The 112,417-nt window shown below is 68.4% G+C and carries 116 protein-coding genes (1 of these 116 cut by a window edge); 32 read left to right on the top strand and 84 right to left on the bottom strand.

The window, feature by feature from the left end; all coding sequences use genetic code 11:
- Positions 1–7, bottom strand: the beginning of a protein-coding gene (locus tag ACSVDM_RS22240) for a bifunctional riboflavin kinase/FAD synthetase (protein ID WP_067492625.1). Its footprint begins 962 nt before the window's first position; only the first 7 of its 969 coding nucleotides appear in the window; it begins with the start codon at positions 5–7; its stop codon lies beyond the left edge, outside the window.
- An 89-nt stretch (positions 8–96) separates the two neighbouring features.
- Between ACSVDM_RS22240 and ACSVDM_RS22235 the strand changes: the two genes are divergently transcribed.
- Positions 97–825, top strand: coding sequence for a metal-dependent transcriptional regulator (locus ACSVDM_RS22235; protein ID WP_067492623.1), 729 nt, complete (start codon positions 97–99; stop codon positions 823–825).
- Here ACSVDM_RS22235 and ACSVDM_RS22230 read toward each other — a convergent pair whose 3' ends face one another.
- From ACSVDM_RS22230 to ACSVDM_RS22215, 4 genes are all read right to left on the bottom strand, one after another.
- Complete coding sequence (locus ACSVDM_RS22230; RefSeq protein WP_439267510.1) at positions 826–1,620, bottom strand: hypothetical protein; 795 nt, start codon at positions 1,618–1,620, stop codon at positions 826–828.
- Positions 1,621–1,715: 95 nt separating this feature from the next.
- Positions 1,716–2,642, bottom strand: coding sequence for a tRNA pseudouridine(55) synthase TruB (truB, locus tag ACSVDM_RS22225; RefSeq protein ID WP_439267508.1), 927 nt, complete (start codon positions 2,640–2,642; stop codon positions 1,716–1,718).
- The gene (gene npt / locus ACSVDM_RS22220) at positions 2,642–3,313 is read right to left on the bottom strand and encodes a 4'-phosphopantetheinyl transferase Npt (protein WP_439267506.1); all 672 of its coding nucleotides are present in this window, start codon (positions 3,311–3,313) and stop codon (positions 2,642–2,644) included. Before npt ends, truB begins: the two co-directional genes overlap by 1 nt.
- A gap of 47 nt (positions 3,314–3,360) precedes the next feature.
- Positions 3,361–4,317: a metallophosphoesterase family protein gene (locus tag ACSVDM_RS22215; RefSeq protein ID WP_439267504.1), complete on the bottom strand. Its 957-nt coding sequence runs from the start codon at positions 4,315–4,317 to the stop codon at positions 3,361–3,363.
- 151 nt (positions 4,318–4,468) lie between these two features.
- On the opposite strand from ACSVDM_RS22215, the gene ACSVDM_RS22210 reads away from it, so the two are divergent.
- Positions 4,469–5,359 (top strand): TerD family protein, encoded by an 891-nt coding sequence (locus ACSVDM_RS22210; RefSeq protein ID WP_439267502.1) that lies wholly within the window; start codon positions 4,469–4,471, stop codon positions 5,357–5,359.
- A gap of 37 nt (positions 5,360–5,396) precedes the next feature.
- Here the strand turns inward: ACSVDM_RS22210 and ACSVDM_RS22205 are convergent, their stop codons facing one another.
- The 9 genes from ACSVDM_RS22205 to rimP form a co-directional block, all read right to left on the bottom strand.
- On the bottom strand, positions 5,397–6,533 hold the full coding sequence (locus tag ACSVDM_RS22205; RefSeq protein ID WP_439267500.1) for a lipase family protein: 1,137 nt from the start codon (positions 6,531–6,533) through the stop codon (positions 5,397–5,399).
- A gap of 138 nt (positions 6,534–6,671) precedes the next feature.
- Positions 6,672–8,024: an MATE family efflux transporter gene (locus ACSVDM_RS22200; RefSeq protein WP_439267498.1), complete on the bottom strand. Its 1,353-nt coding sequence runs from the start codon at positions 8,022–8,024 to the stop codon at positions 6,672–6,674.
- 179 nt (positions 8,025–8,203) lie between these two features.
- Positions 8,204–9,202, bottom strand: a complete 999-nt coding sequence (locus ACSVDM_RS22195) for a DHH family phosphoesterase (protein ID WP_439267496.1) — start codon at positions 9,200–9,202, stop codon at positions 8,204–8,206.
- Positions 9,203–9,211: 9 nt separating this feature from the next.
- A complete protein-coding gene (gene rbfA, locus ACSVDM_RS22190; protein ID WP_067492603.1) occupies positions 9,212–9,658 on the bottom strand; it encodes a 30S ribosome-binding factor RbfA in 447 nt (148 codons plus the stop codon).
- A gap of 54 nt (positions 9,659–9,712) precedes the next feature.
- Positions 9,713–10,006 (bottom strand): DUF503 domain-containing protein, encoded by a 294-nt coding sequence (locus ACSVDM_RS22185; RefSeq protein ID WP_067492601.1) that lies wholly within the window; start codon positions 10,004–10,006, stop codon positions 9,713–9,715.
- An 89-nt stretch (positions 10,007–10,095) separates the two neighbouring features.
- Complete coding sequence (infB, locus tag ACSVDM_RS22180; RefSeq protein WP_439267494.1) at positions 10,096–13,071, bottom strand: translation initiation factor IF-2; 2,976 nt, start codon at positions 13,069–13,071, stop codon at positions 10,096–10,098.
- 108 nt (positions 13,072–13,179) lie between these two features.
- Positions 13,180–13,512, bottom strand: coding sequence for a YlxR family protein (locus ACSVDM_RS22175; RefSeq protein ID WP_084456574.1), 333 nt, complete (start codon positions 13,510–13,512; stop codon positions 13,180–13,182).
- A 70-nt stretch (positions 13,513–13,582) separates the two neighbouring features.
- Complete coding sequence (gene nusA / locus ACSVDM_RS22170) at positions 13,583–14,611, bottom strand: transcription termination factor NusA (protein ID WP_067636432.1); 1,029 nt, start codon at positions 14,609–14,611, stop codon at positions 13,583–13,585.
- The gene (gene rimP / locus ACSVDM_RS22165) at positions 14,608–15,237 is read right to left on the bottom strand and encodes a ribosome maturation factor RimP (protein WP_439267491.1); all 630 of its coding nucleotides are present in this window, start codon (positions 15,235–15,237) and stop codon (positions 14,608–14,610) included. The genes nusA and rimP overlap by 4 nt, the downstream gene beginning before the upstream one ends.
- Positions 15,238–15,418: 181 nt before the next feature.
- Between rimP and ACSVDM_RS22160 the strand changes: the two genes are divergently transcribed.
- Positions 15,419–16,219 (top strand): hypothetical protein, encoded by an 801-nt coding sequence (locus tag ACSVDM_RS22160; protein ID WP_439267489.1) that lies wholly within the window; start codon positions 15,419–15,421, stop codon positions 16,217–16,219.
- Complete coding sequence (locus ACSVDM_RS22155) at positions 16,216–16,647, top strand: ferritin-like domain-containing protein (RefSeq protein WP_439267487.1); 432 nt, start codon at positions 16,216–16,218, stop codon at positions 16,645–16,647. Before ACSVDM_RS22160 ends, ACSVDM_RS22155 begins: the two co-directional genes overlap by 4 nt.
- A 216-nt stretch (positions 16,648–16,863) precedes the next feature.
- On the opposite strand, the gene ACSVDM_RS22150 is transcribed toward ACSVDM_RS22155, so the two are convergent.
- Together ACSVDM_RS22150 and ACSVDM_RS22145 are read right to left on the bottom strand one after the other, a co-directional pair.
- Entirely contained in the window at positions 16,864–18,615 is a 1,752-nt protein-coding gene (locus ACSVDM_RS22150) for an acyl-CoA dehydrogenase family protein (RefSeq protein ID WP_439267485.1), read from the bottom strand.
- Positions 18,616–18,752: 137 nt separating this feature from the next.
- Positions 18,753–20,501, bottom strand: a complete 1,749-nt coding sequence (locus tag ACSVDM_RS22145; protein WP_439267483.1) for a proline--tRNA ligase — start codon at positions 20,499–20,501, stop codon at positions 18,753–18,755.
- Between the two features lie 270 nt (positions 20,502–20,771).
- Here ACSVDM_RS22145 and ehuB point away from each other — a divergent pair, with 270 nt between their 5' ends.
- From ehuB to ACSVDM_RS22115, 6 genes are all read left to right on the top strand, one after another.
- Entirely contained in the window at positions 20,772–21,659 is an 888-nt protein-coding gene (ehuB, locus tag ACSVDM_RS22140) for an ectoine/hydroxyectoine ABC transporter substrate-binding protein EhuB (RefSeq protein WP_439267481.1), read from the top strand.
- A 7-nt stretch (positions 21,660–21,666) separates the two neighbouring features.
- Positions 21,667–22,383: an ectoine/hydroxyectoine ABC transporter permease subunit EhuC gene (gene ehuC, locus ACSVDM_RS22135; RefSeq protein WP_439267479.1), complete on the top strand. Its 717-nt coding sequence runs from the start codon at positions 21,667–21,669 to the stop codon at positions 22,381–22,383.
- A complete protein-coding gene (ehuD, locus tag ACSVDM_RS22130) occupies positions 22,380–23,027 on the top strand; it encodes an ectoine/hydroxyectoine ABC transporter permease subunit EhuD (RefSeq protein ID WP_439267477.1) in 648 nt (215 codons plus the stop codon). The genes ehuC and ehuD overlap by 4 nt, the downstream gene beginning before the upstream one ends.
- Before the next feature lie 4 nt (positions 23,028–23,031).
- Complete coding sequence (gene ehuA, locus ACSVDM_RS22125; protein ID WP_439267475.1) at positions 23,032–23,787, top strand: ectoine/hydroxyectoine ABC transporter ATP-binding protein EhuA; 756 nt, start codon at positions 23,032–23,034, stop codon at positions 23,785–23,787.
- 111 nt (positions 23,788–23,898) lie between these two features.
- Positions 23,899–24,642 (top strand): peroxide stress protein YaaA, encoded by a 744-nt coding sequence (gene yaaA, locus ACSVDM_RS22120; RefSeq protein ID WP_439267473.1) that lies wholly within the window; start codon positions 23,899–23,901, stop codon positions 24,640–24,642.
- Between the two features lie 87 nt (positions 24,643–24,729).
- Positions 24,730–25,983 carry a hypothetical protein gene (locus tag ACSVDM_RS22115; protein WP_439267471.1) on the top strand — a complete coding sequence of 418 codons (1,254 nt, stop codon included), beginning with the start codon at positions 24,730–24,732 and terminating at the stop codon, positions 25,981–25,983.
- Here the strand turns inward: ACSVDM_RS22115 and ACSVDM_RS22110 are convergent.
- The 3 genes from ACSVDM_RS22110 to ACSVDM_RS22100 form a co-directional block, all read right to left on the bottom strand.
- On the bottom strand, positions 25,980–26,654 hold the full coding sequence (locus tag ACSVDM_RS22110) for an NADPH-dependent F420 reductase (RefSeq protein WP_439267469.1): 675 nt from the start codon (positions 26,652–26,654) through the stop codon (positions 25,980–25,982). The genes ACSVDM_RS22115 and ACSVDM_RS22110 overlap by 4 nt on opposite strands.
- 66 nt (positions 26,655–26,720) lie before the next feature.
- Positions 26,721–27,113 carry a VOC family protein gene (locus ACSVDM_RS22105; protein ID WP_067496485.1) on the bottom strand — a complete coding sequence of 131 codons (393 nt, stop codon included), beginning with the start codon at positions 27,111–27,113 and terminating at the stop codon, positions 26,721–26,723.
- On the bottom strand, positions 27,113–27,394 hold the full coding sequence (locus tag ACSVDM_RS22100) for an ArsR/SmtB family transcription factor (protein ID WP_067636728.1): 282 nt from the start codon (positions 27,392–27,394) through the stop codon (positions 27,113–27,115). The genes ACSVDM_RS22105 and ACSVDM_RS22100 overlap by 1 nt, the downstream gene beginning before the upstream one ends.
- Positions 27,395–27,561: 167 nt before the next feature.
- Here ACSVDM_RS22100 and ACSVDM_RS22095 point away from each other — a divergent pair, with 167 nt between their 5' ends.
- Together ACSVDM_RS22095 and ACSVDM_RS22090 are read left to right on the top strand one after the other, a co-directional pair.
- On the top strand, positions 27,562–28,398 hold the full coding sequence (locus ACSVDM_RS22095; protein WP_439267467.1) for an SGNH/GDSL hydrolase family protein: 837 nt from the start codon (positions 27,562–27,564) through the stop codon (positions 28,396–28,398).
- Positions 28,399–28,423: 25 nt separating this feature from the next.
- On the top strand, positions 28,424–29,068 hold the full coding sequence (locus ACSVDM_RS22090) for a LysE family translocator (RefSeq protein WP_439267465.1): 645 nt from the start codon (positions 28,424–28,426) through the stop codon (positions 29,066–29,068).
- Here ACSVDM_RS22090 and ACSVDM_RS22085 read toward each other — a convergent pair.
- The gene (locus tag ACSVDM_RS22085; RefSeq protein ID WP_439267464.1) at positions 29,065–29,688 is read right to left on the bottom strand and encodes an HD domain-containing protein; all 624 of its coding nucleotides are present in this window, start codon (positions 29,686–29,688) and stop codon (positions 29,065–29,067) included. The two genes, ACSVDM_RS22090 and ACSVDM_RS22085, sit on opposite strands and share 4 nt — an antisense overlap.
- A gap of 118 nt (positions 29,689–29,806) precedes the next feature.
- On the opposite strand from ACSVDM_RS22085, the gene ACSVDM_RS22080 reads away from it, so the two are divergent.
- Positions 29,807–30,220 carry a PPOX class F420-dependent oxidoreductase gene (locus tag ACSVDM_RS22080; protein WP_439267462.1) on the top strand — a complete coding sequence of 138 codons (414 nt, stop codon included), beginning with the start codon at positions 29,807–29,809 and terminating at the stop codon, positions 30,218–30,220.
- 3 nt (positions 30,221–30,223) lie between these two features.
- Here the strand turns inward: ACSVDM_RS22080 and ACSVDM_RS22075 are convergent, their stop codons facing one another.
- From ACSVDM_RS22075 to ACSVDM_RS22065, 3 genes are all read right to left on the bottom strand, one after another.
- The gene (locus ACSVDM_RS22075) at positions 30,224–31,675 is read right to left on the bottom strand and encodes an MFS transporter (protein ID WP_439267460.1); all 1,452 of its coding nucleotides are present in this window, start codon (positions 31,673–31,675) and stop codon (positions 30,224–30,226) included.
- An 87-nt stretch (positions 31,676–31,762) separates the two neighbouring features.
- Complete coding sequence (gene cobA / locus ACSVDM_RS22070) at positions 31,763–33,019, bottom strand: uroporphyrinogen-III C-methyltransferase (RefSeq protein WP_439267458.1); 1,257 nt, start codon at positions 33,017–33,019, stop codon at positions 31,763–31,765.
- A gap of 130 nt (positions 33,020–33,149) precedes the next feature.
- On the bottom strand, positions 33,150–34,496 hold the full coding sequence (locus ACSVDM_RS22065; protein WP_439267456.1) for a DoxX family protein: 1,347 nt from the start codon (positions 34,494–34,496) through the stop codon (positions 33,150–33,152).
- A 193-nt stretch (positions 34,497–34,689) separates the two neighbouring features.
- Between ACSVDM_RS22065 and ACSVDM_RS22060 the strand changes: the two genes are divergently transcribed.
- Positions 34,690–35,820: a phosphotransferase family protein gene (locus tag ACSVDM_RS22060; protein WP_439267454.1), complete on the top strand. Its 1,131-nt coding sequence runs from the start codon at positions 34,690–34,692 to the stop codon at positions 35,818–35,820.
- A gap of 14 nt (positions 35,821–35,834) precedes the next feature.
- Entirely contained in the window at positions 35,835–36,926 is a 1,092-nt protein-coding gene (locus tag ACSVDM_RS22055; protein WP_439267452.1) for a hypothetical protein, read from the top strand.
- An 83-nt stretch (positions 36,927–37,009) separates the two neighbouring features.
- Here ACSVDM_RS22055 and ACSVDM_RS22050 read toward each other — a convergent pair whose 3' ends face one another.
- The 7 genes from ACSVDM_RS22050 to mqo form a co-directional block, all read right to left on the bottom strand.
- The gene (locus ACSVDM_RS22050; protein ID WP_439267450.1) at positions 37,010–38,608 is read right to left on the bottom strand and encodes a TROVE domain-containing protein; all 1,599 of its coding nucleotides are present in this window, start codon (positions 38,606–38,608) and stop codon (positions 37,010–37,012) included.
- A gap of 381 nt (positions 38,609–38,989) precedes the next feature.
- Entirely contained in the window at positions 38,990–39,373 is a 384-nt protein-coding gene (locus ACSVDM_RS22045; protein WP_439267448.1) for a cobalamin biosynthesis protein, read from the bottom strand.
- A 10-nt stretch (positions 39,374–39,383) separates the two neighbouring features.
- Positions 39,384–41,060 (bottom strand): cobyrinate a,c-diamide synthase, encoded by a 1,677-nt coding sequence (locus ACSVDM_RS22040; RefSeq protein ID WP_439267446.1) that lies wholly within the window; start codon positions 41,058–41,060, stop codon positions 39,384–39,386.
- A 64-nt stretch (positions 41,061–41,124) separates the two neighbouring features.
- Positions 41,125–41,739, bottom strand: a complete 615-nt coding sequence (cobO, locus tag ACSVDM_RS22035; protein WP_181696864.1) for a cob(I)yrinic acid a,c-diamide adenosyltransferase — start codon at positions 41,737–41,739, stop codon at positions 41,125–41,127.
- Positions 41,740–41,772: 33 nt separating this feature from the next.
- The gene (locus tag ACSVDM_RS22030) at positions 41,773–43,932 is read right to left on the bottom strand and encodes a magnesium chelatase subunit D family protein (RefSeq protein ID WP_439267520.1); all 2,160 of its coding nucleotides are present in this window, start codon (positions 43,930–43,932) and stop codon (positions 41,773–41,775) included.
- Positions 43,933–44,164: 232 nt separating this feature from the next.
- A complete protein-coding gene (locus ACSVDM_RS22025; RefSeq protein WP_439267443.1) occupies positions 44,165–44,596 on the bottom strand; it encodes a GNAT family N-acetyltransferase in 432 nt (143 codons plus the stop codon).
- A gap of 6 nt (positions 44,597–44,602) precedes the next feature.
- Positions 44,603–46,135, bottom strand: coding sequence for a malate dehydrogenase (quinone) (mqo, locus tag ACSVDM_RS22020; protein ID WP_439267441.1), 1,533 nt, complete (start codon positions 46,133–46,135; stop codon positions 44,603–44,605).
- A 232-nt stretch (positions 46,136–46,367) separates the two neighbouring features.
- On the opposite strand from mqo, the gene ACSVDM_RS22015 reads away from it, so the two are divergent.
- Entirely contained in the window at positions 46,368–47,399 is a 1,032-nt protein-coding gene (locus ACSVDM_RS22015) for an alpha/beta hydrolase (protein WP_439267439.1), read from the top strand.
- A 7-nt stretch (positions 47,400–47,406) separates the two neighbouring features.
- On the opposite strand, the gene ACSVDM_RS22010 is transcribed toward ACSVDM_RS22015, so the two are convergent.
- Positions 47,407–47,970 carry an alpha/beta hydrolase gene (locus ACSVDM_RS22010; RefSeq protein WP_439267437.1) on the bottom strand — a complete coding sequence of 188 codons (564 nt, stop codon included), beginning with the start codon at positions 47,968–47,970 and terminating at the stop codon, positions 47,407–47,409.
- A 248-nt stretch (positions 47,971–48,218) separates the two neighbouring features.
- On the opposite strand from ACSVDM_RS22010, the gene ACSVDM_RS22005 reads away from it, so the two are divergent.
- Complete coding sequence (locus ACSVDM_RS22005; protein WP_439267435.1) at positions 48,219–48,662, top strand: hypothetical protein; 444 nt, start codon at positions 48,219–48,221, stop codon at positions 48,660–48,662.
- Positions 48,663–48,667: 5 nt separating this feature from the next.
- On the opposite strand, the gene ACSVDM_RS22000 is transcribed toward ACSVDM_RS22005, so the two are convergent.
- The 3 genes from ACSVDM_RS22000 to ACSVDM_RS21990 are packed head-to-tail and all read right to left on the bottom strand — an operon-like array spanning position 48,668 to position 53,464.
- Complete coding sequence (locus tag ACSVDM_RS22000) at positions 48,668–50,305, bottom strand: cobyric acid synthase (RefSeq protein ID WP_439267433.1); 1,638 nt, start codon at positions 50,303–50,305, stop codon at positions 48,668–48,670.
- Positions 50,302–51,165, bottom strand: a complete 864-nt coding sequence (gene map / locus ACSVDM_RS21995) for a type I methionyl aminopeptidase (protein ID WP_067496356.1) — start codon at positions 51,163–51,165, stop codon at positions 50,302–50,304. Before map ends, ACSVDM_RS22000 begins: the two co-directional genes overlap by 4 nt.
- 13 nt (positions 51,166–51,178) lie before the next feature.
- On the bottom strand, positions 51,179–53,464 hold the full coding sequence (locus ACSVDM_RS21990; RefSeq protein ID WP_439267430.1) for an FdhF/YdeP family oxidoreductase: 2,286 nt from the start codon (positions 53,462–53,464) through the stop codon (positions 51,179–51,181).
- An 81-nt stretch (positions 53,465–53,545) separates the two neighbouring features.
- On the opposite strand from ACSVDM_RS21990, the gene ACSVDM_RS21985 reads away from it, so the two are divergent.
- Entirely contained in the window at positions 53,546–54,556 is a 1,011-nt protein-coding gene (locus ACSVDM_RS21985; RefSeq protein WP_357394855.1) for an Atu2307/SP_0267 family LLM class monooxygenase, read from the top strand.
- 1 nt (position 54,557) lies between these two features.
- On the opposite strand, the gene ACSVDM_RS21980 is transcribed toward ACSVDM_RS21985, so the two are convergent.
- On the bottom strand, positions 54,558–55,157 hold the full coding sequence (locus ACSVDM_RS21980; RefSeq protein WP_439267428.1) for a DUF4126 domain-containing protein: 600 nt from the start codon (positions 55,155–55,157) through the stop codon (positions 54,558–54,560).
- 89 nt (positions 55,158–55,246) lie between these two features.
- On the bottom strand, positions 55,247–55,627 hold the full coding sequence (locus ACSVDM_RS21975; protein WP_439267426.1) for a winged helix-turn-helix transcriptional regulator: 381 nt from the start codon (positions 55,625–55,627) through the stop codon (positions 55,247–55,249).
- A 78-nt stretch (positions 55,628–55,705) separates the two neighbouring features.
- Between ACSVDM_RS21975 and ACSVDM_RS21970 the strand changes: the two genes are divergently transcribed.
- On the top strand, positions 55,706–56,116 hold the full coding sequence (locus ACSVDM_RS21970; protein ID WP_439267424.1) for a RidA family protein: 411 nt from the start codon (positions 55,706–55,708) through the stop codon (positions 56,114–56,116).
- A 143-nt stretch (positions 56,117–56,259) separates the two neighbouring features.
- Here ACSVDM_RS21970 and ACSVDM_RS21965 read toward each other — a convergent pair whose 3' ends face one another.
- A complete protein-coding gene (locus tag ACSVDM_RS21965; protein ID WP_439267422.1) occupies positions 56,260–56,484 on the bottom strand; it encodes a hypothetical protein in 225 nt (74 codons plus the stop codon).
- 483 nt (positions 56,485–56,967) lie between these two features.
- Here ACSVDM_RS21965 and ACSVDM_RS21960 point away from each other — a divergent pair, with 483 nt between their 5' ends.
- Together ACSVDM_RS21960 and ACSVDM_RS21955 are read left to right on the top strand one after the other, a co-directional pair.
- The gene (locus ACSVDM_RS21960) at positions 56,968–58,026 is read left to right on the top strand and encodes a helix-turn-helix transcriptional regulator (RefSeq protein ID WP_439267420.1); all 1,059 of its coding nucleotides are present in this window, start codon (positions 56,968–56,970) and stop codon (positions 58,024–58,026) included.
- 105 nt (positions 58,027–58,131) lie between these two features.
- Positions 58,132–58,896: an SDR family NAD(P)-dependent oxidoreductase gene (locus ACSVDM_RS21955; RefSeq protein WP_439267418.1), complete on the top strand. Its 765-nt coding sequence runs from the start codon at positions 58,132–58,134 to the stop codon at positions 58,894–58,896.
- Positions 58,897–58,922: 26 nt separating this feature from the next.
- Here the strand turns inward: ACSVDM_RS21955 and ACSVDM_RS21950 are convergent, their stop codons facing one another.
- The 6 genes from ACSVDM_RS21950 to ACSVDM_RS21925 form a co-directional block, all read right to left on the bottom strand.
- Positions 58,923–59,720 (bottom strand): ABC transporter permease, encoded by a 798-nt coding sequence (locus tag ACSVDM_RS21950; protein WP_439267417.1) that lies wholly within the window; start codon positions 59,718–59,720, stop codon positions 58,923–58,925.
- A 2-nt stretch (positions 59,721–59,722) separates the two neighbouring features.
- A complete protein-coding gene (locus tag ACSVDM_RS21945) occupies positions 59,723–60,616 on the bottom strand; it encodes a 2-aminoethylphosphonate ABC transporter permease subunit (protein ID WP_439267416.1) in 894 nt (297 codons plus the stop codon).
- A gap of 283 nt (positions 60,617–60,899) precedes the next feature.
- A complete protein-coding gene (locus ACSVDM_RS21940) occupies positions 60,900–62,087 on the bottom strand; it encodes an ABC transporter ATP-binding protein (RefSeq protein WP_439267414.1) in 1,188 nt (395 codons plus the stop codon).
- Between the two features lie 24 nt (positions 62,088–62,111).
- On the bottom strand, positions 62,112–63,191 hold the full coding sequence (locus tag ACSVDM_RS21935; RefSeq protein WP_439267412.1) for a 2-aminoethylphosphonate ABC transporter substrate-binding protein: 1,080 nt from the start codon (positions 63,189–63,191) through the stop codon (positions 62,112–62,114).
- Positions 63,192–63,219: 28 nt separating this feature from the next.
- Complete coding sequence (locus ACSVDM_RS21930; RefSeq protein ID WP_439267411.1) at positions 63,220–63,900, bottom strand: phosphonatase-like hydrolase; 681 nt, start codon at positions 63,898–63,900, stop codon at positions 63,220–63,222.
- Between the two features lie 8 nt (positions 63,901–63,908).
- The gene (locus ACSVDM_RS21925; RefSeq protein ID WP_439267409.1) at positions 63,909–65,036 is read right to left on the bottom strand and encodes a TIGR03364 family FAD-dependent oxidoreductase; all 1,128 of its coding nucleotides are present in this window, start codon (positions 65,034–65,036) and stop codon (positions 63,909–63,911) included.
- A gap of 97 nt (positions 65,037–65,133) precedes the next feature.
- Between ACSVDM_RS21925 and ACSVDM_RS21920 the strand changes: the two genes are divergently transcribed.
- Complete coding sequence (locus tag ACSVDM_RS21920) at positions 65,134–65,856, top strand: GntR family transcriptional regulator (RefSeq protein ID WP_439267408.1); 723 nt, start codon at positions 65,134–65,136, stop codon at positions 65,854–65,856.
- Between the two features lie 3 nt (positions 65,857–65,859).
- Here ACSVDM_RS21920 and ACSVDM_RS21915 read toward each other — a convergent pair whose 3' ends face one another.
- On the bottom strand, positions 65,860–66,219 hold the full coding sequence (locus ACSVDM_RS21915) for a DUF4254 domain-containing protein (protein ID WP_067496462.1): 360 nt from the start codon (positions 66,217–66,219) through the stop codon (positions 65,860–65,862).
- A gap of 388 nt (positions 66,220–66,607) precedes the next feature.
- Here ACSVDM_RS21915 and ACSVDM_RS21910 point away from each other — a divergent pair, with 388 nt between their 5' ends.
- The gene (locus ACSVDM_RS21910) at positions 66,608–67,489 is read left to right on the top strand and encodes a helix-turn-helix domain-containing protein (RefSeq protein ID WP_067636503.1); all 882 of its coding nucleotides are present in this window, start codon (positions 66,608–66,610) and stop codon (positions 67,487–67,489) included.
- Between the two features lie 7 nt (positions 67,490–67,496).
- On the opposite strand, the gene ACSVDM_RS21905 is transcribed toward ACSVDM_RS21910, so the two are convergent.
- From ACSVDM_RS21905 to ACSVDM_RS21895, 3 genes are all read right to left on the bottom strand, one after another.
- A complete protein-coding gene (locus tag ACSVDM_RS21905; protein WP_439267406.1) occupies positions 67,497–68,321 on the bottom strand; it encodes a thioesterase domain-containing protein in 825 nt (274 codons plus the stop codon).
- Positions 68,322–68,377: 56 nt separating this feature from the next.
- The gene (locus ACSVDM_RS21900) at positions 68,378–68,842 is read right to left on the bottom strand and encodes a DUF4254 domain-containing protein (RefSeq protein WP_439267404.1); all 465 of its coding nucleotides are present in this window, start codon (positions 68,840–68,842) and stop codon (positions 68,378–68,380) included.
- Between the two features lie 129 nt (positions 68,843–68,971).
- Entirely contained in the window at positions 68,972–70,318 is a 1,347-nt protein-coding gene (locus ACSVDM_RS21895) for a TIGR03118 family protein (RefSeq protein ID WP_439267402.1), read from the bottom strand.
- A gap of 114 nt (positions 70,319–70,432) precedes the next feature.
- On the opposite strand from ACSVDM_RS21895, the gene ACSVDM_RS21890 reads away from it, so the two are divergent.
- Together ACSVDM_RS21890 and ACSVDM_RS21885 are read left to right on the top strand one after the other, a co-directional pair.
- Positions 70,433–70,930, top strand: a complete 498-nt coding sequence (locus ACSVDM_RS21890) for a peroxynitrite isomerase (protein WP_067496295.1) — start codon at positions 70,433–70,435, stop codon at positions 70,928–70,930.
- A 210-nt stretch (positions 70,931–71,140) separates the two neighbouring features.
- Positions 71,141–71,332: a hypothetical protein gene (locus ACSVDM_RS21885; RefSeq protein ID WP_067496292.1), complete on the top strand. Its 192-nt coding sequence runs from the start codon at positions 71,141–71,143 to the stop codon at positions 71,330–71,332.
- On the opposite strand, the gene ACSVDM_RS21880 is transcribed toward ACSVDM_RS21885, so the two are convergent.
- From ACSVDM_RS21880 to dxr, 5 genes are all read right to left on the bottom strand, one after another.
- Positions 71,326–73,116, bottom strand: coding sequence for a penicillin-binding transpeptidase domain-containing protein (locus ACSVDM_RS21880; protein ID WP_439267399.1), 1,791 nt, complete (start codon positions 73,114–73,116; stop codon positions 71,326–71,328). The two genes, ACSVDM_RS21885 and ACSVDM_RS21880, sit on opposite strands and share 7 nt — an antisense overlap.
- Before the next feature lie 65 nt (positions 73,117–73,181).
- Positions 73,182–74,036: a GNAT family N-acetyltransferase gene (locus ACSVDM_RS21875; RefSeq protein ID WP_247607075.1), complete on the bottom strand. Its 855-nt coding sequence runs from the start codon at positions 74,034–74,036 to the stop codon at positions 73,182–73,184.
- Between the two features lie 80 nt (positions 74,037–74,116).
- Positions 74,117–75,271: a flavodoxin-dependent (E)-4-hydroxy-3-methylbut-2-enyl-diphosphate synthase gene (gene ispG / locus ACSVDM_RS21870; RefSeq protein ID WP_181696838.1), complete on the bottom strand. Its 1,155-nt coding sequence runs from the start codon at positions 75,269–75,271 to the stop codon at positions 74,117–74,119.
- A gap of 116 nt (positions 75,272–75,387) precedes the next feature.
- Complete coding sequence (locus tag ACSVDM_RS21865) at positions 75,388–76,584, bottom strand: M50 family metallopeptidase (protein WP_439267397.1); 1,197 nt, start codon at positions 76,582–76,584, stop codon at positions 75,388–75,390.
- 62 nt (positions 76,585–76,646) lie between these two features.
- On the bottom strand, positions 76,647–77,840 hold the full coding sequence (gene dxr, locus ACSVDM_RS21860; RefSeq protein WP_439267395.1) for a 1-deoxy-D-xylulose-5-phosphate reductoisomerase: 1,194 nt from the start codon (positions 77,838–77,840) through the stop codon (positions 76,647–76,649).
- 95 nt (positions 77,841–77,935) lie between these two features.
- Here dxr and ACSVDM_RS21855 point away from each other — a divergent pair, with 95 nt between their 5' ends.
- Positions 77,936–78,205 (top strand): DUF2631 domain-containing protein, encoded by a 270-nt coding sequence (locus ACSVDM_RS21855; RefSeq protein ID WP_067636515.1) that lies wholly within the window; start codon positions 77,936–77,938, stop codon positions 78,203–78,205.
- Positions 78,206–78,259: 54 nt separating this feature from the next.
- On the opposite strand, the gene ACSVDM_RS21850 is transcribed toward ACSVDM_RS21855, so the two are convergent.
- The 5 genes from ACSVDM_RS21850 to rlmN all read right to left on the bottom strand — a co-directional run bounded on the left by ACSVDM_RS21850 (position 78,260) and on the right by rlmN (position 83,723).
- Positions 78,260–79,210, bottom strand: coding sequence for a LysR family transcriptional regulator (locus ACSVDM_RS21850; protein WP_439267393.1), 951 nt, complete (start codon positions 79,208–79,210; stop codon positions 78,260–78,262).
- A 43-nt stretch (positions 79,211–79,253) separates the two neighbouring features.
- The gene (locus tag ACSVDM_RS21845) at positions 79,254–80,381 is read right to left on the bottom strand and encodes a serine/threonine-protein kinase (protein WP_439267391.1); all 1,128 of its coding nucleotides are present in this window, start codon (positions 80,379–80,381) and stop codon (positions 79,254–79,256) included.
- Between the two features lie 77 nt (positions 80,382–80,458).
- Entirely contained in the window at positions 80,459–82,045 is a 1,587-nt protein-coding gene (locus tag ACSVDM_RS21840) for a serine/threonine-protein kinase (RefSeq protein WP_439267389.1), read from the bottom strand.
- A gap of 73 nt (positions 82,046–82,118) precedes the next feature.
- Positions 82,119–82,541: an uL11 family ribosomal protein gene (locus tag ACSVDM_RS21835; protein WP_439267387.1), complete on the bottom strand. Its 423-nt coding sequence runs from the start codon at positions 82,539–82,541 to the stop codon at positions 82,119–82,121.
- Positions 82,542–82,613: 72 nt separating this feature from the next.
- Positions 82,614–83,723, bottom strand: a complete 1,110-nt coding sequence (gene rlmN, locus ACSVDM_RS21830) for a 23S rRNA (adenine(2503)-C(2))-methyltransferase RlmN (RefSeq protein ID WP_439267385.1) — start codon at positions 83,721–83,723, stop codon at positions 82,614–82,616.
- A gap of 101 nt (positions 83,724–83,824) precedes the next feature.
- Between rlmN and ACSVDM_RS21825 the strand changes: the two genes are divergently transcribed.
- The gene (locus ACSVDM_RS21825; protein ID WP_067636523.1) at positions 83,825–84,193 is read left to right on the top strand and encodes a LapA family protein; all 369 of its coding nucleotides are present in this window, start codon (positions 83,825–83,827) and stop codon (positions 84,191–84,193) included.
- 5 nt (positions 84,194–84,198) lie between these two features.
- Here the strand turns inward: ACSVDM_RS21825 and ACSVDM_RS21820 are convergent, their stop codons facing one another.
- From ACSVDM_RS21820 to rpsB, 5 genes are all read right to left on the bottom strand, one after another.
- Positions 84,199–85,071 (bottom strand): phosphatidate cytidylyltransferase, encoded by an 873-nt coding sequence (locus ACSVDM_RS21820; RefSeq protein WP_067496448.1) that lies wholly within the window; start codon positions 85,069–85,071, stop codon positions 84,199–84,201.
- 149 nt (positions 85,072–85,220) lie between these two features.
- Entirely contained in the window at positions 85,221–85,778 is a 558-nt protein-coding gene (gene frr, locus ACSVDM_RS21815; protein WP_067496444.1) for a ribosome recycling factor, read from the bottom strand.
- Between the two features lie 49 nt (positions 85,779–85,827).
- Positions 85,828–86,556, bottom strand: coding sequence for a UMP kinase (pyrH, locus tag ACSVDM_RS21810; RefSeq protein WP_067636525.1), 729 nt, complete (start codon positions 86,554–86,556; stop codon positions 85,828–85,830).
- Positions 86,557–86,775: 219 nt separating this feature from the next.
- Positions 86,776–87,600 carry a translation elongation factor Ts gene (gene tsf, locus ACSVDM_RS21805; protein WP_439267382.1) on the bottom strand — a complete coding sequence of 275 codons (825 nt, stop codon included), beginning with the start codon at positions 87,598–87,600 and terminating at the stop codon, positions 86,776–86,778.
- 109 nt (positions 87,601–87,709) lie between these two features.
- Positions 87,710–88,591, bottom strand: a complete 882-nt coding sequence (gene rpsB, locus ACSVDM_RS21800; RefSeq protein WP_067496258.1) for a 30S ribosomal protein S2 — start codon at positions 88,589–88,591, stop codon at positions 87,710–87,712.
- An 827-nt stretch (positions 88,592–89,418) separates the two neighbouring features.
- Here rpsB and ACSVDM_RS21795 point away from each other — a divergent pair.
- The 3 genes from ACSVDM_RS21795 to ACSVDM_RS21785 are packed head-to-tail and all read left to right on the top strand — an operon-like array spanning position 89,419 to position 90,797.
- Positions 89,419–89,676 (top strand): hypothetical protein, encoded by a 258-nt coding sequence (locus tag ACSVDM_RS21795; protein ID WP_439267380.1) that lies wholly within the window; start codon positions 89,419–89,421, stop codon positions 89,674–89,676.
- Between the two features lie 11 nt (positions 89,677–89,687).
- Positions 89,688–90,224 carry a M23 family metallopeptidase gene (locus ACSVDM_RS21790; RefSeq protein WP_439267378.1) on the top strand — a complete coding sequence of 179 codons (537 nt, stop codon included), beginning with the start codon at positions 89,688–89,690 and terminating at the stop codon, positions 90,222–90,224.
- Positions 90,225–90,266: 42 nt separating this feature from the next.
- Positions 90,267–90,797, top strand: a complete 531-nt coding sequence (locus ACSVDM_RS21785; protein WP_439267517.1) for a DUF1990 family protein — start codon at positions 90,267–90,269, stop codon at positions 90,795–90,797.
- A 17-nt stretch (positions 90,798–90,814) separates the two neighbouring features.
- On the opposite strand, the gene ACSVDM_RS21780 is transcribed toward ACSVDM_RS21785, so the two are convergent.
- From ACSVDM_RS21780 to ACSVDM_RS21705, 16 genes are all read right to left on the bottom strand, one after another.
- Positions 90,815–91,183, bottom strand: a complete 369-nt coding sequence (locus ACSVDM_RS21780) for a GatB/YqeY domain-containing protein (protein ID WP_067636533.1) — start codon at positions 91,181–91,183, stop codon at positions 90,815–90,817.
- 77 nt (positions 91,184–91,260) lie between these two features.
- Positions 91,261–91,572 carry a DUF202 domain-containing protein gene (locus tag ACSVDM_RS21775; RefSeq protein WP_439267376.1) on the bottom strand — a complete coding sequence of 104 codons (312 nt, stop codon included), beginning with the start codon at positions 91,570–91,572 and terminating at the stop codon, positions 91,261–91,263.
- Positions 91,569–91,934 (bottom strand): YidH family protein, encoded by a 366-nt coding sequence (locus tag ACSVDM_RS21770; RefSeq protein ID WP_067636537.1) that lies wholly within the window; start codon positions 91,932–91,934, stop codon positions 91,569–91,571. The genes ACSVDM_RS21775 and ACSVDM_RS21770 overlap by 4 nt, the downstream gene beginning before the upstream one ends.
- 78 nt (positions 91,935–92,012) lie before the next feature.
- A complete protein-coding gene (locus ACSVDM_RS21765; RefSeq protein WP_439267373.1) occupies positions 92,013–92,936 on the bottom strand; it encodes a tyrosine recombinase XerC in 924 nt (307 codons plus the stop codon).
- A 491-nt stretch (positions 92,937–93,427) separates the two neighbouring features.
- Entirely contained in the window at positions 93,428–94,594 is a 1,167-nt protein-coding gene (gene dprA, locus ACSVDM_RS21760; RefSeq protein ID WP_439267371.1) for a DNA-processing protein DprA, read from the bottom strand.
- The gene (locus tag ACSVDM_RS21755) at positions 94,591–96,099 is read right to left on the bottom strand and encodes a YifB family Mg chelatase-like AAA ATPase (protein ID WP_439267369.1); all 1,509 of its coding nucleotides are present in this window, start codon (positions 96,097–96,099) and stop codon (positions 94,591–94,593) included. Before ACSVDM_RS21755 ends, dprA begins: the two co-directional genes overlap by 4 nt.
- Entirely contained in the window at positions 96,099–96,455 is a 357-nt protein-coding gene (locus ACSVDM_RS21750) for a YraN family protein (protein WP_067496228.1), read from the bottom strand. The genes ACSVDM_RS21755 and ACSVDM_RS21750 overlap by 1 nt, the downstream gene beginning before the upstream one ends.
- 96 nt (positions 96,456–96,551) lie before the next feature.
- Positions 96,552–96,857, bottom strand: coding sequence for a DUF2469 domain-containing protein (locus ACSVDM_RS21745; protein ID WP_011210678.1), 306 nt, complete (start codon positions 96,855–96,857; stop codon positions 96,552–96,554).
- A 46-nt stretch (positions 96,858–96,903) separates the two neighbouring features.
- Entirely contained in the window at positions 96,904–97,608 is a 705-nt protein-coding gene (locus tag ACSVDM_RS21740) for a ribonuclease HII (protein WP_084476864.1), read from the bottom strand.
- Between the two features lie 19 nt (positions 97,609–97,627).
- Positions 97,628–98,392, bottom strand: a complete 765-nt coding sequence (lepB, locus tag ACSVDM_RS21735) for a signal peptidase I (RefSeq protein ID WP_370465683.1) — start codon at positions 98,390–98,392, stop codon at positions 97,628–97,630.
- A gap of 87 nt (positions 98,393–98,479) precedes the next feature.
- A complete protein-coding gene (rplS, locus tag ACSVDM_RS21730; protein WP_019048201.1) occupies positions 98,480–98,821 on the bottom strand; it encodes a 50S ribosomal protein L19 in 342 nt (113 codons plus the stop codon).
- Between the two features lie 160 nt (positions 98,822–98,981).
- Positions 98,982–99,872 (bottom strand): hypothetical protein, encoded by an 891-nt coding sequence (locus tag ACSVDM_RS21725; RefSeq protein WP_439267366.1) that lies wholly within the window; start codon positions 99,870–99,872, stop codon positions 98,982–98,984.
- Between the two features lie 21 nt (positions 99,873–99,893).
- On the bottom strand, positions 99,894–102,296 hold the full coding sequence (locus ACSVDM_RS21720; RefSeq protein ID WP_439267364.1) for a Tex family protein: 2,403 nt from the start codon (positions 102,294–102,296) through the stop codon (positions 99,894–99,896).
- A gap of 47 nt (positions 102,297–102,343) precedes the next feature.
- A complete protein-coding gene (locus ACSVDM_RS21715) occupies positions 102,344–103,480 on the bottom strand; it encodes an alpha/beta hydrolase family protein (protein WP_439267362.1) in 1,137 nt (378 codons plus the stop codon).
- Positions 103,481–103,579: 99 nt separating this feature from the next.
- Positions 103,580–105,193 (bottom strand): AMP-binding protein, encoded by a 1,614-nt coding sequence (locus ACSVDM_RS21710; RefSeq protein WP_439267361.1) that lies wholly within the window; start codon positions 105,191–105,193, stop codon positions 103,580–103,582.
- The gene (locus ACSVDM_RS21705) at positions 105,193–106,905 is read right to left on the bottom strand and encodes an AMP-binding protein (RefSeq protein WP_439267359.1); all 1,713 of its coding nucleotides are present in this window, start codon (positions 106,903–106,905) and stop codon (positions 105,193–105,195) included. Before ACSVDM_RS21705 ends, ACSVDM_RS21710 begins: the two co-directional genes overlap by 1 nt.
- Before the next feature lie 84 nt (positions 106,906–106,989).
- Here ACSVDM_RS21705 and ACSVDM_RS21700 point away from each other — a divergent pair, with 84 nt between their 5' ends.
- Positions 106,990–107,829 (top strand): helix-turn-helix transcriptional regulator, encoded by an 840-nt coding sequence (locus ACSVDM_RS21700; RefSeq protein ID WP_067496211.1) that lies wholly within the window; start codon positions 106,990–106,992, stop codon positions 107,827–107,829.
- Between the two features lie 135 nt (positions 107,830–107,964).
- Complete coding sequence (locus ACSVDM_RS21695) at positions 107,965–108,333, top strand: VOC family protein (protein WP_067496209.1); 369 nt, start codon at positions 107,965–107,967, stop codon at positions 108,331–108,333.
- On the opposite strand, the gene trmD is transcribed toward ACSVDM_RS21695, so the two are convergent.
- From trmD to ACSVDM_RS21665, 6 genes are all read right to left on the bottom strand, one after another.
- Positions 108,330–109,010 (bottom strand): tRNA (guanosine(37)-N1)-methyltransferase TrmD, encoded by a 681-nt coding sequence (gene trmD / locus ACSVDM_RS21690; RefSeq protein ID WP_439267357.1) that lies wholly within the window; start codon positions 109,008–109,010, stop codon positions 108,330–108,332. The genes ACSVDM_RS21695 and trmD overlap by 4 nt on opposite strands.
- Before the next feature lie 3 nt (positions 109,011–109,013).
- Positions 109,014–109,538 (bottom strand): ribosome maturation factor RimM, encoded by a 525-nt coding sequence (gene rimM / locus ACSVDM_RS21685; protein ID WP_067496205.1) that lies wholly within the window; start codon positions 109,536–109,538, stop codon positions 109,014–109,016.
- Entirely contained in the window at positions 109,539–109,781 is a 243-nt protein-coding gene (locus ACSVDM_RS21680) for an RNA-binding protein (RefSeq protein ID WP_056811833.1), read from the bottom strand.
- Positions 109,781–110,221, bottom strand: a complete 441-nt coding sequence (gene rpsP, locus ACSVDM_RS21675; protein ID WP_067496202.1) for a 30S ribosomal protein S16 — start codon at positions 110,219–110,221, stop codon at positions 109,781–109,783. Before rpsP ends, ACSVDM_RS21680 begins: the two co-directional genes overlap by 1 nt.
- A gap of 198 nt (positions 110,222–110,419) precedes the next feature.
- On the bottom strand, positions 110,420–111,004 hold the full coding sequence (locus ACSVDM_RS21670) for a Uma2 family endonuclease (RefSeq protein WP_439267354.1): 585 nt from the start codon (positions 111,002–111,004) through the stop codon (positions 110,420–110,422).
- 147 nt (positions 111,005–111,151) lie between these two features.
- Positions 111,152–112,246 (bottom strand): metal-dependent hydrolase family protein, encoded by a 1,095-nt coding sequence (locus ACSVDM_RS21665; protein WP_439267352.1) that lies wholly within the window; start codon positions 112,244–112,246, stop codon positions 111,152–111,154.
- Positions 112,247–112,417: the final 171 nt, after the last annotated feature.

Genomic DNA, 112,417 nt, shown 5'->3' with positions numbered 1-112,417 from the left:
TCTGCACAGAGCGAAGCCTACGCAAAGCGGTGCGCGAACAGAATTCCGGTGTGATGCGATCGTGGCCGGTTCGCCGATGTGTGATTCGGGCCAGGGATGCCTAACATTGACAACGTGCCAGGTAAACGAGAGGCCGGACTCGAGGTCACCGCTACGATCGCGCCCGAGCTGTCGGCGGTGGCACAGGACTATCTGAAGGTCATCTGGACCGCGCAGGAGTGGTCGCAGGAGAAGGTGTCAACCAAGCTGCTCGCCGAGCGCATCGGCGTGTCGGCCTCGACCGTGTCGGAGGCGGTGCGCAAGCTCGCCGACCAGGGCCTGGTCGAACACGCCCGCTACGGCGCGATCACGTTGACCGACCACGGCCGTCGCGCCGCCGTGGCCATGGTGCGCCGTCACCGCCTCATCGAGACCTTCCTGGTGAACGAACTCGGCTACGGCTGGGACGAGGTGCACGACGAGGCCGAGGTCCTCGAGCACGCGGTCTCGGAACTGCTGGTGTCACGCATCGACGCGAAACTCGGCCACCCCGACCGTGATCCGCACGGCGACCCCATCCCCTCGGTCGACGGCGCCGTCCCCACACCCCCGGCCCGCCGCCTCAGCGACTTCGCCGCGGGCGAATCCGGCCGCGTCGCCCGCATCTCCGACTCCGACCCCGAGATGCTGCGCTACTTCGACTCCGTCGGCATCGCCCTCGACACCCCCATCGAGGTAGCCGAACGCCGCGACTTCGCCGGCACCATCGCCGTCCGCATCGCCACCGCCGCCTCCCCCACCGAACTGGGCACCCTCGCAGCCGAAGCCATCTGGCTGACCGCCTGATCAGCAGGTGAAGTAGGGGCGGAGGCGGGCGGGGACGCCGTCGGATTCGGCGGTGGCCCAGCAGGTTTCGTGGGGGAACAGGACGTAGGTGGTCCAGGTGCCGTCGACGCGGCGGATGATGCGCTGGTTGTCGCCGGGGGTGGCGAAGCGGATGACGGCCCAGGTTCCGTCGCAGTCGACGACGGCGGCGTTGTCGAGGATGCCGAGGTCGGCGGAGATGCCGTCGGGGTGGCAGGGGCCCGCGGTGTCCTGGAAGCGCAGCAGGCCGTCGACGGTTGATCCGGCGGTGGTGAGGAAGGCCGAATGCATGCCTTCCGGAACGGGATTCGTCCCGGCGGGGGCGGTCATGCCGAAGTAGTAGCAACCGACGGGCACGGTGAAGACGGCGCGGCCGTCGCTGTCGGTCACGGCGTCGAGCCGCTGGGTCTCGGTGGTCTCGCCCACCGGGATGTCGTGGGCTGCCGGATCACACGGTTCCTGACGCGAAAGGTGCACCGGCACATCAGGAACCGCGACACCCGACACTGTTTCGGTGCGCAGCACGATGGTTCCCGTCGCCGGTGTCGGCGGCGGACTCGGCCGAGCAGCGGTGGTACGCGTGGCGGACATCCCCGTCGTCGCCTCGATCGGCCCCACGGTGATCGCCGCATCGGGCGGCGTCGCCACCGGCGGTTGGGCCAGAGTGGACGGCACACGCGAAGAATTCACCACCCGAGGCTCGTCGGACGCACATCCGGCAAGCAGGACCACCGCCCCGGCGACAACGCCGATCCAGGCTTTCCGTACCGCACCCATGGTCCACCTCTACGACGCCGTCGGCTATATACCGAGGCTATCGAGCGAGGTCGCCGACCCGTTAGCCCCCGTCCAGAGGCCATGACAGCCGTGAGTCAGTCACCTATGCCCTGGGGACGGACGACCATGACCGAGGCGGCGCGTCTGCCGCTCTCCTCGAGGAGGGCGATGGCCCGACCGGTGGGGTCGACGGCCGCGTAGACGCCCTTGATGCCGACGGGGTCGAGCCAGCGGCCGTTGCGCAGGTCGTTCGCCTGGGCTTCGTCGATGTCGCGGTGCGGGAAGGCGGTGCGGACGGCGGTGTCGATATCGAGGCTGAGCAGCGGTTGCTCGGCTTCGGCCGCGGCGGCCAGTTCGTCCAGGGTGCGGGCGTGTTCGAGGGTGAAGGGGCCGACCCGGGTGCGGCGCAGCGCGGTGAGGTGGCCGCCGACGCCGAGGGCGGCGCCGAGGTCGCGGGCGAGGGCACGGATGTAGGTGCCCGAGGAGCAGTCGACCTCCACGTCGAGGTCGACGAAGTCGCCGGATTCGCGACGGGCGAGGACGTCGAAGCGGGAGACGGTCACCGGGCGGGCGGCCAGTTGCACGTCCTCGCCTGCCCGGGCGCGGGCGTAGGCGCGTTCGCCGTCGATCTTGATGGCGCTGACGGTCGCCGGCACCTGCTGGATATCGCCGGTGAGCGCGGCGACCCCCGCGGCGATGTCGGCGTCGGTGACGTGCAGTGCGGGTGTCGTCGCGACCACCTCGCCTTCGGCGTCGTCGGTGATCGTGGACTGACCGAGGCGGATCGTCGCGGTGTACGCCTTGGAGGTGAGGATCAGCTGGCCGAGCAGTTTCGTCGCCCGCTCGACGCCGAGCACCAGCACCCCGGTCGCCATCGGGTCAAGGGTGCCCGCATGGCCGACCTTCTTGGTGCGCAACAGTTTCCGGCTGCGCGCCACCACGTCGTGGCTGGTCCAGCCGCCGTCCTTGTCCACGATCACCAACCCGCCGAGCGGATCGACGGCCGGAGTACGCGCCGCCATCAGCCGTGCGCGATCGCGGTCAGGATCAGCCCGTCGGCGATCATCCAACGTCCGTCGAACGTGGTCAGCGGGATTCCGCCGTCGGTGGTGAGACCGGGGACGAGCAGCTTGGTGTGGAACGTCCCGGTGGCGGAAACGGCTGTGCGGGAATCGATCTCGAAGGTGATGTGGGCGTCCTCGAAACCGAGCCAGCGCAGGGTCAGCGGGAACCAGGCCTTGTAGGTCGCCTCCTTGGCGCAGAACAGCAGCCGGTCCAGGTGCAGCCCGTCACCGGGTGTGCCCGCGAGCCACTCGCGTTCGGCGGGCAGGCTCACCGAGTCGAGCACACCCTCGGGCAGCGGACCGTGCGGCTCGGCGTCGATACCGACCGAACGGAACCGCAGCGCATGCGCCAGCGCGGCGGCACGGTACCCGTCGCAATGGGTGAGGCTGCCGACGACACCGCGCGGGAACAGCGGCATACCGCGCTCACCCTTGCCGATCGCGACCGGCGGCTCACCGAGTTCCTCGAGCGCCACTCGTGCGCAGTGCCGCGCACCGATGAAATCGCGACGGCGCTTCTCCACCGACTTCGCGATGAGGTGCTCTTCGGCGGGATGCGCCTTCAGGTCCTCCGGGTACGCCAGCAGTTCCGAGGTAGCAACGCCGGACGGCAGTATGTTCTCAATCATCGGAGAACAGCCTAATCGGTGCGTGATGGAGGGCCACCCGGCCCGGTTCAGATGCCTCGGCGCCGATCCGCCTTCGCGCGCATCTCCTCCGCCGCCGCTTCCATCTCCGGGGTGACGGTGAAGTGGCCGCCCCACGCGTTGAGGTCGCCTTCGGCGTAGACCGGTTCGGGCAGGATCTGGCGCAGCAGGGGGTCGGGCATCCCGCGGCGCTTCCATTCGCGCGGGTAGCCGAGAGAGACCTCTTCGAAGCGGACACCGTCGTAGTGGGTGGTGCGCGGGATGTGGAGGTGGCCGTACACCGAGCAGACCACGTTGTAGCTGGTGTGCCAGTCGGCGGTGAGGTCGGTGCCGCACCACAGGGAGAACTCGGGGTAGAAGAGGATGTCGGTGGGCTGGCGGACCAGCGGGAAGTGGTTGATCATCACCAGCGGGGTGTCCGGCACCAGGGCGTCGAGGCGGCGCTGGGTGTACTGCACGCGGGCGTGGCACCAGGCGTCGCGGGTGAGGTACGGGTCCGGGTGGAGCAGGAATTCGTCGGTGGCGACCACGTTGCGTTCCCGTGCCACCGCGAGCGCCTCGGCCTTGGTGCTGGTTCCGGCGGGCCGCCACGAGTAGTCGTAGAGCAGGAACATCGGGGCGAGCGTGACGCTGCCGCCGAATTTCTCCGCACCCGGCCCGTTCCACACCGGGAACGGATCCTCCGGGGTGAGGACATCGAGATCACGGCACATCGCCACCAGGTAGTCGTAGCGGGCGGCGCCGTGCATCTGCACCGGGTCCTTGGGTGTGGTCCACAGTTCGTGGTTGCCCGGCACCCAGATCACCTTGGCGAAGCGGGCACGCAGCAACTCGAGCGCCCACCGCACCTCCTCGGCCTTCTCCCCCACGTCACCGGCCACGATCAGCCAGTCCTCCGGCGAGTCGGGCCGGATCTGCTCGACGATCGGCTTGTTGCCCTGGTGCCCCACGTGCACATCGCTGACCGCCCACAACTTCGGATTCACCTGTCCACAGTGACACATCGGCCCCCGACCGGCCCATCCCCGTCGGTCACGAGCGTCCGGGTTCTTCGGAACACAGCCTGCCGACGCCGCGCGCAACGGTTAGGCTTTTCGCACATGGCGTTGTGCCACAAGAGCTTCGGGGGAACTGGTGTTGTTGGCAAAAGGGGGCAACAGTGTGCTGTCCGGCGGGCGTGTCGAGGTCCGGGTCGGTGTGGTCGACGGCCCGCCACCGCGCGTGCTCGCGGTAGGTCTCGACGCCAACGGTCGCCTGCGCGACGGCCGTGACCTGGTGGTTTCCGGGGCGGACCCGTCTGCTGACGGTGCCGTCGAAGTCACGGAGGGGTCGGTGCGAATCGATCCCGCCTTGGTCGACGCCGGTATCGCGCGGGTCGTCGTGGCCGCGGCCACGGGCAGGCAAGGGTTCGCGGGCAGCCAGGTGCGCAGCGTCGTGCGCGGCGACGGCGAGGAGTTCGTCGCCGTGAGCAGCGGCTTCACGGCCGAGACGCTGATCAGGACGGTGGAGCTCTACCGTCATCAGGGCCGGTGGAAACTTCGCCACCTCGGCGACGGCTACGCAGACGGGATCACCGGTCTCGCGCGCGACATAGGACTAGAGCTGCCGCCGGCGCCCCAGGCGGAGCCGTTGACGCCCGCACCGCAGGCCGAGCCGACGCCACCGAGACCGTACGCCGAGCCGATGCCACCGATGCCGCCCGTCCCGGTCGCTCGTGCATCGGCCGCCGCCGAGAGGTCGACTCCGGCGATGCGGGTGATGGGTTTCGTCATCGGTATCGCGATCATGGTGTTCTTCGGCGGTATCGCCTTCATGAGCCTGAGCGAGGACGATTCCGGCGTCCGCTGCGGCACCGAGGTCATGGACGCCGACGACATCTGCGTCACCAACAACTCGGCCCGCCACAACCGTGACGAACAGGAAGACATCAACGAGCGAGGCGACATATTCGGCTTCCTCTGCTTGGTGCCGCTCGCGCTGGTCGGAGGCGCCATCGCCGTGGGCTCACTGATGAAGGACCCCGACTAGCTCTCGCGGCCCGCCGGTTCACCCGGCGGGGACCAGGTCAGGCCAGTAATTCGTCGACGAAGTCGAGCACGCGGTCACGCGATTCCACGACGATCTCCTCGTGGCCGCCCGGGTACTGGGCGAACTCCACGTCGGTACCCGCCGCCCGCATGCGCGACAGCAGTGCGAGGGTCATCGGCAGCGGGACGACCATGTCGGTGGCACCGTGGGCGATGAGGATCGGCTGCCGGTAACCGACGGTCGGCACCACCATGTAGTCACGCAAGGCCGCGCCGATGCCGCCCTCGGTGATCGGCCGGGCCAGCAGCGACCCGAGTGAGGCGGTGCCCGCCGCACGATCGAACTCGCGCACACAGCTGGTCGAGATCGCGTCGACCACCTGGCGGCCTCGCTCGGTGAGCGCGCCGTTCACGTCGAGGTCCGGGCGGGCGGCGCGCAGCCCGGCGAGCATGCCCGCGAACGGGCCGACCAGCCGGTCGACGACCGGAAGGTTCGGGACGCCGGGGCCCAGCCGGGACAGGATCTCCTCGAAATGGGATTCCGGCGCCAAGGCCACGGTCCCCCGGAAGTCGAGTTCGGGGGCGTAATCGGCGGCGAGGTTGCCGGTGGCCAGCGCGGCGTGTCCGCCCTGGGAACCACCGACCACGGCCCATGCGCGCGACAGGCCGGGCTCGGCCGCCTGGGCGGCGCGCACCAGGTCGATGGTGGCGGTCGCCTCGGTGCGAGTGTGCAGGTAGGGATGCACGGTGTCCGCGCCGGCCGACAGCCCGAGATAGTCGGGAGCGACCACGGCCCAGCCACGGTCGAGGAACGACTGCAGCAGCGAATGCTCGTGCGCCGCTTTGGAAGTGGTGAGCCCGCAGTGCGGCGCGAGGCCACTGGTGCCGTGGTCCCAGGCGACGACCGGATACCCGCCTTCCGGGGCGGGTGTGTCCGGAAGCAACAGCAGCCCTGCCGAATTCGTGGTGCCCCCGGCGACCGCCTCGGTGCTGTATTCGACGATCGAGGCCCGCGACCATTCGCCCCACCCGGCGGGCTGAGCGGTGTGCGCCACCAGCCGACCCGGGGTCTCGGGTGCCGCCTGTGCCGTCGCGGGCAGCCCGACGACCACCGCGACCAGTACGAAGACCCCAGCGAGGATCACCCGCCCGGCCTTCGAAATCCACTCGTGCACTCCGGTTTCGCCTCCCATGTCTGGTCCGAGTCGTCCACCCGACGGTAGGTCATCGGCGACGAACCGGCACTACCCACATTTGCGCCGACGAACCGAATTCCGCTCGAAACGCCCGACCCGGCTCGACTGATCGGACAGCTAGGCGGCTTCGCGTGGGAGTTCGGCGCCGACCTTGGCCCAGCGTCCGGATCGGGCACGGGCGACGACTGCGAGGAGCCGGGCGAGCATGAAGACGACCAAACCGGTCCAGATTCCCGCGACGCCCCAGTCGAAGACCAGGGACAACCAGATCAGGGGCAGGAATCCGCCGAGGGCCGCCGCCAAGGTGGCGGTGCGCAGGAAGGCCGCGTCGCCCGCACCGAGGAGGACACCGTCGAGACCGAAGACGACGCCCGCGACCGGGATCATGGCGACGAAGAACCACCAGATCACGTGGGTGCGGTCGAGTACTGCCGCGTCGTCGGTGAACAGCAGCGGCAGCACGCCGGCACCGGCGGCGAAGATTCCGGCGAGGACCAGCCCGAATATCCCCGACCAGGTGGTGACGCGCCGGGCGATGCCCTTCGCACCCCGGGCGTTGCCCGCGCCGAGCGCCGCACCGACCAGGGTCTGGGCGGCGATGGCCAGCGAATCCAGCGTCAGTGCGAGGAAATTCCACAGTTGCACCACCAGTTGGTGGGCGGCGACCGAGGCGGCGCCGAAGCGGGCCGCGACGGCGGCGGCCGAGACGAAACACACCTGGAACGACAGACTGCGCACGATGAGGTCGCGGCCGAGGACCAGTTGGGCGCGCATCACCGACGGGCGTGGTCGCAACGAAACCCGTTCCCGCAGCAGGGCGAAACCGAACAGTGCACCCGACACCGACTGGCCGACGAGGTTGGCCACCGCCGATCCGGCCAGCTCCATCCGTGGCGCGCCGAGTAATCCGTACACCAGAACCGGACACAGCACCGCCGAAAGAGCCAGCCCGGCAACGACATACAACAGTGGACGCCGAACGTCCTGCACGCCACGCATCCACCCGTTGCCCGCCATGGACAGCAGGATCAACGGCACTCCGAAGAGTGCGATCCGCACCCAGGTGAGGGCTTCGTCGGCGATCTCCCCACCGCCGGCGAGCACCGAACACAGTGGGCCCGCGAACAGCTGGATCACCGCGAGGATCACGATGCCGATCCCGAGGCCGACCCAACTGGCCTGCACACCCTCTTCGACCGCCCCCGCGCGGTCGCCCGCACCGTTGCGCCGAGCCGCCCGCGCCGTCGTCCCGTAGGACAGGAACGTCAGCTGCGTACTCACCGTCCCCAGAATCACCCCGCCGACGGCGAGCCCGGCCAACGCCAGCGCCCCGAGCCGCCCGACCACCGCGATATCGAACAGCAGATACAGGGGTTCCGCGACCAGCACGCCGAGCGTCGGCACCGCGATGCCGAGAATCCGCCGGGGCCCGGCGTTCTCGATCATCGCGTCGTCATCGTTGGACACCATCGACCCCACACCGACCTCCCGCCACCCGCATCCGATCCGCCGATACTGGCACAGACCTCCGACAAGTCGGCGAGACACCGAGAGCCTGTGGCCACCCCGGCCGCCCCTCGCGGCGACCGGCCGCCTGATCCCGTCATGAAATCGACAGCCTCGACGCCGTCGACCACAACACCAGTGCGTCAGGAGAGCTCGTCCACCAACGCGCGCACCACGGACTCCGCGCTCCCATAAGTCGTATACCCGGCCGCGAACCGATGTCCCCCGCCGCCGAACCGGCTCGCGATCGCCGCCACGTCGACACCATCGGAAACACCGGGGGCCGAGTCGCGCGAACGCAGCGACACCGTCCAGCGATCGTTCTGCCCGCGCGCCTCCTTGAAGACCACGGCGATCCCCGCTTCGGCGGTCGTGCGGATGACGTCGATGACGCTCTCCACTTCCTCGGGCCCCACCTCGTGCGTGTCGGCGGCCCGAACCAGTGCGTACACCAGCCCGACGCCCGCCGCGCCGGGCACGACCACCGCCGAGGACAGCACCTTCGACAGCATCGGTAACCACGTGAAGGGGTGGGTATCGAGCAGGGACCGGGTGATTTCGGAACCGTCGATGCCGGTGGCGAGCAGCCGCTCGGCCAACGCGTGACTGCCCGGCCTCGCCCAACGGAACGAACCGGTATCGGTGACCAGGCCCGCGAACAGGCAGTGCGCGATGGCGGCGTCGATCGGCACGCCCCACGCGTCGAGCAGGCGGGTGACCAGCTCGGTGGTCGAGGCCGCCGTCTCGTCGATCAGATCCACCGTGCCGAAACCGTCGTTGGCGCGGTGATGGTCGATCACCAGAGTCGTTGCCGCACCGGATAATCGGTCGGCGAGCGCACCGAGGCGGCTGCGGGCACCGCAGTCGACGACCACCAGCAGGTCCACCTCGTGCGGAACCTGCGCGGGCGCGACGAGATGCCGCCCGCCGGGCAGGGTACGCAGCGAGGCGGGCAGCTCGGCCGGTTCGGCGAACGACACGCACACCGGCACGCCGCGGCGGTCGAGAGCCAGCGCCAAGGCCAGCCCGCTGCCGACCGTGTCGGCATCGGGCTGCACATGGCACAGGACGGTCACCGAACGGGCGGCCGCCAGCAACGCGACGGCGGCACCCAGCTCGGTCCCGTCCCGGACACTGGTCACGCGGGTGCCCTACTCGTCCTCGTCGTCGCGTTCGGACTTGTACGGGTCGGCGTCACCGGCGTGCTTGGCGTTGGCGGCCACCTTGGCCACCTCGTCGTCGATGGCGCGAGCCCTGGCCAGCAGCTCTTCCATCTCGCGCGCCGCGTCGGGCACCTTGTCCAGGCTGAACGACAGGATCGGAGTGAACTTCACGCCCGTCCCCGCGCCGACCTTGGACCGCAGTACCCCCTTGGCCGCGTCGAGACCTGCGGCGGCCGCCGCGTAATCGGGTTCGGCGTCGAGCGTCTCGCCCATCACCGTGTAGTAAATCGTCGCCTCGCGCAGATCGCCGGTCACCTTGGCGTCGGTGACGGTGACGAACCGCAGCCGCGGATCCTTGATCTCGTACTCGATCGCGGTGGCCACGATCGCGGAAATCCGCTTGGCGAGTCGGCGAGCCCTGGCTTGATCCACCATGGGGACACTCCTCTCATAGGCAGGCACCGGGCTGGGACACCCGGGCCGCGCCTGTCAGTCTTCGGGTCCGAAGATCCGGCGGCGTACTGCCAGCAACTCTATCTCCGGACGCGCGGCAACGTGCCGCTCACATTTGTCGAGCACCTCGTTGAGATGTCCCGTTTCCGCACTGACCATGGCCACCCCGAGCAGCGCACGGCGGTGCAGGTCCTGATCACCGGCCTCGGCGGCATTCACGGCGAAGCGTTTCTGCAGCTCGGCGAGGATCGGCCGGATCACCGACCGCTTCTCCTTGAGCGAATGCACGTCACCGAGCAGTAGATCGAATTCGAGCGCACCGATGTACAGCGGTGCTCACCTCCTGGTAGATGGTTTGCACGCATGACCACACGCCGCACCCGAGAATTCGGATGCGGCGTGTGGAACGGTGTGCGTTATCAGTCGCGCGGCTTCTCGCGCAGCTCGTACGCCTCGATAATGTCGCCGTCCTTGATGTCGCTGTAGGTCACGGTCATACCGCACTCGAAACCTTCGCGCACCTCGGTGGCGTCGTCCTTCTCCCGCTTGAGCGAGGAGATGGTCATCGTCTCGGCGATCACCCGGCCGTCACGGATCAGGCGCGCCTTGGCGTTGCGCTTGACCGAACCGCTGGTGACCATGCAGCCGGCGATGTTGCCGATCTTGGACGAACGGAAGATCGCGCGGATCTCCGCCCGGCCCAGCTCGACCTCTTCGTAGATCGGCTTGAGCATGCCCTTGAGGGCCTTCTCGATCTCGTCGATGGCCTGGTAGATCACCGAGTAGTACCGGATATCGACGCCCTCGCGGTTGGCCAGCTCGGTGGCCTTGCCCTCCGCACGGACGTTGAAGCCGATGATGATCGCGTTCGAGGCCGACGCCAGGTTGACGTTGGTCTCGGTGACGCCACCGACACCGCGGTCGATGACACGCAAGCGCACCTCGTCGTCGATCTCGATACCGAGCAGGGCCTCTTCGAGGGCCTCGACGGTACCGGAGTTGTCGCCCTTGAGGATCAGGTTGAGCTCCGAAGTCTCCTTCAGGGCGGCATCCAGATCTTCCAGGCTGATCCGCTTGCGGCTGCGTGCGGCGAGCGCGTTGCGCTTGCGTGCGTTGCGGCGGTCGGCGATCTGGCGGGCGATGCGGTCTTCCTCGACCACGATCAGGTTGTCACCGGCGCCGGGCACCGAGGTGAAACCGATAACCTGCACCGGGCGCGACGGGAGCGCCGCGTGGACGTCCTCGCCGTGCTCGTCGACCATGCGGCGCACGCGACCGTAGGCGTCGCCCGCCACGATCGAGTCGCCGACACGGAGCGTGCCGCGCTGGATGAGCACGGTGGCCACCGGACCACGGCCGCGGTCGAGGTGCGCCTCGATGGCGACACCCTGGGCGTCCATGTCCGGGTTGGCCCGCAGGTCGAGCGAGGCATCCGCGGTCAGCAGCACCGCTTCGAGCAGCGCGTCGATGTTGGTGCCCTGCTTGGCCGAGATGTCGACGAACATGGTGTCGCCACCGTATTCCTCGGTCACCAGGCCGTATTCGGTCAGCTGCTGCCGGATCTTGTCCGGGTTCGCGCCTTCCTTGTCGATCTTGTTGACCGCCACGACGATCGGCACGTCGGCCGCTTGGGCGTGGTTGATCGCTTCCACCGTCTGCGGCATGACGCCGTCGTCGGCCGCGACCACGAGGATCGCGATGTCGGTGGCCTTCGCACCACGGGCACGCATGGCGGTGAACGCCTCGTGACCCGGGGTGTCGATGAAGGTGATGAGGCGCTCTTCCTCGTTCAGGTTCGTCAGCACCTGGTAGGCACCGATGTGCTGGGTGATGCCACCGGCCTCGCCCTCACGGACGTTGGCCTTACGGATCGTGTCCAGCAGTCGGGTCTTACCGTGGTCGACGTGACCCATCACGGTCACCACCGGCGGACGCTGCTCGAGGTCTTCCTCGGTGCCCGCGTCCTCGCCGTAGGTGAGGTCGAACGAGGAGAGGAGCTCGCGGTCCTCGTCCTCCGGGCTGACCACGTGGACGACGTAGTTCATCTCGCTGCCGAGCAGCTCGAGGGTCTCGTCGTTCACCGACTGGGTAGCGGTGACCATCTCACCGAGGTTGAACAGGGCCTGCACGAGTGCGGCCGGGTTCGCGTCGATCTTCTCGGCGAAGTCCGACAGCGAGGCGCCACGGGCGAGACGGATGATCTCGCCGTTGCCACGGGGCAGACGCACGCCGCCGACGGCGGGAGCCTGCATGTTCTCGTACTCGGCGCGCTTCGCCCGCTTCGACTTGCGGCCACGGCGAACCGCGCCACCGGGACGACCGAAGGCGCCTGCGGCACCACCACGGCCACCGGGACCACCGGGACGACCGCCGCCGCCACCGGGGCGACCACGGAAACCACCAGCCGCGGGTGCACCGGCACCGGGAGCGCCGGGGGCACCGCCACCGCCACCGCGGTAGCCGCCACCGCCGCCACCACCGGGACGGCCTGCGCCGCCACCGGGGGCGCCGCCGGGACGACCCGGACGGCCACCGGCCGCGGGGCCGGGACGTGCGGAACGGGCGGGCATGGCACCGGGGTTCGGACGCGGCGGCATCGAGCCCGGGTTGGGGCGCGGACCACCGGGACGCGGGGCACCGCCCTGCGCGGCGGCCGGACGCGGACCACCCTGACCCTGACCGGGGCGGGGACCGCCCTGACCGGGAGCCGGACGCGGGCCACCCTGACCGGGAGCCGGACGGGGACCGCCCTGACCCGGCGTCGGGCGAGGACCGCCCTGCGGGGCGGGACGCGGCGCCGGACGCTCACGATCGGGAGCGGAGCTGAACGGGTTGTTGCCGACCCGGGGGGTCTTCGGGCCGGGCTTCGGGCCGGGACCGGCCGGACGCGGGGCCTGAGCACCCGGTGCGGGGGTACCCGGACGCGGCTGCTGCGGCGCCTGACCGGCCTGACCCGGACGCGGGGCGCCGGGGGTCGGACGCGGGCCGGGAGCCGGTGCGTTGGCCGGCTTGGCCGGTGCGCTCTGCGCGGCGGCGGGCGTCGGCTTGGCGGCCGGAGCCGGCTTCACCTCGGGCGCCGGAGCCGGAGCGGGTGCGGGAGTCGCGGCGGCGGCGGGCGCCGGAGCCGGACGCGGGCCCGGACGGGGACCACCGGGGGTGGGCTTGGCGGCCGGACGGGCCGCCGACGACGGACCCGGACGGGCCGCCGGCTTCGCGTCGGCCGCCGGAGCGGACTTCGACGCGAGTGATTCGCGCAGACGACGTGCGACGGGTGCTTCCACCGTCGAGGACGCCGACTTCACGAACTCGCCTTGCTCCTTGAGCTTCGCGAGTAGTTCCTTGCTTGTGACACCGAGTTCCTTAGCCAACTCGTGCACGCGGGCCTTGCCTGCCACTGCTCTCCTCACTGAGAGGTCGAGCAGTGACGCCGCCTAGGTAAGGCGGGCCCGCACGACCTCGGGTTATCTCCGATGGACGTTCATCGTTGGTGCTTCACGGTGTGCTCATGAGTGCTCGTGCCTGTTCTCGAGGTACTGCTCCAGGGCTGAGATATCCAGATTTCCGGACACTCGTAGGGCTCTGCCGAATGCTCGGCGCCGCTCTGCGGAACGCAGACAAGCTGAGACGGGGTGCAACCAGGCACCCCGTCCGGGAAGTCTGCGCCGCGGGTCGGGAACGATGACCACGGGGGCGGCGGCAGTAGCACTGCCCGCCTCCCTTGGCTGCGTCACGATCCGCAACAGGTCGGCAGACGGCTCGCGCTGACGGCATCCGATACAGGTTCGAACGGATTGCGCGGGCCGGTCCTTCACCCACTCTACCGGTGACCCGGTCATAACGACGAACCCCTCCCCTTCCGAAGTTATCAACCTGTCATCCGGTGGCCGATATTCCGACGTGTACGCGTCAACTACGGTGCGCCTGCGGCCGTGCCGAATCGTCGGTCTCCGGCGCGGCGTCGCTGCGGATATCGATGCGCCAGCCCGTCAGGCGGGCAGCCAGGCGGGCGTTCTGCCCCTCCTTGCCGATGGCGAGGGAGAGCTGGAAATCGGGCACGATCACCCGCGCGGCGCGCGCCTCGGGGTCGACGACAGTGACCGAAACCACTTTCGACGGCGAGAGCGCATTACCGACGAAGGTCGCCGGATCCTCGGCGTAATCGATGATGTCGATCTTCTCGCCCGCCAGTTCGCTCATCACATTGCGCACGCGCTGGCCCATCGGGCCGATACAGGCGCCCTTGGCGTTCACGCCCGGCACGGTCGAACGGACCGCGATCTTGGAGCGGTGCCCCGACTCGCGGGCCACCGCGACGATCTCGACGGAACCGTCGGCGATCTCGGGCACCTCCAGCGAGAACAGCCGCCGCACCAGGTTGGGGTGGGTGCGCGAGAGCTGGATCTGCGGACCACGCGGACCGCGCGACACACCGTAGACGTAGCACTTGATGCGGTCGCCGTGCTCGTAGGTCTCGCCGGGCACCTGCTCGGCGGGCGGGATCAGGCCCTCGGCGCCGTTGGCCTCGCTGCCGATGCGCACCACGACGATGCCGCGCGCGTTGGCCCTCGCGTCGCGCTGGACGACGCCGCCGACGATGTCGCCCTCGTGGGTGGAGAACTCGCCGAAGGACTTCTCGTTCTCGGCGTCACGCAGCCGCTGCAGCACCACCTGGCGGGCGGTGGTCGCGGCGATGCGGCCGAAACCCTCAGGGGTGTCGTCCCATTCGGAGACGAGGTTGCCGTCGGCGTCGAGTTCGCGCGCCATCACCCGGACCACGCCGGTCTTCTGGTTGATGTCGATGTAGGCGTTGGGCTGGTGCCCCTCGGTGTGCCGGTAGGCGGTGAGCAGCGCCGACTCGATCGCCGAGATCACGGTCTCGATCGGGATGCCCTTGTCGGCGACGATCGCGCGCAAGGCTTCGATTTCGATGTTCATTCCGCAACCCCTTCGGTGGGAGTGTCACTGTGTTGGCCTGCTGCGGCGAGGTCGGCGGGTTCGTCGCCCGGGACGGGGCGGCCCGCGGCGATTCCACCGGCGAGTTCGAGTTCGGCGGCGCCGGGTGCGTTGAATTCGACCTGGACGACCGCGGTGGCGATGTCGGCGAGGGGCACGTGCACCCGGTGCGGCTTGTTCCTGCCGCCGAGCACGAGCGCGATGGTGCCGTCGTCGGCGAGCTGACCGACGCGCGCCTCGAACTTCTTCTTGCCCTCGACGGCTTCGGCGCCGTCGGCCAGGCCGACCTTCACCTTGCGGCCCTGGGCGCGGCGCCAGTGCCGGTCGGTGGTCAACGGCCGGTCGACGCCGGGGGTGGTCACTTCGAGCAGATAGGCGGATTCGCCGAAATCACCTGCCGCGTCGAGCGACTCGGACATCTCGCGGCTCAGGTCGGCGATCGCGTCGAGGTCGGCGGGACCGTCGCTGTCCACGGTGACCTTCACCCGAACCGGAGCCAGTTCGTCCTTGCCCGCGGCCGCGATCGCGACGCCCTCGAGGTCGAAACCCCGGCGTGCGACGAGCTCAGCGACGAGCTGGCTCACCCTTTCCTCGGTGGGCATCGGCATATGGGCGGCTCCTGGTTCAGTTGTGACGCGATCGGAAATTTCTACGCCGAAGGTCTAGCGTAACGCGCCACGAGAGTGTAAAGGACCAGCCACCGGGCGGTGCGCACCGGTCCTTGTCGGCGTGCCAGGCGCGATCGCCGCGTGGCGAACCGCCGCCGCGAGATCTGGCACGATGGTCCACGTGCATCACCGCCATACCGTCCCGCCGAGTGCCGGGCGACCTTCCGGCATGCGCACCGACCACCGCGATTCCCTCCCGCCGACCAGCGGGTTCGCGCGTGAAGTCGTGCGGTCGGCCACCGCCTCGGCCGTCGCGACGACTGCCGAATCCGCCGTCGCGCCGAGCACCCACGCTGCCACGCAGACTGCCGAGCACCCGAAGTCGCCGAACACCGACGCCGTGCCGCACGCGAAGTCGACAGAGCACGCTACGGCCGCCGGAAGTGCCGCGCGCACCTGGCGTCGGCGGACGGTACTGAGGCTGGCCGGAGCGGGCGCTGTCGCGGTGCCCGCCGTCGCCGTCTTGGCGTCGTGCGCCGAGGACGACACCGTGCATGCGCCGGATCCCCTTGCCGCACACGAGGTTCTGGCCCGAGCAGATGCCGCTGCCGCGACGGCCGCGATCGCGCTCGCACCGCAGGCGCAGGCCGCGCTGACGACCGTCGCCACCGAACGCACCGCCCACGCCGACGCCTTGCGCGCTGAGATCGACCGGGTGATCGGGGTCTACGGCGACGGAACCACCCCTGTGCACCGCACCGGCGTCGTCACCGTGCCGGGGTCCGACGGTGCGCCGGTGCCGGCCGCCGATCTGGTCTCGGCGGCGCAGCAGCCGATCAGCGTCGAGCAGTTGCGTGCCCGGTTGCAGCATTCCCAGCAGGCCGCAGCGACCCTGGCCCGCACCGAATCCGGTTACCGCGCAGGGCTTCTGGCCTCGATCAGCGCGGCCTGTGCCACCGAGGCGGGAGTTCTGCTGTCATGACCGGTCAACGTGAAGCGCTGCAACGCGCCCTCGACACCGAGTACGCGGCCGTGTACTCCTACGGCCTGATCGCCGCCTACGCCAACAGCGATCGGTCGCGCCTGGTCGCGGAGTTCAGTGCCGCGCACCGCGCCCGCCGGGACGCGACGATCGAACTGCTCGAAGCCGGTGGCTCCGCACCCGAGGCACCCGACGCCGCCTACAACCCACCGTTCCCGGTCGACGACCCGATCCCGGCCGCACACCTCGCCGTAGCGGTCGAATCCGATTGCGCCGCAGCGTGGTACGCCGTGGTCGAACAGGCCACCGAGGAGGCCGTCCGGGCCGGCGCCGTCGAAGCGCTCACCGAAGCAGCGGTGCGCCGCGCCCGATGGCAGGCGATCCTCGGCACGAACCCGGTCACCGTCAGCTTCCCGGGACGGACATAGCCCGAAGGCCCACCGGGTCACGCGGGCTTCCGTACTGGAATACCGCCCGCGCACATCAGCCCGTCGCGGACGGAAGCGATTCCGCCCGCCCGGCAACGCCATTCCCTCCCGTTGGCAGTGCCGGCGGGCGACGAGCCATCGAGGGAGCCTCGATGGCCGCCCCGTGTGACACAGCGACGGTCCGGCCCGCTGAACAGGCCGGACCGTCGCTGTCGACTACGGACGCATCGCGTAGGCGCCGTCGTAGGACTCCACCTGCTGCCACACCCGGTCGAACCGCTCCGCGTCGGCGATCGGCGTGCGCAGGGCGGCGACGGCCCAGTTCCGCTGTGCGTCGGTGACCGACGGCTTGCCGAGCAGCGCGGTGGCCTGGGTGTTGAAGTCGCGGATCTGGAAGTCGAAGATCTGGTCGAGCACGTCGCGGTCGAGGCCGGTGAGTTCGGCCTGCTCGAGGATCAGCTGACCGTAGACCACCGTGGAGAACAGGTGGCCGATGGTGAGCATGAAGTCCAGGTCCTTCTGCTGCGCCTCGTCCGGTGCGGCGGTGAGCAGCAGCTCACGCAGCGCCTTGGCCTGCTCGTAGAAGCGGCCCACGTTCGGCACGTCGGCGGCCGCCTCGTAGGGCGGGGTCCAGTCGGCGAAGCGCACCTTGCCCGCGCCGCGCGCCGGGCCCTGCTTCCAGAAGAACTCCTCGTCGCCCGCCTCGAGCCGGGTGGGGACCGCCGGGTACTCGGCCGGGTTGAGCAGGTAGTTCGGCATGAACTTGAGGATCTGGCCCACGTTCACGTGCACCGTGCCCTCGAGCCGGGGCAGGTGGTTGATGTAGCGCGAGGCCTCGTGGAAGTAGGTGTTCTTCTCGAAACCCTTGGCCGCCAGCACATCGAGCAGCAGGGTCATCGCGACCTCGCCCTCGGAGGTGACCTTGGACTTGGTCATCGGGTTGAACAGCAGGTAGCGGCGATCCTCGAGGGAGGCGCTGCGGAAGTAGTCGACGGCCCGGTCGCTGAACAGCTTCATCGCGACCAGGCGGGCGTAGGCGTCGACGAAATTGCCACGCACGTGGGCGAAGTCGGTGACCGGCTTGCCGTAGAGGATGCGGTTGTTGGAGTGGGTGATGGCCTCGAAGAACGAGTGCTCCACCATGCCGATGCTGCCGTGGCACAGGTTGAACTTGCCGACGTTGACGGTGTTGAGCGCGGCCGAGAACCCTTCGGGGCCTTCGTGGAGCACGTCGGCGGCGGTCACCGGGTAGTTCTCCAGCCGGAAGTGGCTCACATACATCTGACCGTGGATGACGCTGTCGACCAGGTGGTAGTTGTCGTGGCGGGAGTCGGCGGCGAACCAGACGTAGCCGTCGGCGCCCTCGATGTCGGCGCGGCGGGAGAACACCGACACCATCGAGGCGACATTGCCGTTGCCGATGTAGTACTTCTCGCCGTTGGCGCGGAACAGGATCCCCGCCTCGGCGTCGGCGCTGCCCGGCTCGGTCGGAGTCAGGACGAGGTCGGTGTTGTAGATGTCGGCACCGTGGTCACGCTCCGACAGCGCGAAGGCCATGACCTGACCGTCGGCGAGGTCGGCGGCGGCCTTGCGCTTGGCGATCTCGTTGTCGCTCTGCCAGATCGGGCCGAGGCCGAGGATCGTCACCTGCTCGGCGTACCAGTAGGCCAGCCCGTAGAAGCCGAAGATCTCCGACAGCGCCGCATTGCGCGCGGCGTCCCAGCGCTTGTTCGGGTCACCGTCGGCGTAGGCGGCCGGGGTCAGGAAGGTGGCGAACAGCTTCTCCTTCGCCACGAAGTCCAGGAAGTCCTGCACCCACAGCGCGTCCCGGTCGTCGGCCAGCAACTGCGCCTTGCCCTTGGACTCGAACCACTCGATGGTGGCTTTCAGCAGCCGCCGCGTCTCCGCATCGAAATGCTGCGGGTCGTAGGTGGCGGGGTTGAACAACAGGCTGGGCGAACTCGTCATACCCGTCAACTTATCAGCGCCCCGTCCCCGACTATGCCGTCTACCTGCAGGTTTCCCCTACGTAGGCGTAAGTTCGGCGGATACGCCGATCGCGCTGCCCCACCGGTCGGCGAGACAGCGCGATCGTTGCGGACAGATCAGCCGCGGACGCGCGCGGTGACCGCGCTGACGGCGTCTTCGGCCGGGATCTCCTCGGCTTCGCCGGTCAGCCGGTTGCGGAGTTCCACCTTGCCTTCGGCCCAGCCGCGGCCGATGACCAGGATCCAGGGCATGCCGAGCAGTTCGGCGTCCTTGAACTTCACGCCGGGAGAGGCGGTGCGGTCGTCGAAGAGGACCTCGAGGCCTTCGGCGTTCAGCCCGGCGACCACGTGTTCGGCGCCGTCACGGGCGGCGGCGTCCTTGTTGGCGATCACCACGTGCACGTCGAAGGGGGCGACTTCGGCGGGCCAGCGCAGGCCCTTCTCGTCGTGCTGCTGTTCGGCGATCACCGCGACCATGCGGGAGATGCCGATGCCGTAGGAGCCCATGGTGAGGCGCACGGGCTTGCCGTTCTCGCCGAGCACGTCCACATCGAAGGCGTCGGTGTACTTGCGGCCGAGCTGGAAGATGTGGCCGATCTCGATGCCACGGGCCGACACCAGCGGACCGGCGCCGTCGGGCGAGGGGTCGCCGTCGCGGACCTCGGCGGCCTCGATGGTGCCGTCGGGGGTGAAGTCACGTCCGGCGACCAGGCCGACGACATGCTTGCCCTGCTGGTCGGCACCGGTGATCCAGGAGGTGCCGTCGACGACGCGGGGGTCGACCAGGTAGCGAACACCGTTGGCCTGCAGACCCTTCGGACCGATGTAGCCCTTCACCAGGAACGGGTTGGCGGTGAAGTCCGCCTCGGTGAGCAGTTCCACCGTCGCGGGTTCGACAGCGGCCTCGAGGCGCTTGTCGTCGACCTCGCGGTCACCGGGGATGCCGATGCCGACGATCTCGGACTTGCCGTCGGGGTGACGCAGCTTCACCATCACGTTCTTCAAGGTGTCGGCCGCGGTGACGGCGCGGTCGAGCACCTTCGCCTCGTTGGCCCAGTCGACCAGGGTGGCGATGGTCGGCGTGTTCGGGGTGTCGTGTTCGACGGCGGCGGGCAGCCCGTCGATGGGCAGCGGCGCGGGGGCGGGAGTGACCACGGCTTCCACGTTGGCGGCGTATCCGGACTCCACGCAGCGCACGTAGGTGTCCTCACCCACGGGGCTCTCGGCGAGGAATTCCTCCGACGCGCTACCGCCCATGGCACCGGAGGTGGCGGCAACGATCACGTACTTCACGCCGAGCCGGTCGAAGATGCGCTGGTAGGCGGCGCGGTGGGTGGCGTAGCTGGCGGCGAGGCCGTCGTCGTCGAGGTCGAAGGAGTAGGAGTCCTTCATGATGAACTCGCGGCCACGCAGGATGCCCGCGCGGGGGCGTTCCTCGTCGCGGTACTTGGCCTGGATCTGGTACAGCGTGACCGGCAGGTCCTTGTAGGAGTTGTACTCACCCTTCACGGTGAGCGCGAACAGCTCTTCGTGGGTGGGGCCGAGCAGGTAGTCGCCGCCCTTGCGGTCCTGGAGGCGGAACAGCGCGTCACCGTATTCGGTCCACCGGTTGGTGGTCTCGTAGGGCTCGCGCGGCAGCAGCGCGGGCAGGGAGATCTCCTGGGCGCCGGTGGCGTCCATCTCCTGGCGCACGACGTCCTCGATCTTGCGCAGCGTGCGCAGACCCAGCGGCAACCACGAGTACACGCCCGGGGCGACGCGGCGGACGTAGCCGGCACGCACCAGCAGTTTGTGGCTCGGCACCTCGGCGTCGGCGGGATCGTCTCGCAGGGTGCGCAGGAACAGGCGGGAGAGGCGGGTGATCACGGATGCACAGGGTAGTCCCTGGTCCGGTGGGGCCGACAGCCGATTACCACCTGAGCGCGCGGGAGGTTCCCGTCGCCGGTCCACGCCGGGAATCGCATATCAGGTTACCCATTGGAGTCGTGCGCCAATCAGCAGATAACAAAGCGATAACGGAACCGGGTTCGGCAAATATCGAAGCATTAGGTTTTTCACAGACGCGAATTTCCCGACGACAAAAGAAGTTTCGGTAACCTGCACATTCTGCGGCGCTACCCCTGCGAGAGGCCGACCATGCCGGACACGATTTCCCTGCCTAAGCGCTGTACAGCAGTGTTCGCCGGTGCCGCGCTCGCGGCGGCGGTGCTCGCCGGGTGCACGAAGACCGAGACCACCGAGAGCGGCCAACTCCTGCAGTCGTTGAAGGACAAGGGCACGATCACCGTGGGTTTCGCCGGTGAGGCGCCCTATTCGTTCGAGGAGGGCGGTCAGCTCACCGGCGCGACCGTGGCCCTGCACAAGGAGATCTTCGCCAACCTCGGCATCAAGACCGTCGACGGTGTGCAGACCGAGTTCGGCGCCCTCATCCCCGGCTTGCAGGCCGACCGATTCGACGCGGTGAGCGCCGGAATGTCGATCTTGCCGAAACGCTGCGAACAGGCCGCATTCAGCGAACCGGAATTCATGTACACCACCGCGCTGATGGTGAAAAAGGGAAATCCGATGAACCTCAGCGATATGCAGTCGATCAAATCCAGCGGGGCGAAGATGGCCGCGATGACGGGTGCCATCGAATCCGATTACGCCGCGTCGCTCGGCATCGACGCCACCCAGGTGGCCACCCCGCAGGACGGCATGGACGCGGTCACCTCGGGCCGCGCCGACGTGTTCGCGCTCACCGCGATCTCGCTGAACTGGCTGAAGAGCCACACTCCCGACGCGCCGGTCGATGTGACGCCGTCGTTCGTGGCGGTCATCGACGGCAAGCCGCAGGTCGGTGCGGGCGGCACGGTCTTCCGCACCACCGATCCGGACCTGCTAGCCGCCTACAACGCCGAACTCGCCAAGATCACCAGCGACAAGGACAAGTACTTGTCCATCGTCGGCAAGTTCGGCTTCACCGAACGTGAACTGCCCGACCCGAAGTACACGACGGCAAAACTCTGCAAGGGCGAGATCTGACCGGCTCGTGAGCAAGCTCGACGCGGTACGCGATGCCCTCCCCGCGCTGTGGGACGGCATCGTCGTCACGCTGGAACTGACCATCGGCGGTGCGCTGCTCGCGTTCGTCCTCGCCCTGGCGCTCGGTACGGCCGCGCGCTTCCGCTCGCTCGCGGTGCGTGGCAGCGCCCGGGTTCTGATCGAATTCTTCCGTGGTACTTCGCTGTTGGTGCAGATCTTCTGGCTGTTCTATGTGCTGCCGCTGCTCGGCTACAAGCTCGACCCGGTGTTCTGCGGCATCCTCGCGCTCGGCCTCAACTACGGCGCCTACGGTGCCGAGGTGGTGCGCGGCGCGCTGAACGCGGTGCCGCGCGCCCAGTTCGAGGCGGCGGTCGCGCTGAACTTCAGTCCATGGCAACGAATGCGGCGGGTGCTGTTCCCGCAAGCGTGGGCGCTCATGCTGCCCTCGCTGACCAATCTGCTCGTACACCTGCTCAAGGGCACCGCGCTGGCCTCGTACATCACCCTGCACGATCTGACCTACGAGATCGGCCAGCTGCGCAAGACCACCAGCGACACCCTGTTCTCCTTCGGCGTCGGCCTGGTGATCTATTTCGCCCTCGCCTACCTGCTGACCCTCGGCATGAACCTCCTGGAAACCCGCGCCAAAACCAAGCTCGGCCGAGGTGCGTCGCTGAAGGAAGTGCTGCGACTCGCCCCTGACGACGCGAAGGTGACCGCATGAACGCCCAATGGAGCTGGGAGCGCGCCCGCGACGCCCTGCCGGTGCTGTGGGACGGCTTCCAGATCACCCTGCTCGCCACCGTGCTCGGCTTCGCGCTCGCCGCCGTGCTCGGGCTGATGATCGCGATCATCCGCCAGTCGATGCCGCGCTGGATCGCCGCACCCGTCCACGCGGTGAGCGAGTTCGTGCGGCTCACCCCGCTGGTCGTGCAGCTGCTGTTCGCCTACACCCTGCTCACCCAGTTCTCGGCTTTGCAGATCGGCATCACCGTGCTCGGTATCCATTACTCGAGTTATCTCGCCGAGGTGTACCGGGCCGGGATCGAGGCGGTACCGAAGGGGCAGTGGGAGGCGGCGCGCGCGTTGTCGCTGCCGCCGACACGCACCTGGCGGGCGGTGGTGCTGCCACAGGCTATCCGGGCGTCGTTGCCCGCACTCGGCACCAACGCGGTGTCGATGTTCAAGGACACCCCGTTCCTGTTCGCCATCTCGGTGGTCGAACTGGTCACCTCGGCACAGCAATTCGGGGCGCGCAACTTCGCCTACCTGGAGGCGATCACCCTGGCGGGCGTGTTCTTCCTCGTCGCCAGCTACCCGACCTCCGTGCTGATCAGAAGACTGGAGAAGCGACTTGCCTACTACTGACGAGATGATTCGATTCGATCAGGTGGTCAAACGCTTCGGCGCCCTCACCGTGCTCGACCACCTCGATTTCACGGTCGGGCGTGGGGAGAAGGTCACGTTGATCGGCCCGTCGGGGTCGGGCAAGACCACGATCCTTCGCCTGTTGATGACGCTGGAAACCGTGAGCGAGGGCGTCATCTGGGTCGACGGCGAACCCCTCACCCACACCGAACGCAACGGAAAACTGGTGCCCGCCAAGGAGAAACACCTGCGGGCGGTGCGCACCAAGATCGGCATGGTGTTCCAGCAGTTCAATCTGTTCCCGAACATGACGGTGCTCGAGAACATCACCGAGGCGCCGATCCACGTGCTCGGCAAGTCGAAGGACGAAGCGCGCGAGCGGGCACGGCACCTGCTGGATGTGGTCGGCCTGGCCGACAAGGAGAACGCGCACCCCTCCCAGCTCTCGGGTGGTCAGCAGCAGCGGGTGGCGATCGCGCGGTGCTGCGCGATGGACCCGAAGGTGATGCTGCTCGACGAGGTGACCTCCGCGCTCGACCCGGAACTGGTCGGCGACGTGCTCGACGTGCTGCGCACCATCGCCGAGACCACCGACATCACCATGCTGATCGTCACCCACGAGATGCGTTTCGCCCGCGAGGTGTCGGACCGGGTGCTGATGTTCGATGCCGGGCGCATCGTCGAGCAGGGTCCGCCGGAACAGATCTTCGAGGCGCCGACCAACGAGCGGACGCGCAAGTTCTTGGAAGCGGTGCGCTGAGCACCCCCGGGATTTCGGATGCCGTAGTCGGCGAGCACGAGGACGCGGCTTTGCCGGGAGCGGCGGGGTGGGGCGCTGCGGTGATCAACGCGCCGATTACCGTTGACGCTCGTGCTGGTGCTGCTGCCTCCCTCCGAGACCAAGTCCGACGGCGGTTCGGGCGCGCCCCTGAACCTCGACGATCTGGCGATGCCGCAGCTGAGCGCGGTGCGCGACAAGTTGATCACCGAGGTGGTCCAGTTGGCGGCCGACCCTGCCACCTCGGCTGCCGTGCTCGGGCTCGGCAAGGGCGCCGACACCGAGATCGCCCGCAACGCGACCCTACGCACCTCCCCCACGCGACCGGCGCTCGAGCGCTACACCGGCGTGCTCTACGACGCGCTGGACGCGAAGTCGTTCACCAAGGCGCAGCGGGCCAAGGCATATGCCCGGCTCGGCATCGGCTCCGCCCTGTTCGGTGTCGTCCGCGCGGGGGACCCGATCCCCGCCTACCGTCTCTCCGGCGGCACCAAACTTCCCGGCCTGCCCACCCTCTCGGCCCTGTGGCGTGACGTGCTCCCCGACGCCCTCTACGCCGAGGCCGCGGGCGATCTCGTCGTCGACCTGCGCTCGGGCACCTACCAGCAGCTCGGCCGCGTCCCCGACGCGATCACCGCCAACGTCCTCACCGAACACCCCGACGGTTCCCGCACCGTGGTGAGCCACTTCAACAAGCACCACAAGGGGCTGCTCGCCCGCGCGCTCGTCCTCACCCGCGCCGACCCCACCGATATCCGAGGCGTGGCCCGGGTCGCGACCAAAGCCGGTCTGCGCGCCGAAATCGCCTCGCCCACAGAGCTTCTCATCATCACCTGACCTCGAGGTGCGCGCCGGCCCGGTTACCGGTAACGTTCCGCGGTTCGGTCGCGTCCGGCCGGGCATGCGTGATCGAGAGAGTGCTCAATGGGTTTCGGTAGGGGTTTGTTCCGGCGTCGCGAATCTGCTTCGCGGGACGCGATTTTCGGCAAGTGGGCGGTCGACATCCTGCGGGCGTTTCCCGAGGTGGTCTCGGCGGAGTTCGATGCGTCCGAGTTCCACGTCGATGTCGTCTACGCCGACGGCGCGATTCAGCAGTACGGCCTGCAGACGCCGTACCGGCTGGCCGAGGGCCTCGACGGTGAGGAAGCGGTGCAGCTGCTCGTCGAGTACTTGCGCCGTGCGGTGACATCGCGAACGGTGATGACCGAACCCGTAGCGGGCTGGTTGTCGGCGGCGCCGACGTTGCGCTCGGTGCTGCGGCCGGCCGGTGACCTCACCCTCGAGTTCCAGGGGAAACGGATCGGCGACCACATGCTGTGGCGGCCGCTGCTGCCCTGCCTCACCGAGCGCGTGGTGATCGACCTGCCGACGTCGATGCGCACAGTGTCCCCGGACGATCTGGTCGAGTGGGGTGTGGATGCCGATACCGTCTTCGCCACCGCCCGCGCCAACATGATCGACTTCGCGGTGGAGACCGTGTCGCTGTTCGACACCGAGGACGGTGTGCTGTTCCTCCCGGACGACGACGGTGATCTCTACGCGGGGTCGCTCCCGCTGGTCGACGGCTGGCTGGCCGGGCTCGGCAACAAGGCGGGTGCGCAGCCGCTGTTCTTCGTGCCTGGCAGCTACGGAGTGCTCGCCGGCGTGGCCAGTTCTCCCGAGCGGGTCTGCGAGCTGGTCGCCGCCGCCCGGGAGATGTTCGACAATGCCGTTCGACCCGTGTCACCCGCTCCCTACACGGTCGACGAGCGGGGCAGGCTGGTGCCGTTCACCGTGCCGATCGACCACCCCGCGTGGGCGGCGATCCGTTCCGCCGAGGCCGCGCTCTCCGCCCCGGTGCATGCCGCGCAGTACCAGAGCCTGCACGCCGAGGCCGAAGCAGGCCGACTCGACGAGCACGCCGCCGAGCTGCTGCATGTACGGGCCGCCGACGGAATCGAGGAAACGGTGGCCGCGTGGACCGATACCGTGCCCACACTGCTGCCGCGGGCACACGTCGTCAGCATGGTCGACCCGACGACACACTCGCTGTTCCAGGTTCCGTGGGAGGTGCTGGATCGCGAAGTCGGCTTGCGGGCCGTGCCCGGCCTGTTCCCGCCCCGCTTCCTGGTCGAACATCACCCCGATCAGGCGACGCTGGCCAGGATGCGGGCCGCGGGGAGGTGGGGAACGGGTTAGATCTGCGCCGCCGCGAGGGCCGCGCGCACCTCGTCGGCACTCGCGGGCTTCGACGCGGGCGGCCAGTTGCTGTCGGCGGCGTACGGCTGGACGTAAACCGGCGTATCCCTTTGGGAGCGGCGGCTTTCCGGGAGACCACCACCGTCGACAACGTCGTAACCGAGGCTGTCGATGAACTCGGCGGCCAGCTTCTTGGCGTCGGCGTCGTCACCGAAGATCGGCAGGGCGGAGCGGTCGGCGGCGCCTGCCGGCCGGGCGAGTTCGGCCAGGTTGGCGTAGGCGATGTTGTTGAACGCCTTGACCACCTTCGACTCGGGCAGGTGCGCTTGCAGGAGTTCGCTGGTGGTGGTCTCGTCGGCGTCGAGTTCGGGGAACGCGCCGTCACGCTCGGGGTAGTAGTTGTTGGTGTCGAACACCACCTTGCCCGCCAGTGGGGCGACGGGGACGTCGCGATACGCCTTCAGCGGGACGGTGACCACCACGTAGTCACCCGCCTCGGCCGCTTCGGCGGGGGTGGCCGCGCGGGCGCGAGGGCCGAGTTCGGCCACCAGGTCCGCCAGGGTTTCCGGGCCACGCGAATTGCTGAGGACCACGTCGTGACCCGCGTCGACCGCGAGCCGGGCCAGGGTGGAACCGATGAATCCGCTACCGATCAATCCGAGTGTCGTCATGTGCCGGGTCAACCGATGGGGCGCCACGATTGTTCCCCGCGGAAACTCGGCGGCGCCCCCGGTGCGCTATTCGCCGACAGGCGAGTTCAGGGAGATGAGATTGCCGCAGGTGTCGTCGAAGACGGCGGAGGTCACCTGGCCCATGGGCTGGGGCGGCTGGGTGAAGAAGACACCCAGGTCGGTCAGGCGGCGGTATTCGGCGTCGATGTCGTCGACGGTGAAGATCATCATCGGAATACCGTCGGCGCTCAACGCCGTCTTGTAGGCCTTCGCGGCAGGGTGCTGGTCGGGCTCGAGCAGCAGCTCGATGCCGTCGGGGTCGGCGGGCGAGACCACGGTCAGCCACGAGTACTCACCAAGGGGCACTTTGTGTTTCACCTGGAAACCGAGCACCTCGGTGTAGAACTTCTCGGCCTTGTCCTGGTCGTCGACGAAGACGCTGGTGACGCCGATGCGGATCATGTGTCCTCCTGGGGAATGGGCCACCGCGCCGTCAGCTCGCGCAGCGGGGTGAAGTCGCGGTAGTGGAATTTGTAGCGGCCGACGCGGCTCGTGCGGACCAGGCCCGCCGCCTCGAGCACACCGAGATGCTGGGTGATCGCCTGCCGCGAGGAGCTGATGCCGTGCTTGGTCACGAGCCTGCCGCACAGTTCGAACAGGGTCTGACCGTCACGATCGGCCAGTTCGTCGAGCAGCGCGCGTCGTGTCGAGTCCGCCAGGGCGGTGAAGATATCGCTCACGGCGAGCACTCCTTGTCTCTTCCGCAATCACCATAGGCAAGTAGCTACTTGCCTGTCAATCCAACAGATACCGTGACGCAGCACAAAGACAACGGGGTCGCCGCCGCCTACCCTGAACTCGGCCGACCGACCCGACGCCGACGACCGCTCGATCCCCAGGATGTTCGATGACCAACCGCATGCGCGCTCTCGTTGCGGCGCTGACCGTTTCGGTGTCCGCAGTGTTCTCGGCCGGAGCGCACGCCGAACCCGCGAGCGGGGCCGCCTATGTGGCCCTCGGCGATTCCGGTGCCGCGACCACCGGCGCCGCGAACTTCGACCTCACCGCTCCGCTGCAGTGCGCTCGCTCGACGGCCAACGCACCGAAGCTGGTGGCGCAACGGCTCGAACTCACCCTCGACGACCGCACCTGCAGTTCGGCGAAGATCCCGCACCTGACCCAGCAGCAGGGACCGGGTATCGCCCCGCAACTGGACGCGCTCGGGCCCGCGACACGGCTGGTCACACTGCACATCGGCGCCAACGACGCCGACATGACCCAGTACATCCTCGGCCGGTGCCACCTGGGCGGTTGCGGGACGGACCACGGCTGGGACGAGAAGATCGACGCGATCGCCCCGAGCTACGCGGCAGCGCTGGACGACATCACCCGCCGCGCCCCGAACGCCGTCATCGTCGTCGACGGCTGGCCGACCTACCTCACCGACCACAGCTGCCCGGCCATGGCCGGACTGCGCGACGCCGACGCCGCCTACATCCAGTCCAAGTTCGAACGGCTCAACGCGGTGGTCGCGCGCGAAGCCGCCGCGCACGGTGCGATCTATGTCGACACTGTCGCCGCGTCCCGCCAGTTCGGGATGTGCGCGGATCCGTCGGCGCGCTGGTTCGACCCGATCCTGGCCGACCGCACGCTGCTGCCCTATCACCCGACCCTGGCCGGACAGCGCGGCGTGGCCGACCTCATCGTCGCCGCGATCGAATCGAACAACGCGCTCGCGCGCTGAGCGCCGCCCGGATACCGTGGCCGTCATGGTCTCCTGGGGTGCGCTGGCGTCGTTCGCCGGACTGGCGTTGCTGATCGTTCTGGTGCCGGGCCCGAGCGTGTTGTTCACCATCGGACGGGCGCTCACCGCCGGTCGGCGGACCGCGTTGCTGAACGTGATCGGCAACGCCGTGGGCGTCTATCTCCAGGTCGTCGCCGTCGCGTGTGGCGTGGGGGCGGTGGTGATGGCGTCGGCGACGGTGTTCACCGCGATCAAGCTCGTCGGCGCGGGTTACCTTGTGTACCTGGGTATTCAGGCCTTCCGGCACCGCACCCAACTGCACGATGCCATGCGGCTCGGGCCCGACGGTCGCGACGGCAACGCGGTCGCGGCATTGCGCGACGGGTTCATCGTCGGCCTGGCGAACCCGAAGACCATCGTCTTCTTCGCGGCGCTGCTCCCCCAGTTCGTCGACCCCGCACGCGGCGGCGTACCGCAGCAGATGTTGATCCTCGGCCTGTGCATCCCTGTGTTCGGCCTCGTGTTCGATTCACTGTGGGCGCTGGCGGCCGGCTCGGCCAGGACCTGGTTCGCACAGTCACCGCGACGCCTGGCCGCGGTCGGCGGGACAGGCGGGTTGGTGATGATCGGCCTCGGCGCGTCGCTCGCGCTGACCGGACGCAAGGACTAGCCGGACAACCCGATGAGTTCGGCCGCGAGGTTGGCGCGAGCGAGCCCCTCGTACCGCTGATAGGCCCGCGGCGTGCGGAACAGGCGCGGTTGCTCGGCGAGGTTGCGCAGCACCGAGGCACGGCCCGCACGGAACAGGTCGTCGGGGACGTGGCGGTATTCCTCGCGGATCGCGGCCGCGTAGGCGGCGTACTCCTGCGCTGTCCCACCGAGCACGACCAGGTCGGCGTCGCAGAGCACCGCGCCGTTGGCATCGCCGGCTTCCGGGTTGTGACCGCGGGTGAGGACCACCAGGCGCACCACCTCGTTCACCAGCTCTGGTGTGGCGCCGAGTGATTCGAGCACGTCGCGAGCCAGGTCGGCGCTGCGTTCCTCGTTGTCGGCGCGGTCGACGGCGTAGATCGCGTCGTGGAAGAAGGCCGCGTAGCGCACGGCGTCGATATCGGTTGCGGCATCGGCCAATTCGTCGATGGCGTCGAGCATCACCGCCAGGTGGGTGAGGGTGTGGTAGCGACGGTGTGGTTCGGCGTAGCGGCCGATGATGCCGATCCCGATGGCTTCGGAGTCGGTCCCGGCCAAGGCGATCCACCGGTCGAGCAGGTTCTCCGCGAGCACAGACATCCCTCCAGTCTCATGCCGCGTCAACTGTCGGGCAACCCCGTCTTCACCACGAGAACCCGAATACCGTTCTGCCACAACGGGCCGGAATGCCGGGCATGACCGCCGCGTTCGTACCGGTATGACCCGAACCATCACGCTGTCCGAAGAGTTGTCCACCTATATCGACAACGAGAAGGCGTATGCCACCGTCGCCACCCTCGGGCCCGACGGGCATCCGCACCTGACTGTCGTCTGGATCAAACGCGACGGCGACGACCTGCTCTTCTCCACCACCGTCGCCCGCCAGCAGGCCAAGAACCTGGCCCGCGACCCCCGCGTCACCGTGATGGTCAATCCGCCCGAACGCCCGTTCGTCTATGCCGCCATCCGCGGCACCGCCACCCTCGTCCCGGATCCCGATCGTCTGCTCCCCGACGAGTTGTCCCTGAAATACACCGGTCTGCCCTACGCGGAGTTCAACCCGGCCTCGGTAGACGACGCCGAACGGGTGACGGTACGGATCACGCCGTACAAGGTCACCGGCCGCCTCTGAGGCTCAGGCCTGCTGGGCTTCCTCCTGGGCATGCTGGGCCTGGGCCAGCTGACCCGGCGTGAAACGCAGTGTCACCGCCACCACGGCGGCCAGCAGCGCCAGACCCGAGCAGACGAGCAGGACTGTGGTGTAGCCGCTGGTGAGCGCGTCGAGCTGGGGTCCGGTCATGGCCGACACCTTGGTGTCGGGGCTGCCGCCGAGCGACAGGGTGCGCGAGGCCGCGATCGGGCTGAGCAGTCCGATCGCGATCGGCGTGGCCAGGTTCATGAACATCTGCCCTACCGCCGAGAGCGGGCCGATATCGGACGGCGGCACGTCGACCAGCACGCACAGCGGTGCGAGCACCATCGCCACACCCACCCCGAACCCGATGACGACGAGCAACGGCAGCAGCGTGGTGAAGTAGCCGATGTGGCGATCGAGTGTCGACCCGAACAGCAGCGCCCCCGACAGCACGAGCGCGGCGCCGGTCAGCAGCCAGCGCGGCGGCACGAGCAACGCCGCCTTGGAGGCCAGCGCGCCGCCGACGCCGATGCCGATGGTGAACGGGATGCAGGCGATACCGGCGTGCAGTGGGCTGTAGCCGAGCGAGTTCTGCAGCATCTGGGCGACGAAGAAGGTCATCGCGCCGAGCACCGCGCCCGCCAGGAAGATCAGCAGGAAGGTCGAGTTGCGGTCGCGGCTGTCGAACAGCGACCACGGCAGCAGCGGATCGGCTTCGTTGCGTTCGATGAGCACGAACGCCACGAGGAGCACGACGCCGACGATCAACGAGGTCAGGATGACCGGGCTGCCCCACCCCCACGACGGCCCCTCGGTAGCGCCGAACACGACCAGCGCGCAGGCGAGAGTCCCGAGCACCGCACCCTTCACGTCGAGGGGTGCCCGGTGGTGGGCGGTGTCGGAGAGCGTGTACATCGCGCCGACCACGATCAGCGCGCCGATCGGCACATTGATGAGGAAGATCATCCGCCACGACATCTCGGTGAGCAGACCACCGATCACCAGGCCGCTCACCGACCCGATGCCCGCCATCGATCCGACGACGGCCACCGCCTGGTTGCGTGCCTTACCCGGCGCGAAAGTGGTGGCGACAAGCGCGAACGCGGTCGGTGCCGCGATCGCCGCGCCCGCACCCTGGAAGGCGCGCGCGATCAGCAGCGCCAGCTCGCCCTGGGCGAGGCCACAGGCCAGCGAGGCGGCGGTGAACAGGCCGACACCGGTGATGAGCATGCGTTTGCGGCCGAAGACGTCACCGAGGCGGCCGCCGAGCAGCATCATGCCCGCGAAGGTGAGGCCGTAGGCGGTGACGGTCCACGCGCCGCCCGAGCTGGACAGGCCGAGTTCGTCCTGCAGGCGGGGCAGCGCGAAGATCACGACGGTGCCGTCGAGCACGACCATGAACTGCAGGCCGCTGAGAACGATGATCGCGAGCCCGAAGGCCGACTGCTTCACCGGGGACTGCTTCGAGGCAGCGGGGTTTTCGAGCACAGTCGACCACTGTAAACGACACCGTCGGCGCCACCCGCCGCGATCGTGACCTCAGGCGGGATCGGCGGCCTCGGCGCCGAAGGCCGCCGTCGGCCCGATGACGATGATCGCGGGCGGCCGGATGCCCTCCTGCTTGACCCGCTCGGCGACGGTGGCCAGGTCGGCGCGCACCACCCGCTGGGTGCGCAGGGTGCCCTCCTGGATGACGGTGGCCGGAGTGTCGGCGGGCTTGCCGCCGTCGAGCAGGGCGGCGGCGAACTTGTCGATACGTTCCACGGCCATCATCAGCACGAGGGTGCCGCGCAGCTTGGCCAGCGCCGACCAGTCGACCAGCGAGTCCGGGTGATCCGGGGCGACGTGTCCGCTCACGACCACGAATTCGTGGGTCACCCCGCGATGGGTCACCGGGATGCCCGCGGCACCGGGTACCGAGATGGGGCTGGTGATGCCGGGTACCACCGTCACGGGGATGCCCGCCTCGGCGCACGCCTCGAGCTCCTCGTACCCGCGCCCGAAGACGTACGGGTCGCCGCCCTTGAGCCGGACGACGAACTTGCCCGCCTTCACGCCCTCGACGAGGGCGAGGTTGATCGCCTCCTGCGCCATGGACCGGCCGTAGGGGATCTTCGCCGCGTCGATGACCTCGACGTGCGGGCCGAGTTCGGCGAGCAGTTCCGGCGGGGCGAGCCGGTCGGCGACAACCAGGTCGGCGCGGGCGAGCAGGCGGCGGCCGCGCACGGTGATGAGGTCGGGGTCGCCCGGTCCACCACCCACGAGCGCGACGCCGGGCGTCACGGGTTCCGAATCATCGGTCACCACACCGGATTGCAGTGCTTCGAGCAGGCCGTTGCGGACGGCGGCCGAGCGGCGGTGCGCACCGCCGGCGAGGACGCCGAGGGTGAGACCGTCGTAGCGGGCGGTCGCCGGGGTGACGGCGGTGCCGTCGCGGGCGATGTCGGCGCGCACGCAGAAGATCCGTTTGGCGGTGGCCTCGGCGACCACGGCGGCATTGGTCTCGGGTTCGTCGGTGCAGGCCATCGCGTACCAGGCCTCGTCGAGGTCGCCGTCGCGGTAGTCGCGCAGTTCCACGGTGAGTTGCCCCGCTGTTGCCATGCCCTCCACAGCGGGGGTCACGGCCCGGCTGATCACGTGCACCCGCGCACCCGCCGCCACGAGCAGCCCGAGCCTGCGCTGGGCGACAGTGCCGCCGCCGACGACAACGACTCTTCGCCCACGCAGATCGAGCCCGACCAGGTAGTTCGGGTCCCCGGCGGGCTGGGTCGATGCGGTGTCAGACGTGTTCGGCACAATGTCCGAGCCTAGTTCGTGACGTGCCGATCCCCGCACCCACCCGGCCGTTGCGGTGTCGGCCCGCTGCCTCGTGCCGGTGGGCCCGATGGACGCCGCGCCGCGCGCGCCCCGCCGCACAGTGCACGGCTCAGCCCAGGTACGGGTTGTTCTGCACCCACCGGAAGCCGGTGCCGCGCAAGGGGAAACTGTCGAGGTCGACGCGGGTGAGGACGACGGTGGCCTGCTTGCCCGCGATCTCGCCGCGCAGGGTGAGCCGGTCGTCGGCGCGGTCCACGGCGAGGGTCGCATATGGTGTCGGCGCCTGATCGGGTGCGGTCGGGGCGGTTGCGATCGTGAGGTTCGCGGCCGCGGGGTCGACGGTGGCCATGACCGGGACGATCGTGTCGTCCATGCGCTGATAGCCCGCCGTGCCCTTGTCGACGATGAGGCGCTGCCAGCGCACGGGATCGGTGGCCAGCGGTGCCACCGGCACCTGGTCGATCGAGAACTCCGACACCTCCCAGATGCCGTACAGCTCCGGTTCCGGTACGCCCCCGCCGTATTCGCGCCACGAGTCCGTGGTCACCACGATCATTCCGGCCACGATCCACACCGCCGCCGCGAGCTGCACCACGGTGGCCCACCGATTCGCCCGCGCGGACCGGAACAGTGCGGGCTGCACCATCGGACCGGATGCGCGTTCCAGCACAAGCACATCCAGTAGCCGCCGCGCCTGCGGGGCGAGCAGCACCAAGCTCATCAGCAGCAGGTGGCCGGACAGCATCTTCACCGGCACGTCGAAGGTGAGGTTCAGCAGGAACACCTGGGCCATGCTGATCACGCTGAGCATGGCACCGAGCGTCGCGGTGCGCGGCCAGAACAGCAGCAGCCCCGCGAGCACCTCGGCGGCACCCAGCGCCACCTCATAGGCCGGTGCCGAACCGACCTGCGTCCACAGCATCGCCATCGGGCTCAGGTCGCCTACCCGGGTGAGCAGGGTGGTCAGCGCCGGTTCCGGCATCTGGGTGGGGACCAGTTTCGTGAAACCGTAGAACAGCATCTGCCCGCCGACAGCCAGGCGCAGGCCGGTGAGGAACCAGCTCGCCACCCGGGGATAGGCGCGGCGGCGGCGGTCAAGAATCGACCACACCGCGGTGACCAGGATCGCGACCATCAGCACCAAGCCGCACTGGATCCAGATGGCGGCCTGGTCGCCGCTGCCGTTCATCTCCAGCTCGGCGTACACGCCGAACACGTGCTCCCCGATCCAGCTGCTCACGGGGGCCAGCGTGAGCAGCTGCCAGGCAACGGCGTCCTCGGGCATCTTCAGCGCGATCACGCCGAGGAAGACGAAGGTGATCTGAGCCATCCACAGGCAGAACAGGCCGAAGTAGGCGACGCAGAACCGGAACGCGATCAGGCTGAGCGGGTGCCACCTGGGCGCCGGTGCACGCACCGGCTCCTCGACTGTGCGCTCCGCGGCGACTGCGGTCACTACGTACCTCCCTATCGAAAACGGCTGTCCGGCAAGCTTTACCGAGAACGACACGCACGCGCATCGGGGGAAACCCCGATCTTGGAGGTGTCAACCCTGAATCCCGCTCACCGACGCCCGCCTTACATTCCGGCCGGTCTTCCGGTACGCCGGTACGGAACACGTTTCACCACGCCGACAGGGGACCCCACGTATGTCCGAGGACACGGACCACACCGCGCAGCAGTCGCTGACCGTCACCGAGCTCGATCTCGACGCATTCGGCGAGCGGCTCTCGGGGTGGCTGTCGGGCAAGGTCGGCGCCGACGCCCCGCCGACGATCGGCAACCTCAGCAAGCCGGCCACCGGCGGCATGTCGAGCACCACGGTTCTGTTCGATGCCGAATGGTCGGTGAACGGGGTCGCCGAGAACGGTTCGTTCGTCGCCCGGATGGCGCCCGAGGACTCGTCGTTTCCGGTGTTCCAGTCCTATGACCTGCCGTTGCAGTACCAGGTGATGTCGGGTGTCGCGGCGGCGTCGGCGGTTCCCGTGCCCGCCCTGCGGTGGCTCGAGACCGACGAATCCCTGTTCGGTACCCCGTTTTTCGTCATGGACAAGATCGATGGCCAGGTGGTCGCCGACAATCCGCCGTACGTGTTCTTCGGCTGGGTGTTCGACGCCACCCCCGCAGAGCGCGCAGGCATCACCGCCGAGACCGTCAAGGTGATCGCCCAGGTGCACGCGATCGACGATGCGGCACAGCGCTTTCCGGCGCTCGACGGCGAAGGGTCCGCACTGCGCAGGCATTTCGAGGCTCAGCGCGCCTGGTACCGGTGGGCGCTTGCAGACGACGGCGTCGACATCCCGCTGATCGAGCGCGCCTTCGACTGGCTGGCGGCGAACTGGCCCGCCGAGACCGGCGCCGAGGTGCTCAACTGGGGTGACGCGCGCCCCGGCAACATCCTGTTCGACGGCTTCACCCCGGCCGCGGTGCTGGACTGGGAGATGGCCACCCTGGGCCCCCGCGAGCTCGACCTGGGCTGGCTGATCTTCATCCACCGGTTCTTCCAGGACATCGCCACCCGGTTCGACCAGCCCGGCCTCGCCGACTTCCTGCGCCGCGACGACGTGGTCGCCGAGTACGAGAAGCTCACCGGCCACACCGTCACCGACCTGGACTTCTACATCGTGTACGCGGCGCTGCGCCACGCCATCGTGATGGCGCGGATCAAGCGGCGGATGATCCATTTCGGCGAGGACACCGTGCCCGACGAACGCGACGACTACATCATGCACCGGCGCGGACTCGAAGCGCTGCTCGACGGCACCTACGAATGGGACTGACGATGAACGCGATCATGCCCGTCCCCCTGGACGAATACCCGGTCCATCAGACGCCGCTGTCGCTGGCCCGGGTGGCGACCAGCGACCGGAACTTCTACGACCGCTACTACTTCAACGCCTTCGACCCCGCCGGTGACACCATGCTCATCACCGGGTTCGGCGTGTACCCGAACCTGGGTGTGGTCGACGCGTTCGCGTGCGCACGCCAGGGCGACACCCAGCACAGTGTGCGGTTCTCCGACGCGCTCACCTCGCGTGATCTCGACACCCGCGTCGGCGGTTACCGCATCGAGGTGATCGAACCGCTGCGGAAGTTGCGCGTGGTGTGCGAGCACGACGATCTCGGTTTCGACCTCACCTGGACCGGGGCACAGCCGGCCGTGCAGGAACAACCGCATCTGATCCTGTCCGGCACGCGGCCCATCATCGAGGCCTCGCGTTTCGCCCAATTGGGTTCGTGGGCGGGCACTCTCGCGGTGCACGGGCGCGACTACGCCGTCGACCCGGCGGTGTGGACCGGCAGCCGCGACCGTTCCTGGGGCATCCGTCCCTCCGGCGAACCCGACCCGGCGGGCAGGCCGACGGGCATGGGTGGTTTCTGGTGGTTGTACGCGCCGCTGCGGTTCCCCGATTTCGCCATCGTGGTGATCGTGCAGGAGGAACCCGACGGCACCCGCACCCTCAACAACGCGGTGCGCATCTGGAACGACGGCCGCAAGGAACAACTCGGCTGGCCGCGCATGACCTGGGTCTACGAGCCGGGCACCCGCCACCCGCGCTCGGTCCGCCTCGACATGACGACTCCCGACGGCAAGCCCCTCGAGGTCGAGATCGAGTCCCGCCCCGGCATCGCCCTGCACGTGGGCTGCGGATACGGCGCCGACCCCGACTGGACCCACGGCCGCTGGATGGGTGAGAACTGGTCGCTGTCGAGCACCTACGACCTCACCGACCCCGCCGTCCAGGCCCGCGTCCCCTACGGCGTGATCGACCACATCGGCCACGCCCGCTGCGGCGACGCCGAGGGCTGGGGCCTGTTCGAACACGCCTCCATGGGCCGCCACGACCCCACCGGTTTCGCCGATTGGTCCTCGGTCGCCCCCTGAGGGTGAGGAACATCCGCGCGAGAGGAAAGGGGCCGCCGCGACAACGAGGTCGCGGCGGCTCCGTTTTCCTGTGCTGTGAACTTCTATGCGGCCGTGGCGAAGTCGGCCAGCAGCGACGGCACGGCGGCGTCGAAACCGGCGACATCGAGCATGCCCGCGTCGTCGGGATCGGCGATGCTGAAGTTCGTCGCGGTCATACCGACCACCACCAGCTTGGCTCGCGGGTTCACCTCGCGGCGGTAGCGAGCCAGCGCCTGGTGCGGGTGCATCGAACCCGCCCATGTCTCGTAGTCGGTGAAAACCGAGAACACGTCGACCTCGATGCCCTTGTCCAGCGCGTGCAGGATGGGCAGCGCGCAGTCGGTTCCGCCGAACGGCAGTCCCGACACCGCGCGCACGGCGTCGTCCAGGCGCTGACGCGGTGAGATCGCCAGCTCCGACAGCGCGTTCGACTGCGACCAACCCTTTCCGCCACTGGTGAATCCGACGATCTGGTGCCGGGGTTCGGTGCGGGCGGTGACCAGGGCGAGCGCGGCCGAAGCCTCGCGTGCCGACAGCGGCAGACCGCCGATCTGCGCGGTCATCGAGCCGGACACGTCGAGCGCGAGCAGGTGCCGCAGACCGGTCGGGTTCACCAACTCGAACGCCGCGTAGAACGCGGCATCGAGTGCGTCGACCACAGGAGCCGACGGCGTCCAGCTGCCCGAACCGCGTGCCGAACGCCCGGAAGCGTAGGTACGCAGAGCGATCAGCACCGAGACAGGGTGCACCCGGGCCGCGCGCAGCCGCGCCGGATCGGTGAGCTGGGCGCAGATCGCGGCCGTCCGCGATCCGAGCGGGTCCAGCAGGCCGAGCCGGGTGAGACGCGGGAGCTGACGCAGCAGTGCTGTCTGCGGAATCCCGTTGTCCAGCAGCGCCTCCCATACTTCGGGCGAGTTCAGCGCGGCATCGGGCAGCATTTCCCAGCCGAGCCGGTACTCGCGAACCAGCGCGGGCACCTGATCGGCCGGGGCGTTCTGCGCACGCTGGAAGCCCTCGACCACGGCCAAGCCGTCGAGTTCCGTTGCGCGACCGCAGATCCAGTCGAACAACCTGCGCCGTTCGTCCTCGGTGGCCGCCGGGTGTGACAGGCGAAGCAGGTCGCGGTGCGTCCAGCCTTCACGCTGCCGGTACTTGACCGCCTGGAAGGCGAGCGCGTCGACCGGCTTGTCCAGGTACCAGTTCGCCACTGCCCGGCGCAGCCCGCGACCCCAGCCGCGGAACTGCTCGATGTACCCGGCGAACAGGAACAGGTGCGTGCCGGTGCGCGCGACCTGCGGCAACGCGGCCAGCGCGGCCCGACGCCCGTCGACATCGCCGACCGATGCGGCGGCGGCGAGTGCGAACAGCGCGGGATTCTGTCGTGGTGCGCGACCAGAGGTGGAGATCTCCACGATCTCGCGCACCAGGTCGGCGGTGTGCTCGGCCGCGTACTCGACGAGGAACTCGGCGTTGTCGGCGGTGAGCGCGGCGGGGCTCACGTAGTAGGTTCCCGATTCGGTGCCGAGCGTGAGGAAGCGGCGCACCCGCGCCTGCGGCGTGATGTCGAAAACGTAGCCACCGGCGTTGTTCACGACCTGACGATTGTCGGCCGGTGCGGACTGCGGTGTGCTGCGACGGTTGAACCGCGACAGAATATTCATTGTTCCCCTCCGATACGCCCGTGGGCGTCGATATTCGGCCCCGGACCCGGCGGGGCATGTATGCGGAATGGGGCAGGCGTGGTGTTTTCGACCGGAGACGGAAATTGCTTTCCGACGCGGGGTTCGAACCCGCTCGACTTATGAGGTCACCAGATAACCGACCGAATCCGGCCCGCCCTATTCCGTCGCAATCGCACAGCGGGCGTGTGTGTCCCGACCGGACGCGCCGAGTGCTCTACCAGACTGAGCTACCGCCACCGCGCGGTGGCGGGCAGGATTCGAACCTGCGTCCGCTTGGTCCAGAGGTAACCGATCAGTGCCGGCCCGCCGTACGACTGCTGGAGCAGACGTTACTGTGCGCGGCCGATCTTGCCCAGTGAATTAAATCGGGTCGGTGTACGCCACTGCCACGACGATTCCGTCGACAATTGTTCGACCACATACTGATTCGCCATTCCCGGCGAGTAGAGCGGCGGCTTCCGCGACGCTGGGGGTACCGACCGCGAATTCGGTGCGTGGCGAGCTGTGCGCAACCTCGACCGCGGACAATTCCTCGGCGGTGAATCCGAGCAGCGCGACACCGAGTATCGCGGCGGCCACCCGCACTTCCGGCTCGGCGGCTCGGGTGTCGAGCGTCGCCAGGCAGGCGATGCGGTAATCCCCGACAACCTCTTCGACGGCTCGCACGATGCGATCCGATGTGGTGCCGGGGCGCAGACCGATGCCGACCGCGACTCGGTCCGGCGAACCCCTACCGTCCGTCACCGACGACCCGTCATCGAGATTCGAAGCCCGTTGCGGCGGCGACGAATCGGCGGATGGCATCAGGATTACCGGCAGGGTGGGTGTGCAGGTAAGAGGCATGAACCTGGCCCACCACCGCACCTTCGGAGACGGACTGTGTTGTGCGCCAGCCCCATGCGGCCTTCGCCGTGCCCGCCTTGGTCAGGCGGGTGCGGTGGAATTCGTGGCCGCGTACTCGGGCGCCCGCTTGCCACAGCACGGAGTCGTGCAAGGCGACGGCGTCGCGGTAGCCGAGGGTGAGGCGGGGGCCGAATTCGGCGTCGGCGTCGATCACGCCTGCCATGGGATGCCCGTCGAGGGAGCGGGTGAGGTAGAGCAGTCCGGCGCATTCCGCGTGGATCGGGAGACCGTGGGTGGCGCCGTCGGCGATCGCGCTGCGTAGGCGTACGTTCGCCGAGAGTTGCGCGGCATGCTCCTCCGGGAAGCCACCGGGAAGCACCAGACCCGCTGTGTCCTCGGGCAATTCGTCGGTCAGTGGATCGAAGACCACGACCTGCGCGCCCGCTGCCAGCAGCAATTCTCTGTGCTCGGCGTAGCCGAAGGTGAAGGCAGCGCCGCCGGCCATCGCGATCACCGGCCCCCCGATCCGGGTGCGGCGCTCGCCGGCAGTCGCGTCCGTGATCGTGGTGGTCTGCCCGGTTCGCGCAGGCGGCGCAGGTTCGACCGGCCTCTCCGCGGCGTGCGCGGACTGGGCCATCCCTGCTGTAACTCCGGGTTCGGTCGACGAGGGCAGAGCTCGGCCGGACAGAGTGGCTGCGGCCTGCGCGTTCGGGTCGGTCGGCAGTGGGGATCGCTCGGACGACATCGCCGGGGCGGGACCGTGTGGAGTTCGCGCGGTAGAGGGCGACCCGCCGAGCTCGCCGGACGACTGCTTTCGATCGGGCACAGCTCGATCGGCGGCTGCGGCCAGTTCGGTCAGCGGATCCCAGGCGGGGCCCCGCACCGATCCACCGGCCAGGGCGACGATGGCCGGGAGGTCGACGTGGGCGGCGACCAGGGTGGTCATCGCGTCGACCGCGCGGGTGGCGGCGGTGCCGTGTTCGACGGCGGGGATGAGGCCGAGATGACGTGAGGGGACTTCCAATTCGGTCATCCGGGGTAGCACGCCGAGGACGGGGATGCCCACGCGGTCACACGCCGAGCGCAGGACCTGTTCGTGGCGTTCGCTGCCGACGCGGTTGAGGATCACTCCACCGAGACGGACCGAGGAGTCGAAGGTGGCGAATCCGTGGAGCAGGGCGGCCAGACTCTGCGAATGCCCGCGCGCGTCGACGACCAGCACGACGGGTGCGCCGAGCAGGCTCGCCACCTGCGCGGTGGAACCCTCGGCCACCGGTTCCGTCCGGTGCTCATCGATACGCCCGTCGAACAGGCCCATCACGCCCTCGACAACCGCGATATCGCACCCCTGCGCGCCGTGGCGGTACAGCGGGACCACCCGATCCTCGCCTACCAGAACAGGATCGAGGTTCCGGCCGGGGCGTCCGGCGGCGAGCCCGTGATACCCGGGGTCGATGTAGTCCGGGCCGACCTTGAACGGCGCCACCTGGTGCCCGGCCCGCCGCAACGCGCCGATGAGCCCGGTGGCCAGCGTCGTCTTGCCGCTACCCGACGCCGGGGCCGCGATAACGATCGCCGGCGCGCTCACGGTCGCCGCTCCCACACGACCGTCGTTCCACTTCCCGTTCGCTCCACAACGGCTGCCGAGCCAGTCACCATTCGATGCCGCGCTGACCCTTGCGGCCCGCGTCCATCGGGTGCTTCACCTTGGTCATCTCGGTGACCAGGTCGGCGGCATCGATCAGGGCCTGCGGTGCGTCGCGTCCGGTGATGACGACGTGCTGGTTACCCGGCCGGTTGGTGAGTGTCTCGACGACCTCGTCGATATCGACCCAGCCCCACTTCAAGGGGTAGGTGAACTCGTCGAGCACGTAGAAGCGGTGCTGCTCGGCGGCGAGCCGCCGGGAAATCTCCTGCCAGCCCGCGAGCGCGGCGGCGGCGTGGTCTTCCTCGGTCCCGTGCTTGCGGGTCCACGACCACCCCTCCCCCATCTTGTGCCACTCCACCGCGCCGCCCGCGCCGGTCTCCTCGTGCAGGGTGCCGAGGGTCCGAAACGCCGCTTCCTCGCCGACCTTCCACTTCGCGCTCTTCACGAACTGGAACACGGCAACGTCGAAACCCTGATTCCAGGCCCGCAACGCCATCCCGAACGCCGCCGTCGACTTTCCCTTGCCCGGCCCGGTGTGCACGGCGAGCACGGGTTGATTACGCCGCTGCCGCGTGGTCAGCCCGTCCGCGGGGACGACCTCGGGAACACCCTTGGGCACAGCAATCTCCTTCTCTTCACGCTCGGCTGAGGCTCAGGCCGCGCGGTTCGTCGGGTAGCCGGACGAACGAACCACATCCGCGACGGATTCGCCGGTCAGTTCATCGAGGCGTAGGTAGCGGGCGCGCAGGTCGCGGGCCAGTTCGGCGGCGAGGCCGAGGCGGATCATGCCGCGTTCGCAGTCGATGACCATGGTGGCGTGGCCTTCGCCCGCGAGGAGGCGAGCGGCGGTGCGGGCGCGCGGGAGGGGGTCGGTGCCGCCGGTGGCGCGGCCGTCGGTGAGCAGGACGAGCATCGGGCGGCGGCGAGGGTCGCGCACGTGTTCGCGGGCGATCACCTCGCGGGCCTTCAGCAAACCGGCCGCGAGCGGTGTCTTCCCGCCGGTGCGCAGACCGGCCAGGCGGCGCACGGCGATATCGACCGAGGAGGTCGGCGGCAGGACCAGCTCGGCCTCGCTGCCGCGCACGCTGATCACCGCCACCTTGTCGCGGCGCTGGTAGGCGTCGCGCAGCAGGGTGACGACGGCGCCGGTGACGGCGGTGAGCCGGTCGCGGGCGGCCATCGAACCGGAGGTGTCGACGACGAAGACGACCAGATTGCCTTCGCGCCCTTCGCGATACGCGCCACGCAGGTCCTCGATCGCCAGGGCGAGCGGTCCGGCGAACCGGCCGCGCTCGACCTGTTTCGGTGCGGCGGCGAAGACGGTGCCGAGCAGGTGCAGGCCGGTGGAGGTGTCGGTGTGGGGGCGAACCATGCGACCGGTGCGGGTCTGGGCACGGGAGCGGCGGCCGGGGGCGCCTTCACCGATACCGGGAACTTCCCAGCGGGGGGCAGGCTTGGAAGTGGAACCGGGTGTGCCGGAAAGCCTTTCGGCGGTCGGCCGAGAGCCTTTGTCGTCGGAGCCATTGTTGTTCGAACCGGCATCGTTGGGGCGGTTGTCATTCGGGCCACCACCGGGTCCACCGTCCGGACCGCTGTCGTTCGGGCCGCTCGGCCCACCGTCCGGGCCGTCGTCATCCGGCCCGTCGCTGTCGTCAGGGCTACCCTCGCGCGGGTCGTTGCCACGCGAGTTGTCACTCCCGAGCCGATCCTCGGAACCGTCGCCGACGGGGCCGCCCGGATCCGCATCCGACTCGCCACTCGCACGACCATCGTCGGCCTGCTCGCCGCTGCGGCCGTCCGCATTCTGCCCGTCGAACGCTTGGTCATCGGCCGACCAGTCGAATTCGTCGTCGTCGGAAGCGTTTTCGACCTCATCGGCCGCAGCCCGCATCGCCTCGTCGAGCTGTTCCTCACTGATCCCCGGCTCGTCGAACGGATCGCGCCGCCGCCGATGCGGCAGGGCCAGCTCGGCGGCGATCCGCACATCGTCCTCGGTGACCCGATCCCGGCCACGCCAAGCCGCGTGCGCGGTCGCGGTCCGGGCGACGACCAGGTCCGCCCGCATCCCGTCGACATCGAAGGCCGCACACAGCGCCGCGATCCGGCGCAGCTCGGCATTGTCGAGCACGACATCGGGCAACCGGTCACGTGCGGTCAGAATGCGTTCGGCGACAATCTGATCCGCGCCGGCGTAGCGGGCGGCGAAGGCGGCGGGGTCGGCTTCGTAGTCGAGGCGGCGGCGCACGACGGCCATCCGGGTCGACACGTCACGCGAGGCCGCCACATCGACGGTGAGGCCGAACCGGTCGAGCAACTGCGGGCGCAGCTCTCCCTCTTCGGGATTCATGGTGCCGACGAGCACGAACCGCGCCGGATGCGAATGCGACACCCCGTCGCGCTCCACGTGCACGCGGCCCATGGCGGCGGCATCGAGCAGCACGTCGACCAGGTGGTCGTGCAGCAGGTTGACTTCGTCGACGTAGAGCACGCCGTGATGGGCCGCGGCCAGCAGGCCGGGACGGAACGCCTGCTCCCCGTCGCGCAGCACCCGCTCGAGATCCAGCGAGCCGACCACCCGGTCCTCGGTGGCGCCGACCGGCAACTCGACCAGCCGGGCCGGCCGCGCACCGGTCTCGTCGACCACCGGCGGCAGCAACTGCGCCAGCGCGCGCACCACGGTCGACTTCGCGGTGCCCTTCTCGCCACGCACCAGCACCCCGCCGATTCCCGGGTGCACCGCCGACAAGATCAACGCCAGCTGCAACCGCTCCTGCCCCACCACAGCGGAGAACGGGAACCCCGCCTCACCCACTCCCCGCGCAGCGGTGTGCGGACCAGCGGCAACATCAGCAAAACCAGGCACGCCCCCACTGTATGCGCGGCCCGTTCGCCCCCGATCCCCGGGCATCACTGCCCGACGAGCGGCACCCGGTGCGCCGCCCGCGACGATCGCATCCAGCGGCGCCCCGCCATAGTGGCGCGCGTCCCTCGACGGACCGGAAGGCATGGCAGACGCAGGGAGTCGGAGAGGGAAACCCGAGGGATCAGCCGCGACGCATCGGGACGTGCATGATGCCGTCGTCGTCGTATTCCGGTCCGTCGACGGCGAAGCCGAACTTGGCGTACATGTCGACCAGATGTGATTGGGCATCCAATCGCACAGTCGCCGAACCGGTCTCGGCCAGCGCGGCCTGTATCAGCCGGGTCGTGTAGCCGCGCTTGCGAGCATCCGCCGCGACGCAGACCCGGCCGATGCGGAACCCGTCCGGTTCCTCGAGCAGGCGCAGCGTCGCGGCGATCTCGCCGTCGTCCTCGATCCACAGGTGACGCGTGCCGGGAAGCAGGTCACGCCCGTCCAGTTCGGGGTAGGCGCATTCCTGCTCCACGACGAATACGTCGACGCGCAATGTCAGCAGCCGGTACAGGGTGGTGGAGTCGAGGTCCGCCGCCCACGACCGTTTCAGCACGACCGGCACGGCGGACTATCGCACCTGGGCGAAGCCGAGCGCGTCTTCCTGGGTGGTGGCGCTGACCTCGTCGAGCTTGAGCGTCTTGTTGGTCCAGTCCCACACTTCCTGGAACAGGGCCTGGTTCTCCGACAGCTTCTGGCCGAGCGAGGGGATCATCTGCTGCAGCTGCGGGGTCCAGTCGGCGTATTCACGCGGGAAGCAACGCTGCATCACATCGAGCATCGCGGTGACACAGGTCGACGCGCCGGGCGAGGCACCGAGCAGACCGGCGATGCTGCCGTCCTGGGCGGAGATGACCGCGGTGCCGAACTCGAGCACGCCACCGGCACCCTTGCGCCGGATCACCTGCACGCGCTGACCGGCGGTGATGAGCTCCCAGTCGCGACCGTCGGCCCGCGGCAGGAACTCCTCGAGCACACCGACCTTGCCGTTCTGCGACTTCAGCAGCTCGCTGATCAGGTACTTGGTGAGACCCATCTCGGTGAGTCCGACGCCGACGAGCGAACCGATGTTGTTCGGCTTGATCGACTTGAACAGGTCGGCGTTGGAGCCGTCCTTGAGGAACTTGGGGGTCCAGCCGGCGTAGGGGCCGAACAGCAGGCCCTTCTTGCCGTTGATGACGCGAGTGTCCAAGTGCGGCACTGACATCGGCGGCGCGCCGACGGCGGCCTTGCCGTAGACCTTGGCCTCGTGCGCGGCGATCAGGTCGGGGTTGGTCGAGCGCAGGAACTGGCCGCTGATCGGGAACCCGCCGAAGCCCTTGGCCTCCTTGATGCCCGACTTCTGCAGCAGCGGCAGCGCGCCACCACCGGCGCCGACGAACACGAACTTCGCGTTGATCGTGCGCGACCGGTAGGTGCGCAGGTTGCGCACGGTGACGTTCCAGGAGCCGTCGGACTGCTTGTCGAGGTCGCGGACCTCGGTGCCGAAGGCGATCTCGCCGCCGGAGTAGCCGACGTAGGCCAGCAGCTGCTTGGTGAGCGCGCCGAAGTCGATGTCGGTGCCGCCGTCGGTCCAGTTCAGTGCGATGGGGTCGGAGAAGTCACGGCCCTTGGCCATCAGCGGCAGGCGCGCGGCGAACTCGTCGGGGCTGTCGATGAACTCCATGCCGCGGAACAGCGGGTGCGGCGCCAGCGCCTCGTAGCGCTTACGCAGGTACTCGACGTTGTCGGCACCGTGCACGAAGCTGACATGCGGGATGGGGTTGATGAAGCGCGACGGATCACCGAGGACGCCCGCGTCGACCGCGGAGGCCCAGAACTGCCGCGAGACCTGGAAGCGTTCGTTGATGTCGATCGCCTTGCTGACATCGACCGAGCCGTCGGCGTTCTGTGGGCTGTAGTTCAGCTCGCACAGCGCCGAGTGACCGGTTCCCGCGTTGTTCCACGGGTCGCTGCTCTCGGCGGCGGCGGCGTCGAGCCGTTCGAACACCGAAACCGTCCAGTCCGGCTGCAGCTGCCGCAGCAGCGCGCCCAGCGTGGCACTCATGATGCCTGCGCCGATGAGAACTACATCGGTCTTTTCAATCTTCGCAGCGTTCGGCACGGGTAGATCGACTTCCTTGTCCTTCTCAGCTAACCACCGGCGGGTGAGTTCGCTTGGCGCGGGCGCTTGGCAGTGTTGATGCGACTCGCAGTGAATCGCCGGGGGTAGGTTACCCGTCGTTCACCTGAACTCAATTGTGCACCTCAGCAGATCGCCTCACTGCACCCGACCTGCCGAATGTGATGTAAACCAACCCTGCACGTCGCCGTGACCCCGCGATAGATTGGCGGGTGTGACGAACGAAACGCACGGGATCGCCGACCGGACCGACGAGCAGTGGCAGGCCGACATCCTCGGCACGGCGTACCAGCAGCGAACCCTCCCGCTCGGTACCGACCCCGACGGCGAGGGCGAGATCGTCGCCACCCTGGTTCGCTACCTGCCCGACGCCACCGCCCCGGCACACGAGCCGACAGTGCTCTACGTGCACGGCTTCACCGACTACTTCTTCCAGGAGCACCTGGCCGAGCATTTCGCCGCACGCGGGCACCGCTTCTACGCACTCGACCTGCGAAAATGCGGCCGCTCACGGCGCGAGGGGCAGAGCGCCCACTACGTCAGCGACCTGGCGCTCTACGACAGCGAACTCGACGAGGCGCTGCGGATCGCGCGCGAGGAGACCGGCAACGATGTGCTGATCCTGGCGCACTCGACCGGCGGCCTGATCACGCCGCTGTGGCTGGACCGGCTCGAGGCCGCGGGCGGCAGCGCGGCGGCGGGCGTAGCCGGAGTGGTGCTCAACAGCCCCTGGTTCGATCTGCAGGGACCGTCGTACTACCGCACCGTCGGCACGCCCATCATCAACGCCGTCGGCCGGTTCCGGGCGTTCGCGCAGATCCCGGGCATGGGTGTGAGTACCGCCTACGGCGACAGCCTGCACCACACCCGCTCGGGTGAATGGGACTACAACCTGGACTGGAAACCGTTGACCGGCGAACCAGTGCGTCTGGGCTGGTTGCGGGCGATCCGGCAGGGCCAGGCGCGGCTGCAGCAGGGGCTCACCATCGGGGTGCCCGCGCTGATCCTGCGTTCGCGGGTCACCAAGTTCGCGCGGCAGCACAGTGCCGCCGTCGACGTCGCCGATGCCGTGCTCGACGTCAAGCAGATCCAGCGCTGGGCCGGCTGCCTGGGCGAACGCACCACCATCGTCCCCATCGACGGCGCCCGCCACGACGTGTTCCTGTCCTCGGAGGCCGTCCGCGCCGTCGCGTTCGCCGAGACCGACAGCTGGCTCGACTGGCTCGCCGCCTACCGCAAGTCCTGATCCCGGTTCACCAGAGGCTGGTGCGCAGGACGATCTCGGTGGCGAGTTCGTGGCCCGCCTCGGTGGCGATGTTGTCGACTTCCAGAGGGACGACACGGAATTCGCCGTAGACGTAGCGACCGGAGGCGTCGGCGGTCGCGCGTGGGAGGCTCTTGGTGACCATCATCGTCACCGGGAGTTCGAGCGGCGGACAGGCCGGGTCGGGGATCGTGCCGTCGGCTCCCGGCACGGCGGGATGGCCGTGGTCCGCGACGACGAGACTCATGAACCGGCCGAACCTGCCCGCGCACACCCGCCACGCGAGCGCCGCCCCCGCACCGCGTCCGGCCACGTTCACATAGGGCAGTTCGAGTTCGTCGAGAATTGCGTGCACCCCCGCCGGCTCGAGGCCTTCGACGGACTCCACGACGACGGTCTGCAGATCGGATTCGTGCAGCCGCGCGCACACCTTGTCGAACACGTCAGCAGGGTCGTCCGCATCGGGAAGCAGCAGCACATTGTGCCGCGAGGAGGGCCCGTCGACCCGCACTGTCCAGGCCTGGTCACCGACCGTGATCTGCCGAGATTTCATGCCGGTTTACGGTACACGCCCACCCTGAACGCCACCTGTCGTTCGGCCCCGGCGCTCCGACCGTCCGATGCCCGTGTACTGGGCTTTCACTGCCGGGAACCGCCGAATTGCCAAACCTGTCACAAGAGGAGTCTCCTTCCGGTGAGGACGAGAGCGGTCCCACACCCGCGCGGCCTCGCGACCTGAGGCACAGCCGTGCCACTCGCCATAGGATGGCCATCGAGTTCTATCGACATCATGGGGGGCATGTGAAAAGGATCATTCAGGCTGCGCTGTGCGCGGTCGGCGCCGTCGTCTTCGGAGCAGGGGCGCTGACGGGGGTCGCCTATCTGTTCAACGCCACCGCCTACCTCGCAGGCTTCGGTGAAAAGGTCACCGTCCGAATCGAGGAAAGCTCCACCTCGGGGATGAGCAGCGGCCACGCGGGCATCGGAACGACCATCGAGGACGGGCGCACAGTCCGCCTCTTCGACGTCACCGCGGGCGAAACAGTCGACGCCCGAATGGTTCTCATCGACATCGGCAAAGACACCCAGGCGTACACCACGCCCGCCACCGCCGCCAAGGACTACATCTGGATCTTCGGCGTCGTCGTACTCGGCGCCCCGGCCCTCGTATTCGGCTTCGCCGCGTACGCGCTCAGCCGTGGCCGACCGAAACCGGGCAACACCACCGCCGAATCCACGACGTGAGCGCTTTACTCGCCGGGTACGTCGAGGATTCCCGTTCGGATGATCGGGAGGTCGTTCGCGCCGCGCGCTATCAGTTCTTCCAGGACGGGGATGTCGACATGCTTCTCGATCAGGTCGGCGAGTAGGTCGAGCTGGGCTTCTCGCACGGCGGCGACGGACGTGTCGGGGGCGACGGTGAAGCCGGTACGTCCCGCTCGAGTGGCGACTTCGGTCAGCCAGGCGCGGCGGAATTCGTCGGATTCGAGCACGCCGTGCACGTGCGTGCCCCAGATCGCTTCTCGTGCACTGCCTTCCGGAGCGCCGTCGATGGTGAGCCAGGCGGGATCGCCGGTACGCCGCACCCGGCCGTGGTGGATTTCATAGCCGTGGACAGGGATGCCTACGGCAGTCCCGGCTACTTGCTGTGCGATCTTCGGCTCCGCGAACTCGATGTCCAAGTCGAACAGCCCGAGGCCGTCGCCCACCCATGGACTCCCGGACGGAATCCCCTCGTCTGCAGGCGTACCTCCCGGGGCGGCGTCGAACTCGGGAACAGCAGCCGTGGGCGACGGGAGGCGATCTCCGCCCACGTATTCCACGCCGTCGACGATGCGACGGCCGAGCATTTGGTAGCCGCCGCAGATGCCGAGGACGGGGCGTCCGGTGGCGGCACGTGTGCGCAGCGCCTCGTCGATTCCCTTGGCGCGCAACCACTCCAGGTCGGAAACGGTGGATTTGGAACCGGGGACCACCACGAGGTCGGCGTTGGTCAATTGGTGGGGGCTGTCGGCCCAGTGGACCGAGACGCCGGGTTCGCAGGCCAGGGCTTCGATGTCGGTGGAGTTGGAGATGCGGGGCAGGCGGATGGCGGCGACGGTAAGCCAGTCGGTGCCGTGGGGTGGAGCGGGGCGGCCGACGGGGGTGCCCGCGATGGTGCCGAGGGAGTCTTCGGCGTCGAGCCAGAGGTCCTCGGCGAAGGGCAGTACGCCGAGGGTGGGGCGGCCGGTGAGGGCGGTGAGCTGGTCGAGGCCGGGTTGGAGCAGGGTCACATCGCCGCGGAATTTGTTGACGAGGAACCCCGCAACGAGTTGCTGGTCTTCGGGTTCCAGGACGGCGACGGTGCCGAACAGGTGGGCGAGCACTCCGCCCCGGTCGATATCGCCGACGACGAGAACCGGAAGATCCGCCGCACGTGCCAGACCCATGTTCGCCAGATCGGTGGCGCGCAGGTTGATCTCGGCCGGCGACCCGGCGCCCTCACAAATCACCACATCGAATTCGGCACGCAGCGAGGCGAGTTCGTCCGCCACCACTTCACGCAACTGCTGACGACGCGTGAAATAGTCTCGCGCACCGATGGTTCCGATCGCCTTCCCACGCACCACCAATTGGGAACGGCGATCACTGCCGGGCTTCAACAGCACCGGGTTGAACCGCACGCTCGGCTCGAGCCCACACGCACGCGCCTGCAGAGCCTGGGCGCGCCCGATCTCCCCACCGTCGAGCGTGACGACGGAATTGTTCGACATGTTCTGCGCCTTGAACGGCGCGACCCGCACGCCGCGCCGCGCCAGCATCCGGCAGATCCCCGCCACCACAACGCTTTTGCCCGCGTCGGAGGTGGTCCCGGCGATCAGCAGTGCCCCGCGCAGCACACCGCTCACGGCAGGGTCAGGATTTCCGCGCCCGTCTCGGTGACCACCAGGGTGTGCTCGAACTGCGCGGTCCACTTGCGGTCCTTGGTGACCACGGTCCAGCCGTCGTCCCAGATGTCGTAGTCGATGCCGCCGAGGTTGATCATCGGCTCGATGGTGAAGGTCATGCCCGGTTCGATGACCGAGTCGATGTCGGGCTGGTCGTAATGCAGGATCACCAGGCCGCTGTGGAAGGTGGGGCCGACACCGTGACCGGTGAAGTCGCGGACAACGCCGTAGCCGAAGCGGTTGGCGTAGGCCTCGATGACCCGGCCGATGACATTGAGCGCACGACCCGGCTTGACCGCCTTGATGGCCCGGTTGGTCGCCTCCTCGGTGCGCTCGACCAGCAGGCGCACCTCCTCGTCGACATCGCCGGCGAGGTAGGTCTTGTTGGTGTCGCCGTGCACGCCGTGGATATAGGCGGTGACGTCGATATTGACGATGTCACCGTCCTCGATCACGGTCGAGTCGGGGATGCCGTGGCAGATCACCTCGTTGAGCGAGGTGCAGCACGACTTGGGGAAACCCTTGTAGCCCAGCGTCGAGGGGTAGGCGCCGTGGTCGCACATGTATTCGTGGGCGATGCGGTCGAGTTCGTCGGTGGTGACGCCGGGCGCCACCGCCTTGCCGGCTTCCTCGAGTGCCTGGGCGGCGATCTTGCCCGCGATCCGCATCTTCTCGATGGTCTCGGCCGTCTGCACCCAGGGCTCTTTGCCCTCGTTGACCGTCGGTTTCCACACGTATTCGGGGCGCTCGATGGAACGCGGGACGTCCCGGATCGGCGACTGGGTGCCGGGGACGAGTGGCTGACGGGTGCGCACGGACATACCGGAAGTGTACTTAGCCGACGTCGGCATCGGCGGGGACGGGTTCGAGGCGGACGACGATGCCCTTCGAGGTCGGGGTGTTGCTGATGTCGGCGACGCTGTCGAGGGGGACCAGGACGTTGGTCTCCGGGTAGTACGCCGCCGCCGAACCCCGGCTCGCCGGGTAGGCGACGACGACAAACTTCTCGGCGCGGCGTTCGCTGCCGTCGTGCCACACGCTGACGATGTCGACGGTGTCGCCGTCGGCCAGGCCGCGTTCGGCGAGATCGTCGGGGTTGACCAGCACCACCCGGCGCGCGTGGTGGATGCCGCGATAGCGGTCGTCGCCGCCGTAGGGAATGGTGTTCCACTGGTCGTGGGACCGCAGTGATTGCAGCACAAGGTAACCCGGCGGCACGTCGAGCGCGGTCACCTCGTTGCAGGTGAACCGCGCTTTGCCGGTGGCGGTTCGGAAGACGCCCTCGTTGACCGGATTGACCAACCGCAGCCCACCCGGCTGCGCCACCCGCTCGTTGAAGTTCTCGAAACCGGGCACGACGCGGGCGATGCGGTCGCGGATGGTCCCGTAGTCGGCGACGAACTCCTCCCACGGAATCGACGAGGTTCCCAGCGTGCGGCGCGCGAGCCGGGAGATGATGGCCACCTCGCTGAGCAGGTGTGGTGAGGCCGGGTCGAGGCGCCCGCGCGAGGCGTGCACTTCACTCATCGAGTCCTCGACGGTGACGAATTGTTCGCCGCCTGCCTGGATGTCGCGGTCGCTGCGGCCGAGTGTCGGCAGGATCAGCGCGGTATCACCGCACACCGTGTGCGAGCGATTGAGCTTGGTGGAGATCTGCACGGTGAGCGCACAGCGGCGCAATGCCGCCTCGGTGACCTCGCTGTCGGGGGTGGCGCGCACGAAATTGCCCGCGACACCGACGAATACCTTCGCCTTACCGTCGCGCATGGCGCGGATGGCGTCGACCGAATCCAGGCCGTGCGCGGCGGGCGGAGTGAACGCGAACTCCTTTTCCAGCGCGTCGAGGAACGCCTGCGGCGGCCGTTCCCAGATGCCCATCGTGCGGTCGCCCTGCACATTGCTGTGCCCGCGCACCGGGCACACTCCCGCACCGGGACGGCCGATATTGCCGCGCAGCAGCAGGAAATCGACGATCTCGCGGATGGTCGGCACACCGTGTTTGTGCTGGGTGAGACCCATCGCCCAGCACACGATGATCTTCTTGCTCGCCAGCACGCGCTGGTGCGCCTGCTCGATCTCGGCGCGTGTGAGACCGGTGGCCGCGAGCGCGGTGTCCCAGCTGATTCCACGCGCCTGCTCCGCGAATTCGGCGAAACCGGTGGTGTTCTCGGCGATGAAGTCGTGGTCGAGCACGGTGCCGGGGGCGGCGTCCTCGGCGTCGAGGAGCAGCCGGTTCAGCATGCGGAACAGGGCGAGGTCGCCGCCGGGGCGGATCTTGAGGAACTGGTCGGCGATGGCGGTGCCGCGACCGAGCACACCGCGCGCCTTCTGCGGATTCTTGAACCGGATGAGTCCGGCCTCGGGCAGCGGGTTGACCGCGATGATCGTGCCGCCGTTGCGCTTGGTCTGCTCCAGCGCCGAGAGCATGCGCGGATGATTGGTGCCGGGGTTCTGGCCGACGACGAAGATCAGGTCGGCCTGGTAGATGTCCTCCAGCGACACGCTGCCCTTGCCGACGCCCAGGGTTTCGGTGAGCGCCGAGCCGCTGGATTCGTGGCACATGTTCGAGCAGTCGGGCAGGTTGTTGGTGCCGTAGGCGCGCACGAACAGCTGCAGCAGGAACGCGGCCTCGTTGCTGAGTCTGCCCGAGGTGTAGAACACGGCTTCGTCCGGCGAGTCGAGGCCGCGCAGGGTGGTGGCGACGAGGTCGAGGGCGTCGTCCCAACCGATGGGTTCGTAGTGGGTGGCGCCGGGTCGTTTGACCATCGGTTCGGTGAGGCGGCCCTGCTGGTTGAGCCAGTAGTCCGACATCGTGTCGAGTTCGGCGACCGGATGCTCGCGGAAGAAATCGGCGGTGACGCGACGCGTGGTCGACTCGTCGGCGATGTGGCGTGCGCCGTTCTCGCAGTACTCGTTGGTGGTCCGATGCTTCGGCTCCGGCCACGCGCAACCGGGACAGTCGAAACCATCGGTCTGATTGATGTTCAGCAAGGTGAGCGCGGTGCGTGGCAGCGTGCTCTGCGACAGGGAGTACTTCAGCGCGTTGACCACGGCGGGGACACCGACCGCCCACTGCTTCGGTGGCGTGACCGTCAGGTCGTCGGCGGGGTCCTCGATCATGAGGCCAGCATAACGGGAATGATATCGGACCACGGTCCGTTTAGACTGGGGAACAGAACGCGACCTGGAAACGAGGTTCACATGGAACTGGGGCTCACCACCTTCGCCGAGCGGTACCCCACGGGTGATCGGCCCGCGCCGACGGCGGCCGAGCGGCTGCGTCAGGTGGTCGACGAGGCCGTGGCCACCGAGGCCGCCGGTCTTGATGTGTACGGCGTCGGCGAGCATCATCGCCAGGATTTCGCCGCCTCCGCACCCGCCGTCGTCCTGGCCGCGGCCGCGGCCCGCACCGAACGGATCCAGCTGACCAGCGCGGTGACCGTGCTCAGCTCCGACGACCCGGTGCGCGTGTATCAGGACTTCGCGACCCTGGACGGCCTGTCGAACGGGCGGGCCGAATTGATGGCCGGGCGTGGGTCTTTCACCGAATCGTTCCCGCTGTTCGGTTACGACCTGGGCGACTACGACGCGCTCTTCGAGGAGAAACTCGGCCTGCTGCTTCGGCTGCGCGAGGAGGAGCCGGTCACCTGGTCCGGCCGGTTCCGCGCACCGCTGCACGAGGCCACCGTCTACCCGCGCACCGATGACCGACCGCTGCCGGTGTGGATCGCGGTCGGCGGCAGCCCCGAATCGGTGATCCGCGCCGGACTGCTCGGTCTGCCGTTGGCGATCGCGATTATCGGCGGGCAGCCCGCGCGGTTCAAGCCGCTGGTGGAGCTGTATCACCGGGCGCTGGCCGAAGGTGGGCACGAGAAGCAGCCGGTGGCGGTGCACGCGCACGGGTACATCGCCGACACCGACGAGCAGGCGGTCGCCGATTTCTACGAGCCGTACGCGATGGCGATGTCGGTGATCGGACGCGAGCGTGGTTGGGGCCCGATGACGCGCCAGCAGTTCGACGCGCTGCGTTCCCAGAGTGGGTCGTTGTTCGTCGGCACCCCCGACTACGTGGGCGCCAAGATCGCCGACGTCCGCGACACCCTCGGCCTGGATCGGTTCATGCTGCACACCAGCGTGGGCACACTGCCGCCGGAGAAGGTGCTGCACACCATCGATCTGCTCGGATCCAAGGTGGCGCCGCAGGTGCGGTGATCTACTCGAGTGCGTCGACCGCCCGCGTCTCGCGCCGTTCTCTTCTCCGGCGCAGGTAGCGGCGGATCCGGCTGGCGCACAGGTACACGACCCACAATCCGATCGCCAGCAGGATCGCGGCGATGACGGCCGCCAGGACCGGGAAGAACACCGCGAGCGTGATGATGCCGCCGACGCTCAAGTCCTCGGCGGTGCTCATCGCGATATTGGTGACCGGTTCCGGTGAGGTGTTGACGGCCATCCGGGTACCGGCTTTGACGATGTGACTGGCCAGCGCGGTCGTGCCGCCCACGGCGGCGGCGAACAGCGTGGGCAGCGAATCGTCTTGCCCGGCAATCAGAGCCGATACCACCGCACCGGAGGCCGGGCGCACGACCGTGTGCACCGCATCCCAGAAGGAATCCAGGTACGGGATCTTGTCGGCGACAGCTTCGATGAGGAACAACACGCCCGCCGCGACGAGCACGTCGGTGCGTTCCAAACCGGCGGGCACGTCGTCGGTCCAGCCGATCCGTCCGAACAGGCCGAGCAGGAACACCACCGCGTACGCATTGATGCCACTGGCCCAGCCAGCGGTGAAGATCAGAGGCAGCACCGACACGTGGTCAGCCTAAGCCCGGGCACCGACACAGACCCGCAGGCAACGGCGTTGCGGTCGAGTACGCCCCGATGAGCCAAGGCCCACCGGATTCACCTCGCACCCAGTTCTGCTTCCTCACGCTCGTCGTAGGCATCGCGGGCGCGGTGGATCGCGGGCATCTGTTCGGCCGCCCAGGCGAGCAGGACGTCGACCGGGTCGCGCAGGGTTTTGCCGAGCGGGGTGATCCGGTACTCGACCGCGACCGGACGGGTGCCGACCACGTGCCGTTCGATCACCCCGTTGCGCTCCAGTCTGCGCAGCGTCGCGGTGAGCGACTTTTGCGTCACCGCGGGGATGGCGCGACGCAGTTCGTTGAACCGGGTCGGTCGCTCACAGAGTTCGTTGAGGACGCTGAGCGACCACTTGTCGAGCACCTGATCCAGTAGCTCGCGGTGCGCGGTGTCGATGCGGAGCTCGTCGGCGGTATCCATGCTGAAACCTGGTTTCGTTGAAGTGTCCTTTGTGCACTAGGTAGCTTAGCGATACTTACAACGAACGGAGCAACAACAATGACTGTCGAGCACTTCACCCCCACCGGAATGCTGCAGCCCGCGCCCTACCACCACGTGGCTGTGGGCACCGGATCGCGGCACGTGCACGTCAGCGGGCAGGTCGCCCGTCTCGCCGACGGAACGCCCGTCGCACCGGGCGACCTCGCCGGACAGGTCGCCCAAGCCCTCCGCAACACCGCAGTCGGCCTGACCGGAGCAGGCGCCACCTTCGCCGACGTACTCCGCCTCACCTTCTACGTCACCGGATGGACCCCCGACCAGGCAGGCGCCTTCATGTCCGGCGTGGAATCGGTCGCCGCGGAAATCGGCCTGCCGAACCCGATGCCGCCCGCCTCACTCATCGGCGTGGACGCCCTGTTCGAGGCGGACATGATGGTGGAACTCGAGGCAACGGCAATCGTCGATTGACCCCTACCGAGCGTGCCGCACCGCATCGACCGGCGAAGTCATGGTCGATGCGGCGCACTCCGCGACCGCGCCCGGGTAATTAACGTTGGCGTCCTCGCCGATGCGGCATCGATTCGGCGGTGGAGTCGGGTTCCGCGGGCCGATCAGTGGGAGAACGTCAGGCCGTCCGGTATAGGTGTCCAGGTGCGTCCGTCGGTGGACTGCATCTTCGCGTCGACATCGATCAGATGGTTCCCCTCACCACCACCAACAGTGAGTATCCGCCCGGCGCCATCCAGCGACATCTCATGCCCGACTTCGTACAGCTCACCCGAATACGCGGTGAGACCGAGCTCGAAGTCGCGGTCACCGAGGTACAGCGGTTCCACGCGGATTGCTCCGTCCTGCTGCGCCTTTCGGACATGCCATTCGAGGTTCCCCCTTGTACAGCCACGCCAGCACTCCACGCCGGTGCCATACGATTGCGTCGGGCACGAAATCTTCATCGTGGTCACGGCTGCTGAGCCCCCACTCGAAGGCGACAAGCTCCCACCGCTGGTACGCGTCCAGTTGCAGCACCATGACAAATCCCTGTCTGGTGCCGAGGGAACCGTAATCGTCATAGGGCTGCCCGGTATTCAAGGCAAGCACGAGCTGGTCGTTACCGAGGAACTCGGCGTAGGTCCACCTTTCGAACCAATCGATGTCGGGAACAACTGCTCGCGTGGTTCCGGTGTGCAGCACACCGTCGGTGAATCGCCAGCTGCTGTCCGGCGATTCGGCGTCGATGCCGTCGGCGGCTTTCTCGGGACCCGTTGTCCTCCAACGCTTTTCACCTTCTCGGACCGCCGATCCGCTGCCGTCATTGCGGCATGGTTCCGGCCGTGCGGGCCATGCTACGCGTGCACCGCGATCACGAACGGGATCGATCCTCCGCTGCCTGCGCCACCCGAAGAGCACATTCCAGCGTGGGCGCTCGGACCGACCACGACCTCGGCCCCACCGACGTGGTGGGAAGGCGCACGCCTGCGGTCCAACCTTTGCTTGGTCAGCGCGGCACCGGCGCAGGTGACTACGTTGGAGTGATGGTCGGTGCGGTATCGGTTCGGCGGCGTGAACAATTGCGCGAGTTTCTGCGGGCTCGGCGGGAGCGGATATCTCCCGGTGAGGTGGGGTTGCCCGTGGGTGGGCGGCGGCGGACGCCCGGGTTGCGGCGCGAGGAGGTCGCGATGCTGGCGGGGGTCGGGGTGTCTTGGTATACGTGGCTGGAGCAAGGACGTGACATTTCGGTCTCCGGTGATGTTCTCGATGCCGTCGCGGGGGCTCTGCGAATGAACGAGTCCGAACGCGCGCACCTGTATTTGCTCGCCGGACTCAACCCGCCGCCCGCGAATGGATCGGGGACGGAGGTGACCGCGGAAATCCGGGCACTTCTCGACGGGTGGGAGCGTGGGCCCGCCGTGGTGCGCGACCGCTACTGGAACATCCTGGCGTTCAACACTCTTGCCGGTCGGATCTTCGGCTGCGACGACGGGGAACCACACAACTGCCTCGTCACCTTCTTCACCAGTCCCCGCTATCGTGGTCTGCCCGAGATCTGGGCCGCTGCGGCGCCGGGTGTTGTCGCGGCCTACCGTGCCGACGCGGCGCTCGCCCCGCACGACGAAGAATTCGGCCGCGTGGCAGAAGAACTCGTGGCATCGTCACCCGAATTCGCACAACTGTGGGACCGGCACGAGGTGGGTGTCCCCGCGCAAGCAGTCAACGCCCTACTCCACCCCGAAGCCGGCGAACTGTACTTCGACGCGACAACCCTCACCGTCGCCGACAACCCCCATTGGTCCGTGGTCCTCTACAACCCGAAACCCGGCACAGCCACCCACGCCCGCCTGACCACCCTCCCCCACCTCCACCTCACCGAGTCCGCCTGACACCGGCCGCGACGAAGCCGTCGTGCCTGACAGTCAGGGTGGTGGTGGCACACCCCTGATAAATGCGCACTGTTTGTCTGTTCGGTGGAGGCGCAAGGTGAGTGCATGAGGCACAACGGGTTTCGGTTCGACGGGAAGATCGCTCTGGTTACCGGGGGTAGCAGTGGGATGGGGTTGGCTGCCGCTCGGCGGTTGATCGAGGAAGGTGGGCAGGTGGTGGTGACCGGCCGGGATAAGGGGCGGCTGGATGCGGCGGTCGAGGTGTTGGGGGATGGGGCGGTCGGGATCGCTGGGGATATGGCTGATCTCGACGATGTCGATGCTGTGATGGGGACGATCTCCGAGCGGTTCGGGCGGCTCGATGTGGTGTTCGCCAATGCGGGGATCGGGTCGTTCCAGACGATCGAGCAGGTGAGCGACCAGCTGTTCGGGCAGGTGATCGACAGCAATGTCAAGGGGGCGTTCTTCACGATTCAGAAGGCGCTGCCGGTGCTGGTCGACCAGGGTGCCATCGTCATCAACGCGTCGTTCGGCCTGCACCGGGGTGTGCCGGGTGCGGCGTTGTATTCGGCGAGCAAGGCGGCGGTGCACAATCTGACGCGCACGCTCGCGGCGGAGTTGGCGCCACGCCGTATTCGGGTCAATTCGGTGAGCCCGGGCTACATCGACACACCGGCCTTCCGCGCCGAACTCTCCGAGTCGGCACAGGCGGGGGTCGCGGCCCTCTCCCCCGCCGGCCGCGTCGGCACCGTGGACGATATCGCCGCCGCCGTCGCTTTCCTGGCCTCCGCCGAGGCCTCCTACATCAACGGCCACGACCTGCGCATCGACGGCGGCCTCACTGCGGTAGATGCCGCCGCACTGCTCTAGCTTCTGGGCGACCGAGCCCGCGCCGCTCAGCGCACGGCGGCTCGACCACGCAACCGGCCGAGGACGACCAGTACCACGAGGGTCACCGTGACGAGGATCGTTGTCGCGGCGGCAGCGTCGAAGACCTCTCCTCGGTCGGTCTGGGCGAAGATGCTGACCGGCAGGGTTTTCCAGGTGGCGGGGTACACCATGATCGTGGCGCCGAGCTCACCCATGGACAGGGCGATCGAGAGGCCCGCTGCGGCGCCGAGGGCGGGCAGCAGGAGGGGGAGGGTGATCTGGGTCAGGACGCGGACCGGACCCGCGCCGAGGGATTCGGCGGCTTGGCGGTACGCGGGGTCGAGGCGGTCGAGGGCGGCGGAGATGGCACTGAAAGCGTAAGCGAGGACCAGCACGGTATGAGCCAGGATGACGATCCACTTGGTGCCGCCCAGCAGCAGCGGACGTTCGTTGAAGGCGATGAGGACGCCGAGGCCGATGGCCACCGAGGGCACCGCGACCGGCAGGTGGAAGACGGCGTCGGTGAGGCGACGCAACCAGGTGGGCGCCTCGCGGGCCGCGAGAGCGGCCCAGGTGCCGACGATCAGGGCGACCGCGCCCGAGATCAGCGCGGTCTGCAGACTCACCGACAGGCTCGCGGCCTGTTCACCGCTCACAGCGCTGCCGAGGTTGGCGAAACCGAGGTCCGACGGGAGCGGGCCGGTCCAGGTGCCCGCGAGCGCGGCGAGAACGACCGTCGCGATCGGGGCGACGAAGACCACCGTCACCACGAGCCCGAAGATGGTGAGCACCAACAGCTTCCCGCGCGGAGTCCAGACGAGCACGATCAGTCCTCCTTCGGACGGGCGATGAACCGGGCGAACACGAGCCGGTAGGTGACGTACAGGGTGAGCGACAGCACCACCTGCACGGTGGCGAGAACGGCGGCGCCGGGCAGGTCGAAGGTGACGATGCCACGGGTGTAGATCAACGCGGGCAGCGTGATGACACCCTTGGCGCCGGTGAACAGCACGATGCCGAACTCGTTGAGCGTCAACAGCAACACGAGGCTGCCGCCTGCCGCCAGCGCGGGCCACGCTTCGGGCAACACCACCTGGCGCAGCACCCGCCACGGGGAGGCGCCGAGACTGGCCGCCACATCGAGCTGTTCGCGCGGCAGTTGCGCGAACGCGGCGAGCACGGGTCGCACCACGAACGGGGTGAAGAAGGTGATCTCGGCCAGGATCACGCCCAGCGGCGTGGTGAGGAAATCGATCACCGGCGTTGTCGCCCCGGTCAATTCGGCGATCACCGCGTTCACCGCCCCCGCCGTGCCGTAGAGGAAGGTGAAGGCCAGGGTGATGAGGAACGACGGCAGCGTGAGGATGGTGTCGATGAGTCGGCCGACCACCCCCGACCCGGCAAACGGCACGAACGCGAGCACGATCGCCAGGAACGTGCCGAGCACCAGGCAGCCGAGCGTCGAGCACACGGCGATGGAGATGGTGCGCCACAACGCATCCCGGAACGCCGCCGAGCCGAGGACCGTCGACCACACCTCGGTGCCGCGTCCGGTCGGCGTGCGCGTCGACTCGGTGAGAACTCGCAGAATCGGATAACCGGCGACACCGAGCACGATGAGTACGGGCGGCAACGTCCAGAGGACAGGCGCCCACGAGCGCTGCGCACCTGCGGATTTCGGCTTCACAACCGCAGGCGGATCGAGGACTGGCGCACTCATCGCCGCACCTCGCCCTCGCAGGACGGACCGAACTCACGAAGCACGCTCGCCACCTTCACCGGCCGAGTCCGCGCTCCCGAGACCTCGAGACTCGATATCTGTGCCGAGCAACGACTCCCGGCCGTCGCAAATGACGAAATCATCGGACGCCGACTCCTGATACCGTGCCGACCCCACACCATCACACTGACTGGAGTCGGAACGCCGGGGCTTCCGACGGCTGCGACGGCGTTATGGGTGCGCGAGCAGGAATTCCGCACCGACGCAACGAGTTCAACCGAGTTCACGGCGCATCCTCCTCGCCGCGCGAACCGGCCCCGACCGTGTTCGCGATCAGGACACCGGCGGGATCGGGCAAGACGACCCCGACGACCGAACCCACCGCAGCGGTGAAATGTCCGGACACGTCGGCGGCGAGCACGGACGGCAAACCGTCGACATCCAACTCGACCCGGGTCGACGCCCCACGCCACACCGCACTCCGCACCGTGGCACGCAGAGCATCTCGATCCGAGGTCTTGCCGAGGGTGACGGTGTGCGGGCGCACGCACAGCAGCGCGGCGTCGTCCGGCTTCCACTCGTCCTGCCCGACACCGGGCACCGGCGCCTGGGCACGCAGTGTCGAGGTTCCCGCGGTGACCAGCGCCGCCGTCCCGGTGACGTGCTTCACCGTGCACGGCACCAGGTTCGCCCCACCCAGGAACCCGGCGGTGAAATCGGAAGGCGGTCGCTGCCAGAGGTTTTCGGCGGTGTCGATGTCGACGAGGCGGGAATCACGCATCACCGCGATCCGGTCGGCCAGGGCGAGCGCCTCGGCCTGATCGTGGGTGACGTACAGCATCGCCGTGTCGGGCAATGCCTTCCGCAATTGCTGTAGTTCGCCGAGCATCGAGTGCCGCAACTGCGCGTCGAGGGCGGCGAGCGGTTCGTCGAGCAGCAGCACCCTCGGCCGGATGGCCAGCGCACGGGCGATCGCCACCCGCTGCTGCTGACCACCCGACAGCTCCCGCGGCAGACGCTCGGCATAGCCACCCATGCCGACCATCTCCAAGGCCTCGGTGACGCGCGGCCCGATCTCGGCGCGCGGCACCCGCTGCGATTTCAACCCGAACGCCACATTGCCGCGCACGCTCATGTGCGGGAACAGCGCATACGACTGCACGACCACGCCGATCCCCCGCTCGGCGGGCGACAACGCGGTGACATCGCGTCCGGCCAACCGCACCGAACCCGAAGTGGGACGGACGAATCCGGCCAGCGCCTTGAGCGCGGTCGACTTGCCCGACCCACTCGGGCCGAGCAATGCCACCGTCTCGCCGACGGCGACGCGCAGGCTGAAATCGGCCAGCGCGACAGCGGCCTTGCGGCCCCGGCCGTAGCTGACACCGACCCGGTCGAACACGATCGCCGGTTCGGTCGTGGTGGCACCGGCCGAAACCACGGACCCCGTGCGCACGTCACCATCGGACATTGTCGACTCCTTTTACAGGGGATTTCAGCTGCCGGTTGCCTTCTGGTATGCCGCGAGATCGGCATCCAGCTCGGTGAGCACCGTGTTCCAGTCGACCGGAACCACGTCGACACCACGCATCGCCGCGGCGGGACCGCCCTCGGCGGGCGCGGGCACATCGGTCCGCGGCGACACCGCGAAGGCCTCGGGTCCGAGCGCCGCCTGCGCCTCGGGCGCCAGCAGGAACCGCATCAGCTCGGTGGCGTCGTCCTTGTGCGGCGCGCCCTTGGCAAGACCCATCATGTACGGCACGGCGACGGTGGAGCGCTTGCCGTCGGCGGCGGGGAAGAAGACGTTGAACTTCGATCCCTTCTCCTTCACCGTGGTGAGGTTCATCTGCACGTCGCCGTTGGCGATGAGCAACTCACCCTTGTCGACCTTGGCCTGCAGCTTGCCGGTCGACGACGACGGGCCGACATTGTTGGCCTGCAACGCCGCCAGGTAGTCCAGCGCACCCTGCTTGCCGCGCAACTGCTGCAGCAGCACCAGCACCGCCGTGCCGTCACCGGCCTGGCCGGGCGTCGAGTACTGCAGCTTGCCCTTGAACTCCGGCTTCAGCAGGTCGTCCCAGGTGAGCGCGGCGGCATCGACCGACGGGTTGGCGATGAAGCACAGGAAGTTGTTGGCCATCGTCACGTAGTTGCCGTCGGGATCCTTGTCGGCGGCGGGGATCGCGGCGGTGTCGATACCGCTTGGCTGCAGCAGACCCGACTGCTCGGCCTTCTGGATGAACGGCGGCAGGGTGACCACGATGTCGGCCTGCGGATTGGACTGTTCCTTGTCGACCCGGTTGACCACCTCGCCCGACCCGGCCTCGACCAGGTTCACCGCGATCCCGGTCTGCTCGGTGAACTCGTCGAAGCGGTTCTTGTACCAGCCACCGACGCCGTCGGCGGAGTACACGGTGACGGTGCGGCCGTCGGCCGACTCGGTTCCGGTGCCGCCACACGCCGAGGAGAACGCGACGGCTGTGACGCCTGCCAGCAGCAACGCGGTGCGCGCGAGGCGGCGTCTGGTGAGGGAAGTACGCACGATGACAACAACTTTCGTTTCACGGAGGTGCATTCGCCGCGGCGGTCGCCGCGACGGAAGTTCAGGTCAGGAGCAGGGCGGGGAAGTCGGCGACGGAGTCGACGACGTGGGTCGCGCCCGCCTCTCGCAGCTGTGCCGCGCTGTGCGCGCCGGTCAGGGTGCCCGCGACGATGCGCGCCCCGGCCGCCAGACCGGTCGCGATATCGCTGGTGGTGTCGCCGAGGACAGCGATCCGGTCGACCGCGTCGACCCGCAGGCGCAGTGCCGCGGTGAGCACCATGTCCGGGTAGGGACGGCCACGGCCGGCGTCGGACGGGGCGAGGGTGAGGTCGGCCAGCTCGGCCCAGCCGAGCGCGGACAGCAGCTTGTCCTGGGTGTCGCGGCTGAACCCGGTGGTGAGCGCCACCCGGACACCCGCGTCGCGCAGGGCCGTGATCGCCTCTACCGCACCGGGTACGGGCGCGATGTCGGCCTCGCCGACGAGCGCGTCGTAGGCCGCCTCGAAGGCGCGATTACCTGCCTGGGCCGCGTCCTCGTCACCGAGCAGCGCACGGAAGACCTCGATCTTGGACTGGCCCATGGTGTCGAGCACGTATCGGCGGGCCGCCTCGCGACGTGGGCCGTCGGACTCGATCCCGACCGCGGTAGCCGCCTCCTCGAAGGCGCGAAGCACCAATCCGCCGTCGGCGACGGTTGTACCGGCCATGTCGAGCACGGCGAGCTGAATAGCGTTGTGGTGCACGGTGATCCTCACAGTCCGATCTCGTCGGCGGTTTGTTCGCCGAGGGCGGGGCCGAGCGTCATTCCGCGACCACCGGGGCCGGTCACCACCCACACGTTGGTGTCGGCCCGCACGCGGGTGACGATGGCGTCCGGGTCGACGCTCTGGCTGTAGACACCCGCCCAGCGGCGCACCACCCGTGGCAGCTTGCGGCCGAGCAGCTCCTCGGTCACCTCGGTGAGGTGGTCGTAGGGCGCTTCGTCGACGTCGAAGGCGAACGGTTCGGTGTATTCGTGGGTGTCACCGATGGTCAGCCCGCCGTGCAACCGCTGCACACACAGCAGCTGCATCCTGTGCTCGGCGGCGGTGGCCGTCTGCGACTGCTCGCGCGCGAGCGAATCCACCTGCGGGCCGGCGAAACCCGGGTAGTAGCGGAAGCTGTCGCCGTCGGCGATCGCCGTGGTGAGTGCTTCGCCGAGCGGCTCGGTCTGCATCATCTGCAACCGCACCCGGCGCACCGGCAGCACACCGGCCAGTTCCCGGGTGAGCCCGGAATGCGCCGCGCCTGGGCAGTGCACGACCAGGTCGGCCTCGTGACGGCGGCCCTGATCGTCGAGCACCACCGCACCGGCGCCGGTATCGGTGACCGACCGGGCCTCGGTCGACTCGTGGAAGGTGTAGCGACCGCTGGCGGCCATGTGGGCGCGCAAGGCGGGCAACGCCTGCCGCGACTCCACCGCCGCGTCGGTCGAACAGTGCAGGCCGGCCAGGTATTTACCGCGCAGCGCCGGGTTGTGCGCCAGCACCTGCTCGGGTTCGAGCAGGGTGAAACCGCGATCGGCCGCGGTGGGCCCCGCCGCCGCGGCCTCGGCGACGGCCAGCTCCGCCGGGGTACGGACCAGGGTGATGGACCCGGCGGGCCGGAAACCGACGCCCGCGACCCGACCGCCGATCTCCTCCCACAGCCCGCGCGAACGCAGCGTGAGTTCCAGCTCGCCTGCCGACCGCCCGGATACCCAGACCAGGCCGAAGTTGCGGACCGTCGCGCCGCGCGCCTCGCGTTCGCGTTCCAGGTGGACGACCTCGTGGCCGCGGGCTATCGCGGCCCAGGCGTGCGCCGTGCCGAGAATCCCACCACCGATGATGACCAATCGCATGGCACCGATAGTGGCAAATGGTCTAGACCGATAGGTGTGGCCAGGGCGAACACCGCGTTAACTTTTGGTATAGACCAATCCGGGTACGCTGAGCGGCATGGATTCACCGCACACCACGCGCGTCCCGAAGGTGTTCCGCGTCCGCACCGAGATCGACGCGATCCTCGCCGAACTCGACGAGGGCGACCCGGTGCCGTCGGAACGCGATCTCGCCACCCGCTTCGGAGTGGCGCGCGAGACGGTGCGCCACGCGCTGCGGGAACTGCTGGTGGAGGGCAGGATTCGCCGGCGCGGACGCGGAACTGTCGTGTCGCGGCCTAAGCTCACCCAGCCGCTGTCGCTGCGTTCCTACACCGAGGGCGCGGTCAGTCTCGGCCGCGTACCCGGCCGCGTAGTCGTGGCCTGGGAAGACGTTCCCGCCGACGCGCAGACCGCGACCGATCTCGAGGTGGAGCCCGGCACGCCGGTGATGCACCTCGAACGCGTCCTGCTCGCCGACGGTGAACGCATCGGCCTGGAAAGCACCTATCTGCCACTGCATCGCTTCGGCGGGCTTCGTGGCAGTTATGACCCGACCACGTCGCTCTACGCCGCGATCCGCGCCACCGGCGTGAGCTTTGCCGGTGCGCGGGAACGCATCGAGACCGTTCTCGCCTCGCCGCGGGAGGCGGGCCTGCTCGAAAGCACGACCGCACTACCGATGTTGCTGCTGCACAGGCGAAGTGTCGATACGGACGGCGCACCCATCGAACGGGTGCGTTCGCTCTATCGTGGTGACCGCGTCGCCTTCGAGGCGAGGCTGTCACCGGAACCCGCGTAGCCCCTACTGCTCGGGCAGCCTTCGCCTGCCACCGATCACATCGGTGACGAGGTCGGTGTAGCCGTCGACCAGTTCGGCCAGGTGATACCAATGTTTGTGCGTGCTGTCGCTTCGCGCGCCGTCCAGATCGATGGCCTGGTTGGCATCCACCCAGCTTCGCGCCATCCGGTCGACGACGGCGCCGAGACTTTCGGTGTGCAGCGAGGCACCCGTCCGATTCACCGGAATCTCGGCGACAATCCAGTCGTTGATGTCGTCGACGAGTTCTCCTCGACGGCAATCTATTTCGGCGATCAATGCGGCGTCACGCACCTGTGCCCGCCGTTCGTGCAGCTCAGCGAGCGCGTGTGCCGATCGCAGCAATTCGCGATCCTGGAAACGCCGCCCCTGAAAGGCGCACAACAATTGTGGCGCCGTCGGCAGTACCCCACCCATCACCGGCGCGCTCATCGCAACGCCCCGAATTCACCCGACACCCAAGATTTGTATACCAACATGATTGGCTCTCGATTCGGTTATCCCGGTCTTCTGTTCGGCTTGCTCGCAACCAGGCTAACTGGATCATGCTCGCTCACAACGGGAAACGCAAGATTGCGTTGTCACTCCTGCAGTAAAGCCGCCCTGACAGAACCGCGGGTCACTTGACCACAAGCGAACAGGCCGACCGGCATTCTTTCCCGAACCCGTGACAGCATGGACGAGCAGCGCAATAATGCGATTCACGTGACGCGCCACAGGCGAAGGGGCACCCATGGCAGGCAAGCGAACCACACTCACCGTCCGGCTTCGCAGGCTCGCCGCGATGCTCCGTGAGCTGCGCGAATCCGCCGGGCTCAGCAAAGAGGACGTGAGCGCGCGCACCGGCATCAACGTGACAACGCTGTACCGCATCGAAATGGCGCAGGCGCGCCCGCAGCGGCGCACGCTCAGCGCGATGCTCGACCTGTACCAGGTGAGCGAGAAAATGCGCGAGGAGGCCATGAGCCTGCTCAGCGACGCGCTCAAACCGGGCATGTCACATGCGTACGAAGGGGCGTTGTCCGATGTCTACGCCACCTACATCAACTTCGAGGCGGAAGCACTTTCGGCACGCCAGTACCAGACCTCCACTGTGCCCGGCCTTTTGCAGACCTTCGAATACGCCGCGGCGGTGATCGATACGTCGATGCCGCGCCTCGACGCCTCCGTGATGGAGAGCCGGGCCAAGGCGCGCATGGACCGCGCGGTGAACCTGACGAAGGACGATCCGCTCGAGCTGTGGGTGGTGATGGACGAGGCCGCCATCCGCCGGGTGGTCGGCGGTCCGGTGACCATGGTCGGCCAGCTCGACCGACTGCTCGAGGAGACCAAGCGCAAGAACGTGATCCTGCAGGTCCTGCCGTTCGAGGCGGGCGCGCATCCCGGCATGGCCGGGTCGTTCACGCTGCTCGACTTCCGCAATCCGGTCGACCCCGAACTGGTGTATGTGGAGAGCATGTCCGTGCACGACCTGGTCGAAGGTCATTCGGAGATCCGCCGATTCGGCGTGATCTTCGACCAGTTGCGGGCCATGGCGCTGAGCCCACGTGATTCCGCCGCGCTGATTCAGCGGGCTCGCGACGAGATCGCGGCCGGGGTGGATCGGGCGAGGTAATCGCCCCTCATGGGGTGAGCAGGCCGGCGACCCGGGCGAGGACCTCGGGTGCGAGGAGATCGTCGAGGGTCGCGTCGACGGCATGGGCCGTCAGGTTGCCCGTCACCAGGCGCCGCCAGTCCTCCACCGCGGCAGCCGCATCGGGTCGATCGCGCTCGGGGACGACCAGGACGAGTTCGCCGGGCAGGATTTGTGGGCGGTGGGTCGACGCTGCGCGTGCGAGCGCGGCGGAGTGATCGATCAGGTGCCGCAATTCGTCGCCCGTCATGGTGATCGTGCCCGCCAGCCTGTCGGTCAATTCGGCCGCTGACGTGTCAATGCCCGTTTCATGGTTGGGCGGACGGGAATCGTTGTCCGCGACGCCGATGAGCCGCTCGACGAATCTGCCCGGCGCCGTCGGCGACAGCGGTCCGGCACCCGCATCCGTGCCCAGGAGGACAACCCGGACAATCTGGTTGTCCTCCCCCAGCCGCACCGCCATCTCCTGCGCGACGAGGCCGCCCGCCGACCATCCGAGCAACCGATACGGCCCCTGCGGAGCGATCCGGCGGATCTCGGTCAGGAAGTGCTGCGCGTAGTCGCCGATCGTCGGCAGATCGACAAGCGTCTGCAGCCCGTAGACGGGTACCTCCGGCTCGAGGTGGGCGAGCAGGCAGGCGAAGGGCCATGCCAGTCCCGCTTCACCGGCCAGACAGAACAGCGGTGTGCCGTCGACCGAATCCGAGCGCGGACGGATCGGCAGCACGGTCGACACCGCGGCAGCGGGTCGCGGTTCGGCGAACACCTCGCGGGACCACTCGCAGGTCTGCGCCTGCTCCTCGTCTGTGCGCACAACGAATGGTACGTCGTACGAAAGTTCTACCGAGCCAACAATTCCGGGGGCACCGGTCAGTGGACGACCGAGGGAAGACAGCGGGAACCGGCCCACAGATCGTCGATCAGGCGCTGGTAGCTCTCGGCGAGGTCGTCGAGCCGGGCCCACTCGTCGTAGAACTGCGCGTCGGTGGCGTCGGCCATGGTGACGAACAGCCGCGCGCTGTGTGCCGCGAGCCGGTCGACAAGCATGCCGAGGGTTTCGCAGTGCTCGGCCGCGGAGGCCGAGGGCAGCGGGGCGGCCAGGATCACCCAGCGGTCGATCGCGCGCATCAGTTGCGCCCGGCGACGGTCGAGTCCTGGCGCCTCGAAGGCCGGCGTGCGGTCGCGCACCTGGTGCAGCACGGCGAGCTCGGCCGCCGCGTGCAGCACCGGGTGGTAGTCCTCGGCCGGTCCACGGAACGCGGCGAGCATCAGCTCACGCCCGGGCAACCTGGTTCGGTCGACCGAAAACCGCGTCTCACAGCGCATCACCGTCATCTGGCACCTCCGGCTCGGCCACCCCGGCAAACACTCCGCCACCACTGTCCCCTACCACGATGCCAGACGGAAGCGAACAGGCCTGCGGACATCCAGGTTGTCCTGTTCGCCTGGCGTGTGCCCGCCGCGCTACAGCGCGCGCAGACTGCCGAACAGGCCGTCCTTCTCCTCACGTGGGCCCGCGGTGAAGTACAGCGCGTCGGCGTCGCCCGCGCTCTCACCGTTGCCGAACGTCAACGCCCACAACCCCTCGATCTGCACCGGCTCGCCGTCGCTGTCGCGCAGGTAGTCGACGAAGGTCCCGGTGGTGTCGTCGAAGGCGAGGACCCGGCCGAGGCCACCGGAGTTGCCGATCAGCAACTTGCCCGAGAGCGCACCGAAGTTCGACGGCGCGATCGTCACCGCCCACGGTGCGTTGAGGCGCCCGCCGTCGTCGATGATGCGCACCAGCTTGCCCGCGGCGTCGAATTCGGCGACCTTGCCCTTGTCCGGGGTACCGCCGGCCGCTTCGTCGGCCTTGGCGTCGAGCGAGACCTCCTCGCCCTTGTCGAAGGCCTCGGTGTCCTTCTTGTCGGCCTTGGTCACGGCGTAGGAGACGAACACCCGGCTGCCGACCGTGGTGATGTTGAACGGTGCCGGGTCGCCGGGAACGGCCTTGTTGCCCTTCTCCGGACTGGCGGGGTCGACGGGCTTGCCGGTGGCGAACGGGTTGGCGAAGCCGGTGGTCGCCACCGGCTGCCAGAACTTGTCGAAGGTGCGGATCTGCGGGTCGGCGCCGAAGTCGGCGGCCAGCAGTTTGTCACCGGAGGGTGCGAGCGTGAGCCCGAGGAACGACATGCCCTGCGCCGAACCGTCGAAAACCTGGTTGGCGCCGCCGTTGCGGCGGATGACGGCTCCGTCGGGCGCCTGCTCGGTCCAGGCGTTGATCCTGCCGGAATCGGTGCCGACGATGAACCGGGCCGAACCGCCGAGCGGGACCGGCATTCCGTTCAGATCGACCCACTGGTCGCGCACCGCGAACAGATCGGAATTGATCGGGGCCGGGTTGAACACCACACCGGTCGTCTTGCCCGCCGACTTGTCGGACGGATCGGCATCGGTGCCGGGAATCGCGACGGATTCGAACTGGTCCCTGGTGAGTTTCTGCAGTGCCGGGTCCGTCGACTCGCTGACATCACCGAGGAACTGGAACGACTTACCACCCGCGCCCACCCAGAAATGTCCGCCCGCGCCCTTGGGCCGGGTCGCCAGACCCCAGGCGTCGACCATCTCGGCGATGGTGAATTGGGCGTGATAGGAGTCGGAGCTGGCGGCCAGATCGGTTTGGCTGTACCGGTTGCCGTCGAGGGCGGCGACACCGTCGCCCGCCGGATCGGTGCCCGAGCACGCGGCAGCGACCAAGAGCACCGCGCCGAGAACCGCACCGCGCACCGGCCCGGACAGCACCCGGCGGGTGCCCCTCACATGTCCGTTCAACGTTCATTCCTTTCGACCTCCGCCGGACGGCGTTCAGGCGACGCTGACCTTATCCCGACCCGTGTGACGGTGTGCCGTGAACATGGCTGTGGTGGCAGGTCTAGGCTGTCGCGCGTGGTCGAACCAAGCGCGCCCATCGCCCCGCATCCCGCCGTCGCCGCCCTCGCACCGCTGCTCGGTACCTGGCGCGGGCGAGGTCACGGTGAGTACCCGACCATCGATCCCTTCGACTACGTCGAGGAGATCACCTTCGGTCATCTGGGCCGCCCGTTCCTGACCTACCGGCAGCGGACCAAAGCCGCCGACGACGGCCGCCCGCTGCACGCGGAGACGGGCTATCTGCGCGCCCCAGCACCCGGCAAGGTCGAACTGGTGCTCGCCCACCCCACCGGAATCACCGAGATCTGCGAGGGAACACTCACCGAAACCGTCGACGGAATTCGGCTCGAATTGAATTCGACGAATATCGGGTTGAGTGGGTCGGCGAAATCGGTGACGGCGGTAGGCCGTTCCTTCCATGTGACCGGCGACACCATCGAGTACACGCTGCGGATGGCCGCCGTCGGCGAATCCCTGCAACATCATCTGAGCGCGACCCTGCAACGTGCGTGACAATGCAATTTCATTTGCACGTACCCGCTGAGCAGCGCGTTCGATCGCGACGGCGGATCGTCACGGTCGCATAGCGATTACGTTCGAACACGCCCGCACATATGGCAACAATTGTGTGTCGCTTACTGCCGCCGCCTGTTGCCGAGCGCTTCCGCGTTCTACGGTTCTCCCATTCGGAACACGTCGAAACCCTGGACGAGGGAGACGAATATGAGCCGTTCCACCCTGATTTTGACCACCGCCGGAATGATTCTCGGCGGTGCCATGGCCATCGATCTGCTCGACGCCCGAGTCCAATCCGCGCCGCCCAAACCGGCTCCCGGCTATGAAGTGGTCCACCGCGACGCGGTCGAGCACACCGACAAAGACGCCTACGTCGTCCCGCCGTATCGCGCTCAGTAACCGGGTGGCAGCGCCGCGAACATGTCACGGGTGACGGCGACCGCGTTGTCGGAACTGCCACCCTTGACCAGCAATGTCGCGAAGGCCATGTCGCCGCGGTAGCCGACGAACCACGAGTGCGATCCGCCGTCGACCTCCGCCTCACCGGTCTTGCCGTACACCTCGCCCTGATCGCGGATGCGTTCGGCGGTGCCGCCGGTGACGACCATCCGCATCATCTCGCGCAGCCCCTCCACCACCTCGGGCGCGAGTTCGGGCCGCTCACCGACGATCTCGGTGGGCCTGCCCGCGATCAGATACGGCACCGGCGCCGACCCGTGCGCCACCGCCGCGGCCATCAGTGCCATCCCGAACGGGCTCGTCACCACCCGGCCCTGGCCGATGCCGTCCTCGGCGCGCTGGACCAGCCCGTCGGCGGGCGGCACCGACCCCGACAGCGTCGGCAGCCCGGCCACCCGGTAATCCTGGCCGATGCCGAGGCGGGCGGCGGCCTCGGTGAGCGCGTCGGGTTCGAGCCGGCTGGCCAGCCGCGCGAAGGTGGTGTTGCAGGAGCGTTCGTAGGCGGTGGCCATCGGCACATCACCCACCGTGAAGAGGTTGTAGTTGGGAATCGTCCGCTCCCCGATGGTTGTCCGGCTCGGGCAGGGCAGCACCGTCTCGGGCGTCGCGATACCCGCCGCCATCGCCGCCGACGCCGTGACCGTCTTGAAGATCGAGCCGGGCGGGTACTGACCGCTCGTGGCCACGGGGCCGTCACGATCGGCGGCCTTGTTCTGGGCCACCGCGAGAATCGCGCCGGTGGAGGGCCTGATCACCACCATCATCGTCTGCTCGGTGCGCAGGTCGACCGCGTGCTGCGCCGAATTCTGCACGAAACGGTCGATACTGAGCGCGAACGACGGTGCCGGCTGGGCCGGGACCTCGTGCAGCACATCGAGATCCGCGCCGTTGGCGTTGCGGGTTACCACGCTCCAGCCCGCCTTGCCGTCGACCTCGGCGATCACGGTCTTGCGCACCTGGGTGAGCAGGTCGGGGGCGAACTTGCGATCGGTGGGCACCATGTCCCACTCCTGGGTGAGCGTCACTCCGGGCAGACCGATCAGGTGACCGCCGAGCGTCTCGGCCTCGTACTCGCTGAGCAGGACGACCGTGTACGCCCCATCGGCTTTGCGCGCGGCCGACAGAATGGCCTGCGGGGTGTAGGCCACCGGATCGATGCGGCTCAGCGCAGCGGCAAGCGCCCCCGCGACCCGGTCGGGGTCCGGGGCGTCGGCGACCGTGAACCGTACCCGTGACACCTTGCCCGGCACGAGCACATCGCTGCCCGCCGACTCGTTGACCCGCGCGCGCGGCGCGGGTTGGGTTCGTAATTCCAGGCTTTGGGTGTCGCCGAGTTTGGGGTGGATGTCGGTGGCGGTCCAGCGCACCAGCCAGCGGCCGTCGCTGCGGCCCATCTGCAGTTCACCCGAATAGGTCCAGTGGCGGCCCTTGGGCAGTGTCCACTCGTAGGTGTAGTCGACGGTGGCGGTGTCGCCCTGCACGCGTGCGTCGCCGGTGCGGACGGTGAGCTTCTCGGCCTGCAGCGCGTCCCAGGTAGAAGTGAGTGCGGCCGTGGCCTTCTCGGGTGAGGTCGTGAGACCACCCGCGGTGACCAGATCGCGGTCGGCCAAGGCCTCGGCGAAGTCCTGGGCGGCGGGCACCGGCCCCTGCGGACCCGTCGAACACGCGCCCGAGGAGAGCGCGAGCGCGAGCACCGCACAGGTGGTGAACATCCGAGTCCTCATCGGCACAGATGGTAACGGCGAACCGGGCGCCGACGACGCAACAACGCCGGGTCAGCGGCGGAAAACTAATCGACGAGGACGGTCGCGAAGGTGGCGATCTGACGGAAACCCACACGGCTGTAAGCACGTCGGGCGATCTGGTTGTAGTCGTTCACGTACAGGCTGGCCGTACGACCTGTCGACACAACGGCATTCGCGACGGCGGCCGTTCCCGCCGTCCCCACCCCGGCACCGCGATGCTCGGGATGCACCCACACGCCCTGGATCTGGCCGGTGCGCCGCGACAACGACCCGATCTCGGCCTTGTACACCACTTCGCCGTCGTCGAAACGTGCCCAGGCCCGGCCGGATTCGATGAGGCTCTTGATGCGGCGTCGGTAGCCGCGACCACCGTCGCCCGCGCGCGGGTCGACGCCGACCTCCTCGATGAACATGGAGATCGCGGCGGTGAGATAGCGGTCGATCTCGTCGGGCCGCACTCGCCGCACCGCGCTGTCCGGGCGGGCGAGGGCCGGTTGGGCCAGGGCGAGCAGCGGCTGGTCGGCGCGTAACTCCCTGGCCGGTCCCCAGCTCGGCGCCAGCATCTCCCACAGCGGCAGCGCCAGCTCCTGCCTGCCGACCACGGAGGAACACACGCGCGGCCACCTGGTGGCCCGGTCGGCGAACGCGCGAAGGGCCTGCTGATCACCGCGCAGCGGAACCAGGTTCGCACCGGAGAAACACAGGGAGTCGGCCGGACCGCCGCGACTCCACAACTCACCCACGCCGGAACGGGTGTCGAGCCCGAATTCCTGGACACGGGCCGCGATCATGCACGAGGCGACCGGATCGGCGTCGAGGACCCGTAGCACCTCGGCCAGGTCCCGCACGGTCACCGGACGCGCGGGGGTGGCCTTGGACCGTCGCGTCGGCTCCAGCAGACTCCGCACGGCACCAGCCTGCCACGAAAGCGGGCGCAGTGGTACGGGTCGAGGTGAATCCGTCGCCGGACCGTGAGGGATCAGCCCGCGGTGACCACCGGCTGCGCGCCGGGCTCGGTGCCCATCTCCTCGGCGATCCGCATCGCCTCCTCGATCAGGGTCTCCACGATCTGGGCTTCCGGCACGGTCTTGATGACCTCGCCCTTGACGAAGATCTGCCCCTTGCCGTTGCCGGAGGCCACTCCGAGATCGGCTTCGCGGGCCTCGCCGGGGCCGTTCACCACGCAGCCCATCACGGCCACGCGCAGCGGCACCTCGAGGCCGTCGAGCCCGGCGGCGACGGCGTCGGCCAGCGTGTACACATCCACCTGGGCGCGTCCGCACGACGGGCACGACACGATCTCGAGCTTGCGCGGACGCAGGTTCAGCGACTGCAGGATCTGGCCGCCGACCTTCACCTCTTCGGCGGGCGGCGCCGACAGCGAGACGCGGATCGTGTCACCGATGCCCTCGCTGAGCAGGGCGCCGAACGCGACCGCCGACTTGATGGTGCCCTGGAACGCCGGGCCCGCCTCGGTGACGCCGAGGTGCAGCGGGTAGTCGCTGCGCGCGGCGAGCTGACGGTAGGCCTCGACCATCACGACCGGGTCGTTGTGCTTGACCGAGATCTTGATGTCGCCGAAGCCGTGGTCCTCGAACAGGCTCGCCTCCCACAGCGCCGACTCGACCAGGGCCTCGGGGGTGGCCTTGCCGTACTTCTCCATCATCCGCTTGTCCAGCGAACCGGCGTTCACGCCGATGCGGATCGGGATGCCCGCCGCACCCGCGGCTTTGGCGACCTCGCCGACGCGACCGTCGAATTCCTTGATGTTGCCCGGGTTCACCCGCACCGCGGCGCAACCCGCGTCGATGGCGGCGAAGATGTAGCGGGGCTGGAAGTGGATGTCGGCGATCACCGGGATCTGTGACTTCTTGGCGATGGTCGCCAGGGCGTCGGCGTCTTCCTGCCTCGGACACGCCACGCGCACGATGTCGCAGCCCGAGGCGGTGAGTTCGGCGATCTGCTGGAGGGTGGCGTTCACGTCGTGGGTCTTGGTGGTCGTCATCGACTGCACCGAGATGGGATGGTCACTGCCCACGCCGACATTGCCGACCATGAGCTGACGGGTCTTGCGCCGTGGTGCGAGAACAGCAGCGGGAGCGGCGGGCATCCCCAATCCGATAGTGCTGGTCACGGTCGGCTGCCTTCTTTCCTACGGATCTCGAATCGACCTGGGCTGATTGCTTCCGAGCTTAGTCGCGCACGCCGCCGCCGCACCCTGTGAGGGGCGCGACAGCGGGCGTCTGCGGATCAGGGTAGGCGGATCGGGTTGACGATGTCGGCGGCGAGGGTGAGCAGCATGAAGGCACCGCCGATCACGACCGCCACATACGTCACGGGGAGCAGTTTCAGATAGTCGACCGGGCCTGCGGGGGCTTTGCCGCGCCAGGAGCGCACCACATCGCGCACCTTCTCGTAGAGCACCACCGCGATGTGCCCGCCGTCGAGCGGGAGCAACGGCAGCAGGTTGAACGCGCCGAGGAAGAAGTTCAGGCTGGCCAATACCAGGATGAACATGCCCCACAGACCACGCTCGGCGGTCTCGCCACCGATCCGGCTCGCGCCGTAGACGCTGACCGGGGTCTCCGGGTCGCGCTCGCCGCCGGTGACGGCCTCCCACAGCGCCGACACCTTCTGCGGCATCTTGGCCAGGGACTTCACCGTCTCGACGAAGAAGTCGCCGGTGAACACGATGGTCGCCGGAATCGCCTCGACCACGCCGTACTGCTGCGGTTCGGCGTAATCGGGGCCCACACCGACCGCGGACACCTCGCGGGCCGGACCCTCCTTGGGCGAGCGCATCACCCGCTCGGGGGTCACGGGCACGGTGAGGGTGTCGCCGTCGCGTTCGATGGTGTAGGTGAACGTGCCGGTCTGCTTCTGGGTTTCGGCCTGGAACTGCGCCCAGGTGCTCACCTCGACGCCGTTGACCGCCTTCACCACGTCGCCACGCCGTAAACCGGCGCGCTGAGCCGGACCGTCACCCGTGCACGGTGCGAGCTTCTTGTCCGGCGTCTCCTGGGCGACGCAGCTCATGGTGCCGAGCGCGGTGGCGGGCGGCTGCTCGAGCTGCGGCAGACCCCAGCCCACCGCGAGCACGACCAGCAGAATGAAGCCGAGCAGGAAGTTCATGGCGATGCCACCGAACATCACCACCAGCCGCTTCCAGGTGGACTGGCGATACATCGCCCGGTCGACCTCTTCGGGCTCCAACTCGTCCAGGGCCGTCATGCCCGCGATATCGCAGAAGCCGCCGAGCGGCAGCGCCTTGAGGCCGTATTCGGTCTCGCCACGACGGAACGAGAAGATACGGGGCCCGAAACCGATGAAGTAGCGGCGTACCTTCATGCCGGTCGCCTGCGCGGCCCACATGTGCCCGCATTCGTGCAACGCGATCGAGATCGTGATACCGACGGCGAACAGGGCAAACCCGAACGCGAATACCATCTGGCCCTTTCTCTGTTCTCGGCGGCTGGCGCCGCGGTGGGGGTCCTGTTGAGTCGGTCAGGTCAGGGCGTCGGTACTTCGGCGATAACCTCGGCGGCGAACTCCCTGGCCCAGCGGTCGGCCGCGAGGACGTCGTCCAGGGTATCGGGTTCGGCACGCCAGCGGTCCGCGGCCTCGACCGCGCGGGTGACGGTGCGCACGATGGCCGGGAAGCTGATGGCGCCGTCCAGGAAGGCCGAGACCGCGACTTCGTTGGCGGCGTTGTAGACGGCGGTGACGCTGCCGCCCGCCTCACCGGCTTGCCTCGCCAGACGGACAGCGGGGAAGACCGCGTCGTCGACGGGCTCGAACGTCCAGGTCGACGCCGTGCCGAAATCGCAGGGCGTGGCCGCGCCGGGGAGGCGGTCGGGCCAGCCGAGCGCCAGGGCGATGGGCAGCTTCATATCCGGTGGGCTCGCCTGGGCCAGGGTGGAACCGTCGGTGAACGTGACGAGCGAATGCACGATCGACTGCGGGTGCACGGTGACATCGATGCGGTCGTAGGGCACCCCGAACAGCAGGTGGGTCTCGATCAGTTCCAGGCCCTTGTTCACCAGCGAGGCCGAGTTCAGGGTGTTCATCGGGCCCATCGACCAGGTCGGATGCGTTTTCGCCTCGTCGGGGTTCACCGATTCGAGCATCTCGGTGGTCCAGCCGCGGAACGGGCCGCCGGAGGCGGTGAGCACCAACCGGTCGACTTCCTCGGCGCGACCGCCGCGCAGGCATTGGGCCAGGGCGGAGTGTTCGGAGTCGACGGGGACGATCTGGCCGGGTGCGGCCGCCCGGGTAACCAGCGAACCGCCCGCGACGAGGGACTCCTTGTTGGCCAGCGCCAACCGGGTCCCCGACTCGAGGGTGGCCAACGTCGGTTCCAGGCCGAGCGAACCGACCAGGGCGTTGAGCACCACGTCGGCTTCGGTGCGGCGCACGAGTTCGGTCACCGCGCCCGGCCCGCCCAGGTCGAGATCGAGTTGCCGGGCGGCGGCGGGATCGGCCACGGCGACATTGCGGGTGCCGGTGGCGGCCATCTGCTCGGCGAGCAGCGCGGGATTGCCGCCGCGCGCGGCCAGCCCGACCACCTCGAAGCGGTCCGGGTTGGCGGCGATCACCTCGAGCGCCTGGGTGCCGATCGAACCGGTACTGCCCAGGAGCAGCACCTTCACCCGGTCGGTCGCCGTCGTATTGCCGTGCGCGGCACGGGGTGCGTGGTGGGACACGGGCCCATTGTGGCAGGGCTGCTGGCTACGACGAACGGTCGTATGCCACGATATGCACACTCGCCCAACCAGAACTCGAGCCCTAAGGAGCGATCGTGGCCGCCACGGACCTCGAAAAAGCCAGCACCGAGCGCGCCGTCGCCACCAGCGTCGACCCCGCCGAGGTGCCCTCGGCAGCGTGGGGCTGGAGCGGCGAGTCGCCCAAGACCTTCCGCATCGCCGGCTGGTTCGTCGTGATCGCGCTGCTCGGCATGACCATCGGTAACCACCAGGGCCACGTCGAGGACATCTTCCTCATCGGGTTCGCCGGTCTGCTCGCGGCGATCCTCGTCCTCGATTCGCTCACCAAGCGCATCCCGAGGTAGACACCCGCACCGATGCCTGCGGCGCGATTCGATCGCGCCGCAGGCATTGTCGTGTCAGCGGCCGCGTCGCGCGCCGGGCTTGCGTCCGGCCTTGGCAGGTTTGCGCTGCGCGGTCTGCTTCTTCGGCGTCTGCTTCTTCTGCGCACGCTCGGGCGCGGGCCTGGCCGGTTCCGCGCCGCGTGAACTGTTGGCCGAGCGGCCGCGCACGATGCCGACGAATTCCTCGACCAGTTCCGAATCGCCGTCGGCGGGCCAGGCCAGCGCGATCCGGGTGAACTCGGTGTCGCTGATCGGGCGGTACACCAGGTCGCGCCGATGGTGCAGCCGGGCGATCGACTGCGGCACGATCGTCACTCCCCCGACGGCAGCGACCATCGCCAGGGCGTCCGCGGCCTGATCCAGATCGCCGCTGTCGTGGTGCTGTTCGTCGGCCAGATCGGCCGGGCTCACGGCATCGAGCAGCGACAACGCGTCGTCCTTCTGTACGACAGCGACCGGCGTCTCCTCCCACAGCGGGATCGCGTTCATTCCGGACCGGTCCATCGGCAACCGCACGAAGCACAGGTCCACCCGACCCTCGCGCAGCGCGCTCTCCTGCTCGCTCTGCGCGACACCGAGCACCTCGAGGGGGTGGTCGGGCAGCCGCTCGCCCCACACGCGCGCCCACTTCGACACCGTCACCCCCGGCACGAAACCGACGCGCAGGCTCGCGGGCCCCTCCGGCTTCTGCTCGCGCTGTGCCTGCTCGTCGGCGCGGATCAGCTCCCGCGCGTGTTCGAGCAGGGTCGCGCCGTCCTCGGACAGCTGGGTCGGCGACGCACCTGGCACGAACAGCCGCGTGCCGAGTTCACCCTCGAGCTCGATCACGGTGGCGCTCAAGGCTTGACGCGGAATCCGCAGCGCCTTCGCGGCGCGCGCGAAATGCAGTTCCTCGGCGACGGCGACGAACCGACGTAACCGGGTGAGGTCGATGGAGTCGGCGGCGGTGACGTCGAAGTCGCTCATTCGGATCAGAATATGGCACGCGCCGAACAGGTCGGCGCGCCGATCACAGGTTGGTCAGCACGGCGATGAGCACGGCGATGCCGATCACGATGGCGAACACCACCAGCAGCACCCCGAACATCGACCCCCAACCGCCCCGCGCGGGCGGCGGTGGCGGCATGGGCGCGCGCATCGCGGGCTGGGCCCAGGCGGCGGGGGTCGCCGGTCGCGGCGCCATCGGCGGAACCGGTGCGACCGGGATCGCGGCACCGGAGGTGTTCACCGGCCGCATCGGCTGCATCCCCATGAACGGCTGAGCGTGCGCCCCGGACGCCGGGCGTGCGATCGGGCGGGCACCGGTGGTCCCCGTGCGCATGGCCCGCTGGGCGGCCTCGACGAACTCCTCGCAGGAGGAGAACCGGTCGGCTGGTCGCTTGGCCAGCGCCCGCGCCATCACGGCATCCAGATTCGGCGGCAGCCCGGCCCGGCGCGGGCTCACCGGCGGTGGCGGCGACTGCAGGTGCCCGGTGATGACGGCGGCCGGGCTGGGCGCCTCGAACGGTGCGGTGCCGGTGAGCAGGGTGTAGAGCGTGCAGGCCAGCGAATACTGGTCGGCGCGATGGTCGAGTGGGACACCGGTGAGCTGCTCGGGTGCCGCGTAGGCCAGTGTCGCGGTGAACGAGCCGGTCTCGGTGAGGTGACCGGAATCGTCACGCAGACGCGCGATGCCGAAGTCGGTGAGATACACCCGCTCTTGGCTGTTGGACCTGGCCAGCAGGATATTGGCCGGTTTCACATCGCGGTGCAGCACGCCAGCGCGGTGCGCGAAGTCAAGGGCGGCGGCGGTCTCCCGGATGATCTGCAACGCCCGATCCGGTGGCAGCGTCGCCGGATCGAGCATCGACGCGTCGATCCCGTCGACGTATTGCATGCTGATCCACAGCTGGTCGTTCTCCACACCGCGGTCGAACACCGTCACGATATTGGGGTGGTCGAGCTGGGCGACCAGGTCGGCTTCCCGCTCGAACCTGGCCCGGATCTCGGCGTCGGAGAACAGCTCCTGATTCAGCAGTTTCAGCGCGGTCCACCTCGGCAGCCGAGGATGCCTGGCCAGGTACACCGAACCCATCCCGCCGCGACCCAGCTGCCGGTCGATCGTGTATCCGGCGAATACCGTCCCGTCAGAAACCACTCTGACCCCCGAATCTCGCTCGTCGTCCGACGCGCTGGACCCTACCAAAACGGTGTTCGTGCCGTCGCGGGCATCCACTAGCTCATCGGGAAGGTGGTCAGTTCCTTCAGCAGTTCGGGCAGGTCCTCGGCCAGCACGTCCGAATCCCGGGAGAACAGGAATACCCAGCGTTCTCGGCCCGGGTCACTGAATGTGGAGACGACTACGGTCATGTTGTAGCTGTCTCTGCCGTACTGGTCCTTGAAGAAGAGCGCCCGGTGGTCGTCGGTGCGTGTGCCGGACGATCCGCTGCCCACATCTTTGGTCTCGCGCTCGAATCGGGCGACCGCCGCCTTCGCCGACTCCTCGGAGGGGAATGCGTAGAAGGCGAATCTGGTCGCGTTGATGTCGGCGGGTTTGCAGGACCATTTGGCATGCGCCTCTTGAAATGTCAGTTCCCACTGGAGTTCGCCGCGCGTGGTCGTATTGACATAGGCCTCACAGGAGCGGCCACCAGCACCGACTCCGGTCAGGTAGGGGTTCGACAGCGATGTTCCATCGGCTTCACCGGGCGGCAGCATCTGCGGGAACGCCGCAGACATCGCGGCGATGTCGCGATGGGCACGGGAACGATTGAGAATCTGCGACACCCAGGTGCTGTCGTCCTGCCACACCCAGTACGACGCACCTGCGATCGCGGCGAACACCGTCAGCAGAATCAGCGGAACGACGCCACGCCCGCGCCGGGCTGAAACGGGGCGAGCGGAATGAACCGGCGCCGGTCGCAGGTGCGGCGCGGGTATCGATGGGCGTGAATACTGCTGGTGCACAGGGGGCGCGAATGCCGTCGGTTGCCCACCCGTCCCGGTGAGAGCACGGCGGGCGGCCGCTGCGAATTCCGCACACGAATCGAAGCGGTCCACCGGGCGCTTGGCCAGCGCCCGCGCCAGGACCGCGTCCAACGCGGTGGGGAGGTCCGGTCGACGCCTGCGCACCGAGGGCGGTGGTGATTGCAGATGACCTTGAATGACGAGCACCGGATTCGCCGCCTCGTACGGAGCTTCTCCCGTGAGCAACGAGTACAGCGTGCAGGCGAGGGAGTACTGGTCGGCGCGATGGTCCAGCGGCGCACCGGTGAGCTGTTCGGGAGACGCGAAAGCGAGGGTGGCGGTAAAGGTTCCGGTCTGGGTGAGGTGGTGGACGTCGTCGCGGGGACGGGCGATACCGAAATCGGTGAGCAGCACGCGCTCCGGGCCGTTCGCCGCGGCCAGCAGGATATTGGCCGGTTTCACGTCGCGATGCAGCACGCCGTTGCCGTGCGCGTGGTCGAGTGCGGCGGCGGTGCCCTCGATGATGTGCAGAGCGCGGCCGGCAGGAACAGGATGCTCGATGTCGGCGGCGTCGACACCGTCGACGAACTGCATGCTGATCCACAGCCGCCCGTCGTCGAAGCCCCGGTCGTACACGGTGACGATATTCGGGTGTTCGAGCTGCGCGGCCAGATCTGCCTCCCGCTCGAACCTGGCCCGGATCTCGTTGTCCGAGAACAATTCCGGATTCAGCAGTTTGAGCGCGGTCTGGCGCGGCAGCCGAGGATGCCTGGCCAGGTACACCGAACCCATCCCGCCACGACCGAGCTGCCGTTCGATCGCGTACCCGGCGAAAACGTCCCCCGTCGTAAGCATGATCCCCCGTTGTCGAACCGATCGATTACCGATCCAACTTAGTGCAGGCCACACCACGCCATCGGGGTCCGGGTCACTCTTCGACCCGCACACCCATCGACCGCGCCGTACCCGCCACGATGCGCATCGCCGCGTCGACATCGGCGGTGTTGAGGTCGGGCAACTTGCGAATCGCGATGCGGCGCAACTGATCGCGGCTGAGCGCACCGACCGGCTTGTGTCCCGGTTGCGGCGATCCCGGTTGCCCGAGCGCGGCCCGGATGAGGGAGGCCGTCGGCGGCGTCTTGAGCCGCATCGTCCACCGCTTGCGCGCATCGATCGTGATGACAGCGGGAATGATCTCCCCACGCCGATCCGCCGTCGCCGCATCGTATTTCCGCTTCACCTCGAACGGCGGAACCCCGGTCGGCCCGAGCATCTTTCCGAGCGCCATCAGCGAGGCATTACCCGCTTCGAGCTCGACAGTGACTGTGACAGAGGCTGTTTCGCGCGCCATAGTCAACGATCTCGGACCGGCGCATCATTGCGGTCCCGCGACGATAACGCCTGGGCCGCAACAGTTTCAGTATCAGCCTTCGGCGGCGAGCTGACCGCAGGCCGCGGCGATCTCCTGGCCGCGGGTGTCGCGCACCGTGCAGGACACACCCTGGGCGATCACGCGGCGGACGAACTCCTTCTCGACCGGCTTCGGGCTGGCGTCCCACTCGCTGCCGGGGGTCGGGTTGAGGGGGATCAGGTTCACGTGGACCAGGGGGCCGAGGGCCTTGTGGAGTTTCTTGCCGAGCAGGTCGGCGCGCCACGGCTGATCGTTCACGTCGCGGATCAGGGCGTATTCGATGGATACACGGCGGCCCGACTTGTCGGCGTAGTAGCGGGCGGCGTCGAGGACCTCGGAGATGGGCCAGCGGTTGTTGACCGGGACCAGAGTGTCGCGCAGTTCGTCGTCGGGGGTGTGCAGCGAGACGGCCAGCCGCACCGACATGTCCTCGTCGGCCAGCTTGCGGATCGCCGGCGCCAGACCCACGGTCGACACCGTCACCGAACGCTGCGAGATGCCCAGACCGTCGGGTGCGGGGGCGGTGATGCGGCGCACCGCGTTCACCACCCGCTTGTAGTTGGCCAGCGGCTCACCCATGCCCATGAACACGATGTTGGACAACCGGCCCGGCCCGCCGTGCACCTCGCCGTCACGCAGGGCGGCAGCCGCGGCCCGCACCTGGTCGACGATCTCGGCGGTCGACAGATTGCGGGTGAGCCCCGCCTGCCCGGTCGCACAGAACGGGCACGCCATGCCGCAGCCCGCCTGGCTGGAGATGCACAGCGTATTGCGGTCGGGGTAGCGCATGAGCACGCTCTCGAGCAGTGTGCCGTCGTGTGCGCGCCAGAGCGTCTTGCGGGTGTCGCCCTCGTCGCAGGCCAGGTGACGCACCACGTCGAGCAGCGGCGGGAACAGCGTCTCGCCCACCTTCTCGCGCACGTCGGCGGGCAGATCGGTCATCTGCGCCGGATCGGACTGCAGGCGGCCGTAGTACTGGCGCGCCAGCTGATCGGCACGGAACTTCGGCAGGCCCAGCTCCTGCACCGCGGCCTTGCGCTCGTCCGCGTCGAGGTCGGCGAGGTGGCGCGGCGGCATACCGCGACGCGGGGCATCGAACACAAGGGGCAGGGAGGTGGCCATAATTCCTCCATTGTCCCAAACGCCGCGACCGGGCCGCCACGCCGGGCGCCGTTATCGAGAAGATGCGTGCAGCGGTGATAGCGGTCGACCATGATCGAGGTATGTCCACGAACGCAGAATCAGGCACGCCACCGGCGCGCGAGCCTGAGGCCGAGCCCACCGCCGGCCGAGAACCCGAGCATGCGCCTGCCAAGCACGCACCCGTCAAGCGACCGAAGCCGGACGCGCTGGTGCGGTCGCGCACCGGCTACACGTGGATGGCGCTGCTCGCTGCCGCGATCTTCGGGATCATTCTGCTGATCTTCATCCTGCAGAACCTCGACAAGGTGCAGGTGACGCTGCTGTTCTGGAGCTTCTCGCTACCGCTGGGAATCATGGTGCTGCTGTCGGTGATCCTCGGCGCACTGGTGATGGGGCTGGTCGGCGGCATCCGCATCCTGCAGTTGCGCCATGCCGCCCGGCAACCCTGAGAACCTCAGACCAATGCGCTGAGCACCAGCCACGACACGAACGCCGAGGGCAGCATCGAGTCGAGCCGGTCCATGATTCCGCCGTGCCCCGGCAGCAACGTGCCCATGTCCTTGATGCCGAGTTCGCGCTTGATCTGCGATTCGATCAGGTCGCCGAGAGTCGCCACGACCACCAGGCCGACGCCGAGCACCACGCCGATCATCGAGTTGGCCTCGAGCAGCAGCGTGACGGTGAGCAGACCACCGATCACGCTGAACACCAGCGAACCGCAGAACCCTTCCCAGGACTTCTTCGGGCTGATCGCGGGCACCATCGGATGCCTGCCGAACAGCACGCCCGCGACGTAACCGCCGACATCGGAGCAGACGACGAGGATCATGAACGTGAGCACCCGCAGGTTGCCGTCGGGTTCGAGCAGCAGCAGCGTCGAGAAGGCCGCGAGCAGCGGGATCCAGGACAGCGTGAAGATCGCGATCGCGGTGTCGCGCAGGAAGTTCCGTGGCGCGGTACTCAGACCGTGATCGAACAGGCGCCAGACCATGCAGGTCAGCGCGGTCGCGGCGAACGCGCCGAGCACCCCGCTCGCACCCCACGGCCAGCCGAGCCAGAACACCGCCTGTCCGCCGACGAGCAACGGGATGCGCGGTACCAGGACGTCGGCCTCGCGCAGCCGCTTGGTGACCTCCCACATGGCCACGCCGACACCGACACCGGCGACGCCGATGAACACCTTCGGGACGAACAACAGGATCGCGATCAGCGACAACCCGAGGCCCAAGCCGACCGCCAGCGCCGCGGGCAGATTGCGACCCGCCCGCGATGCCGGAGCTTTCGGCTGTTCCTGCGGCACGGCCGCGCCGGGTTCGTCCCCTGCCACGGCCGCGCCGGTCGGCTCGACCGTGTCCGGCGGCGATTCCGGTTCCGGTGCCGCACCTGTGGCGGCGGCGTCTTCGGCCACGATTGTCCCGTCGCTCAACTCGTCGTTCCGTTCATCCCCCGCACGAGCGGGACTGGCGAGATCTGCGCTCAGACCTCGAGCAGTTCGGCTTCCTTGTGCTTGACCAGCTCGTCGATCTGGCCCACGTACTTGGCGGTGGTCTTGTCGAGCTCCTTCTCGGCGCGCCCGACCTCGTCCTCGCCCGCTTCACCATCTTTCTGGATCCGGCCGAGTTCTTCCATCGCCTTGCGACGGACGTTGCGGATCGAAACCTTGGCGTCCTCGCCCTTGCCCTTGGCCATCTTGACCATCTCGCGGCGCCGCTCCTCGGTGAGCTGCGGGACCGTGATGCGCAGGATGTCACCGTTGTTGGTGGGGTTCACGCCGAGATCGGAGTTGCGGATGGCGTTCTCGATGGGACCGAGCTGGCTCTGCTCGTAGGGCTTGATCACCACCATGCGCGGCTCCGGCACGGAGATGCTGGACATCTGGGTGATCGGCGTCGGCGTGCCGTAGTAGTCGACCAGGACCCGGGTGAACATGCCCGGGTTGGCGCGCCCGGTGCGGATGCTGCCCAGATCGTCCTTCGCTACCGAGACGGCCTTCTCCATTTTCTCCTCGGCATCGAAGAGCGCTTCATCAATCACGACCGGTTCCTCCACAGCGTCGTCATCGTCATCGTCCGCGAGTGCGGGGTCAGGACCGAACCAAGGTGCCGATGGGTTCACCGGCGACCGCACGAGCAATATTGCCCTTGATCAACAGATTGAACACCAGCATCGGCATCTGGTTGTCCATGCAAAGGCTGAAAGCGGTGGCATCGGCCACCTTCAGACCTTTCTCGATCACTTCCTTGTGGGTGATCTCGGTGAACATGCTGGCGTTGTCGTCGACCCGTGGGTCGGCGTCGAACACACCGTCGACGGCCTTGGCCATCAGCACCACGTCGGCGCCGATCTCGAGCGCACGCTGGGCCGCGGTTGTGTCGGTGGAGAAGTAGGGCATGCCCATGCCCGCACCGAAGATCACCACGCGACCCTTCTCCAGGTGGCGCTTGGCGCGCAGCGGGAGGTACGGCTCGGCGACCTGGCCCATCGTGATGGCGGTCTGCACGCGCGTATCCACCCCCTGCTGCTGCAGGAAGTCTTGTAGCGCAAGGCTGTTCATCACGGTGCCGAGCATGCCCATGTAGTCGGAGCGGGCGCGTTCCATGCCGCGCTCCTCGAGCTCGGCACCGCGGAAGAAGTTGCCGCCACCGATCACCACGGCCACCTGGACGCCGGTCTCGACGATCTCGGCGATCTGCTCGGCCACGGTCTGCACGACATCGGGATCGAGCCCGACACCGCCGCCACCGAACATCTCCCCACCCAGCTTCAGCAGCACCCGGCGATATCCAGGGCGGTCGTTACCCGGGTCGGTCATGGGTGTTCGTCTCCTTCGGCGAGGTGAGATCGGTTCGAACTGCGGGCGCGCGGAGCAGGCCGCACAGCAAGGCAGAGCGGCATCCATCCTGCCTTATCCGGTTACCGCCACCACACAAGACCCCCTCGCGCGCGGCCCGCGCCGGGTCGGTCCGCGCGTCGGCGGCGCACGGCAAAACGCCCCCGATGCTGAGCGCATCGGGGGCGTCGGATGGCCTGATCAGGCCTGGCCGACCTCGAAGCGCGCGAAACGCTTCACGGTCACGCCCGCGTCCTCCAGAAGGGCCTTGACGGTCTTCTTGGAGTCGGTGACGGCGGCCTGCTCGAGCAGGACGACATCCTTGAAGAAGCCGTTGACGCGGCCTTCGACGATCTTCGGCAGTGCGGCGTCGGGCTTGCCCTCTTCGCGCGCGGTCTGCTCGGCGATGCGGCGCTCGTTCTCGACGGTCTCGGCGGGCACCTCGTCGCGGGTCAGGTACTTGGCCTTGAGCGCGGCGACCTGCATGCCCGCGGCGCGAGCGGCCTCGGCGGCGGCGTCACCTTCACCCTCGTACTCGACCAGCACGCCGACGGCGGGCGGCAGGTCCGAGGCACGCTTGTGCAGGTAGGTGGCGACCGGGCCGTCGAAGGACACGGTGCGACGCAGTTCCAGCTTCTCGCCGATCTTGGCGGCCAGCGCCTGCACGGCCTCGTCGACGGTGCTGTTGTCCAGCTTCAGCGCCTTGAGGGCGTCCAGATCGGCCGGCTTGGCAGCGGCGGCCGCGGTGACGATCGCGTCGGCCAGCTCCTGGAACTCGGCGTTCTTGGCGACGAAGTCGGTCTCGGAGTTGATCTCGATCATGACGCCGTCCTTGGCGATGACCAGACCCTCGGCGGTGGCGCGCTCGGCACGCTTGCCGACATCCTTGGCGCCCTTGATGCGCAGGACCTCGACGGCCTTGTCGAAGTCGCCGTCGGACTCGGCCAGCGCGTTCTTGCAGTCCATCATGCCGGAGCCGGTGAGCTCCCGGAGCCGCTTCACATCAGCAGCGGTGTAGTTCGCCATCGGGGGCGAGCCTCCTCGTGTGTGGGGTGCTTGGGTGTTAACACCACCTTGCCGACCGCTTCTGAACTCAGAAGGGCCGGCAAGGTGAACGTAGAGCTAGGCGATCAGCTCAGAAGTCGGCCGGGGTGTGCTGGGCCGGGTCGGCCTTCACCTCGGCAGCGGCTTCGGCCGGGGTCTCGGCGGCCGGGGCCTCGGCGGCGGGGGCTTCAGCGGCCGGGGTCGCCTGAGCCAGCAGCTCCTGCTCCCACTCGGCGAGGGGCTCGCCTGCGCCGGCTTCGGGCTTCGAATCGCCGGAAGCGCGGCCCGCGCGGGCCTGCACGCCCTCGGCCACCGCGGAGGCGACGACCTTGGTGAGCAGAGCGGCGGAACGGATCGCGTCGTCGTTACCCGGGATCGGGTAGTCGACCAGGTCGGGATCGCAGTTGGTGTCCAGGATCGCGATGACGGGGATGTTCAGCTTGCGAGCCTCGCCGACGGCGATGTGCTCCTTGTTGGTGTCGACGACCCAGATGGCCGAGGGCACCTTGGCCATGTCGCGGATACCACCGAGGGTGCGATCCAGCTTGGTCATCTCACGCGTGAGCATGAGGATTTCCTTCTTGGTGCGACCCTCGAAGCCACCGGTCTGCTCCATGGCCTCGAGCTCCTTCAGGCGCTGCAGGCGCTTGTGGACGGTCGAGAAGTTGGTGAGCATGCCACCCAGCCAGCGCTGGTTGACGTAGGGCATCCCGACGCGAGTCGCCTCGGCCGCGATCGACTCCTGGGCCTGCTTCTTGGTGCCGACGAAGAGAACGGTGCCACCGTGGGCGACGGTCTCCTTGACGAACTCGTAGGCCTTGTCGATGTAGGTCAGCGTCTGCTGCAGGTCGATGATGTAGATGCCGTTGCGGTCGGTGAAGATGAACCGCTTCATCTTCGGGTTCCACCGACGAGTCTGGTGCCCGAAGTGCGCGCCGCTGTCGAGCAGCTGCTTCATAGTTACGACAGCCATAGCTCCCGTACCCTCTTTCGTTGCCGGTTGACGCAGCCGATCGGCGATCGACTGCCCTGGCGCCACCGAAACCACCGGACCCGATCGACGTGATCGGGACCAGCCGGCGATTTCACTGTTCATCCGCTGGAGAACTCGCGCTGACATGCCCTCGCGGACCGTCTGCGTTGCGAGCGACGACCGGATGGACGAGCACGGGTGGCGCGCGAAGTCGGTCCGTGCCGAGCACACGTGTTGCTGCTGAGCACAAACCGCTCGTTCAGTCTACGCGGCGACGGGCCAGGGCCGAAATCGCCCCCGCTCGCCGACCGGGCATTTCCGTGGTGAAGTGCGCGATATCCACATGTGCCGAAGTTGTCCACAATCGGGAAATCGTTGTCCCGCTCGGGGATCGCGGGGTCGACAGTTGTGCCATGAACACATTGACGCGCGTCCTGTTCACCACCTTTCCCCTTCTCTGCGCGGTGGGTGTAGCGGCGCCGGCGGCCGGTCATCCCGCCCCGGTGTGCGCGGTCCTCGCGCAGCCACCGGATGACGGGGAGGTCGTTTCCCCACGGTCTCGGGCGGCAGCACCGGGCTCGGTGCCGGCCGCACCGCCACCGCCTGGTGAGAGAGCGGCGCCTGGGTCCGTCGTTGTGATCGTGGTGCCGGGGCCGACCGCGCCACGGCCTACCGGGGTCGACGCTGCCGGCGGTCCGTGTGCCACGGCAGGCGCTGAGGGAGGCGTCGGTGCCGGGATTCCGGCGGGGTGTGACGGTGTCGAAGGTCCTGTCGACGGCGGTGAGCGGGTGCCGGTGCGGCGACCCGGTTCCTGCGGCAAGGCACCGATGCTGCGACCCGGGGAGATGCCGAAGGGGTCGCTGGTTCCGGCGCCGGTTCCGGTGCGGGTGACCGTGCACGATCTCGGATCGGCGGCGCCTGCCCAGCAGCGGGCCCGGCCGGAGAAGGATCGGGGTTCCGCGCCGGAGCTCGAGATTCGGGTGCGCGGCGGGAGCGGTTCGGCGGCCGACCTGCCTGCCGCGTTGCGCGAACTCGTGCGCGTGCTGGTGCCTCAGCGCGTGCCTGCGCCGCGGCCCCATCGCTGAGGCGCTCGACGATGGCGAGCCGGGTTCGTCCGTATGCCTGGATTTCGGGTGCCGTCCTCGTGCTGACGGTGGTCGCGGGTGGGGTGGCGCCGGTCGGGGCGGTGGAAACCGGACCGTTCGGCTGGCCGCTGCGTCCACGACCGACGGTGGAACGGCGGTTCGACAAACCGGAGCGCAATTGGTTGCCGGGCCATCGCGGGGTCGACCTGGCAGGCACCGAGGGTCAATCGGTTCTGGCGGCGGGCGACGGAATCGTCGTCTTCGCGGGCACGGTCGCTGGGAAACCTGTGGTGTCGATCGACCACGAGGGCGGCCTTCGTACCACCTACGAACCCGTGCAGGCGCAGGTCAAAGTGGGAACCCGGATAAGTCGCGGTACCCCGATCGGCAGCCTGGTTGCCCGACACGAGGGCTGCCCCGTACCGGCCTGTCTGCACTGGGGTGTCCGCCGCGAATCCAGCATCCACAGCCGCCGCGAATACATCGACCCCTTGGGTCTGCTGCACGAAGTCCCGGTACGCCTGAAGCCGCTGAACCCGGCACTGTGACCTCGACGACCCGGCACGGAGCCGCAGGGAATACCGGCCACAATCGATACTGTGCCCGCAGAATCAACGCCCTTCACCTATCCCGACGTCGGCGCCACCCGCGCGACCACGCTGCCCGCCGGTTACCACCGGTTCCGGCTCCGGCGGCCGATAGGGATGGGTCGCGAGCTGTTCGATCGGGCGGGGACTCACATCCTCGCCTTCGGAATGCAGAAGGGAGTCGGCATCTTTCAGCGCGCCGATTCCGAAACCGCCAGGGAGGGGACCGAATTGACGGTCCGTCTCGGCGCCGGGCCGCTCGGCATCAATGCGCCGTGCCGGGTGGTCTACGTGCTCGACGAACCGAACCGCCGCGGGTTCGCCTACGGCACGTTGCCCGGGCATCCCGAACGGGGCGAGGAGTTGTTCGCGGTCGAATACGACCCGGCCGACGACACGGTGTACGGGCTGGTCACCGCGTTTTCGACACCCGCCGCGTGGTACACCCGCCTGGGCGGGCCGGTCGCGCGCCTGCTGCAACACTGGTTCGCCCGCCGCTACCTTCGAACATTGCCGAGCGATACCGGAAGCTGACCCACGCGGGCCGGTCGTCAGAGGAAGGCGCTCAGCACGTCGGCTTCCGCGGTCACCTGGTCGCGCTGGTCCACCGCACCGAGACGGTCGTATTCCCCTGCGGTGATGCGTCTTTCGTTGATCTCGTGGCGGACGATCTCGACGATGTCGTCCTCGGTGAGTTCCCGGCGGCGGGCTTCGGCGGCGCCGAGGCCGACGGCACTGTCTTCCAGCGCACCGGCTTTCGCGTCGCCGACGTCGACCGCCTCGGCATTGTCGATCGCGGCCAGGGCTGATCGCAGTGCCGAGATCGCGCTGCGATCCCTGGCTTTCATCGCGGGCTTCAGTGCGGTGCGCAGGCGATCCCGCAACGCGGTGAGGGGCTGGTCCGGTGATCCTGCGGTCATGAGAGTCGACTCTAATTGCCTGTTCGGTACCCGTCGATCGAGTTCCTGTGGCCGACGGGGCGGTTGTTCGATCGGCGTCATGATGCGTATCGGCTGCCGAGCAGGACCTCGGCTACGGCGATGAGGATCACCAGCGTGACCACGAGGGTGGTGATCGACACCAGCCGGTGTCCGCCCGCCGAGCGGCCCCGGCCGAGCGACCGACCGCGATACCAGCCCAGACCGGAGAGCAGTACGGCCGCGGTGGCGGCGGCGCAGGGAAGAACGATCCACATGCCGTCCTCGGTGGTCGCCTCGTGCGCGAAGAGCAGCGCACAGACAGCAGCGCCGAGGGCGGTGCGCCGCCACGCGAGCGCGGTGCGTTCCATGGCAAGGGTCGGCGCGGTCACGACAACACGACCGCCACACAGACGAGTACGGCGATCACCGCGACGCCGACCGACAGCACCGGCACCAGCACCGTGCCCGGCAACGGCCCACCGGCCAGCATCGCCCGATTCACCCGACGCCAGTGCCGATACGCGCCCACCGCGACGGCCAGGGACATCACCAGGCAGGCCAGCGTGATCACACCGGCGAACCCCGCCAATCGCGGTGGCTGAACCAGGGTGTGCACCGCGACGCCGCCGGCGAGCAGGCCGAGTGCGGTCCTGATCCACGCCAGAAATGTCCGCTCGTTGGCGAGCGTGAACCGATAGTCGACCTCACCCTCCCCGTCCTCGGATTCGGCCCCGACCTCGGGCAATGTCATCCCATCACCTCCGCCACCCATCATGCGCCCCTGACAGCGTCGGCGTGGCATCGCGCGGGTGTGGCGCCGGCGTAGCGGTCATGCGCGGGGATGGGCTTGGTCGTGGACTCGTTTGAGGCGTTCGACGGAGACGTGGGTGTAGAGCTGGGTGGTCGCCATGCTGGCGTGGCCGAGGAGTTCCTGGACCACGCGCAGGTCGGCGCCGCCTTCGAGGAGGTGGGTGGCGGCGGTGTGGCGCAGGCCGTGGGGGCCCATGTCGGGGGCGCCGGGGATGGCAGCGACAACGTCGTGGACGACGGTCCGCGCCTGGCGTTGGTCGAGGCGGCGGCCACGCTGGCCGAGGAACAGTGCGCGACCGGAACGCTCGTTGGCCAGGGCGGGGCGGCCGGCACGCAGCCAGGCGACGAGGGCCGCCTCGGCCGGGGCACCGAACGGCACCGAGCGCTCCTTGTTGCCTTTGCCGAGTACCCGGACGAGTTGCCGTTCACGGTCGATGTCGTCGAGGTCTAGGCCGCACAGTTCGCTCACCCGGATGCCCGTGGCATACAGCAGCTCCACGATCAACCGGTCACGCAAGGCCATCGGGTCCTGCTGTGCGGCACCGGATTCCGCCGCGCCCATTGCCTGTGCGGCCTGCTCACGACCGAGCACCGCAGGCAGCACACGGTGCGCCTTGGGGGCCTGCAACCGCAGCCCCGGATCGATATCCAGCCGCCCCGTCTCGGTCAGCCACGCGGTGAAAGTCCGTGCCGCCGAGGCTCTTCGCGACAGTGTCGTCCGCGCGGCCCCACCCGCCGCCAGCTCGGCCAGCCACGACCGCAACACTCCCAGATCGAGTTCCCGCAAAGCCGCATCCGCCGACCGCGCGTACAGATGCTCGAGCAGAGACCGCACATCCCCCACATAAGCCCGCACCGTATGCGCAGACCGATTCCGCCCCAGCCGCAGATGCCGCCCGAACTCCCCGAGCAAAGCAGTCAAATCCTCGGGCAAAGCGTCCATCCCCCAACCGTCGCCCCTCCCCCCTACATGACGCAACCCACCACGCCGCACACACCACCTACACCGCTGAGTCGACGAGTGGCAGCGGCGGTGACCCGACCCGATCACACCGCCGACAAGCACCGCCTCCACAGACACGTCGCTCTCGCTCTTTCACATTCCGCCCGCGCCCACACGTCGACCAGGCACCGCCGCTATCCCGATAGGGGGATCGGCGCCTAGGACGCTGCGGTCACCTGGCCGACGAGGCGGCAGTACCGCCCTCGCCCTCGGTGCCCTGCACCGGTACCGGCGCCCATCCATCCGGGCATGGACTGGCGCCCTCCCGCTCAACAGCCGCATCGCCCCGGGCCGCCGGATACCCGAATGGCGAGACCACCAACGCCCAGCTGTCCGCTACCGGACGTACAGCCCTATTCCTCGCAAATCAGGGTCGCTCGGCTGGGCCGGCGGGTAGTGCTGTTCGTCACGGGCGAAGCTCGACGAGCCGGTTATCCCGGGCGACGGGTGCGGAACCAACCCTCGGAATCGCAGCCGACCAGGTCGGCCAGTTCCAGGCTGGGGAGAACGGCTCGGACGGTGGCCAGGTCGAGGCCGCACTGGCCGGCCAGGTCGCGGGGTTGGCGGGAGCCGATGGCAGGGAGCGCGGCGTAGACCTCGGCTTCGGCACCGCGCAGGTGGTGGGCGGGGTCGGAGGGCACGCCTTCGCCGACGGGGAGGCGCAGGGGGCCTGCTTCCTCGACGACGTCTTCGGCGCGGGTGACCAGCAACGCCTCGCCTTCGCGGATCATGCGATGGCATCCCACCGACGACGCCGACCCGACCGGGCCGGGCACCGCCATGGCCGGGCGACCGAGGCGGCGCGCCCATTTCACGGTGTTCCTTGCGCCGCTGCGCAATCCGGCTTCCACCACGAGTACGCCGTCTCCCAGGGTGGCGATGAGCCGGTTGCGGGCCAGGAACTGATGTTTCTGGGCGGCGACGCCGGGTGGGTATTCGCTGACGACCAGACCGCTGTCGGCGATGGCGGCGAGCAACCGGTCGTGCTGGGCGGGATAGGGGCGGTCGACGCCGCAGGCCAGGACCGCGACGGTGGGCCCGCCGACGGCGAGCGCGGCCCGGTGGGCGGCCGCGTCGATACCGAAGGCCGCACCGGACACGATGGTCCAGCCGCGCCCGGCCAGATCACAGGCGATCTCGCTGGCCACCTGCATCCCGTACCCGCTGCTGCATCGTGAACCGACCACTGCCACAGCGCGTTCCGATACGGTACGCAGCGACAGCGGTCCGCGCGCCCACAGCACGAGCGGCACGGCGGCTTCCCGATCACGGTCGGTGTCGAGCTGGTCGAGACCGAGCATCCGCCAGCCTGGCCACTCGTCGTCATCAGGCGTGATGACCCGGCCACCGATTCGCTGTATGGCCTCCAGATCTCTGGCAGCCGAGTCCATTTCACGCCGCGCGGCGGTGGGACCGCGCAATGCGGCAGGCAACTCGTGCTCGCGCACCGCTCGCGCCGCCTCACAGACCCCGACCGAGGCGATCAGCGCCGACAAAGGCGCGCACGGACCTTGCACCACCCGCGACAGGTACACCCACGCCAGCCTGCGTTCATCGGCATCGAGGTCGACGGTGCCGATCGCGCTCTGCCCCGTCATTGCCCACCCCGCTGCCGGAAGTTCAACGAGGACAACACATCCTGCACGCTGGGCAGCTCCCCACCGCGCAGATCGCAGACCGTCCAGGCCACGCGAACCGCCCGATCGGCACCACGCGCCGACATCCGCCCCAACCGCAGCGCGGTCTCGATCGGCGCGATCGCGTCGGCGGGCAACCGGAACCGTTGACGCAGAATGTGCCCCGGCACTTCGGCATTGGTCGCCCAACCGTCCGCGCTCCACCGCTGCGCGGCACGTGCCCGGGCTTCGGCAACCCGTGCCGCGACGACAGCACTGGTCTCGGTCTGCTGGTCACCGAAAGCGGCCCCCGCCTGACCACGCATCTGCACCCAGATGTCGATGCGATCGAGCAGCGGACCCGACAGCTTGCCGAGATACCGGCGACGAGCGAGAGGCGCACAGATGCAGTCGACATCACGGGCGGGCGCACACGGACAGGGATTCGCCGCGAGCACCAGCTGGAACCGCGCAGGATAGCGAGCCACACCGTCACGCCGGGCGATCCGCACCTCGCCCTCTTCCAGCGGAGTACGCAGTGCCTCCAGCACTTTGGTGCCGATCTCGGCGCATTCGTCGAGGAACAGCACTCCCCGATGCGCCCGGCTGACCGCACCGGGCCGGGCCATGCCGGAACCACCGCCGATCATGGCGGTGACCGATGTCGAGTGATGGGGCGCGACGAACGGCGCGAGCGTCATCAACGGTTGTTCGGCCGTCAACGAGCCCGCCATCGAATGAATTGCCGTCGCCTCGAGCGACTCGGCCTCCGACAGCGGCGGCAGCAAACCCGGAAGACGTTGCGCCAGCATGGTTTTCCCGATTCCCGGTGGTCCCGTGAGCAGAAGATGGTGACCACCCGCCGCAGCCACCTCCAGCGCCCAGCGCGCCTCGTCCTGGCCGACGACATCACTGAGGTCCCCACACGGCACCTGGACGCCCGGCACCACACCGTCGGGTTCCAGCAGCGTCCCTTCACCGCGCAACCAGGCGACGACTGCGCGCAGACTCGTCGCACCGAGCACCTCGACGCCCTCGACCAGTCCGGCTTCGGCCACCGCCTCGGCGGGCACCACGACGGTCGGGCAGCCCGCATTGCGTGCCGCGATCACCGCGGGCAGCACACCGCGAACCCGGCGTACCCGCCCGTCGAGGGCGAGCTCGCCCAGCAGCACGGTTTTGACGAGCTTGTCGCCCGGCAGCGCACCGGAGGCGTCCAGCACCGACACGGCGAGCGCCAGATCGTAGACCGAGCCGACCTTCGGCAGCGTCGCGGGAGACAGCGCCAGAATCACTCGCCCGTCGGGCCACTTCTCCCCCGTATTGGCCACCGCGGAGCGCACCCGGTTGCGTGACTCCTGTAGGGCCGTGTCGGGCAGGCCGACAAGATTCACCGACGGCAGGCCCTGGCCGATATCGGCCTCGATCTCCACCAGCTGGCCGTCGACACCGGTCACCGCGACCGACAGCGCCCGTCCGAGGGCCATCAGAACGCCCCCGTCAGATGGTCGATCACCGGTTTGCGGCCGCGCGGAACGAGCACCGAGACCACATCGAACCGGATGCGCCGCCACGGCCCGTCCTGCTCGGCCAGCCACAGCAACGCCAATCGCCTGATTCGCTGCTGTTTACCGAAGGTGACCGACTCGGCCGGACTGCCGAAGCCGAGGCCGGAGCGTGTCTTCACTTCCACGAACGCCGTCACCGACGGGTCCTGGACGATCAGGTCCAGCTCCCCGTACCGGCATCGCCAGTTGCGGGCGACGATCTGCATCCCGGCCTCGCACAGATACTGCGCGGCCAGCTTCTCCCCGTATGCGCCGAGCGCCTGTTTGTCCGTCACAGGTGCAAGCGTGCTCCCGGCGCCGATCTACGCCGAGAGCACGACCTGCGGAAACACAAACCCTGTGGACAACTCACCCCCTGGGGACAACTCCCCTTATTCGGGCAAACGGAGGTCGGGCTTCTCCAGCTCCTCGATATTGACGTCCTTGAACGTGATCACCCGAACGTGCTTGACGAAGCGGGCGGGACGGTACATGTCCCACACCCAGGCATCGCTCATCCGCACTTCGAAGTAGACCTCGCCGTCGGCGTTCTGTGGCCGCAGCTCGACGGAATTGGCCAGGTAGAAGCGCCGTTCTGTCTCCACCACGTACGAGAACTGGCCGACGATGTCCTTGTACTCGCGGTACAACGACAGTTCCATCTCGGTTTCGTACTTCTCGAGGTCCTCAGCACTCATCGGGTGGGACATCCTCCTGCTAGCAGCGCCGCGTTCATTGATCACATCATCGCGCATGAGCCGCGCGGGTAGCCACCCGGCTACCGTCCGGCACCTCGAGTTCGCGCACATTCCGCCAAGATCGGCGGTGTTCGGTGCTCGGACCGAGCGCGCGCAGGGCCGCGGTGTGCTCAGGGGTGTTGTAGCCCTTGTGCGCGGCGAAACCGTAGCCGGGCAGCTCGGCGTCGAGCTCGACCATCATGCGGTCCCTGGTGACCTTGGCCAGGATGCTGGCCGCCGCGATGCACGCCGCGGACGCGTCGCCACCGATCACGGGCAGCGAGGGCGCGGGCAGGCCGGGGACCTTGAATCCGTCGGTCAGGATGTAGCCGGGGGTTCGGCCGAGGTGGGCGACCGCGCGACGCATCCCCTCGATATTGGCGACGTGGATGCCGATGGCGTCGATCTCCCAGGCGGGGACCACCACCACACTCCAGGCCAGCGCCAGGCGCTTGACCACCGGGAACAGTTCCTCACGGGCCGCCTCGGTGAGTTTCTTGGAGTCGTCGAGCCCGGCCAGCTTGTCGTAGGCCTTGGGCGCGAGCAGGCACGCGGCGACCACCAGGGGTCCCGCGCAGGGCCCGCGCCCGGCCTCGTCGACACCGGCCACCGGGCCGAGGCCACTGCGGATGAGCGCCGCCTCGAGCGTGCGTAGGCCACCCGCCCGGCGCATCACCACCCGCGGCGGCCAGCTGGTCCGATCCTGCCCCACAGTTCGATTGTCCCCGTGTCTAGTTGTCCTGCGGATTCTGCGAGCTCACCGGGCCCATCCGGCCGGGCGGCCAGATCTTGAACACGGTCTTGCCACGCACGTTGTCGACCGGGACGGTGCCCTGCAGATCGTCGCTCACGTGAGCGCGTGAATCGGCCGACTCGTTGCGATTGTCACCCATCACCCACAGATGCCCCTCGGGCACCTTCACCGGGCCGAACATCCGCCCCGCCGGGTACACGGCGTTCGGACGGTCGGTGAACCAGGGGTAGTCCTTCTTGATGTAGGGCTCGTCGAGCGGTTTCCCGTCGACCATCACCCGGCCCTGCGGGTCACAGCACTGCACCGTCTGCCCGCCGACGGCGATCACGCGCTTGACGAGATCGTTCTCGTCGGGCGGAACCAGGCCGAAGTAGGACAGGAAATTCTGCACACCGCGGATGGCCGCGTTGTCGGAGCGGATGGACTTGTAGTGCCCGTTCCACGATTCGGGGCCGACGAACACCACCACATCGCCCGGACCGGGCTCGGAACCGTAATAGCTGATCTTCTGCACGTAGATGCGGTCGCCGATCTGGAGCGTGTCCTCCATCGACTGCGACGGGATCACGTAGGGCCGCCCGACGAAAGTGACCATCAGGGCGGCGATCACCGCCGCGATCACGACCAGTATCGGCAGTTCCTGCCAGAACGGCCGTTGCTTCTTGTCGTCGGCCTTTTTCCTGCGCCGCTTGCCCTCGTCGCCCGAATCGGACACCGACACCGACCCACTTTCGTCTGCCACGCCGAACAGAGTAGCCCGGCGCCCCGACGTGAGTCGGGGCGCCGGGCTACTGTCAAAGATTCTGTGCCGGAAAGAGCTACCGGAAGATCAGCGCTTTTCCTTGATCTTGGCGGCCTTGCCGCGCAGGTCGCGCAGGTAGTACAGCTTGGCGCGACGCACGTCACCACGGGTCACGACATCGATGTGGTCGATGTTGGGGCTGTGCACGGGGAAGGTGCGCTCGACACCCACACCGAAGGACACCTTGCGGACCGTGAAGGTCTCGCCGATGCCGCCGCCCTGACGCCGGATCACGACGCCCTTGAAGACCTGGATGCGCTCCTTCGAGCCTTCGATGACCTTCACGTGCACGTTCAGGGTGTCACCGGGACGGAAGTCGGGGACATCGCTACGCAGCGACTTCTCGTCGACGAAATCAAGGGTGTTCATTTTCCACCTTTTCGGATTCTTCGCGCGAACAGAGGAACCTGGCGGCTCGCGCTCGACCGGTTCGTGCTCAGTACAGGGGTGCTCCCGGACATGACTCGCCCAAGGCAACCGGTTCATTGTGCCAGACGGGGTGGTCACGACTGAAATCGGGCGGCGCCGGTCACTCCTCGGCGGGCTTGCCGGAACCGGCTTCGGCCCGTCGACGCGGCAGCAGGTGCGGGTGCGGTGGCGGCGCGGGCGGGGCCGCGACGACCTTGCGCCGCAACTCGACCTCGGCGGCGGTGCGTGCGTGTTCGACGTCGGGCTTACCGGCGATCAGATCCTGGATGAAGATCTTGGCCCGGATCACCGGACGACGATAGCGCCGCTCCCGGGCGATCGCGCGCGACATCGTCTTGGGTCGGTGCCCGTAGCGCCACCGCGCCCACGGCGCTCCCGGGCGGCTCAGCCGGATCGCGCCCACCAGCAGCAGCGGGGTGAAGAACATGCCGAACAACCCGGTCCAGATCTTGCCCTTGGCGATCACCACGGCAGCCAGGACGAGATTGATCGCCACGGTGACGACGATGCCGACGCGCACCCCCACACCGGCCGACTCCCGGAAATCGTCGTAGTCGAGAAAGGTCGCCGGCTGCACCCCGAGCAGCAGCAGCCCCGTCACGGCCAGCGCGACGAACACCGCGTCCACCGAGGTGCGGCCCTGCTCCTCCCAGTACACATCGCGCAGGTAGAAGATCAGCGCGAACTCGTCGAGCACCAGCGCCGCGCCGACGCCGAAGAAGGCGGCGAGCACGCTCGAGGTGACCTGGGTGGAGTCCTCGGCGGTGGCGATCAGGCCGATGCCCGACAGCAGCACCGTGATGACGCCGAACACCATGTGGTGGATGTGGGTGTCACCGGCCTTGAGGTTGCCCGGCCACCATTTCACCTGCGCGCGGATCAAGCGCACGCTGACCCGGATCACCACGAAACCGAGGATGAACCCCAGCAGGAAACAGAGCAGGGGCAGGCGGCCGTGCGCGATCACATCGTCTTCGAGCCACCGTCGCATGCCGCCCGCCCTGTCGTCGACCTACTTGCCGAAACCGGCCCGGCGCAGCGCCTCGGCCATCGAACCGGTCGGTTCGGCAGCCGGCTTGCGCTGATTGCCGCCGCGCGGTTGCGCCTGACCCCGGCCCTGCGCGCGGGCGCCGCCCTGGCCACGACCACCCTGGGGACGACCTTGGCCACGCGGCGCACCGCCTCCACGATTGTCCCCCGTGGCGGGCTTGCCCGGTTCGTCATCGAGCCGAAGAGTGAGACCGATCCGCTGACGGGCGACGTCGACCTCGAGGACCTTCACCTTCACCACGTCACCGGACTTGACCACTTCGCGTGGATCCTTGACGAAGGTGTGCGACAGCGCCGAGACGTGCACGAGGCCGTCCTGGTGCACACCGACATCGACGAACGCACCGAACGCGGCCACGTTGGTGACCACACCCTCGAGCACCATGCCCGGCTTCAGATCGGCGACTTTCTCGATCCCGGCGGCGAATTCGGCGGTCTTGAACTCCGGACGCGGGTCGCGGCCGGGCTTCTCGAGCTCGGCGATGATGTCGCTGACAGTGGGCACACCGAACTTCTCGTCGGTGAACTCGACCGGCTTCAGCGAGCGCAGCACCGAAGTGTTGCCGATGACCTCGGCGATCGGCTTACCGGTTCGCTCGAGAATCCGGCGGACCACCGGGTAGGCCTCGGGGTGCACCGCGGAGGTGTCGAGCGGGTCCTCACCCCCGCGGATCCGCAAGAAGCCAGCGCACTGCTCGAAAGCCTTGGGCCCCAGCCGCGGCACCTCGAGCAGCGCGGTGCGGCTGCGGAACGGGCCGTTCTGGTCACGGTGGGCCACAATGCTTTCCGCGACCGAAGAGGACACACCGGAGACGCGGGCCAGCAGCGGCACCGAGGCGGTGTTCACGTCGACACCGACCGCGTTCACCGCGTCTTCGACGACGGCGCCCAGCGAGCGCGCCAGCAATGTCTCGGACACATCGTGCTGGTACTGGCCGACACCGATCGACTTGGGATCGATCTTCACCAGCTCGGCCAGCGGGTCCTGCAGGCGGCGCGCGATCGACACCGCACCGCGCAGCGACACGTCCATGTCGGGCAGTTCCGCGGAGGCGTAGGCCGAGGCGGAGTACACCGACGCGCCCGCTTCCGAGACCACGATCTTGGTCGGCTTGTTCTCGGGGATGCGCGAGATCAGTTCGGTGGCAAGGGCATCGGTTTCGCGGGAGGCGGTGCCGTTACCGATGGCGATGAGCTCGACGTCGAACCGGGCGACCAGCGCGGCGAGCACGGCAAGGGACTTCTCGGTCTGACCCTGCGGCTTGTGCGGGTAGATGACCTCGGTCGCGACGGCCTTACCGGTGGCATCGACGACGGCGACCTTCACGCCGGTGCGGTAGCCGGGGTCCAGGCCCATCGTGGTGCGGGTACCCGCGGGCGCGGCGAGCAGCAGGTCGCGCAGGTTGGCGGCGAAGACATCGACCGCGTCTTTCTCGGCGGCCTGACGCAACCGCATCCTGGTATCGATACCGAGGCTCACCTGCAGTTTGGTTCGCCAGGCCCAGCGCACGGTGTCGAGCAGCCAGGTGTCGGCGGGGCGGCCCTGGTCGGCGATGCCGAAGGCCTTGGCGATGCGGCCCTCGTAGATGGTGCGTTCACCGGGTTCGGGTTCCTCGGTGTCGGGTTCCAGATGCAGGGTGAGCACCTCTTCCTTCTCCCCGCGCAGCAGCGCGAGGATCCGGTGCGAGGGCAGCTTGTGGAACGGTTCGCTGAACTCGAAATAGTCGGCGAACTTGGCGCCCGCCTCTTCCTTGCCCGCACGAACCGTCGAGGTGACCTGGCCCCGGTTCCACATCATTTCGCGCAGCTCACCGACCAGGTCGGCGTCTTCGGCGAAGCGTTCGACCAGGATCGCGCGAGCGCCGTCGAGCTGCTCGGCGGTGTAGTTCGCGGGGTCGGTGTTCGGGTCGGTGATGAGCGCGTCGGCCACGGGTTCGTGCCCGGCCTCGCGCGCGATCTGGGCCTTGGTGCGGCGCTTGGGCTTGTAGGGCAGGTAGATGTCTTCGAGGCGGGCCTTGGTCTCGGCGAGCATGATCTGCTCGTGTAGGGCCGGATCGAGTTTGCCCTGGCCGCGGATGGATTCGATGATGGCGCCGCGTCGCTCGTCGAGCTCGCGCAGGTAGCCGAGCCGTTCTTCGAGCTGACGCAACTGGGCATCGTCGAGGCCGCCGGTGACCTCCTTGCGGTAGCGCGCGATGAACGGGACCGTCGAACCACCGTCGAGCAGTTCGACGGCGGCGCGGACCTGCGTCTCACGCACCCCCAATTCGTCGGCGATCCGCCTGCCCACGCTGGCCAGGATGGTCGTGCTGTCGGTCGGAGTGCCGTTCGACGTCGAACGGGCGATCTCGGGCGCTGTCGTCACAGCCGCAGAGACTACAGCGCCCCGCCGACACCCGGCTCGATCCCAGGTCAGCGCACCGTCGTGAGCTCGGGATCGGTGATCGGCCGATCAAGGAGCGTGTCGGGCCGGTCGAGCAGGAACTTGTCGAACATGGCCGCCACACAGCCGTGCACGAGGGTGGCCATCCGACCGGAGTCGATCGCGCCGATGTAGCGGGCGGCGGCTGGTTTCGCCGCGGCGGGAACGAGGGCGGGCATGTCGGTGAAGTCGTAGTGCGCCGAATTCGCTACGGACAGATGACGTTTCCAGCCGGTGCCGGTGCGCCAGAACGCATCCAACGACGGATTCGCGTCGCCGACCTCCTCGATCTGGCTGCTGGTGAGCACCAGCGTCGGCCGGTCCGTGCCCTCGGTGGCCGCGCGGCCGAACGCCGCGTCGACGCCGATCTGTCCGTCCAGGTCGACGGCAGCATCGATGCGCCGATCGGTGTGCATGGCCTCCACGGCGGTGTAGCCGCCGGAGGAATGGCCGACGGCACCCACCCGGTCCAAGTCGAGAATCGGGCCGAGATCACCGGGCAGCGGGTCCTGTTCAGCGTCCGGGTTCTCCCCCGCCGCGAGCCGGGTGAGCGTGTCGAGAACGAAGCGGAAGTCGAGCAACCGTGCGGCGATGTACTTTTCGCGGATGGTGGTGTCGAACCCGTTGGGCGCCTCGGCGGGACGGACGAGTCGGCCCCCGGGGAACTCGACGGCCGGACCGCTTTCATAGGTGTGATCCACGGTGACAACCACATACCCCCGCGACGCCAGGTCCTCGGCCAGCCCGGTTCCGAGGATCCGGGACACGCCGGCGCCCGGTGAGTACAGCACCACCGGATACCGGCTGCCCACACGAGCGGGAGCGTCGCGCCGGGAATGGGTGAGGATGCCGGGTAGCTCGACGCCGAGTCGCTGCTCGAGGTCCACGATCAGCTCGGTCGACAGGTAGTGCGCCGGTGGGTGCGCCTCGGTGGCGGTGGCCGGGTAGAACACCGACACCATCAGTTCCCTGTTCCGGTCGGGTACGAACGGGTCGGGTCTGGTCGCATCGACCAGGTGCAGGGTGGTGGTGCCGACCGGCAGCGCACCACCGGGAGCGGGCAGCATGCTCACGCCGGGCGCGGCGGCGCTGGTCGCACCGTTGGACGCGACCAGCGCGCACAGCATCGCCATAACCATCGAAAGGCGACGGATCACCTTGTCCCCCAGTGTCTTACGCGGAGGGAAGGAGCACCCATCCGTCGCGTCAGGCTAGCAAAGGACGCATCAGCCGAGGAGATCCTTGGACAGTTCGCGCATTTCGGCCTTGCGGACCTTGCCGGTGACGGTCATCGGGAACTCCTCCACCACATGGACGTAGCGGGGAATCTTGTAGTGGGCGAGGCGGCCGGTGCAGAAGTCGCGCAGGGTGTCGGCGTCGAGATTGTCGGCGCCCTCGCGCAGGCGTACCCAGACCATCAGTTCTTCGCCGTATTTCTCGTCGGGGACGCCGATCACCTGGGCGTCGACGATGTCGGGGTGGGTGTAGAGGAATTCCTCGATCTCGCGGGGGTAGATGTTCTCCCCGCCGCGGATCACCATGTCCTTGATGCGGCCGGTGACCGAGAGGTAGCCGTCGTCGTCCATCACGCCGATGTCGCCGGTGTGCATCCAGCGGGCGGCGTCGATCGCCTCGGCGGTCTTGTCCGGCTGGTCCCAGTAGCCCAGCATCACCGAGTAGCCGCGGGTGCACAGCTCGCCGGGTTCGCCGCGCGGCACCGTGCGGCCGGTGTCGGGGTCGACCACCTTCACCTCGAGGTGCGGTCCGACGCGGCCGACGGTGGCGGTGCGGCGTTCGATGCTGTCGTCGCGGCGGGTCTGGGTGGATACGGGGCTGGTCTCGGTCATGCCGTAACAGATCGATACCTCGGCCATCCCCATCCGGTCGATCACCCGCTTCATCACTTCCACCGGACACGGTGAACCGGCCATGATGCCGGTGCGCAGGCTCGAAAGCTCGTGGGACGCACCGTTGTCGAGCTCGGCGAGCATGGCGATGAACATGGTCGGCACACCGTAGAGCGAGGTGCATCGTTCGGCGTCGACAGCGGCCAGTGTGGCGGCCGGATCGAACGACGGCGCCGGGATCACCACCGCCGCACCGTGTGAGGTGGCCGCGAGGTTGCCCATGACCATGCCGAAGCAGTGATAGTAGGGAACCGGCACACAGACCCGGTCGGCGCTGGTGTAACCGCACAGCTCGCCGACGAAGTAGCCGTTGTTGAGGATGTTGTGGTGGCTCAGCGTCGCACCCTTGGGGAAACCGGTTGTGCCCGAGGTGTATTGGATGTTGATCGGGTCGTCGGCCGACAGGGTCGCCGCGATGGCGGCCAAGCGTTGCGGGTCCGGTGCCGTCTCGGCCACTTCCTGCCACTGGGGTGTGCCGAGGATCAGGACCTGCTCCAGCGCAGGGCAATTCGGACGTGCCTGCTCGATCATCGCCACGTAGTCCGAAGACTTGAACTCCGCGGCCGCGATCAGTGCCCGCACCCCGGCCTGCCCGAGGACGTACTCGAGTTCGCTGCTGCGGTAGGCGGGGTTGATGTTCACCAGGATCGCGCCGAGCTCGGCCGTCGCGTACTGCACGAGATACCACTCGGCGCAGTTCGGTGCCCAGATGCCCACCCGGTCACCGCGCCCGATGCCGCGGGCCGCGAGTCCGGTCGCGACGGCGTCGACGGCCGCCCCCACTTCGCGATAGGTCCAGCGCCGGCCGGTCGCCCGGTCGACGAGGGCTTCCTGATCGGGATAGGCCGCGATGGTCCGGGCGAGATTCGCGCCGATGGTGTCGCCGAGCAGCGGAGTGCTCGCGGGGCCGCAGGCGTAACTGAGTTCGGACATCACCGGGTCTCCTTGCCGCGCAGCAGGAACCGCTGCACTTTCCCGCTGGGCGTTTTGGGCAGACTCGCGACGAAATGTACCCGTCGCGGATAGGCGTGAGCCGCGAATTCGTCCTTCACCAGCTGTTGCAGCTCGGCAACCAGCTCGTCGTCGCCGCCATCGGCGGACACCACGAACGCCTCGAGCACCTCGCCGCGCAGGTCGTCGGGCATGCCGACGACGGCGGCCTCGGCGACCCGTGGGTGCATCACCAGCACGCTTTCCACCTCGAACGGGCCGATCCGATACCCGGCCATGATGATCACATCGTCGTCGCGGGCGCTGAATCGGAAGAATCCGTCGGCGTCGCGGGCACCGACGTCGCCGGTGAGGTACCAGCGGCCGTCGGCGGTGAACCGTGCCGAGGTGCGTTCGGGATCGTCGAGGTAGCCGAGGAACCACAGCAGCGGACTGTGGTCGGTGTCGATGGCGACCCGGCCCACCTCGCCGGGCGCGGCCTCGGTGTCGCTGTCCTCGGCGAGCACCGCGCACGCCCAGCCCGGCAACTGCCTGCCCATCGAACCGGCGGGGGCGTCGACGTCGAGGTCGGGGTGCCAGGCGTGGCAGATGACCATGCCGTGCTCGGTCTGGCCGTAGTGGTCGCGCACCGCGACACCGAGCGCGTCACGGGACCAGGCGATGACCTCGGGCGTGAGCGGCTCCCCCGCCGATGATGCCCGGCGCAACGCCACCCCGTCCGGCACCTGCCCGTCGGCGCGCAACGCCCGGTACACGGTCGGCGCGGCGGCGAAATTGGTGACACCGAAGCGGTGCAACACCTCCCAGGTCAGGGGCGCGGAGAAGCCGGCATGCAGCAGCAGGCTGCGCACGCCGGTGGCCAGCGGTGCCAGGATCGCGTAGTACAGCCCGTAGGCCCAACCCGGGTCGGCCGCGTTCCAGTAGACGTCGTCGCCACGGACGTCCAGGGCGAATTCCTGGTAGGCGTGGAAGGAGGCCAGCGCGCGCACCGGAATCGGTACACCCTTGGGGGTGCCGGTGGTGCCGCTGGTGAACAGCTGGACCAACAGGCCGTCACCGCCGACCGTGACCGGAACCGCCCGCGGGTCGTCGGCCCGGTGCGTATCGAGCAGGTCATGGAATGACACTGTGCCGGGCAGGGCGTCGCCGGCGACGATCGTGATGGGCGGGCTCGTCGGTCCATCAGCCGATCCCGACGAGTCGCGTGGGGCGAGCAGCGGCTCGGCATCCGGACCGGTCCGCTCACTCGGTGTGGCCGGGTCGCCGGACGGGAATCCCTCGCAGGCAAGTAGTTTCGGTGCCTGGTCGGCATCGGCGACGACAACCTTGGTGTTGCTCGCCGCTAGCCGGAACTCGATCGCGGGCGGCGCGAAGGCGGTGAACAGCGGCACATGCACCGCGCCACGACGCCAGATTCCCAGCAGCGCCACCACCAGATCGGCGGACTTGGCCATCAGCGTGGCCACCCGGTCGCCCGGGCCGACGCCGAGCCCGGCCAGTGCGGCCGCGAACCGCGACGAACGCTCCCGCAGCTCACCGTAGGTCAGGTCACGGACGCTCAGGTCTGGCTCGACGATCGTGAACGCGATCGCGTCGGCCGGATGCCCGTCACAGAGCAGTTCGGCCGCGCACGCGTCGGGGCCGTCGTAGCGGTCGAGCAGGTCGCGTACCCGCGCGTCCAGGTCGGTACTCATCGCAGTTCTCCTCAACACCGTGCCGGTCTCGCATAGAATGTGGCACACCTCACGTTCGCCACTACCCCCGAAAAGGGGTGATCCATGAGCTCCCTGTTGCGTCCCCGCGACGGCGACGCCCTGCGCGCCGAGATCCGCTGGGTGTCGCGCCGGGCGAACGTGCCGGTGGTGTTCGGCGGCCCCGTCGACGAGGACACCTTGTTGCTCACGGAGTTCGTCGGCACCGTCACCACCGGTTTGCGCGGGCTGTCGGTGCTGCGCACCTCCGGCCTCGGCGGCCAGGCGATGGAATACCGCAGACCGGCGGCCGTGGCCGACTACCGCCGCGCGCCCACCATCACTCACGACTACGACGCGGCCGTCTCGGGCGAGGGGCTCCGCTCGGTGATCGCCGTGCCGGTGGTGGTCGGGGACCGGCCGCGCGCGGTGCTGTACGCGGCCACCCGCGGCGCGAGCCCCCTCGGTGACCGCACCGCCGACGTGATCATGGCGGCGGGCAGGCGGCTGGCGAACGAGATCGCCGTGCGCGACGAGGTGGATCGGCGGGTGCGGTTGCTCGAGCTCGCGGAACCGGTCGCCGCGACACCGGCGACCGAGGAACTGCGCGAGATCCACGCCGAACTGCGTGCCATGTCGGCCGCCGTCGACGATGCCGCGCTCCGCGATCGGCTGGCGGGTGTGTCGGCACGACTGGCCGCCGTGATGACCGGGGCACCCGTCGACGAAGCCCCTCGGCTGTCGCGGCGCGAGATCGACGTACTCGCCCAGGTGGCCCTCGGCTGCACGAATCAGGAAGTGGCGCTTCGGCTCTCACTCGGGGCGGAGACGGTGAAGAGCTATCTGCGGCACGCGATGAGCAAGCTCGACGCAGGCACCCGTCAGGAAGCTGTGGTGACGGCGCGGCGGTACGGGCTGCTGCCCTGAGTCACGCACCTGTTTCCGGACGGAACCAGCAATCCTCGTTCTGGACGATCACACAACGAACAACCCCAAGTGATACCCAAATGTCTTTAGCGCAAAACAATCTCGGCGCGGATTCCGACCGGTACCGTCGATCCGATGACGGAGCCTTTTCAGCTGGCCGGCCTCTCCCTCGACTGCGCCGACCCCGAGTCTCTCGCCCGTTTCTACCTGGGGCTGCTCGGCGGCCGCGTCCTGTGGAACGACGAGCACAGCGTCGGTATCCGCATACCGTCGGGTCTGACGATCGCGGCACAGTACGTGGAGGGCTACTACCCGCCGCAATGGCCTGGCACGCCTGCGGTGTACCTGGACCTCGCGGCCGACGCCGACCTGGATCTGTGTGAACAGCACGCGCTGGCGGTGGGTGCCACGCCCGCACCGGTACAACAGGATCCGCGCTGGCGGGTACTGCTGGACCCGGCCGGGCATCCGTTCTGCATCACCACGCGGGTGATGGCGAACTAGTCGGGCAGCAGATCGGGCCTGCGCTCGCGGGTCCGCCGCAGCGACTGCTCGCGACGCCAGGCGGCGATCTTCGCGTGATCGCCCGACAGCAGGATCGGCGGCACCTCGAGACCGCGCCAGGACACCGGGCGGGTGTAGCTGGGGCCCTCGAGGAGGCCGTCGGAGAACGAATCCTCTTGGTGTGACTGCTGATTGCCGAGTACACCGGGGATCAGCCGGACCACGGCCTCGGTCATCACCAGTACCGCGGCCTCGCCGCCGATGAGCACGTAGTCACCGATGCTCACCTCTTCGACGCGCACGCGGCGGGCGGCGTCGTCGAAGACGCGCTGGTCGATGCCCTCGTAGCGGCCGCAGGCGAACACCAGGTGTTTCTCGGTGGACCAGCGTTGGGCGGTGGCCTGGGTGAAGGGCACCCCGGCCGGGGTGGGGACGACGAGCAGCGCGTCGTCGGGGCACACCTCGTCGAGCGCGTCGCCCCAGACGGTGGGCTTCATGACCATGCCGGGGCCGCCGCCGTAGGGCGAATCGTCGACGGACTTGTGCACGTCGTGGGTCCAACGGCGCAGGTCGTGCACACCGATCGAGATCAGGCCCTTGTCGACGGCCTTGCCGAGCAGCGCTGTGCGCAACGGCTCGAGATATTCCGGGAAGATCGTGACGACATCGAGTTGCACGAATTACTCCGGATCGAGCAGGCCCTCGGGCGGGGTGATGACCACCAGACCGTCGGCGACCGACACGGTCGGCACGATGGCGGTGACAAAGGGAATCAGAATTTCGCGGCCGTCGTCCGCGGCGCGCACCGACAGCAATTCGCCTGCGGCGGAATGCAATACCTCGGTGACCTTGCCGACGACGGTGCCGTCTTCGAGTTCGACGCGCAGACCTTCGAGCTCGTGGTCGTAGAAGGCGTCTTCGTCGTCGGACGGCGGCAGGGTCTCGCTGTCGACGACGAACAGCATGCCGCGCAGTGCGTCGGCGGCGGTGCGGTCGTCGACGTCGTCGACGAAGACCAGAAGCCGGCCCGAGTGCTCTCGGGCCGACTTCACGGTGAACTCACGGGTCGCCGAGGACTTCGGCATGCGGCCGTGCAGGGTGGCACCGGGGGCGAACCGGACATCCGGCTCATCGGTGCGCACCTCTACGACGAGCTCACCACGCACTCCGTGCGACTTGGCGACCCGACCTACGACGAGTTCCATCTAGGCGTCGGTGTCGACCACGTCGACCCGGATGCCCCGGCCACCGATACCGGCGACCAGGGTGCGCAGCGCGGTCGCGGTACGACCACCGCGACCGATCACCTTGCCCAGGTCTTCAGGATGGACATGCACCTCGACGGTGCGTCCACGACGGCCGGTGAGCAGCTCGACGCGGACGTCGTCCGGGTTGGCGACGATGCCACGAACCAGATGTTCGACGGCGTCGGCAACAACGGCAGTCATTACTCGGCAGCCTCGGTGGCCGGGGTCTCCTCGGCGGCAGCCTCGTCCTTCTTGGCGGCCTTCTTCTTCGGGGTGACGGCCTCGGCGACGGGCTCGTTGTCGGCGGCGGCCAGCGCGGCGTTGAACAGGTCGAGCTTGGACGGCTTGGCCGCCTTCACCTTGAGGGTGCCCTCGGTGCCCGGCAGGCCCTTGAACTTCTGCCAGTCGCCGGTGATCTCCAGCAGACGCTGCACGGACTCGGTCGGCTGCGCGCCGACGGACAGCCAGTACTGCACGCGCTCGGAATCGATCTCGATCAGCGAGGGCTCTTCCTTCGGGTGGTACTTGCCGACCGACTCGATGGCCCGGCCGTCACGACGGGTGCGGGCGTCGGCGACGACGACGCGGTACTGCGGGTTGCGGATCTTGCCCAGACGGGTGAGCTTGATGCGAACAGCCATGCTGATCTGCCTCTTTCAGTAGTTTGGTCACCACGCGATTCGGCGACCCACATGGTCTGCGGGTCCGGTTTCGCGCATGAAGTGCGTGACCGCCGCGCGGTACGTAACCGGAGACGGGCTGACACTGTCCAGGGAGGACGGTGGTCCATTGTGCCAGACGGGCCGAGCGCAGCCGAAATCGGCTCGACTAGGTCGACCTCAGCGCAACTGTGAGGTATCGACGAGGACCGGTACCGGTGCAGGCGCCTTCACCGTTTCGCCGCCGTCAGCGAAGACTTCCTGACGATATCCGGCCTCACCAAGGCTGTAGCCCCAGAATCGAGGCGGCTTTCCGATCGGCAGCTCGACAATCCACAGATTCGGGATCCTCGCCGCCGCGTAGGACGCGATCTTCGTGTCTCGTTCCTCACGCGTATTGCCGGGCGACCAGACCTCGACCGCGAGGAGCACATCCTCGGCCGCGAAGCTGACGTGACCGATCTCCCCCGCGATAACGGAAATGTCGGGGATGACGGCGGTCCGCAGCGGCGTGCTGATGCGCACGCCCACGGCGGGCAGAACGTGGAGGTCGGACCGTTCGGCTACTCGCAGCGCATCCCGCAACATCACGGCCAGCTCGAACGACGCATATTGATGCGAACCACCCGGCGGCGGCGTCATGTGCAGGTACCCCCAGATGAGTTCGAGTCGCGATCCATCCACCGGCTGCTGTTCGGCAAGCCAGTCTTCCACTGTTGTCGGGCCCAACGGGTGGATCATCGAAACCTCGGCGCTCATGGTCATTTCGTCCGACCTCCCTGTGCACCACTGATGGCCACTCGAACTCCGACACGTTCCCCACGGCATCGGCACCTGCGACGGGGCACTGTCAAGTGTAGCGATTACGCGGGCCGACCAGCGCGTTACGCAACCCGGAACCTCACGTTGCGATCAGCGGTGGCCGGTGACCGGGTTGGGGGTTTTGACGACCATGCCGCGGAGGACGACCCAGAGGGGGTCGGTGAGGGCGGCGAGGGTGGTGCGGGGGTCGTCGGCGTAGACGACGAAGTCGGCGGGGGCGCCTTCGGTGATGGATTCGCGGCCGAGCCAGGTGCGGGCGTTCCAGGAGGCGGCGCCGAGGGCGTCGTGGGGGGACAGGCCCGCGCCGGACAGGGCGGCGATCTCGTCGGCGATGCGGCCGTGGCGGATGGAGCCGCCCGCGTCGGTGCCCGCGTAGATCGGGACGCCCGCCTCGTGGGCCTTGCCGACGGTGTCGCGGACGCGGCGGTGCAGGTCGCGCATGTGGGCGGCGTAGACGGGGAATTTGGTCGCCGAGTCCGCGATGCCCGGGAAGGTGTCGATATTGATGAGGGTGGGGACCAGCGCGGTGCCGTTGGCGAGCATCAGTTCGATGGTGTCGTCGGTGAGGCCGGTGCCGTGCTCGAGGCAGTCGATGCCGGCGTTGATGAGGCCGGGCAGGGCGTCCTCGCCGAACACGTGGGCGGTGACGCGGGCGCCGTTGGCGTGCGCGGCGTCGATCGCCTGTTTCAGGATGTCGTCGCTCCACAGCGGACGCAGGTCCCCCACCGACCGGTCGATCCAGTCGCCGACGATCTTGACCCACCCGTCGCCGAAGCGCGCCTGTTCGGCGACGATCTCGGGCAGGTCGCGTTCGTCGTCGAGTTCGATGCCGAGTTCACGGATGTAACGCTTCGGCCGCGCGATGTGGCGCCCCGCGCGGATGATGCGCGGCAGTTCGGCGTGCTCGTCGATGAACCGGGTGTCGATCGGTGAACCGGCGTCACGCAGCAGCAGGGCGCCCGCGTCGCGCTCCGTCTCGGCCTGCTCGATCGCACCCTCGCGCGTCTCGTCACCGCCGCCGTACCGAATACCGACGTGACAGTGAGCGTCTACCAGACCCGGCACGATCCACCCTGTGCGACAGAGGGTTTCGGCCCCCGCCACCGGCTCGAACGTCACCGCACCGTCGACCACCCAGAGGTCGAGCTCCTGATCACCGGGAAGAACCACACCACGCAGATGCACACCAACCTCCAGACGTCAGCCTGCCCCCAACCTACCGCCAACACCCCACCCCGACCCCCCAAGCCATATTCCCAGCCACCCGGCACCACCTAGATCCGCCATGACAGCATTCCCAGCCCCGCACGACCCGACCTCGAGGAGGGTCCGCCGCGAAGCGGCGTAGCGGCCCGG

Origin of the sequence: Nocardia sp. JW2 (assembly GCF_051843015.1) — a bacterium.
GTDB classification, from domain to species: domain Bacteria; phylum Actinomycetota; class Actinomycetes; order Mycobacteriales; family Mycobacteriaceae; genus Nocardia; species Nocardia coubleae.
Note: the sequence above shows the minus strand (reverse complement) of the source record. Positions and strands in the feature narration are given on the sequence as shown.

Coding starts and splice junctions, on each gene's coding strand:
- ACSVDM_RS22235 (WP_067492623.1), top strand. CDS start 97: ATGCCTAACATTGACAACGTGCCAGGTAAACGAGAGGCCGGACTCGAG.
- ACSVDM_RS22230 (WP_439267510.1), bottom strand. CDS start 1,620: ATGGGTGCGGTACGGAAAGCCTGGATCGGCGTTGTCGCCGGGGCGGTG.
- truB (WP_439267508.1), bottom strand. CDS start 2,642: ATGGCGGCGCGTACTCCGGCCGTCGATCCGCTCGGCGGGTTGGTGATC.
- npt (WP_439267506.1), bottom strand. CDS start 3,313: ATGATTGAGAACATACTGCCGTCCGGCGTTGCTACCTCGGAACTGCTG.
- ACSVDM_RS22200 (WP_439267498.1), bottom strand. CDS start 8,024: ATGGTGTCCAACGATGACGACGCGATGATCGAGAACGCCGGGCCCCGG.
- rbfA (WP_067492603.1), bottom strand. CDS start 9,658: ATGGTGGATCAAGCCAGGGCTCGCCGACTCGCCAAGCGGATTTCCGCG.
- ACSVDM_RS22175 (WP_084456574.1), bottom strand. CDS start 13,512: ATGACCGGGTCACCGGTAGAGTGGGTGAAGGACCGGCCCGCGCAATCC.
- nusA (WP_067636432.1), bottom strand. CDS start 14,611: ATGAACATCGAAATCGAAGCCTTGCGCGCGATCGTCGCCGACAAGGGC.
- rimP (WP_439267491.1), bottom strand. CDS start 15,237: ATGCCGATGCCCACCGAGGAAAGGGTGAGCCAGCTCGTCGCTGAGCTC.
- ACSVDM_RS22155 (WP_439267487.1), top strand. CDS start 16,216: ATGACCGGTCAACGTGAAGCGCTGCAACGCGCCCTCGACACCGAGTAC.
- ACSVDM_RS22150 (WP_439267485.1), bottom strand. CDS start 18,615: ATGACGAGTTCGCCCAGCCTGTTGTTCAACCCCGCCACCTACGACCCG.
- ehuB (WP_439267481.1), top strand. CDS start 20,772: ATGCCGGACACGATTTCCCTGCCTAAGCGCTGTACAGCAGTGTTCGCC.
- ehuD (WP_439267477.1), top strand. CDS start 22,380: ATGAACGCCCAATGGAGCTGGGAGCGCGCCCGCGACGCCCTGCCGGTG.
- ehuA (WP_439267475.1), top strand. CDS start 23,032: ATGATTCGATTCGATCAGGTGGTCAAACGCTTCGGCGCCCTCACCGTG.
- ACSVDM_RS22115 (WP_439267471.1), top strand. CDS start 24,730: ATGGGTTTCGGTAGGGGTTTGTTCCGGCGTCGCGAATCTGCTTCGCGG.
- ACSVDM_RS22110 (WP_439267469.1), bottom strand. CDS start 26,654: ATGACGACACTCGGATTGATCGGTAGCGGATTCATCGGTTCCACCCTG.
- ACSVDM_RS22095 (WP_439267467.1), top strand. CDS start 27,562: ATGACCAACCGCATGCGCGCTCTCGTTGCGGCGCTGACCGTTTCGGTG.
- ACSVDM_RS22090 (WP_439267465.1), top strand. CDS start 28,424: ATGGTCTCCTGGGGTGCGCTGGCGTCGTTCGCCGGACTGGCGTTGCTG.
- ACSVDM_RS22085 (WP_439267464.1), bottom strand. CDS start 29,688: ATGTCTGTGCTCGCGGAGAACCTGCTCGACCGGTGGATCGCCTTGGCC.
- ACSVDM_RS22080 (WP_439267462.1), top strand. CDS start 29,807: ATGACCCGAACCATCACGCTGTCCGAAGAGTTGTCCACCTATATCGAC.
- ACSVDM_RS22060 (WP_439267454.1), top strand. CDS start 34,690: ATGTCCGAGGACACGGACCACACCGCGCAGCAGTCGCTGACCGTCACC.
- ACSVDM_RS22055 (WP_439267452.1), top strand. CDS start 35,835: ATGCCCGTCCCCCTGGACGAATACCCGGTCCATCAGACGCCGCTGTCG.
- ACSVDM_RS22050 (WP_439267450.1), bottom strand. CDS start 38,608: ATGAATATTCTGTCGCGGTTCAACCGTCGCAGCACACCGCAGTCCGCA.
- ACSVDM_RS22010 (WP_439267437.1), bottom strand. CDS start 47,970: ATGAAATCTCGGCAGATCACGGTCGGTGACCAGGCCTGGACAGTGCGG.
- map (WP_067496356.1), bottom strand. CDS start 51,165: ATGTCCGTGCGCACCCGTCAGCCACTCGTCCCCGGCACCCAGTCGCCG.
- ACSVDM_RS21990 (WP_439267430.1), bottom strand. CDS start 53,464: ATGATCGAGGACCCCGCCGACGACCTGACGGTCACGCCACCGAAGCAG.
- ACSVDM_RS21985 (WP_357394855.1), top strand. CDS start 53,546: ATGGAACTGGGGCTCACCACCTTCGCCGAGCGGTACCCCACGGGTGAT.
- ACSVDM_RS21975 (WP_439267426.1), bottom strand. CDS start 55,627: ATGGATACCGCCGACGAGCTCCGCATCGACACCGCGCACCGCGAGCTA.
- ACSVDM_RS21970 (WP_439267424.1), top strand. CDS start 55,706: ATGACTGTCGAGCACTTCACCCCCACCGGAATGCTGCAGCCCGCGCCC.
- ACSVDM_RS21960 (WP_439267420.1), top strand. CDS start 56,968: ATGGTTCCGGCCGTGCGGGCCATGCTACGCGTGCACCGCGATCACGAA.
- ACSVDM_RS21955 (WP_439267418.1), top strand. CDS start 58,132: ATGAGGCACAACGGGTTTCGGTTCGACGGGAAGATCGCTCTGGTTACC.
- ACSVDM_RS21945 (WP_439267416.1), bottom strand. CDS start 60,616: ATGAGTGCGCCAGTCCTCGATCCGCCTGCGGTTGTGAAGCCGAAATCC.
- ACSVDM_RS21940 (WP_439267414.1), bottom strand. CDS start 62,087: ATGTCCGATGGTGACGTGCGCACGGGGTCCGTGGTTTCGGCCGGTGCC.
- ACSVDM_RS21935 (WP_439267412.1), bottom strand. CDS start 63,191: ATGCACCTCCGTGAAACGAAAGTTGTTGTCATCGTGCGTACTTCCCTC.
- ACSVDM_RS21925 (WP_439267409.1), bottom strand. CDS start 65,036: ATGCGATTGGTCATCATCGGTGGTGGGATTCTCGGCACGGCGCACGCC.
- ACSVDM_RS21920 (WP_439267408.1), top strand. CDS start 65,134: ATGGATTCACCGCACACCACGCGCGTCCCGAAGGTGTTCCGCGTCCGC.
- ACSVDM_RS21910 (WP_067636503.1), top strand. CDS start 66,608: ATGGCAGGCAAGCGAACCACACTCACCGTCCGGCTTCGCAGGCTCGCC.
- ACSVDM_RS21900 (WP_439267404.1), bottom strand. CDS start 68,842: ATGACGGTGATGCGCTGTGAGACGCGGTTTTCGGTCGACCGAACCAGG.
- ACSVDM_RS21885 (WP_067496292.1), top strand. CDS start 71,141: ATGAGCCGTTCCACCCTGATTTTGACCACCGCCGGAATGATTCTCGGC.
- ACSVDM_RS21880 (WP_439267399.1), bottom strand. CDS start 73,116: ATGAGGACTCGGATGTTCACCACCTGTGCGGTGCTCGCGCTCGCGCTC.
- ACSVDM_RS21865 (WP_439267397.1), bottom strand. CDS start 76,584: ATGGTATTCGCGTTCGGGTTTGCCCTGTTCGCCGTCGGTATCACGATC.
- ACSVDM_RS21850 (WP_439267393.1), bottom strand. CDS start 79,210: ATGAGCGACTTCGACGTCACCGCCGCCGACTCCATCGACCTCACCCGG.
- ACSVDM_RS21840 (WP_439267389.1), bottom strand. CDS start 82,045: ATGCTTACGACGGGGGACGTTTTCGCCGGGTACGCGATCGAACGGCAG.
- ACSVDM_RS21835 (WP_439267387.1), bottom strand. CDS start 82,541: ATGGCGCGCGAAACAGCCTCTGTCACAGTCACTGTCGAGCTCGAAGCG.
- rlmN (WP_439267385.1), bottom strand. CDS start 83,723: ATGGCCACCTCCCTGCCCCTTGTGTTCGATGCCCCGCGTCGCGGTATG.
- ACSVDM_RS21825 (WP_067636523.1), top strand. CDS start 83,825: ATGTCCACGAACGCAGAATCAGGCACGCCACCGGCGCGCGAGCCTGAG.
- pyrH (WP_067636525.1), bottom strand. CDS start 86,556: ATGACCGACCCGGGTAACGACCGCCCTGGATATCGCCGGGTGCTGCTG.
- tsf (WP_439267382.1), bottom strand. CDS start 87,600: ATGGCGAACTACACCGCTGCTGATGTGAAGCGGCTCCGGGAGCTCACC.
- rpsB (WP_067496258.1), bottom strand. CDS start 88,591: ATGGCTGTCGTAACTATGAAGCAGCTGCTCGACAGCGGCGCGCACTTC.
- ACSVDM_RS21795 (WP_439267380.1), top strand. CDS start 89,419: ATGCTGCGACCCGGGGAGATGCCGAAGGGGTCGCTGGTTCCGGCGCCG.
- ACSVDM_RS21790 (WP_439267378.1), top strand. CDS start 89,688: ATGGCGAGCCGGGTTCGTCCGTATGCCTGGATTTCGGGTGCCGTCCTC.
- ACSVDM_RS21780 (WP_067636533.1), bottom strand. CDS start 91,183: ATGACCGCAGGATCACCGGACCAGCCCCTCACCGCGTTGCGGGATCGC.
- ACSVDM_RS21770 (WP_067636537.1), bottom strand. CDS start 91,934: ATGACATTGCCCGAGGTCGGGGCCGAATCCGAGGACGGGGAGGGTGAG.
- ACSVDM_RS21765 (WP_439267373.1), bottom strand. CDS start 92,936: ATGGACGCTTTGCCCGAGGATTTGACTGCTTTGCTCGGGGAGTTCGGG.
- dprA (WP_439267371.1), bottom strand. CDS start 94,594: ATGACGGGGCAGAGCGCGATCGGCACCGTCGACCTCGATGCCGATGAA.
- ACSVDM_RS21755 (WP_439267369.1), bottom strand. CDS start 96,099: ATGGCCCTCGGACGGGCGCTGTCGGTCGCGGTGACCGGTGTCGACGGC.
- ACSVDM_RS21745 (WP_011210678.1), bottom strand. CDS start 96,857: ATGAGTGCTGAGGACCTCGAGAAGTACGAAACCGAGATGGAACTGTCG.
- rplS (WP_019048201.1), bottom strand. CDS start 98,821: ATGAACACCCTTGATTTCGTCGACGAGAAGTCGCTGCGTAGCGATGTC.
- ACSVDM_RS21725 (WP_439267366.1), bottom strand. CDS start 99,872: ATGCGACGGTGGCTCGAAGACGATGTGATCGCGCACGGCCGCCTGCCC.
- ACSVDM_RS21715 (WP_439267362.1), bottom strand. CDS start 103,480: ATGCTGTGCGCGCTGGTCGCGTCCAACGGTGCGACCAGCGCCGCCGCG.
- ACSVDM_RS21710 (WP_439267361.1), bottom strand. CDS start 105,193: ATGTCCGAACTCAGTTACGCCTGCGGCCCCGCGAGCACTCCGCTGCTC.
- ACSVDM_RS21705 (WP_439267359.1), bottom strand. CDS start 106,905: ATGAGTACCGACCTGGACGCGCGGGTACGCGACCTGCTCGACCGCTAC.
- ACSVDM_RS21700 (WP_067496211.1), top strand. CDS start 106,990: ATGAGCTCCCTGTTGCGTCCCCGCGACGGCGACGCCCTGCGCGCCGAG.
- ACSVDM_RS21695 (WP_067496209.1), top strand. CDS start 107,965: ATGACGGAGCCTTTTCAGCTGGCCGGCCTCTCCCTCGACTGCGCCGAC.
- rimM (WP_067496205.1), bottom strand. CDS start 109,538: ATGGAACTCGTCGTAGGTCGGGTCGCCAAGTCGCACGGAGTGCGTGGT.
- ACSVDM_RS21680 (WP_056811833.1), bottom strand. CDS start 109,781: ATGACTGCCGTTGTTGCCGACGCCGTCGAACATCTGGTTCGTGGCATC.
- rpsP (WP_067496202.1), bottom strand. CDS start 110,221: ATGGCTGTTCGCATCAAGCTCACCCGTCTGGGCAAGATCCGCAACCCG.
- ACSVDM_RS21670 (WP_439267354.1), bottom strand. CDS start 111,004: ATGACCATGAGCGCCGAGGTTTCGATGATCCACCCGTTGGGCCCGACA.